Source organism: Anabaena azotica FACHB-119, from assembly GCF_014697625.1.
Taxonomy (GTDB): Bacteria; Cyanobacteriota; Cyanobacteriia; order Cyanobacteriales; family Nostocaceae; genus Trichormus; species Trichormus azoticus_A.
The window spans coordinates 173,014-281,248 of sequence record NZ_JACJSG010000002.1 but is presented as its reverse complement, the minus strand read 5'-3'; the positions used below and the strand labels follow the sequence as shown (position 1 = coordinate 281,248).

Below are 108,235 nucleotides of genomic sequence, written 5' to 3'. Positions count from 1 at the left end.
TTCAAAGCTTTCACAAAGGAAAACTCATGTCTGAGAACCTTGCTAAGACGATACAAGTCTTTCTGCCCTACACCTCGGTTATCCATCCAAAAACGAATAGCTTTGTTGCGAACAAATTGACAGGTTCTCATCGCCTCATCAATGGCTGCATATTGAGTTGTTTTCCCTTTAACTTTAAACTCTAAAACAATCATTTCACGTGGAAAACTCCTACGCAATTATTATACCATAATCAAAGCCGTCCAAGAAGGACGGGGCTTTAGACCCAGTTTCTTGGTAAATTTAGAAACTGGAGATATAGGGTGGTTGACTATTGACTATTGACTGTTGACTATTGACTATTGACTGTTGACTGTTGACTATTGACTATTGACTGTTGACCCTAAAAAATAAAAATTACTTGTAAATCCCATTGTTGATTTTGACGTATAATTTCAATTTGACGGATAAATTCTCGCAAGTAAAATCTGCGCTCAGATTCTGATAAGTCTAACCAAAATTGAGGCAGGGAAACGGCTTGAGCAACAGATAGCAAATTTACTGGAGGAAGGGTTGCTAATTTTGCTTGTAGTGTAGAAATTTCTGTACGGAGTTTGTAAGTTCTTAACTTGGCTGTTTCTGTATCTAAAACACCAGTTTCTAATAAATTAGGTAACTGTTGCAGGATGTTTTGCTGATGGGCGATCGCTTCTTTTAAACTATTCTTAACTGTATCTAATTGGGGAAAATTGATCCCGGCTACCGCCAAAGGTAATTCACTACAAACCTTAGCAATTGTACATTCTAAAATTTCCTGGTAAGCAATAGCCTTACACTTGGGGTTTTGGGGACAGTTAAGAGGACGTAAGTAAAGATACTCCTTATCTTGATGACGTTGAGTCACACGGGTAACTGTCATGTGTGACTGACACTGATGACATACAACCAACCCAGCAAGGGAACGTGGGGCGCTAGCACTGCGAGAGGGTAAGCGACTATTACGGCGTAAAAGTCTGTCAACTTGGGCGGCTTCTTCTCTGGAAATAATGGGGGTATGGGTATCAGAGATAATTTCTTGATTTTGATAAGCAGTATCACCCCGATAAACGGGATTAGTTAACCATCGCTTACCAGTAGTCACAGAAATTTTCTTACCATATTTTTTGGCTAAGTAACGAACAGCACCCCGTAGAGAATTATAAAGTAAAAAGTTGTCAAAAAAATCCTTAACCACTGGAGCTGTACTGCGGTCAAGGATATATTTATCCTTACCTCTGCGATAACCATAAGGCGCTTTACCTGGAGGCGGTGCAGCATCAAGACGTTTACGGGCTTGTCCTTGACGAATGCGGCGACTGCGTTGTTGACGTTGAATTTCTTGGAGTAATGTCAGTAGATCAGCCCGCAGATGCGAAGTTGCTGAGTTGTAGGCTTGTTGGGTGGCGATGATTTCTATACCCATAGCTTCCAACTGATTGAGGCGATCGCTAACTTGGGCTAAATCATCCCCCAATTCCTCCAAACGCCGTACAATTAAATAATCGCAAGATTCAGTTTGACAATCAGTAAATAATTGTTGCAATTGCGATCGCTCACCCAAATCCTCATATACCCGTTCCACCTCCCACTCCCAGTTAATCTGCACAGGAGAAGTTTCTAGTAGCGGATCAGTGTATGTATAGGCAATAATTTTCATTAGTCAGTTATCAGTTGTCAGTTATCAGTTATCAGTTGTCAGTTATCAGTTATCAGTTGTCAGTTATCAGTTATCAGTTGTCAGTTATCAGTTATCAGTTATCAGTTATCAGTTGTCAGTTATCAGTTATCAGTTGTCAGTTATCAGTTATCAGTTGTCAGTTATCAGTTATCAGTTGTCAGTTATCAGTTGTCAGTTATCAGTTATCAGTTATCAGTTGTCAGTTATCAGTTGTCAGTTATCAGTTATCAGTTGTCAGTTATCAGTTGTCAGGTTTTGTTAACTGTTCACTGATAACTGTTCACTGTTAACTGTTCACTGATAACTGTTCACTGCTGACTCAACTCGATAATATTCCCATCTGGGTCTTGAGTGAACAAAGCCGGGCGACCGGAAGCGCTGGGTTGAATGGGATAATTTTGACTGAGTAATTCTTGCTTGGCGACTTCTAAGTCGGCGACGGAAAAAGCAACGTGGGGGTTGCGTCCCCATTTTTCGTTGGGGTTGTCGGTGGGTACATCTGACGCAACTATCAGATGAATTTGATAATCTCCAACTTGATACCATGCACCCGCATATTTCAATGAGCGGTCAATTTTGGATAATCCCAATACTTGACCGTAGAATTTTTCTGACCGTTCTAAATTGGTGACGAGTATGGCTGTATGGAGACTTTGGGTAATTTGCATTTTTTTATTTGGTTAGTCATCAGTTGACAGTTGACAGTTGACAGGTGACAGGTGACAGGTGACAGTTGTTATTCTCCCCTGCTTCCCCCACTTCCTCATCTCCCTCATCTCCCTCATCTCCCTCATCTTCCCAGTCCCCAATCCCCAGTCAAGAGTCCCCTAACTAAGTAGTATACTCAGCGTTAATCTTCACGTAGTCATAACTTAAATCGCATCCCCAAGCTTTCCCAGTGCTGTGACCATTGCCTATGTTGACGGAAATTAAGACGGTATCTTGTTGAAGATAAGCACCTGCGGCGGCTTGTTTCAAGTATGCGCTGGCGGCGGTGCGGTCAAAGGGGAGGGGTTGACCATTTTCTAATAGTAAAAAATCGCCTAGTTTAATTTGTAGGTTCTCTTGCTCGAAGGGAACACCAGCACGTCCGGCGGCGGCGGCGATGCGTCCCCAGTTGGGATCACGACCGAAGATTGCAGACTTAACTAAGGATGAACCAGCGATGGTTTTGGCGATTTGTCTAGCGGCTTGTTCATCATGTGCGCCTGTGACTTCCACTTCTATGAGACAGGTTGCACCTTCACCATCACGAGCGATCGCTTTGGCTAAATGTTGGCATACTGCTGTTAGCATGGCCTCTAATTTTTCCGATTCTACACCAATATCAGTAATAGCTGGGGTGCGGGATTGTCCATTGGCTAGGGCTATTAAACTGTCGTTAGTGCTAGTATCTCCATCTACGGTAATGGAATTGAAGCTTTTCTCTGCTGCTCTAGTTAACATCTGTTGCCAAAGATGAGGGTAAACTGCGGCATCACAGGTAACGAATGCTAGCATTGTTGCCATATTCGGGTGAATCATGCCTGAACCTTTGGCGATCCCACCAATGCGGACTGGGCGATCGCCTATAGTTGTTTCTAGGGCGATAGATTTTGTGACCAAATCTGTAGTGATAATTGCCCCGGCGGCTGCATCTGAACCTGTTGGGGAAAGGGAGGCTACTAGTTGCGGTATACCACTGCGTAATGCGTCCATTTTCATCCGTTGACCAATTACACCAGTGGAAGCCAACAGAATCAATTCGGGGGAAATATTTAACTCTTTGGCTAATAACTGGGCGCTTTCTTCGGCATCCTTCATACCGGCAATACCTGTAGCAGCGTTGGCTTGTCCGGCATTGCAGAGAATGGCGCGGGCGCTGGGCTTGGCTTGTAGGCGTTGACGACAGTAGTCTACACAAGCAGCTTTCACATGGCTGGTTGTAAATACACCAGATGCGATCGCTTCTACATCTGACAAAATCAAAGCTAAATCTGGCAACCCTGAAGGTTTCAGTCCTGCTATAATTCCCGTCGCCCGATACCCTTTTGGTGCTGTAACGCCTCCGCTAACTTCCCGCCAGTCTGCCATCTGCTTTCCATCCCCACAACTAAATTAGTTGACTGACTCGCGATTATACCAAAGTCATTAGTCATTAGTCAGTTGTCATTAGCAACTGATAACTGTTAACTGATAACCAAAAAAGGAGAGCCACTTGGGCAGCTCTCCAGATCATCAGGGTGCATCTACTTAGCACAGTATACCATTTTTGCACTGAGGAGTAACACCCATCATTTATTTTTTGTATAAAGATTATTAAGAAATTTCACGGGTAATACCAATTGGAAACAAGAATGTAACAAATACATGGGTGGGGGCGCACAGCTGTGCGCCCCTACAGATAATGGATGTATTGCGAAAATTTTTCAATTTAAAAAACCTACATCTGTCAGGACGAATAGCCGACGGGTGTAGGTTTTTGAACAGAAGGTAAGTATTCGGTTTCAAGATTGGAAAATACAACAACAAGGACAAGATAAGTAGGTAGACATAATTAAATATAAAATGAGTTGTTGTTCGTAGTCAGCGATTTATCGCGCTATTGCTGGGTTTGAAAGGACTAAAGTCCTGACTACAAACTTATATTTAATTAAGTGTCTCTAGTTAAAAGAGAGTCAAATTGTTAGGGGGAGATGAGGAAGAATTGCTGATTATAGTCTTCCTTGTCTCCCTGATCTGCCATCTATTCCGCAGCTGTGGAACTAAGACTCATCGTCTCCCACAGCACCATAGGAGGGGTTGTAGGTACAGGTTGATGTAAAGCTATTAATTGGGATAAGGTGTTTTTTAACTGGGTTCGGGGGACTATTTCATCGACAAAGCCGTGCTTGAGTAAGTCTTCTGCTGATTGAAAGTCTTCTGGCAGTTTTTCTCGTAGGGTTTGCTCAATTACGCGCCGACCAGCAAAACCAATTGTGGCTTTTGGTTCTGCTAAAATAATATCTCCCAACATGGCAAAGCTAGCAGTTACGCCGCCTGTGGTAGGATTGGTCAAGACAGGAATGTAGAGTAATCGAGAGTCTCTGTGACGTTCTAGGGCGGCGGAAATTTTCGCCATCTGCATCAGAGAAAGCATACCTTCCTGCATTCTCGCTCCCCCGGAGGTGCAGACGATGACTACTGGGTAATGGCGCTGGGTGGCTTGTTCGATTAAGCGGGTGATTTTTTCGCCTACAACTGAACCCATGCTACCGCCCATGAAGCGGAAATCCATCACGGCTAAGGCAATGGGTAAGCCATTGATTTGCCCCAAACCGGTTTTTACTGCGTCTAATAAACCTAGTTTATCTTCCATTTCCCGCAGGCGATCGCTATAGGGTTTGCGATCGCGGAATTTCAACGGGTCGGTAGCGCGGAGATTCTCATCCATCGGTCTCCAAGTATTTTGGTCTATCAATTGACGGATGCGCTCATCACTATCTACTCGATTATGATGTCCACACTCAACGCAGACCATTTGATTGGCTCGGAGGTCTTTTGTATATGTCAATACACCACACTTAGAACACTTGTGCCACAACCCATCGGCAATTTCACGTTCTTGGCGTTCGGGGTTAGTTGCTCCTGCTTTACGTCGGTTTGCGAACCAATCAAACAGAGACTTTAAACCGCGTGATTCTTCGTTGTTTGCCATTTTTATCTTATTCAAGTGAAGGTCAAAAACAAGTCAAGTAGTTTTGGGAGTTAATCATCACTAGTGCTTAACTAATAACTTTTTACCCTAGACTGTTGACTACATCGTCAAAATACGCGTTTAAGCAATTTAGACCTGAATTTTGGATCTTTGGTTGCCAGCTTAACGAAAATATTGATACCAATACAAGTGTCTGGTTCATGACATCTTGTAAATGTATCGGCTTAAACTTACGGGAATATATACCCTGCAACAAGAAGCTTTTCCCCAACCCCAGCTTGAATCCTTACTCCAAATATAAAAGTTTGTCTTGCTAGTTGATGAGCCATCAGCATCTTAGTACATTTAGTGGCGCTAACCAACAGGTACTTTTTGAGGACTTCCGTAAGCAAGCGAAAATCAAAAATTTGGGTAAGGAGTTTACGTATAATCTTTATACTCTCCCAAAGCAAAGAATTTCCGCAACGTCAGTCCTATCTTGTTAAGGGGGTGATCCAAGTCACAAGCTAATATTATCAAAATGTCAAGTGTCAATTGGGTAATGAAAGTTACATTTAGGGGAATAGGGTAAGGTCATTATATGACGGTTGACAGTTGACAGTTGACAGTTGACAAATTTTATCAGTAGCTATATGATTTACCTCTGCTAGACTTTTAACTACAGGTAATTGATGTGAGCAACCCAGGCACGAAGAAGGTTTTATGGAAACTGTTGTGCTAAATCTAAAACCGATCTTACAGAAAAAATATGCCAGTTGCGTAAGTCCTAACATAGTGGGAGGGTAAGTTGTAGGGTGGGCATTGCCCACCAAAATAATTACTCCCCTGTCCCCTATCACCTGTCCCCTGTCCCCTCTTCCCTAAAAGAACAAGCCTAAATAAGCAGCTAATATTGGTTTACCACCCAGTAGGGTAATAAAGGTTCCTAAAGCGAGGAATGGGCCGAAGGGGATTTTTTGCCCCCATTTGCGTTTTGACAGGATAATGGCTGCAATTCCTACAAATGCGCCTACTGCACAGGCTATAAATCCAGCTAGGAGCAAGTATCGCCAACCTAACCATGCGCCCATCATGGCGGCGAGTTTGGCATCTCCTGCACCCATTGCCTCTTTTTGTAGGAAGATACCTAATAGAGCGATCGCATCAAATAACCACAAGCCTAATACTGCCCCAACTATCCCCATCATCAGATGCCTAGCTATTCCTGACAAGCTGGCTTCGTTAGTATATCCCATGACTATTTGATAAATTAACCCTAATACCAACCCCGACTTAGTTAAGGGACTAGGTAGAGTCATAGTATCTAGGTCAATCAGGGTTAATGCTAACAACCAGCTACATAATATCCAATAACCTATGGTAATAATAGAAACTTTAAATATAAAAAATATGAGGAGAAAAATCATCCCTGTTGCAGTTTCCACCACAGGGTAACGCCAAGAAATAGGACTTTTACAATAACGGCATCGTCCCTTTAACCATATCCAACCTAGAACAGGCACATTATCATAGGCTTTGAGCGCCTTTAAACAATGGGGACAACGAGAGGGCGGCCACAGAAGAGATAAGCCAGCAGGTAATCTATAAACTACCACGTTAATAAAGCTGCCAATAGACGCACCCAAGGCGAAAACAAACACACTCGCCAGGGTAACTATCAAAGTATCCATAAGTCATTTGTCTGAAGTTCTGAGTCATTTGTCGTTGATCTTTTGCTGAATGTCGAGTATTACTCTTGACAACTGACCACTGACTAATGACAACTGACTAGTACAGATAGGATTCAATTTGACTTAATGGCACAAAACATTCTTGTGGTAAGAGTACGGGCTGACTTGTAAAAATTACTTTACCCCGATGAGTGACACGGTTAATTGCTACGCCTGAAGGCTGACCAACAATTTCTGGATGTACCTCACAGTGGATGTAGTAAATTTGCCCCGCAGCTCTGATGATGGCTGGATCAATCAAAGGGGAATGGCTCCTTGGGGCAGTGGGATTAACTTTTCCTTGTTCTTGTTTTAAAGCGTACACTATTGTGTTATGTGTGTGATTGCTAGATTTTGGTAACAGTTTAGCCGAAACATCTAGAATTGGTTGCCAATTTGGCGATTTTTCATGAAAGATTATTTTTTTCTAAAGCTTTTATTAATGAGTCACCCATAGCTCGGCAACCTAAGAGATTCATACCTGCTGATATTATATCGCCTGTGCGATCGCCTTGCTCTAAAACCTGTAGTACGGCTTGTTCTATTTTGTCGGCGGCTTTGGGTTGGTCTAGGGCGTAGCGTAACATCATCGCTGCACTCAAAACTTGGGCGAGGGGGTTGGCTTTATCAAGTCCGGCGATATCTGGGGCGGAGCCGTGGACTGGTTCAAACACTCCCGGCCCGGATGCGCCAAGGCTAGCGGAGGGTAACATCCCAATACTACCTGTGAGCATGGCGGCGGCATCGGAGAGGATATCGCCGAATAAGTTACCTGTAACGATGGTGTCGAATTGTTTGGGGGCGCGTACCAACTGCATAGCGGCATTATCTACATATAGATGGGAGAGTTCCACATCTGGGTATTCTTGGGAAAGTTTGGTGATGCGATCGCGCCACAATTGTGATACTTCTAATACGTTGGCTTTATCAACTGAGCAAAGTTTACCCCGGCGTTTGCGTGCAGTTTCAAAAGCTACCCGCCCAATTCGGTCAATTTCTGATTCGCTATAAACCATTGTATTGACACCGCGTTTCTCTCCCGTCTCAGTCTCAAAAATTCCCTTGGGTTTGCCAAAGTAAATTCCGCCTGTGAGTTCACGCACCACCATAATATCTACCCCTTCCACGACTTCCCGCTTGAGGGTGGAAGCGTCGATTAGTTGGGGTAAAATTTGGGCAGGGCGTAAGTTGGCAAATAAACCTAAGCCGGCGCGTAGTCCTAATAAGCCTGCTTCTGGGCGTTGGTGGGAGGGTAAAGCATCCCATTTATAACCGCCAATGGCGGCGAGTAATACAGCATCACTGTTGCGACAAGTTTCTAAGGTAGCGGCTGGTAGAGGTTCGCCAGTAGCATCAATTGCTGCACCGCCAATTAAAGCTTCTGAGAAATCAAACCCAATATCGAATTGTTCCCCTACGACTTTCAGCACATCTACCGCCACTGCCATAATTTCGGGGCCAATACCATCGCCGGGAAGTAGGGTAATTCGGTAGTTCTGAGTCATAGCTAAATTTCTTTTTTGGTAAATGCTTGCAAATTAAATATCATACCGAGCAAGGGTACAAATGTAATTCGTAATTCGTAATTCGTAATTCGTAATGTCATGTCCGCTTAAACATTTATCATATTTTGGGGGTTGGTAATGGGTAATTGGTAATGGTAGAAAGCAATTACCTATTCCCTATTACCTTCTGTTCGAGTTCTTGAACAACTCGCGTAAACTCCTGTGTCATCCAATCTGAACCTGTTTCATGGTATATTTGCTGCAACTGTCGATAAAACCATAAAGTACCCTCTCTACCGGCTTTAAACTGGCTCCAGATGTTGCTACCTTGTTGTTGATAGTCGGTGAGTAATGAGCGGGCGTTGTGCAGCTTATCTGCAAGCGAGACTCGCCGGACTGAGGGCGAAGCATGACGTAAGTTGGCTAAGTATCTTTGTTTACGTTCTTCCCAAGGTGGTTTGGGTTCACTATCGCATTCTGTGCAACCATCAACTATGGCTATGACTGTCTCACCAAAAAGTTGACGGACTTCTTCACGGGTGGATTTTCCACCTTGGTCTTCGATACTATCATGCAGTAATCCAGCGATCGCTTCTTCTTCTGTGCCTCCAACTTCTAGTACCAGTGCTGCTACACTCAGTAAATGCGCTATATATGGAACGCCGCTAATTTTGCGGGTTTGGTTGGCATGAAGGTGGGTAGCGTAGATTAATGCTGATACAAACTTATCTGTTAATTTTGTTTTGGTCATTGGTTATTAGTCATTGGTCATTGGTCATTAGTCATTAGTCATTGGTCATTGGTCATTAGTCATTGGTCATTAGTCAGTTGTTATCCTCATCTCCCTCATCTCCCCCTACTCCCTCATCTCCCTCATCTCCCTCATCTCCCTCATCTCCCCCAGTCCCCAAGCCCTGATGATAAAGCTGAAATTCTTTCGCTACATCCGCCGCGATTTTTTGTCTTAAATCAAAGGGAAAAATGACTTCACATTTAGGTCGCCATGCACGTAGACGCATGATAATACCGTTATCTTGATCGCGGTAATAAACTTGGTAGTAAGCGTCTTGTGGAGAACGGTTGTTTAATATATTTAATAACTCTTGTTGGTTTTCTGGTTGGGTGACTTCACGACGAATTAGACGCTGTGCTTGCTCTTTGGTGATGGCTTTAAAAGTTTTGTGGCGGATGGTATTTTGAATGTAGCGATCGCTATATTCACGGTCAAATCTCAGCAACATCAGCCGGGATGGTAAGTAAAAATCAAACCCCCAAGCATTCCCCATTTCCTGGGCAATATAATCTGGGCTTAAGGAAGATGGTTGTTGATAACGCTGTCGCAAATTTTGGGGTATGCGTTCATCATCCCATTCTAAGGATGTGATGTTTTGAATTCGGTCAAGACGGAAATTATACCAGTCAGTTTTTCGGTCTGGACTTTCACCATAAGCACAGAGGTAAACTGCTCTTTGCATATAATAAATGCAAACTGGATACACAACACAGTTCACAAATTTCCCTAACCTAGCGCTGTCATAGGTGAGTTGAATGGGAGGTACGGGGGTGTTTGTCCATAGTTTTCTTAATTGGTCTTGCCAATCTTCAACTAAGTCGATGGTGCTAAGGGGAATGACGTAATCTAGTTGTAGGAAAAAGCGCTGGATACCATTAATTTTGTGAGAATGATTTTGCGCGATCGCAACTAAGTCTTCGTGCAGAAAGTTCAATTCATACGCCCCGATTTTACTATAATCTGTATCATCTTTCACAGTAATTGGACGCGGGGGAAATTTTTCTACACGGTAATATTTTTCATTTTTATATTCCAACCAACCCAAATCTGCTAGGGTTTCTAAGTCACCTTGCAAAGAACGGCGAGTGATACCAAACAGTCTTTTATTTAATATCTCTGCTAATTTAGATTCTTCTATGCCAGTGTGAGCTAATAATATTTCTTGCCACTGGTTAGCGTCAATTCCTGTTTTTTCATTAAATAGCCACTGGGCGCTTGTTTTGGCGCATGGACATTGAGGATCGTGCAGTTGGGGAACTTCGTCTCCTGTGGGATGGGTGGGACTGAAGAAGGTGATGCGCCATTGGGCATAAATAAACCCATCATGCAATGGTAAACGGTCTTGAGGGTCGCCGTAAAGCGATCGCAACCACACCCACAACCGCATAGCCCGCAGCAGGTTTTGTTTGAGTGAACCGCGTGCTAGCCATTGTAATAATTCTACATTGGGGACATCTGGAAATATTAATTCAGACACTGGATCAATCTCAACTAATAACTGTCTTTAGAATACCAGTGCCTGGAAAAGGCTATTTCCAAGTACTTGTATGATATATCCATAAGAGTTACGCATGAAAAAGAAAAATCGATAGCTTAAGTAAGGGTGTAGCTGTTTAAAACTCTTACGTCCTTTGAACAGACAATTTTGGTGCATAAGTTCTAATCGAGTACAACAAGTGAATAAATATGAGTACTTATAAAATCGAGCTAAAAGATGCCATTATGCGAGTCAGTTTTGGGGAACCTGCCCAAAATGACCAAATTGTGCGTGATGCAGCCGCCAGATTAGAAGAAATGGCTGCATCGGGAGAACTGGCTGGCGGCCCATTGCTAAGAATTAATGGCCCGATATCTATCCCTGTAGCATTTGTTCTCGCGCATAAACTGGCGCATATCTATGGTGCGGTGGCTTTTTATGATCCTAAATTAGGAAAATATGTGATCTGTGTCACACATAACCCTAGTTATAAATTGGGAGACTTGATAGATTGAGATTTAGGAGACAAGTAGCTCAAAGATTAGTCTTGGAGCTGTTTTAAGCTGCCATTATGAGTAACTATCAGATCAGGCTACAAGGTGATATTCTCAGAGTAGGATTCGGAATTATACCAGCAACTGGCGATCGCATAGTCCGCGATGTGGCGGCGCAGTTAGATGAGATGATTGCTACCGGGGAATTACCCGGTGGTACTCTCATCAAAATCAATGGACGAGTTTCTGTATTAGTGAGTCAGGTGTTAGGGGATAGGTTAGGAAGATTGTATGATGCGATCGCCTTATTAGATCCGAAAATAGGCGCACCAGGAATTGATAGATATGTAGTCACAGTTAGCAGAAATCCTAACTATCAAGTCGGGGATGTGTTGGATGTGGTGCGAGAGTCGCAGTCACAAACCCATCTGAAAGTAGTCTTATGTGGCTTTGCAAATACAGGAAAGACCTGCTTCCGAGAAGGATTAAAACAAGCACTATCGCAGATTCCCGATGCGCCGGAATCCTATTGTATTTCTGGCTGTCCTGATGGTGACGGTTCTTGGTTTAGTGAAACAGCTAGGCGCGATCCTGATTTAGCGGCTTATATGAAAGCACAATACAAAGCTAGATTTACGCCAGAGTTCGCCCAACTAAAGGCGCAGGAAGTGAGGGGAGTGAATACGCCGATATTTGTCTTTGATGTTGGTGGGAGAATATCTGACGAGAACCGTTTGATGATGGCGGAAGCAACCCATGCGGTGATTTTAGTCAAAGATGAAGCGGAAATCGAGCCTTGGCAAAGGTTGTGTGATGAGTTGAAGTTGCAAGTTATTGCGATCGTTTTCAGCGACTTTTTTGGGAACAATGATGTGGTTGCGTCAAGAGAGCCAATTTTACGGGGTACGGTGCATAGATTAATGCGTGGCGAGGATGTATCGCAGCGTCCGATGGTGCAGGCTTTAGCGCAGGCTTTGGTGGCGTTGTGTAGGAGGGAGTAAGAGAGGGCGATCGCGCTCGTCTGAATAGTTAACGTAAATTAGAGGTAATGATGACTATAAACAATCCATTAAATTGGGAAAATCACCAAGTTGACTATCTTTTTTTATTAATTGGTGAAAATCCTTTACCAAACTACGTAGCAGCAAAAACACTACTTAGAGAAGGTGGTAAACCTTGTCTTGTTTACACTGAACACACTAAAGATGCAGCCAGAATATTACAGAAAAATTTAAACCTTGATGAGAATGACAAACTTCCTTTGGGTAAGCATGAGTCTAACGCATTTGAGATCAGAAAAGCTATCAAAAATAAAGTAGAAGAAATTAAAGACGAAAATATTAAGGCAGGAAAAGATCCCAGTAAAATTTGTTTTGCTTTAAATTATACAGGTGGCACAAAGGCGATGGCTGTCCATGCTTATCAAGCATTTTTGGAATCTGATATTTCTACTGAAATCAAATTTAGTTATCTAGATCCACGTAACTTAAAGATGCTAATAGATCAAAAAAATAGTTCTCCAATACGATTGGATATTTTTGATAAAAAAATTAAAACAAAAGTTGATATCCCATTTGAGAGACTCTTTGAATTACATGATTTGAGATGGAAACAGCATGATGCACCAATATTCCAACCTAGTCTGTATGATGCAGCTAAAGAAATTATTGTAATATACGAAAATAAAAATTATCATTATCGTAAAGAGGTTGCTGACAGTTATCAATCATGGTGTAAGGATGAACTTAGCAAAGCAAAAAAAGCCAATAAATATTGGCAAGAAGAATCAGATTTAGAGAAACTATCATTAAATATAAATGATGTTCCTCAAAAAATTAAACAAGTTTTTCAAAAATATATGGGAATATCTGGACAGCAACTTCATCTTAAAATCGCTAAAAATCTTGGATTTAACAGTTATCAAGATTTTTGCGGATGGCTTAATTGTGGATGGTTAGAACATTATGTATTATGGCAAATTCAACAAATACCTGATTCTCTTAATCTTAATATAGATGAAAGTGCAATGTCATTTCATATTGAAGATCCTGATAATAAAAATGCTATGTGGGATAAATTTGAGTTTGATGTTGCTTTTAGAAGAAGATACCAATTATTTGCAATTTCTTGTACAACATCTATTCATGATAATACTTGTAAAGAGAAACTTTTTGAGGCTTATGTTAGAGCCAGACAGTTAGGTGGTGCAGAATCTAAGGTAGCTTTAGTATGTTTACACCATGATACGAAACGTTTGGAAAAACAGATGAAGATTCTTACTCAGGATAATAAAATAGCTGTTTTTGGAATTAATCACCTCATGAATTTATCACCGAAGATTACAAATTGGATTCAAGGTAAGGATTATTAATAATAGTTATGAATAAATACATTGCAACGGTAATTGATACAACTGGTATCCAACGTTATATTTTTGGCAGCAACAGATTAAAAGAAAATGTTGGAGCTTCCTATTTAGTTAAATCAGCAACGGATAAATGGGTTGAAGAAATACTTAAATCCTTAGATAGTCTTTCTCCAGAAAATATTCATATTCCCGATAAAAGCAAACAGGAATTTAATCCACTGATTCATGACAATGAAAGTATAATGGCTGAATTAATTTATGCTGGAGGAGGTAATACAGTATTAGTTTTTAGAAAAGTTGAGCAAATTGATTATGCAAAAGAATTTACTCGTAAACTGAGTTTTAAAATTCTCAATGAAGCACCAGGCTTAAATATTGTAGTTGCACACCAAGAATTTGATTGGAATGAAAAATTATTACGCGAAGTAATTGATGATGAAATTAAAAAAAATAAATTAGACACTCAAAAAAGAGAAGCAAGAACATCTTCACCCGTTTTAGGTTTAGGAGTTACAGCAAGTTGTATTTCCACAGGATTAGTTGCTGTAGAAATGCGAGATATTGATGGTGAACCTAAGCCAATATCCAGAGAGATAGTTGCAAAAACTAATGATAATACAGTTAAAGGAGCTAATGAAGAACTAAAGAAAATTATTTTTGATTCTGATAAGTTAGCAAGATTTAAAATTCCTTTAGATGTTGATGATTTAGGAAGAACAGAGCAAGAAAGTAGTTACATGGCGATTGTTCATATTGACGGTAATCAAATGGGTAAAAGATTTGAAGATTACAGTAAATCTCAAGACCAGGAAAATAAGTCAGAGGCTAATAAAAATTATATTATTGCTATGCGTAAACTATCTTGGGGCGTAAATGAAGCTGCAATTAAATCTTTAAAAGCCGTTGTTGAGTTACTCATTGACTCAATAGTTAAAGAAAAATTTAGTATTAAAAATAAATTTTTACCTTTTCGTCCTATTGTGTATGGTGGAGATGACGTTACATTTATTTGTGATGGTCGTTTGGGTTTAGCACTTGCAATTAAATTTTTAAAGGAGTTTGAAAAGCACACAGAAAACTTACCCAACGCTAAAGGTGGAACATCTAAAGCTACAGCTTGTGCTGGTATTGCGATTGTGAAAACTCATTATCCATTTGCTAGAGCCTATCAATTAAGTGAAGCATTATGTAAAAGTGCTAAGAATTTTGTTAGCGAAAAAATTGATAATCCTTCCAAAAAAGAGCCAATATTTTCTGCTCTTGATTGGCATATTGCATCTAGTGGTATTTTAGGAACAATTGATCAAATTCGTGAACGAGAATATAAAGCACGCAATGGTGAAAAATTAACAATTAGGCCAATGAGATCCCATGAATATGGATCTGACTGGTTAACATGGACAGATTTTGCAGAAGTTATTAGACAATTTAAAGAAGAAGAACCTTGGAAAGATAAACGTAATAAAGTAAAAGCTCTCCGGGAAGTTTTACGGGAAGGAAAAACAGCAACAGAACAATTTTTAAAAGCTTATGGCGACGATGATTTACCAATTTTTATCAAAGCTAATAATCAGTTAAAACAATGTGGTTGGATAGATGGAGCTTGTGGTTATTTTGATGCAATTGAAGCAATGGATTTTTATATCTCTTTGGAGGACTAAAAAATGTACTCAATTAAAATTAAACTTTTGAGTGATACAACCTTTGGGCGTGGAGATGGAGTTGCTGGTTTAGTTGACCAAGAAGTAGAACATGATCAATATGGTTTTCCTTTTTTAAGAGGGCGTACCCTAAAAGGTTTATTAAGTGAAGAATGTGATAATTTAGTAATTGTGCTACCTGAAGGACATCAACGTAATCATTGGTTAAAAGTTAGACGTGATTTATTTGGTCAAGCTGGTAGTACGAATGAAAACATGGCCAAAATGCACGTTGGTGATGCTTGTTTACCTGAAGATTTACGTTATGCAGTGGCAAAACAACAACAACTAAATGATGGTATTCCTACTCGTGAAGATATACTAAATTCTTTAACTGCTATTCGCAAGCAAACAGCTATTGATCCCACAAATGGTGTTGCTGCTGACCACAGTTTACGTTCACTCCGTGTAATAGTACGCGATCGCCCTGAACCTCAATTTTCCCCATCTTTTCAAGCACTATTATTTTTTGAAGAAAACCCAACAACTGATATGTTAGCAGCTTTAGGAGTAGCTACTCTTGCACTGCGACGTATCGGTACTGGACGTAATAGAGGGCTTGGTCATGTACAGTGTACCTTACACTACCAAGAAGAAAATATTACTCGTACATACATTGAGAATTTTGGAAAAGTTAAATGAAAGCAGTCTCTTTTTTACTACATACCCAACAACCAGTTTTAGCAACCTCACTTCAAGGCGATCCTAACAGTGATGTATCTTTTTCTTATATTCCTGGAAGTATGATTCGAGGTGTATTAATTTCTAGATATCTTAAACAATACTCATGTAAAGAACCGGATATTCTACAAAATCATGACATTCAAAGACTATTTTTTGATGGCACAACTCGATTTTTAAACGCATATCTGTTTAAAGAACGAAGAACTTTACCTGTATCTTTATGCTTATATAAAGAGAAAAACCAGAAAAATAAAAAAGACGATAATTCAGAGACAATTCATATTTATAATTGCAGTAATCCAGATATTAAAGGTACAATAAAATCACCTCAAAGAATAAGCCATAGTTTTTGTATTATCGAGGATGGTTCGATTTCACTTTATAGTGAAAAAAGAAGAATCAATATTCATAATCAAAGACATAGGCAACGAGGTAAAGGTATTGAAGGCAATGGTTCTGTATTCCGTTACGATGCTATTGACGCAGGACAAATTTTTCAAGGTGTAATTTTATGTGATGTTGACGATGATGCACCTATTATCAAATCCTTATTAACATCGCCTGATGAAAACGAAAAAGTTCAGTTATGGCTTGGTGGTTCTCAAAGTGCAGGTTATGGTCATGTTACTGTTAAAATTTTACATGATGATAATGATGAAACTATATGGGATGAAGTCAAAAATGAGTTAGAGACAAGATTTTATAGCCAAAAAAATTTAGTTGTTACGCTTCTAAGTGATGTTATTTTACGGGATGAATGGGGACAAGTAAGTAGTCATAATGAGCTTTTCATTAATACAATGATTAACTTACTACATCCAGAGTTAAAACATTTAGATACTTATTCTAATAGCGTAATAGTTGGAGGTTTTAATCGTAAATGGGGCTTACCTTTACCCCAAGTTTCAGCATTTTCTTCTGGTAGCGTGTTTGTATTTAAAATACCTCAATTTCCAGATAAAATTAAAAGAATGGAATTTGTGAAGAAATTAGAAGAAATTGAAAACGCAGGTATTGGTGAAAGAAAAGTAGATGGTTTTGGTAGATTAGCATTTAATTGGTTACAAAACTATAGCAGTTCTGATGTTGGCTTAGATGGGAAAAAATATAATGATAACAACTTAAATGAACCCCAAAGTCTAAATCACACATCTAAAGAAATTGCTATCAAGATGGGAAAAAGAATACTAAGACAAAAACTAGATGATTTAATGTTAGAAAACATTAATGTTAACATACCTCAAGATAAAAAAGATAGAAATGCAATCAAAAATAGTCAGCTTTCACGTCTAATAGATATTGCAACAAAGGCTTTATTTAATAAAAATCCTGATGACTTATATCAATTTATTGGTAAAAATAAAAATTCTAGTAACCTGACCAAAAACGCCAGGGAACAATTTGAAAAAACAAAAATATCTGGTATAAGTCTCGATGAAAAAATTCGTCTTTTGTTGAGAGATTATAAGTTAGATGGTGAACAAGCTACTGATTATCACAACTGGATTCTCTATGCTTGGGCTACACATACACAACATAGTTCTCTAGTTAATGATGAGGGTTTACCTACTATTACCATCGCTGAACAACAAGTAAGTCTTGATAATGATTTATCTCTTGAATATACACTGCGACTAATTATAGCAATAGCCAAAAAAATTATGAAAGATAAAAATAAGGATGAAAAAAATAATGGACTTAGCTCATAGAAGTGATAACCGCAAGATTATTAAACGTATTATTATACGAGGTAATTTAATCTTGGATACACCAACTTGTTTAGGAAGTGGTGATAATGATAGTCCAATAGACTTGGCTTTATTAAGAGACAATCTTAATAGTAATTTGGCATTGCTAACAGGATCATCAATAGCTGGTGCATTAAGGAACTATTTACGCAAATTTTCTAAAAAAGATAATCAAAATGATTTGCGTAATGATTTAGTAAGCAAGTTATTTGGTGATTTATTTGTTTATGAAAATGAAATAAATATTCCTGATGAAAAAGAAAGAATAGAAAAGCGAAATCAAGATAACCAAAGTCTTTTAATTATAGATGATTCTATTAGCACTTCTCCTATCCAACCTGAATTAAGAGATGGTGTAAAAATTGATAGTGTCACTCGCACAGCAGAACCTAAAAAGAAATATGATTTAGAACTCTTGCAAGCAGGTACAGAATTTCCTCTATGTTTTGAGCTATTGATAGAAAAAGAATCTGATGAGTCTAGTTTACTAAAAGGACTAGCGATCGCCCTCCAAGGTTTAGAACCAGTTGAAGGTTTAGAACAAGGTGAAATCAGCTTAGGAATCAAAAAGCATCGTGGTTTTGGTCGCTGTCATGTCAACGAGTGGCAAGTATGGCAATTTGATTTAACAGATCATCAACAAAGATTAGATTGGTTAAAATTTGAACATTGGCACTCTGGTTTATTTCCTGATTATCCAACTCATACATCAATTGCACAAGCATTAAATGTATCTCTGGATGAAAAAGATGATCAGCGTGAGTTCTGTAAAATTGATGCTACATTTACCCTTGCTAGTCCTTTATTAATTCGTTCTGGTCAAGCATCCAGTGATAAAGCACCCGATGTAGTACATTTAAAATCACGACGTAATGGAGAATTAAAACCAAAACCTGTTTTATCTGGTACATCTTTAGCTGGAGTTTTACGTCATCGTGCAGAACGTATCATTAATACAATTGGTAAAAATGTCAGTATTATTGAAGATATCTTTGGTTCAGATTTATCTAAAAATAAAACTTCAGAAGCAAAAGCTAGTCGTTTAACTGTTCATGAAAGTGTCATTGAAAACTATACAGATTTAGTACAGAATCGTATAGCTATTGACCGTTTTACAGGTGGAACTTTGCATGGTGCATTATTTAATGAACAGCCAATATTTCCTAATAATGAAACCTATTTAAAATTAAATTTTGAATTACGTAATCCAGAAAATTGCGAAGTTGGGTTACTGTTGTTATTACTAAAAGACTTATGGACTGGTGATTTACCAGTAGGAGGTACAAGCAGTATTGGTAGAGGGAGATTGCAAGGTAAAGATGCAACTATTACTTTACGAAGAGAAGAAAAAACTGAAACATTTACTATTGAAAAATCTTCAGATAACTTAGTTGTAAGTGATGCTAAATCTTTACAAGAATTTGTTTCTGCATTAAATGAGGAAGTTAACAAATGAATAAACCAAAATGTGATCCTTTAGAAATACCAGATAATTCTGATTTTAAAGTATGGAAAGCATGGTTAGAAAAACAAGCTGAAGATAATCAATTAAAATACCTTTTAGCTCATGCTGATGATGGTGTAATATGGGGACATTTTAATAAAGGCTATCACTTAATAACTGCGGATAGTGTTTTTCCACAATTCCCAAAATTACATCCTGATACATTACAACAATGTCGTATTTTCGGTGATAAATCAGAAGTGATGATTTGGAAAATAGACGGAGGTTTTAAAGCACGTTTAATTCAAGATAATAATTTGAACAAGGATGATTATTATATTACTGAAAATCAAATGCTGTGGGGAACACAAAAAGAGCAAGAAAAAGATGGTTTTACATTAGTTTCCGATGAAAAGCAAGGTTTAAGACACGCTGTACCTTTAACTGATATTAATTTCAAGAACAATGAACGTCCTTTGCGTTTAACTGTTCATCATTACATTAATGAAGATGATTCAGGTGTTGCTCGTATTTATCTAAGTCGTTTAGTTAAAGTTTACTTTTAAGGAGATTAAAAAATGAATCCTAAACATATTGAAAAAATCACAGACCAAAATCGTATAGCTCATGCACCATATAACTTTATAGAATTACCAGAAGACATAGTTAACGCTCAACCTTTACCTCAATATAATTGCTATCATCAATATACTGAACATCAATTTGATGAGAATAAGATTAAAATTGATCGTCATACTGGTAGTATTGAATGTACATTAACAACAAAATCTATATTCTATACTCGTTGTGGATTAACTCCAGAAAATTTTGCTAAATACTCAGAACCTCCAAAATCTACTACAAAGGAGGAAAAAGAAAGATGGGAAAAAGAAGAAAAAGCGAAGTGGGAGAAAGAAAGAAAAGAAATTCTTGCACCATTTTTTAGTTATTTAGATAATCTTCCTGTTATACCTGGTAGTAGCATACGAGGAATGCTTAGGGTTTTAGTAGAGATTGTTAGTTTTAGCAAAATTGATAGAGTAACTGACAAAAAGCTATTTTATAGATCAATAGCTGATAGACAAAACTATACTAATCATTTCATAGAAGAGTTTGAATTACCACATCCAAATAAACCTAATAAAATGATTCCTTGCTATCATGCTAAAATTCATGCAGGTTTTTTACGAACTCAAGGAAGTTTATACATAATTGAAGAATGTGGTTATGGACGAATTAATTTTGACTTTAACAATCCTTCTGTAAAATCAGTAATTACTAATCTCTCTCATTCTCATTTATATCGAAATATTGGCTCAAAAAAAGTTCCTAATTGGCAATACCAATATAAAACTATCTATGTTGATATTGATATAAATGAAAAAGATCATTTTTTTGAAGAGAAATTTAACACTAACGGCATAAAACGCCATCCTGATATTTACCTGCGCTATCGTCAAGTTACATCTGCTAGTTGGGAAGAAGTTCCTAATTTTAAAAAAGCAAAGTTAGTAATAACTGGTGATATGCCACATAAACATTTGGAATTTGTTTTTTTAGAAGATGAGATATTAGGTAGATATCCAGTAGATGAGGATATTATATCACGCTTTCAAGATGATGACCAGGTAACAAAATGGCAAGAAACCGCCTTTCCAAAAGATAAGCCTTCTCCTGATTGTCGTGAACAAAATGGATATCTTAGAGATGGAGAACCTGTATTTTTCTTGCTAAATAATGATAGAAAAACTGTTCGTTTTTTAGGACGAGCGCAAATGTTCCGTTTACCTTACGAAAATTCTCCCTTAGATTTTGTACCCTCACAATTAAGAGATACTTCATGTACAGATATTGCTGAAGCAATTTTTGGTTATGTAAATGGTGAACCACCTAGAGAAAAAACTTGTGCTAGTCGAGTATTTATCACTGATGGGATAATAAAGGAAAAATATAAAGAAAAAGCACAATCATGTTTTAATAAAGAACCTCAGCAAATTCTTCTCTCAAGTCCAAAACCTACTACATTTCAGCACTATCTAGTACAACCAAAAGACACTAAAGCCTATCAGCAAAATCTCAAACACTATGCTAGTATACCACCAACTAAAACTGAAACAGGAGAGACTATAGCAGGAGAAACTGTTATTCGTGGACATAAGCTATACTGGCATAAACCATCTAAAATCGAAGTTCCCGAAAATTCAGATACACAAACCAGTTTAATTAAACCTATAGACCCAGATGTTGAGTTTACTTTCAAAATTTATTTTGAGAACCTAAGCAATATTGAATTAGGGGCTTTATTGTGGGTAATTGATAAAGCAGAACAACCAGAATACTGTTTATCTTTAGGAATGGGTAAACCTTTAGGAATGGGAGCAATTAAGTTAAAAATTGATAAATTATCTTTAGATCATCGTCACACTCGTTACAAACAATTATTCACAAATAACAATCAATGGGAATTAGGAGAAAGGTTGAATACAACTACTCAAAAACAAGATTGTATCAACGCTTTTGAAACCTATATTTTTCAATATATTCATGAAAATGAGAAAGAACAAGCCAGTTCTTTTGAGGAAGTGCGGCGTATTAGGATGTTATTGATAATGTTGCAGTGTAATAGCTTGGAATATTCAAAAAATCCAGATTATATGAGTCTCGACTCTTATCGAAAACGGCGTGTATTACCAAATCCACTTCAAGTAATGGGATGGGAAGGTAGTCGTAGAATTGATCAACTTCCGTCTTCACCTGCAAATTCAGGTAGTTCTATTGATCCTCCAAAACCCAAGCCAAAACCTAAAACTAAACTTCAAGAACCCCAAGGTCAAAGTAGCAATGTAGAAAAACCAATCAAAAAAGATAAACAACCTCAAAAGCCAAAGGAAAATTCTGAAGGAGGTAATTCCGCCGCTATAGCTAGACCACCAAAACCACCAAAAACATAAATGCGATCGCCCTTTCCCCACCCCTCCCAAACAGCGATCGCTCATCTCTCAAGCAACACAGGTAACAGGTGACAGGTGATAGAAAGGAAAAAAAGGGAATAGTTGTGTTTCTTCCCCTATACCCCACCCTCTTGACAAAAGCGCCATCACTTTAACCTTTCACGGATGGGGTTAAAGAGCGAATTATTAACAACTTGGTTAGATACGGCTAAGTACAGACCGATTAAAACGCCTATAAAACCCAAGCAGTTAGTGAAACTTAATCTTTCCGAAAATATCACAATAGCATAAAGGCTACTTAAGACCGGATCTAGTAGACGTACCAAGGACACAGTTACAGAAGAAAACCTAGCAAGGCTGTAAGTTATCAGTCCTTGTCCTACAACTTGGCATAGAAGGGCTAGAGAAGTAACGCAAAGCCAGCTATTTACTGAAGAGGGGAACAGCTGATCTTTATTTATCAAAAGTATGGGTAAGATAGTTAACGAAGCGATTACACAAATCCACAACTGAATTGTCATAGGGTCAAATTTAGCACGCAATTTTTCTATTGTTAATAAATATGCAGTGAGAAAAATTGCCGAGCCAATAGCAGCTAAACCTCCTTGGAATTCACTAGTAGCAATGTGCATTTCCTCAACTTCAATAGCAATTGCGCCGGCGATCGCAATCACCATACCGATGAAAAATATGCGGTCAAAACTTTGGCGAAAAAACAGGAAAGCCGCCATGCTAGTAAATATAGGCGCGAGATTATGTAAGATAGCAGAGACAGCCACACTTGTTTGAGTGAGCGACCAAGCCAACAAACCCAAAGTGATAGCCCAAAAAATACCAGCACTCAGCAGTAGCAATAGATCCTTAGCAGTGTAGAACTGTTGTTCCACAGGTTTGTCACTGAAGAATCTTTGATGTATTGCTTTGTATCCATGCAACAACAAGAAAACTACACTAGCAATCCAAAAGCGATTAAATATTGTTGTATTGGGGCTGAGTTCTACTTCACTTAATTTAATTAAGATAGAACCAAAAGAGATGACGCATACACCCAGAAACAATAAAGCAGATGCGATGAGCTTTTGAGCTAAAAGATTGGTGCTTAAGGTATAACTCGCTCTTTCTACAGAGTTGTACAAAAACTCTAATTTTATAAGATTAGAATTTTTGAGACTGAATGTTGATATCTTCATAAAAATGTAGTACCAATGTTTTGGTATGATTGGTGATAGTAGGAAGCAAAAAAATTATCTACTCCATCATAAAAATACTTGTTTGAGATTAGCTTGATATCTTCCTACTTGGGTTGTTTATCTTGATTATCTGCGTTGAATTCACATTGTCTCCAATATAAAACTAATCAACCTCTCAAAGCAAACATTATTACTTTTCCTAATCATAGATAAAATTGATAACTTACTTATGTTTACAGAAACTCTTTCTCTAAGTTTTGGTTTTCATCTGTGTAATTACACTTACAAATATCAAGATGAATTAAATTGCGATCGCTCAAATCTCATGAAAAAGCATTACCATTTTGGTAAAAGTTGAAACCTGCCGCTTTTTATCAGAATTGAGAATCCCAATCAAATTAGTATCCAGGGAAATATTTTGCGATCGTAACGAACTAAAAGCATAGCCATGAAGGGATTTTGAGCCAAATCATAACAGAGTAAACACCAGAGTCTAACAGTCAAATAGCAATATCATGATTTCAAAAAAATAAGAACAATCACTCTTTCTTTAGGAAAAAATCACCTAAATTCATGAAAAACAACTGTTAAAAATAGACCTCTTGTTGCACGAATACTGGAACAACCAGAATATATAAAATTCACGAGTTAATATTTTGCGTTCTTCTTTGCGCCTCTGCGTCTACCGCAAGCGGTTCCGCCTTAGCGGTATGCGTGAGCTTTTCAATAGTATTGTCAGCAACACCAAAGTATTTATGCAAGAGGTCTAATGTTAGGGAAAGAAGATAATTTTATATCTTGCACCTCCCTTGTAGAAGCAAGTGGCGATGCAATCCCCACCCTACGATTTCTAAAAAATAATCAAAATCAAAAACTCCATCCCCTTGTGAATGGAGTTTTTATGAGTAGTCAATGACAAAGATATTTTAAAACCGTCCACAAGAAAAGGTATTAAACGATATCCAATTAATTTTCATAGAAGCAGCACTAGATTATACAGAATCTTTGAAAGCATCCTTTGCCTCCGCTATTAAACATAAACCAATCAGTGCCACTGCCAGTACACTTAAACCACGATTTTCTAATGTGTGGCTATCAATCAAAATATAAGTACCCAATCCAATCAAAACAAAAGGAACAAAATAGCTACCGTAGCGCGTGAAGAGTTTGGCAAGTGCAGGAACTTGGGTGAAGCGATAAGCAGCATAACACCAAACCGCGACTAACGAAAAGAAGACTGTGAGAATCACTCCTAAATCTTCCCCTGTACTGCTGGCGAACAATGGCACGTAGATACTAAGATTATCACCGCCGTTGGCGATAGTGACAGCAGCAACCCCATAAGCTTGAGGAGAAAATAGACTAGACAACCAAGAATCATGGGATTGTTCTGTTAAGATTGGAGGTTCCTCTTCGTCAGCTTCCTGATTGAACAAGCGATTAACGCCAATAGCAATTGGCACTGTACCCAAAAGTCCAATCCAAGCTTCTGGAAATAGCCTACCACCAAAGAAACTAGGCAAACTAGCAAGCACAAGTGCCGTAAAACCGAGATACTGTCCAATGACAATATGTTTTTTTTGGAAGGTTGCATTCACTTGCGAGAAAAACAGTAGCAGAACTACAATATCGTCTAGATTGGTGGCAGTAAAAGCAGCAAAACCAGTTGAAATCGCAGAGATGAAGTCATCCATTTTAATTGGTGATTATTTTTCATGAAGCAGTGCAGCAGTCAGTTCCGAGCGAGATTCTACTCTTTGTTGATCGGGGTTTGTCTGAGCCGCTTTGACAATTTCATCCAGTTCTAATTGGAAGAGCCTGGTATTATCACCACCACCTGCTGAGATCCAAGGCATTCTACCATCCCATTTGGCGATCGCTTGTCGTTGTAAAATTGCTGGTGTCAGCGACTCCATAATTAATTGATGTGCTTTGGCTTCTCCAACAGCCAAATTCACTTTAGCTTTTGCTTGTTTTGCTGCTTTGATAGCTAAAAATCCGGCACGTTTGGCTTCTTGTTCGGCTATTTGTTTTGCTTCTACTGCCTTATTAAACTGATCTGAAAAATGAATATTCACCAGAGAAATATCATCTACTTCCATATCATAGCTGGCTAATCGGGATCTTAAAGCTCGATCTACCTCAGCTTTCACATCTGTGCGTGCGGTAATAATTTCTTCAGCTGTATACCTAGCCATCACTGCTTTTAGTACTTCTTTCACAGCTGGGTTAATAATGCGATGCACAATAGCTTCTTGATTACCAACACGCTGAAAAATGATATTGACTTTTTCGGGAACAATGTGCCAGTTCAGCGCCACATCCGTATAAATATTCTGAAGATCACGAGAAGAAGCCTCAGTAGAAATCTCCTGATTTTGCACTCGTATACTTAGCTGTTCAACAGTGTTAACAATCGGGATAACAGGGTGAATTCCTTCTGATAAAATCTCAGGTTGCACCTCGCCAAACCGCATCAGCACACCTCGCTGCCCAGGATTAACAATCGCAAAGAAACTACAAATAATGCTCAAAGCCAACAGTAACAAAACTATTCTGACAATTGCTTGAATATCTTTATTTGCCTTGGTCGCTGATTTTTTTTCCTTAATAGCCGTTGCCGATTCCAAATTCATCACCTCATTTTCCCAAGGAGAATCTGGCTTGGACACAGAATTTGAGTGGTTAATATTTGTCACAGATTCTAGGTTCATAACTTTATTCTCCATCACAGAAATGTCATTTGTGTAACTTGAGGTTATGTTCTTTTTTTTTCATAGCTATCAATATTTACTACTTCCTGAACTTCTGGTGTAACTCGCTTAGAAAATCCCCAGGTGAATAGAACTGCAATCAGTGTCAGCATCATCCATTGAGGCGGTGCATGGGCTGGTATTAATGCTTTAAACATCAATCTCGTGCCAACACCAAATACAGTCAAATAAGCAGCATCAAGTAAATAAGGAAATTCCGCCAGCCAGCGCACAAATAAACCAGCCATAAATCGCAGAGTAAAAATACCAATTATGCAACCAATCAGAACTAACCAAGTTTGGCTGGAAACGGCAACTGCGGCTGTAACACTATCCAAAGAAAACGCTAAATCTGTTAAAGCAATTAAGAGAATGATTTGCCCAAATTGATAATTTTTATCTGGAGAAGAGTGAGTAATTTCTTCTGTTGTGTCTGGGAAAAAATAGTTCCAAAAATGCTTACCGGATAGCCATAAAAGGTAAAGCGCCCCTCCTAACTCAAACTGCCAAAACTGAATCACCCATGTTGCTGTAAAAAGTAACGAAATCCGTAAGACAAAAGCAATGATTAATCCCCAATTTAAAGCTTGACGTTGTTGTTGTGGGTCTTCAATATCTTGAGCTATTGCTGCTAAAGCAACTGCATTGTCAGCAGACAGAACAGTTTCTAATGCAATTAGTACTAGTAAAATTCCTAATGTTTTTAGAGAAAAGTCTGTACTTAAATGCGTAGTTACTTGTTCTAACATTCAGTTTCTCCAATCATTACCATGTGAAAATTTAAGTTAATCAGATAATTGTGAATAGAAAAGCAGGGGCGGAAATTTGAGTAATGTAGAATTTAGTTTCAACCCTCTGCGCTAGTGATCACTGGGGAACTCAACATCTATCTCAGTAGAGCTGATAGATGCTGTCACAATTTCGCTTTAATCATTCTCGCCAGTTGCAAATGTGCTGGGAATGCGAGAATCAACAAATGCTTGCGATACATTTGGAATAAACCACTTACTTTCATCAGGATTAATGACTTTGGCAGATGGCTGATTTAATTCCAATTCTGAAGTATCTGGATTTTTCTTCACTGAAAGTTGCGTACCATCCATTACCTTAACGGCTACAGCACCTGTATTATCCAAGGAAGCTACTTTGACATCTTTTGGGAGATAAACGCCCTGACAATCCCATCCATCAGGTGTCGTTTGATCGTTTGCTAAGAAATAAAGTTGATTGTCATATTTAGAATTAGACTCTTCAGGTACAGGCCCATAAATTGCTATAGTTTTACCAGTTTGATTGCGGCACTGTCCCCAAGTCATCCCCGACTCAATTGCGGCTTTTTGAAACTGCAATTCGTCAATTTGGCTTTGTACATCTTCTGATACAGTACCTTGCGTATTTTCCTGCAATTTTTTGATAGTCTTGGTAACTTCGATGTAATCAGGATTTTTGGTGAAATTGGGTTTATCTGCCCAAGAAGGCTGGGCAAAAACCCAGTTAACCAATATTACTGTAACTACAAGAGCTACTTTTAGAAATTTCATAGTTGTCTCCTTCTACTGCTGACCTTGGCCTCTTTATTTAAATTTGTTGGTTATGTTTTGGCTTAGGTCTGTCTGTGTTATCTGTTTTTTAGGCTAGTTTTACTTTAGGTTTATAACTGGATAAAATCAAATATTATTTATTTTTAAATTGATAAACTAAAATAATTGATGAGAGTAAATAAATTCTAATTCTGAGTTTTTATTGTTCTTTAAACATCAGAAATTGTGATAATAACTCTCCCAATTCCTATTTACAATAATCTCTCAAAGTATATAGCAATCACATTTTTAGAGATGATTTATAACGTAAACCTTAAATTGTCGGGTGCTTTAAAGCAGCGCTTAACGCACCGTATTTGCTGGTGCGTTACGGCTAGTTCATAATTTCGCCAACGCTCAAATCTTGACATAGCCGTAACACACCCTACTTAATATTTACTTTATAAATAACCTCTTAGACAAGCAGAAAGCAGGACTAAAGTTGCAAAACAATCCTGCTTTCAATTTCTGTTGTGGTTTACAGAAAAATCTTATTCAAAATTTTTTCATCGACATCTGCACAACTTTTATTTAACCATTGTCACCACCACTAAATTGATTAGGAATACGGGAATCAACAAACGCTTGCGATATATTGGGAATCAACCAGTTACTTTCTTCTGGATTAACGATTGTGACAGATGGAAGATTTAATTTCAATTCAGAACTGTCTGGGTCTTTCTTCACTAAAAGTTGCGTACCATCCATTACCTTGATAGCAACAGCACCAGTTTTTTCCAATCCTGAAACCTTGACATCACCAGGGAAATAAACACCTTGACAATCCCATTGTTCTGGTGTGGTTTGACCGTCTGCTAAGAATTGAATTAGACTTTTTTCCGACTCCTCGGACTCCTCACTACCAGTACCATAAATCGCGAGATTTCCACCAGTTTCATTGCGGCATTGCCCCCAATTGAGTCCTGACTTGATAGCGTCTTTTTGAAACTTTAATTCACTAATTTGGCGTTGGACATCTTCTGGAATAGTACCTTGCGCGTTTGAGAGTAAGTTCTTAAGAGTTTTTGTCACTTCAATGTAATCAGGGTTTTCTTGGTAATTAGGATCTGCCCAGGAAGGCGGGGCAATTACTAAGTTAACTAACATGACTAAAACTACAAGAGCGATTTTCAAAAGTTTCATAGTTAATCTCCTTTGAGAGTTACACATTTTTTACTCAAAACTTGATTTTTTTTGACAAAGTTTAATTGTCCAAAATCTTAGTAATAGGCTCCAATAAAGCTATAAATTAGCCCAGAGAGGGCTAGAAATGTCATAATTGTGTAGGTAAAATCTCGTTGTTTGATAAAAGTAAACAGGGAAAGCACAATGCGAACGACAGGAATAGCAATTAGTAGTAGAAGTCCCAATACAATGATGCTATTATGACTACCTGACAAAATGCCTCGCCACAAAAGCCTTGGACAATATAACAGTGATGGTTGTCCTTGATAAAATTGGTACTCCGCAGGCTCTAAACCACATTGAGCTAAGTATAAAACTCCACCTACTAACACTGTAGAGCAAGCAATAATCACGCCATATTTTAATAGATTGCCAATCAATAGTTCCAATTGCTGCTCGTTCTCGTTTTTCGTATACTCATTATTACCATTTTGGAATGATTGTACTTCTGTTAACGCAGATTTAGTGATGTTTTGTTGATCATTCTCGTCACTGTTAAAGCTAGGTACGGTAAAAGAATCCTGGTGATTAAAATCGAATAGACGCATTTCAAAATCCCCCTGCTAAACTGTTGTAAACCATCTTCAATGACATTAATACAAGTACAACGCTAAAGATGCTTCTTAAAATATGAGTCTTAGCTCCTACTAAAACTTTTGCCCCTAATAAGGCTCCAGGCAATACACCCAACATTACGGGCATTGTTAGTCCTGGCTCAATATAACCCCATGCTAGGTAAACGCCTGTTGATGCTGCTGCCGTTACACCGATCATAAAATTACTGGTGCTTGTAGAAACTTTAAACGGCAAACCCATAGCTTGATCCATTGCTAGAACTTTGAATGCGCCTGAACCAATACCCAGTAGACCGGAAAGCACCCCAGCTATCAACATGATGCTAAATCCTGCTGGTACACTATTAACTTGGTAAGACATTAGTCCTTCAGCATTTGGGTATGTACTATTGAGTCTGAGATTAGTTGCTATGGGGTCGGGTGAATGAGTATCAGTGTGTTCTTCTTTGGGTTTTCCAGATAAGTAAGCTGAATATAGTAGCACAATTGCCAGTACGACTGTGAGTGCTTTGACAGAAATAAAAGAAGCAATCAAAGCTCCGATTAAGGCTCCAGTTATTGTTGCTACTTCTAAAAACATTCCTAGTCGGAGGTTGGTATAGCCTTTCTTAATATATGTAGATGCAGCAGCGCAGGAGGTAGCAATTACAGACACTAGTGAAGCACCAATAGCATATCGAATATCAACTCCAAATACTGAAGTTAATAAGGGAACAATAACTACTCCACCTCCTAACCCAGTCAACGACCCTAAAAAGCCGGCCATGAACGAGCCAATACAAACTAGCAGGGAAAATTCTAAGATGTTCATAAATAATTCTCTACTTGAATAAATGTATAAAATTTAATATTTTGTTGGACTCACAGCAGCAAAACTACCAACCTCAAAATGAGGTTGAATCTAGTAATGTGATGAGAATTTCTCGTTATAATGGGGAATTGTTTAATATGGCGGCTGCTATCCTGGTGAGAACAAGTCTGCTACGGATAGCTGTTACAGCCACCTTCTTAAGATTTGTCATTATCCTAAGCTGTCTGACCACTACTATACTTGAAAAACCTAGTTTTACTGTATATTTATTGACATCACGAATCAAATACTATTTTTGTTCAAAACAATAATTACAATTAATGCTTGCCCTTAAGTAGCTATCAATGAGGTGGTTTTCTGCTTGACCAGTCAAGCAGAAAACCAATAACAAACTAAACTGTTTAGTTTAAGCATTACCTTCGTAAAGATGATGGCGATCGCCACCCCCACCCAAAATGCGATCGCTCATCCTCTCACTAAGCTTAAAATATAGTTATGCGCTTGCCAATCTCACAGTTAAGACATGACTGTTGAGCAACTAGACATTATTTACTAATTGCGGTGATTGAGCGAAAATAAAATGACTAAACGACTTTTGGGTCTGGCTTACATCTGAGTTGGTGACCGTAACGGGGTTCAGATTCAAATCTTTGCCACTGTGATTTTCTACACTGTTCTCAACCATTTATCTCCTCAGATAGCGATCGCGTAGCTTGTGCGAAGCACTCTCGCACTGTCTCAGCCACTTGAACGTATTTCTGTGGAGATGGTCTTTCGCAGTTTGTATTACTTTGCTGCGGCTGTTTTCCGTGGCGAAACTAATGATGTTGTTGATTATCTAGTTTCCCATTACAAGCTTTTTGGTTTGCTTAAAGCCGAGCGCAAACGTCATCGTCAAATTCACTCGCGCTCGGCTCTTGTTTGGGCTGATGCTCCTTAAGTTGACACTAATGCACTGCTGTGCGCCCCTACAGATATTGGATGTGTTGTCAAGATTCTTGGAATTGGTATAAGATATTAGGTTTTTGGCTAATGCACAAGTTTAGTCTTGCCAGTCCACTACCCCATGTGCCAGTTGCTTAAGTCCTAATTCTCTACATTTATTCGATTTAATACTCTGGAACTGAAGGGTCTACTTCACGACTCCAAGCGGTAATTCCGCCTTTAACGTTAGTCCCCACAATACCCGATTCTTTGAGGATAGCTAGAGCTTTAGCTGATCGCCCGCCCATTTTACAATGAGCAATTAAGCGGTGTCCATTGAGTGCTTCTTTGACTTTGGCTACACCATGACCATTTTCAATCTCTGGTAAAGGCACTAATATCGAACCGGGAATTTTGGCTATTTCGTATTCGTTGGGGTTACGCACATCTAGCAGCACAAAATCCTTCGCCCCACTATCCAGCAATTCCTTGAGTTGTGTAACTGTCATTTCTTGGATTTCTTGCTGTTGTTGCGCCTCTGCTGCTTTGGCTTGAGGAATACCGCAGAATTGCTCATAGTCTATCAGCTTTTCAATGACTGGGCGTTCGGGGTTCGGACGCAATTTCAACTCGCGGAATGTCATATCTAAGGCGTTGTACAGCAACAATCTGCCACTGAGGGTATTACCCTTACCTAAAATAATTTTAACTGTTTCCGTTGCTTGAATCACACCAATAATTCCTGGTAGTATACCTAATACCCCACCTTCGGCACAGGAAGGGACTAATCCTGGTGGTGGTGGTTCTGGGTACAAGTCGCGGTAGTTCGGCCCGCCTTCGTAATTAAATACCGTTGCTTGTCCTTCAAAGCGGAAAATCGAACCGTAAACGTTGGGCTTGTTCAACAATACACAAGCATCGTTAACTAGATATCTGGTAGGGAAGTTATCTGTACCATCCACTACAATATCGTAATCCTTGACGATATCTAGGGCATTTTCCGAACTCAGGCGAGTTTCGTAGAGGTCAACCTGGCAGTAGGGGTTAATCTCATGGATACGGTTTTTTGCCGATTCAATCTTGGGTTTACCTACCCAGGATGTGCCGTGAATTACTTGGCGTTGTAAGTTGGAAGTATCAACCACATCGAAATCAACAATACCGATGCGTCCAATACCTGCGGCTGCTAAATATAACAATAATGGTGAACCTAGTCCGCCAGTACCGATACATAAAACACTGGCGGCCTTAAGGCGTTTTTGTCCTTCCATACCCACTTCCGGCAAAATTAAATGCCGGGAGTAGCGTTCATAGTCGTCTTTGGTCAACTGGATTTCTTCCAGATTAGGATTAAGCATAGCGGTTTGAATGAGGAAGCGCGGAATATTGATTGTATCTAAAAATGATATCTTTAGTCATTAGTCAGTTGTCAGTTGTCAGTTATCAGTTATCAGTTATCAGTTATCAGTTATCAGTTATCAGTTATCGTTAGTTTCTTTCCCCCTTCCCCCTTCCCCTTTCCCCTTTCCCCCTTCCCCTTCCCCCTTTCCCTTTTCCCCAGTCCCTCACCTCCTCACTCTCCCAGTCAAGGATGCGACCAAAGCCACTAGTTGCGAGGGGTCGATGGGTTTGGCGATGTGGGTTTGGTAGCCGGCGGCTAAGGCTTCGGCATATTCTGCTTGACCTGCATAGGCTGTGAGGGCGGCGGCGGGGATTTGTCCACCAATTTCTGCATCTAGCGCCCTGACTTGGCGCATGAGGGAGTAACCGTCTTCTCCTGGTAAACCGATGTCGGATAGGAGTACGTCGTAGCCGTTGGGATTTGCCATCAGGGTTGATAGGGCGGCGCTGGCTGATGCAACTGTTGTGACTTCGACACCATATTCTTCGAGGATTAACTTAAATAATTGGCGGATGTCGGCTTCATCATCTACCACAAGTACCTTTAGCCCTGCCAATGAAGCAATGTTATCAATGGATAATTCAGGTCTGGTAAAGGTATATGACTCGCTGGGGGTGAGGTAGGACATCTGACTCTGGATGCTTTGTAATGGCAGGCGAATTGTAAAGGTTGTGCCTTGGCCTTCGCCTGGGCTGGTGGCTTCTACTGTACCGCCGTGGAGTTCTACTAAGTGGCAGACGATGGAAAGCCCTAAGCCTAAGCCTGGATTTGAGCGGGTTCTGCTGCCATCGGCTTGACGGAAGCGTTCAAATATATGAGGGAGGAAGTCAGGTGTGATACCTTGACCTGTGTCTTTGACTTGAATTTGGGCTTCTATGGAAGTGTATTCTAGGGTGACATCAATTCTCCCTCGGACTGGGGTGAATTTGATGGCGTTAGAAAGTAAATTCCAAATCACCTGTTGTAAGCGCACGGGGTCGCCTACTATTGGTTTGCGTGTGGAGTCTAGGTTGGTGTAAATTTGGATGTTTTTGGCTTCTGCTGCTAGGCGGACGACGGCGATCGCTGCTTCAATAATCGGTACAAGTTCGACTACTTGGGCATCCATCCGCAGTCTACCCGAACTGATGCGGGAGATATCCAATAAGTCACTGATTAGGCTGGCTTGGGCTTGGGCGCTGCGTTCGATGGCTTCTAATCCTTGAGTTACTGATGCTGCGTCTATGTCGTGGGTGCGGAGTAGGTTTGCCCAGCCCAGCATGGCGTTGAGGGGGTTTCGCAGTTCGTGGGAGAGAATTGATAAAAATTCATCTTTGGCGCGGTTGGCTGTCTCTGCGGCTTCACGGGCTGCTTGTTCTTGTGCCAAAAGTTGCGTCCGTTCCGCTTCTAGTTGCTTCTGCTCGGTAATATCTTCAATTACTAGGAGTATCATCGGTGCGTCGTGGATGTGTGAGAGTTTCCGCGCATTCAACCGCATGATTTTCCGCCCAATCTCCTCAAATTCATGCTCAATTGCTAAGTTTTGGAACTGGCTTTGATGGGGGAGAATGTCTTCTAGGAGCGATCGCAATTCGGGTATATCCCACTGTCCATTACCAATCTCATAAATCAGTTGTTGTTCTGTCTCTTCTGGTGATACATGGAATTTTTCATAAAAGAATTGATTTGCGGTAATTACTTTTAATTCTGTATCTAACACTATCAGTGATTCCCGCACTGTGGCGACAATTGCCTCGGCGTAATCCCTGGCGGCGGTAATTTGCCTGGCGCTGCGTTTGAGGTCGTCGATATCAACTAATACTACTACTGCACCGTCGATTTTGTTCTCTACTGTGCGATAGGGGCGGATGCGTAAATCATACCAATGTCCCTCATGGTCTTGGATTTCCTGTGCTTTAAAGTTGAGTGTGTTGATGACACAGAGAATTTGCTGTTCTAAGTCGGGAATATTTAAGTTGTGATTTATATCACTAAATCGCCGCCCGACATCGGAGGGAATGAGGTTGAAAATCCTCTCGGCTACCGGAGTAAAGCGGCGAATGCGTAAATCACCCCCTAACATGAGGATGGGTATATTGATACTGCTGAGGAGGTTTTGTAAATCGTTGTTAACTTGGGAGGATTCCAGGTTGCGGCGTTGTAATTCGTCGTTAATGGTGTTTAATTCTTCATTAGTTGCCTGTATTTCCTCTTTCGCCGTTTCTAACTCCTCATTGGTGCTTTGCAACTCTTCGTTACTCGAAAGAATTTCTTCGTTAGCGGCTCTGAGGTCTTGATTAGTGGCTTGTTGTTCTTCAATAATTGACTGCAAATATTCTTTAGTAGTGGCTAACTCTTGTCTGATGTGGTTAATTTCTTTTTCTTCATCTGTGGGTTTACGTTTTCTGATAGCAGTAGGAGTTTTCGCCACATCTAACATAGGAGAGGTAAGCGGCCCCATATCCGTAAACATTACTAAAAAGTAGCGTTTTGTGGTATTGGGCGGATTAAATGGTAGTATATCTATCTGCACCAGTTTGAGGCGATCGCCATCGGCAATTTGTATGCCTTGTTTCCTCACCGCTAGATTGCGCTTTCTAGCTTGGTGAAAAGTGGTACGTAAATCTAGCCTTAATTCTTCCCTAGCCATTTTCAGCAAATTAAAGCTAGGTCTGCCTGATGGTGGTTGCAGATAGGGGCTAGTCTGTCCGCGAAATTGCAAAATTTCTAATTCGCTGTCAATAATTACACCAACTGGAGCGAACTGATCCAACACAATTTGGTCAGCTACTTTTGCCATTTCCAAATCATTCCAAGCTTCTTCGCTCCTTGGTTGTGGAAGTTGGACAGTTTCGCTCGGTTGGTTATTGCCAACTAAATCAATTCCCAGGGTAGTATTACCCAGTTTGCGGGAATAAAGTTTGTATTTTCTGTCAATCAAGGTGAACAATTCGGTAAACTCACCTACTGTTTCCGAAGTACCGAGCATTAAAAACCCAGTTGAATTTAAACCATAGTGGAAAATAGGCAGTAGTTTCTTTTGCACAGCCGAACTCAAATAAATTAGGACATTGCGGCAGGTAATTAGGTCAAGGTGGGAAAAGGGAGGATCGCCGATGAGGTTTTGTTTAGCAAAGACACACAACTCTCGCACTGGCTTGCTAATTTGATAGCCATCATCTATGGAGACAAAAAAGCATTGCAGGCGATCGCGTGAAACATCAATTAATTGGTTATGCTTGTAAATACCTATCCTCGCCTTCTCAATGGCTGATTCATTAATATCTGTAGCAAAAATTTGGATTGGTTTATTAATCCCCTGATTATGCAAATATTCCAGTAAGCAGATAGCAATTGAATAGGCTTCTTCCCCTGTAGAACATCCCGCCACCCACACACGGATAGGAAAATTGGCATTATGTTCTTTGATAATTTTCGGAAATACCTTAGTTTTTAAAGCATCAAAAGCTTCAGGATCTCGGAAGAAACTGGTAACATTAATTAGCACATCCTGAGACAGGGCTTTGACTTCCTCAGAATGCTCTTGCAAATAACTTACATAATCCTCTAATCTCTCCAACTTATATAAAATCATCCGCCGGAGAATGCGGCGCTTGAGGGTGGTTTCCTTATATTGGTGAAAATCAACTCCCGTCGCCGCCTTTAACAGATTAAAAATTGTCGCCAGAGCATCCCCTGCTTTGGGTAGAACTTCAGCCGATTTTCCCTTGCTGGAGCGACTGACGTAGGGATGACGACTGAGTTTAGCCAACTCCTGAGCAATTTCTTGTGGCCTTAATACAAAGTCTACCTGACCAGAAGCGACAGCCGTTTTAGGCATACTGCTGACTTGGGCTGTGTCCTCACACTGAGCAAAAGTAATCCCGCCAGCTTCCTTGATGACTTCCAGCCCCCTTGCACCATCAGCATCACCCCCAGACAACACAATACCAATAGCTTTACTTCCCTGATCCTCAGCCAAGGAAAAGAAGAATGTATCAACTGACATCACATGTCCCCGCACCTGCTGACGCGGACTCAGTTGCAGCTTACCACCAGAGATAGTCAGCATAACATTGGGCGGAATCACATATACATGATTTGGTTCCACCACCATGTCATTCTGGGCTTGCTCTACAGGCATTTGAGTTGTATTGGCTAAAATCTCAGCTAGAATACTTTTTTGGTTGGGACTGAGATGCTGAATTAATACAAATCCCATGCCCGTATCGGAGGGTAAATGGCTGAGTAACTGTGTAAATGCTTCCAACCCACCGGCAGATGCTCCAATCCCAACTATCGGAAATGATTGATTTTCGTTCCCTTGCTGCTCTCCATCAGGAGTATTCGACTGAGATTTTTTAGAGCGCCTAGAGTTCATTGCTTACAACCAAGCCAAAGTAGGAGAATTGCGTAATCTTTTATTAAAGTACAGTGTTTTTGACCAGATTCTATTAAACCATTAGATATATTTTTAGACGTTAGCAATTCTTATGTCAGCAGTTAGATGAAAGTAATATCTTGGCGTTGCTGATTAGAAGATGTCTCACAAGTATGCAATATTTCGCTTGATCCCCCCTAATATCAAGTTCGGATAAACACTGATAATTAAGCTTCCCTGGTTCTTGGCCACCAGTGGTAGCAAGTTAGACCAGAGATTAAATTATGTTGTTTCATCAGTTCTTGGCAACCAAGCACTAACAAAGCTTCTAATTCATCTAAAGAACTTGGAGAGTGATTAGCGACAATCTCGTTAGCTAAAGGCCACAAGCGTTCTGCGGGTTGTAGTTCAGGCGAATAGGCAGGTAAATAGATGATTTGGTTATAACGTTTTATTAATTGATAAATCCAAATTCTTGTATATCCTGTTACTTGCGCCACCTCATTCACTGTTTTTCCTGTGGCTAATAACCATATTATTTGGTAATGGCTACGTTCTGTTGCTTGTGTCGTCTGACGATAGCGAACCAACAGCTCCTCTGTACTCATGTGGTTAACGATCGCAATTCGTTTTAGATGCACAGCAACTGTTCTAATCTTATTATTATACTATTCATCCGAACTTAATATAAGAGTATGTTTTCAGCCGTTGATTGTGATATCAAGCACTAATTTATCCCCCTATCCCTCTTAAAAAAGGCTAGGGTTTACACTCCCAGTAGCGAATACTAGCGAACCTGCACAAGCACAGGCTTTGATAGCTGTGGTGAGAAATCCGGGAAAAACAACTGACTACTAACCACTGACAAAGGTAGTGCAAAAAAAATGGGGAAGATTGGTTTATCTCCCCCATTTTGATTATTCTTTTTGTTGTCTTGCTGGTTAGCTTCTTTGAGCTTTTGCCGCAACATTTGTCTTTGCTTTTTCAGTTGTCTCTTTCTGGCAGAACCGCCTCTACCTTTATCATTTCTCCCTTCTCGGCGGGGAGATTCCCATCTTTTTAATCGCATCTACTTTCTCTTTTTAGTAAACAGTGGGCAGGAGGAGAATCGAACTCCTATGACCGCAAGGTCGCCACATTTTGAGTGTGGTGCGTCTACCAGTTTCGCCACCCGCCCTTGGAGGCAACTTCACTATTATAGTACAGGCATTTAGGTTATGGCAAGGAGTTGGTTGAAATTAGTCAACAGTCCATAGTCCATAGTCAAAAGTTATTGCCCTCTGCTTCCTGTTCCCCTCTTGGGAGGGGTTAGGGGTGGGTTTCTCCCTCATCTCCCTCATCTCCCCTTCACTTAAAATGCAGGAAACTAGAATCGATCTCCGCTAGTGTAGAACAACCCATAAGAGCCATTGCTACATTTAGCTCTTTTTGCAGTAAAGATATTACATGAGATACACCCGCTTGTCCGCCTACAGCTAGTCCCCACAAAATTGGTCTACCGATTAATACAGCTTGTGCGCCTATAGCTAAGGCTTTGAGAATATCTGTACCCCGACGAATACCGCCATCTACTAGAACCTCGGCTCTACCATTGACGGCTGGTACTATTTCACTGAGAGCATCTAATGAGGCGATCGCACCATCTAATTGTCTGCCCCCATGATTAGACACTACAATGGCTTTGGCTCCATACTCCACCGCCCGCACTGCATCATCGCTGCGTAAAATCCCTTTAACTACTAACGGTAGAGGAGATAAAGATTGCAACCATTCCAAATCGTCCCAAGTCAAAGCCGGGTCTAGTTGTTGGGCGAAATAAGTAAATAATCCCGATTCTTCTTGCTCATCAGGAATTTCTAACCCGGATATGTTAACTAGATTAGCTAATTGTAGCCCAGCAGGCAAGGTAAACTCATTGTGGCGATCGCGTTCTCTTTGTCCCAACACAGGCGCATCCACAGTCAAGCAAAGAGCCTTATAACCTGCTGCATAAGCTTTTTCTACTAAAGCACGAGTCAATCCCCGGTCTTTATGGATGTAAAGTTGGAACCATTGCAGAGCATTGTCAAATTTACTCCCAACCTCTGCCACATCTTCTATACTTTGGGTAGACAAGGTACTCAACACCATACCCAAACCTGCTGATGCAGCCGCCGTTGCTGTGGCTAGTTCCCCATCAGGATGCGCCAAACATTGAAACGCCATCGGTGCAATTAGTAGCGGTAATTGCAAAGGCTCTCCCAACACCGAGGTAGTCAGGTTAATTTCGCTGACATCAACTAGCATCTTTGGGCGCAGCTTGACTCGCTCAAAAGCTGCACGGTTATCTCGCAGCGTCATTTCATCCCCAGCCCCACTGATATAATAGTCCAAAGCCATCTGAGATAGATGAGTTTTGGCTAACTGTTCATATTCCAACAGGTTGATGGGACTGGATATAGCTTTCATAGCGGTGATGATGAGTTAATCACAGTGATCATATTAGTCTACGATGCAGTATCAACTCTCAACATTTTTAACTGCAACTGTCGCCATTTCTCCTGTTGTCTGACTCTCTTCTCCTCAGTCAAACCATCAAAACACCAAGGACAAGAAATCCCCTCCTCATACTTCGCTGATGCTTTATCCTCCTCCGACAATGGATGTCCACAACAGAAGCATAAATCATGACTTCCCGGCTCTAACCCATGACCTACAGCTATGCGTTCATCAAAGACAAAACATTCACCTTCCCACAAACTGTCTTCCGGTGGAACTTCCTCCAAATACTTGAGTATCCCCCCTTTCAAGTGATACACCTCTGCAAAACCTTGAGACAGCATAAAAGATGAGGCTTTTTCGCAACGAATACCCCCAGTACAAAACATGGCAACTTTCTTTTGTTTACTAGGGTCAAGGTTTTGGCGGACATATTCGGGGAAATCCCGAAATGAATTAGTTTGGGGATTTTGCGCCCCTTTGAAAGTGCCAATATGTACTTCGTAATCGTTACGAGTGTCAATTACCGTTACTTCCGGGTCAGAAATTAACTCATTCCATTCTTGCGGCGTAACATAAGTGCCCACCTGTTCATTGGGGTCAACTTCCGGTAAACCCAAGGTAACAATTTCTTTTTTCAACCGCACCTTCATCCGCTCAAATGGTGGGTTGTCGGCGGTAGACTCTTTGTGTTCTAGGTCTTGTAAGCGGGGGTCAGAACGCAGATAGGACAATACAGCGTCAATAGCTGGACGCGAACCTGCAATTGTCCCGTTGATTCCTTCTTGGGCTAGGAGAATTGTCCCCTTGATACCTTGGTCTAAACAGTAGGCTAACAGGGGGTCTTGTTTCTCGGCGAAATCCGGCAAACTCACGAACTTATAAAATGTTGCCACAATTTGTGTATTTTTTTGGTTCATCCCTTTGTCAAAATCAGAGTCTTCGGTTATAATAATTATGGTTACTAATTTAATTTTACGGGGGTTTAGCTCAGTTGGTAGAGCGCCTGCTTTGCAAGCAGGATGTCAGCAGTTCGAGTCTGCTAATCTCCATTTTTATACGCAGAGTTGAAAAACTACGGAAAGGTTATTTGCAGGCATTTGGTAGACTTTTTGTAGTTGAAGATTCTGTTCTTGAGCTGCTGCAACCACATCTTCTAGGTTACGTACACCCCAGTCTGGATTTTGAGAGCGTAATGATTGATCGAAAGTGGCGTTACTGGGTGCGGTATGCTCTGTGCCTTGTTTGTAAGGGCCGTATAGATACAGGATACCCCCTGGTGGCAAAATCCGCCCAGCGCCAGCCATGAGTCCTAAACAGGCTGACCAAGGGGAAATGTGAATCATATTGATATTGACTATGGCAACAATGGGGGATGGTAAGTCTGCGTCTAGTTCTACTGGCCATATTGGCTGACTAGCATCAAGTTCTAGGGGTGGATAAAGATTATCGGCGGGAAATTGGGCTGTCCAAGCGGTTATGCTGGCTCGTAATTCGGGGTTGGGGTCGGAGGGTAGCCATTGACGCGGACTGAGGCGGGGGGCGAAGAAAATGGCGTGTTCACCAGTACCACTTGCTATTTCTAAAATTGTGCCACTGGCAGGTAAGACTTGTAATAGCACTTCTAAGATGGGTTCGCGGTTGCGCTGTGTGGCTGGGGCGTATTTGCGTGGGTCTGGTGGTGTGTTCATCTGGTTGGGTGGCGTAACTCATAATTTAAGCTAACAGCGATCGCTTGCTTTTAGAAGTGCCAAAATCAATTAGGCATATATTGTTAATTACACAGATGGGAGCATCACTTGCCTAAATTAATTAACTCCACCCAACCGCCCTTAAAATTTATCCCTCACAACTTTAATCTGCTGATCCTGCGACTAATGCAGTGGTGGCTACCCCTTGTATTGCGTTTTCGCACTCGCCCTTGGCTCCCGGCTGGTATTGTCGATATACAAGGGGAGAACGCTGAGGTCTTAGCCCAACTCTATCAACAATTCCAAGCGGGTAAAATTCGCTTCTTGTTGGCGTTTCGTCACCCAGAAGTGGAAGACCCCTTGTGTATGCTGTACTTCATTTCTCGCATTGTCCCACAGGTGGCGCGGCAAAAGGGCATCCAGTTGCAATATCCTGTCCACAGCCATTTTGTTTACGACCGAGGAATGACGATATGGGCTGGGAATTGGTTGGGTTGGTTATTTTCCCGGTTGGGGGGTGTTCCAATTCGTCGCGGAAGGCGGTTAGATAGACAAGCTATCCAAACGGCGCGAGATTTATTTGCTAATGCTCAATTCCCGATCGCTGTTGCCCCTGAAGGTGGTAATAATGGTCATAGTGGGATTGTCAGCCCTTTAGAACCGGGTGTGGCTCAATTGGGTTTTTGGTGTGTGGAAGATTTGCACAAAGCTAACCGCACTGAGGCTGTTATGATTGTCCCAGTATCTATCCAATATCGCTACGTTACACCGCCTTGGTCAAAGTTGGCTGGGTTGTTGAGTAAGTTAGAAGCTGATAGTGGTTTACCAGTACAATCAATTGCTGAGTCGGCAAAACATGAGCCAGAAATTTACTATCAACGCATTTGTCGGTTGGGTGAATATCTAATTACGGAGATGGAAGAGTTTTATCGCCGCTTCTACCATCAAGATATTCCCACAACTATTGTGACTGCGGAAACCGCTACGTCCAATGAAGTGTTAATTGCTAGACTGCATCGTTTATTAGATAAAGCTTTACAAGTATCTGAAAAATATTTTGGCATACCTGCCCAAGGTAATTTTATCGACCGTTGTCGCCGTTTGGAAGAGGCGAGTTGGAATTGGATTTACCGCGATGACTTACCCGATATCGATACTTTACCGCCTTTGCGACGCGGTTTAGCTGACTGGGTAGCCCAAGAAGCAGACTTACGAGTACAGCATATGCGTCTGGTGGAAAGTTTTGTCGCTGTCAACGCTAGTTATATTCAAGAAAAGCACAGTGCTGATAGATTTGCCGAGACGGCTTTACTGATGTTTGATATGCTGGCTCGTATACAACAATCCACTCTACCAGGGCGACCAAGGTTAGGTTTGCGTCAAGCGATAATTAAGGTGGGTACGCCTATTTCGGTTACGCAACGTTGGGAACAGGTACAAAATAACCGCCAAGCTGCTAAAAAGGCTGTGGGTATCTTAACTCAAGATTTACAGGTTGAGTTGGAGGGGTTGATTGATTAAGGTAGTTTTTGTTTGTGTTTAAGGGGTATTTTTCACCACAGAGACACGAAGACACAGAGGTTTTTGTGAAGGACTTTTAGATGAGGAGTTTAGAATTATAAAAACCCCACGGGTGCAGTGTGGGGTTGATATTGTTAGAGTCTCTTTTTATGGTAATATTGTACTATAAGAAGTTTCATACTATAGCAGGGGACAGGTTATAGGGCAATACAGTTCAGTTAAGACTAGATATAATGGCAAATTTGAGGGAAACATCCTGATTTATCGGCGTTTATCGGCGTTTATCGGCGGTTAATTATTCTTATCTGAACCGTATTGGGTTATAGGGGACTCTTGACAGGGCTGGAAGCCTTTGAAATTAAAGGTTTTAAAATTGTATGTTGTCCTAACCTATGCTTCGACTGCTATAACAGGACTTACGCAACTGGCACAGTAGTAGGGTGCGTCAGATGTGGAAAATCCTTTAATCTGTGCGAAATTATTGAAGCTGACGCACCCTACTGGCGTGTCAAGGCTAAAATGTGGCAATAGATTTGAAAAAAATGGAACGCAGATGAACGCAGATGAACGCAGATGAGCAATTCGCTAATGCACTATTTTAGGCTTGCCAAGCCACTACAGTTAGTTTGATTATGACACTTGCGTAAGTCCTAACTAAGTTGCAGTCAAAGATAGTATCTTACTCTGTGCTACTTCCCGTTCCCCTCTTGGGAGGGGCTAGGGGTGGGTTCCCCTCTTGGGAGGGGCTAGGGGTGGGTTCCCCTCTTGGGAGGTGCTAGGGGTGGGTTCCCCTCTTGGGAGGGGCTAGGGGTGGGTTGCTTCCTTTCCTGCTAAAACAAACATCTTTAAACACAACTCGGTATGACTAAGCAAGTATAGACTTATACTTGGAATATGTTGCTGTTTCTGTCAATAGAAATTCATTAAAATACTTATAAATTTAACAATAAGTAATAATTTTTGATTAAATCAAACTGATATATTTATCGTTGCATTTGTTAACAAAAAGCATGGCTTTATATTGCAGTTTGTTACTATTTTGTGTTGACTGAAGGACTATTCCTTTAGACTGAATCTCAATGGCAAAATTTAGGATAAATACAGATGCACGGAGTGAATTTCTTGTGTCATGGGTCTGTGGTTGCTGTTTCCTTTGTGGCTTGTATTCTGGGTTTAATGCTGCTGTGGGAGCGCAAGGGTACAAAGGATGACGAACGGGAAGAAACAGAGAAAATTTTATTGAGAATGAGCTTTAGTTATTGGCTTGTTTATTGTGTGGCCTTTGGTTTGGAAAAGATCGTCTTTCCTAACTACGAACCGATGATGATGATGTTGAGAGTAACTACGGCTTTGTCATATTTTTTAACTTTTTCTTGTATATTGAGTTTGCCACTACATAGATTTGCAGTCAGGCAAGAAGTTCAGGATTAGTCAGTAGTCAGTTGACTATAGACTTATGAAGCTGAGTTATGATATTAAGGCGATGGGTTACGTGCCGCAGGCGATCGCAATCATTTGTTCGAGGGTATCCTGAGCAAGAGGCGTTAAGATAAACACCTCTTGCACCGTCTTACCCTGACGGGCGATAATTTTATAACCGCCGCGAATAGGTACAGATATACGTAGCTGCATTTTCGGGCAATGGCCTTTCACCCTACCAATTACCCCTGGTGTAATGGTTTGAATACCATCTTGTTGACACAGGCGTTCTAGAATAGGGATCAGGCCAGGCAAATGGGTAGAATGATTCCAAACTAATCTACCATCTTTACGCGAAGCGGATTTACGGTGGTTGGCAGGTTTACCCATGATAATTAAGCCGCCTCTAGGGGAGCCATTGTCAAGCCCGCCCGACGCAATTGTTGATGATACAATTCTGCTGGTTCTTGCGGCCCTATCCAAACGATCGCTTGTCCCTCATAATGGACTTGGTTAGTTAGATCCCAAGCTAAGTCACCAGTCATACCGGGAATATACTTCATCAAACAGTCGGCGACGTGTTGAAAGGTATTAAAGTCATCATTTAACACAATCACCTTGTAATTAGGATAAGGCTTTTGGACAGTTTGATTAGACCGTTCGGGAGCTACGGTTGGTGCTGTACTCATGCCGTAAACAGCTATTGAAAGTTTTGTAACCATAGAACAGTTAACCAGAGAATTTTACAAAGCTACACTACAACATAGTTTAGTCTATCAAAACTTTGAAAACATTCCCTAACATTTACAGATAAGGATATAATGTATGAAGCTAATTGCTATTTTGGCCGCAGTTAATACTTTATTAGTGAGTGAAGCTGTTATTGCCAATAACCATCAACATCAACAAAGCTTTGATGGAACATTGAGAATAGGTAAACAGTATTCTTATATCTTCTATTTTGGGGAACAGAGCGGAGACACAGTTGTATATTTCTTTCAAACTAACTCTGCGGTAGGAAGAAAGATTAGATCAGTATGCAGAAATAATAGATATTGCTCCGCTACTGGTTCTTTGCAAATACAAAATTCTCATCAGATCCCTAAAGGGATACCTGAGTCTACATCAGGAACTTATAGAGTTACATCTGTCTCAGCGACATCCTCTCGTTCTCAGACTTCCAACCGCAGATAATAGGCTGGTTTAAAGTCTTTCAGTTTCGGTGTTAAATGAGGTGGGGGGTAGGGTGCGTCAGATGTGAAAAATCCTTGAATGTTTACGAAATTATTGGGGCTGACGCACCCTAGAGTTATATCATGTCCGCTTAAATACTTATCATATATTGGGGGCTGGTAATAGGTAATCGGTAATCGGTAATGGTAGAAAACAATTACCTACTAGCTATTACCCATTACCGACCAAAACAACCATATTATAAGTAATTAGCCGAACTTGATATTATAGCGGTTTTCAAGTCAGTGAGGTACAGAAAAAATGATTGAACGCAGATGTACGCAGATGGACGCAGATGAATCTGTATTCTATCTGATTGCAATCCGCTATAGTTTGATAATGACACTTGCGTAAGTCCTATCACGTTAGGTGAGAAACTCTCCCCCAGTCCCTCTAGCGCCAGTCTTCCCAATTCTCGTTAAATATGGAAGTATCAGGGAAGGCTGTAGGGTTGCCATTTTGCTCTAGCAAGCGTTTGAGGGCTTGCAGTTGGGGTTCGGGTTTGGGGAGGTCATCTACTAACTGGTAAGGTGCGACTCCATTTTTCAGGGAAAAAGCGGCTACAGTCCCCGCCGCCGCGCCAGCAGACCATTCAAAGGAGTGGACTCTGTAAGCCGCCGCCGCGATGTGACTGGTGGCGATACTTTTACCGCCTACTATTAAATTATCGATTTTTTGGGGAATCATTGCCCGCAGGGCGATTTGAAAAGGATAAGCTTGTCCTGCGCCGCGTCTTTCCCCTGGGCGTTCTCTATTACCGGGGGCTTCTGGTGGGCTTTTTTCCATGCAGGGGTGGAAGTCAATGGCATAGTGACCAATGCCTACAGCGTCGGGGAAAATGGTAGAACGAGTGCGTCGCATGGCTTTATCTGGGGAAATTTGTCCAGAAATTACGGATGTTGCTTCTAAACCTGCTAATGCGGCTCTTAAACGGCGATACATATCGGGGGGTAGGGTTTTCCGGTAATATTCATCGTTATAGTTACGGCGAGAAATATCAATTTCCCAGATAGTAAAACCTGTGGGTTGTCCCCAACTGGGGCGACCGATGATGCGTCTTCCCTCACGCATATAGGGATATTTTGATAAGCCATGTGCTGTCCCCATTGGCGAGTCTAACCCAGCTAAGAAGCGGTTATTGGGTTGGGGACGCTTCACATCTGGGCCTAGTTGGGAGTCGGTGGTTCCCGCTACTAACCAGTAATAGTAGGAATAAGCTTTTTCTTCAGCTTTGCGGAGGCTTTCGGTTCGCAGTCCCCCCAGCCAACCACCTGATTTTAACTGTCCTGTCGCTTGTAGTTGTTGCCTTGTGTAAACTAAGTTATCTTGGGCTGTACCGGGGCGGTAGTCGTTACCCCATGTCCAGTTCTGCATGGAAATATCCCCTGGGGTGGGGGCGGAATATCTCACGCCGTTGAAGCTGACTTGTTGTCCTTGTTTGGGACTCCAGATGCGGCGGTAGGTGAATACTAAGCCAAAGTCGGCTAACCTTGGTAATTCATAGCTGAAATAGGGTGAATATTGGAGATAATAGGGGGGCATTTTTTGCGGTTGCGCTTCCTCTTTAGCCTCCATTGCAAAGGTGTAAGTAAAGCCTTGGGTACAATAGGGGTCATTTTGGGTACTGGATGAGGAAGGTTCTAAATAGGAACGCGCATCAATACCTAAGCGGTAGGGGACATCAGCTAGGGCGATAATTTCACCAGTTTCGCTGGCATCTACAACATACCATTTCGGGGCATTGCCTTGAGTTTGATGGGGAACTAGGCGAATGATGGTTTTGGTCAACCGGGGTGAGTTGCTGTAGCTGTAAGCTTCTTCAATTGTTTGTGATAGGGGGAGGGTGTTAAGGGGGGGTGCGCCTTTGGCTGGTTGATGTTGGATGGCGATCGCGCTATTAATTAACTTACCCTGAGAAATTTGCAAATCTTTAATTACTGTGTTGGGAAACCATTCCAATTTCCCCTTCCCCCGCTTCTGGGCATCTCTCAGCATCTGCACCATAATTGTATGGGCATCACGGGGTAAAAAACAGGACTCACTCACCCAACAGTCTCCGGGGTTGAGTTCACCATATTTTTTCTGAATACGGTTGCGTAGTTCCAAATAACCGCGAGAATAGAATTGACGACGGCTTTGTGTCGGGCGTTCATCTAAAGCCGAGGTTCCCTGAGAAGATATTTGTCCCCCCAACCAGTCGGTAATTTCCGTCAAGCAAACCCTTCTCCCAGCAAGTAAACCTTCGTAGGCTGTGGCGACACCAGAAAGTCCACCACCGACTACGAGAATGTCACAGTTTACCGTTTTATCTGGGGTTCTCGGCGGTGCGGCGACAATTGCAGCAGGTATGAGGTAGCCGGATAAGCTAAGACTGATGAGTGATGTGTAGAGACAGGCTACTTTATGTCTGCGCTTCATAATAGGGGACTCTTTCTACTGTTCCACTTGTTATTTATAGCAGGGGACTGGGGACTGGGGATAGGGGACTGGGGAGAGATGAGGGGGATGAGGGAGTGGGGGGAGATGAGGGAGTAACCCACCCCTAACCCCTCCCAGGAGGGGAATAGGGAGATGAGGGGGATGAGGGAGAATAGCTACTATGGACTATGGACTATGGACTATGGACTATTGACTATTGACTGTTGACTATGGACTAATGACTAATGACTAATGACTAATAACTAAATTATGACTACTCAAGTTGCATCTTCCCTAAATGAAATTGCTCAACAAACTCGACAGGCTGCGAGTTTGCTGGCGCTGCTGTCTACTGAGGCGAAAAATGTGGCGATCGCAGCTGTCGCTTCTGCTTTAGAATCGGCTCAGGATGAAATTTTACAGGCAAATATTGCTGACTGTGAAGCGGCTACGGCTCTTGGTATCGCTAAACCTCTATATAAGCGGTTGCAGTTGGATGAACATAAATTACGAGATGCGATCGCTGGGGTGCGGGATGTTGGTAAACTAGCAGATCCTGTGGGACAAGTACAAATTCATCGTGAACTGGATACGGGGTTAGTCCTCAAGCGGATAACTTGTCCTTTGGGTGTGTTGGGAATTATTTTTGAAGCACGTCCCGAAGCAGCCATCCAAATTATCTCTTTGGCTATCAAGTCGGGTAATGGTGTAATTCTCAAATGTGGGAAGGAAGCTGTACGTTCTTGTGAAGCGATAGTTAAAGCTGTCAAGCAAGGGTTATCTACAACAGATGTTCATCCTGATGTGGTTCAGCTACTCACAACTAGGGAAGAAACTGTGGAACTTTTGCGCTTGGATAAATATGTGGACTTAATTATCCCCAGAGGTTCCAACTCTTTTGTGCGGTTCGTGCAGGAAAATACCCGCATTCCTGTACTTGGTCACGCTGACGGTATTTGTCATATATATATAGATAAGGCGGCTGATTTAGAAAAAGCGGTGGCGGTGACTGTTGATGCTAAGGTACAGTATCCTGCGGCTTGTAACGCGATTGAAACCTTACTCGTTCATCAAGCAATTGCGGCAGAGTTCTTACCCAAAGTTGCTCAAGCCTTGGCTGAACGTCAGGTAGAATTGCGAGGCGATGAACGCACCTTAGATATTTTACCAGAGATTGAGGCAGCGACGGCAGGCGATTGGGAAACAGAGTATAGCGATTTTATCTTGTCAATTAAGATTGTAGATTCATTAACGGATGCGATCGCTCATATCAATCAATACGGTTCCCGTCATACCGATGCCATTATCACCGAAGATGCCGCAGCCGTCGCCACTTTCTTTGGCTTGGTCAACTCAGCCGGAGTCTTCCACAACTGTTCTACTCGCTTCGCTGACGGTTTCCGCTACGGTTTCGGGGCAGAAGTAGGTATTAGTACCCAACAAATGCCACCCCGTGGCCCTGTAGGTTTAGAAGGACTAGTCACATATAAATATCAAATGACAGGCGCAGGACATATCGTCGCCACCTACACAGGCGCAGAGGCTAAAGCGTTTACGCATCGGGATTTTTAGGTTAGGGACTGGGGACTGGGGACTGGGGGAGATGGGGGAGATGAGGGAGATGAGGGAGATGAGGGAGAAAAGAAATAACTGTCACCTATCACCTGTCACCTATCACCTATCACCTGTCACCTGTCACCTGCCATTTCTTCAACTTTATGAATAATAAGTGAAAAATTGGGAACTATATGGACAATTGCACTAGCAGCAGTGGAGGTAATTGTCATGGCTGAGTTTTACTAATTTGCGTATTCATACTTAATAATACAGCAAAATCTGACTAGATTGAGTCAACAGCTTTTCTTTTACGTGTAAACACGGATAAGAATTAAGTTGGATTCTGTTAGATTAGCAATACTAATTTAGTTTTCATAAATCAAAACCTACTCAGAAAAATATCGCTTTCTTCACCTTGAGCTTTTTTCATTTAATCTACTAGAAGGTATAGTCATCTCAGTATAAAGTTAGAAAATTCACCAAAATCTACCTTATAGGGGATTAAATTTTTACAAAATCTTGTCTATGACTGTGGTTTACTACATATCCTGATCGGAGTGATAAATTTTGTATTTTTAAACAAGCACTGAGTTAACTAAATGACGATAGGACTTGTGGTAAAGCTTCTGTATCAACTTAGTTGACAAGTTCGGAATTTATTTAAAGTAAAAGCAAAATGGCTACATCTTCTATAAATAATTACAAGTTAAATCATAAACTACATCCTCTATCTCTATTAGCTCAACTCACCAGCCGTAAGGCCACAGGCTGTTTACGTGTATTCACAGACACTGCTTCTTGGACAATTAATTTAGATGCAGGTAAACTTACTTATGCTTCCTATTCAGATAAATTATTTGCACGTCTTGATCAGCAACTGCGGCGCTTAAGTCAAAAAATTCCCACTCTCAACAGCGCTACTCGCATTCAAATGCGGTTGATGTTTGAACCCAAGGGTGAAACTCAGTCTATAATATATGCAGACTATCAAGCTATCTGCTGGCTTGTAGAGCAAAATCATCTTACATCTAAACAAGCTGCGGTTTTGATAGAAGAGTTAGGAAAAGAGGTCATCGCTACATTTTTACTTATTAAAGAGGGAAGCTATGAATTTTTTCCTGACGCTACTTGGGAAGAACTCCCTAAATTCTGTCATTTAGATTTGCGTTTATTAGTTGAACATTGTCAAAAACAATTACGAAATCGTCAACAGACTCAACCATCTGTAAATACAGATGCTGCTTCACAAGTTCCACCAAGCAAACCAAGTTCACCGCCTACATCTCAACCCAATAGTCCAGAAGTTAAGGAAAATTCCCAACCAACAGCAACGCCATCTCTCGTTAGAAAAACATTATATACTATTGCTTGTATTGATGATAGTCCAACTGTCTTAAATTCTATCAAAAGCTTTTTAGATGAGAATGTCTTTACAGTTGTAACTATTAACGACCCGGTGAAAGCTTTAATGCAAATTCTGCGAAGTAAACCGGACTTAATTTTACTTGATGTGGAAATGCCCAATTTAGATGGCTATGAGTTATGTTCTCTGTTGCGGAGACATTCAGCATTTAAAAATACGCCTATTATTATGGTGACGGGGAGAACGGGGTTTATTGATAGGGCTAAAGCCAAAATGGTTAGGTCTTCAGGTTATTTAACTAAGCCTTTTGACCAATCAGAATTATTAAAAATTGTGTTTAAACATCTAGGTTAAATAAGGAGATTTAACAGTGAGTATTACCTTGGTTGCCAAAATTTTGATTGTTGAAGACTCACCAAGTGAGTTAGAACTGATGAGCCATTATTTACAAGATAGTGGTTACAACGTGATTAAAGCTGCTGGCGCAAAAGAAGCAATGGAGAAGGCTGTATCGGAAAATCCTGATGTCATTGTGACTGATGTAGTGATGCCAGAAATGAGTGGTTTTGAATTATGTCGTTCTTTGAAAAAAAATCCCATTACGGAAAAAGTGCCGATAGTAATTTGCAGTTCCAAGAATTTGGAAATAGACCGTTTGTGGGCGATGAAACAAGGCGCTAATGCCTATATCACCAAACCTTACACTCGTGAACATCTATTAGGCACAATTAAATCAGTGGTGGTTTAAATTAATGGATAATTCTCAGACTGCACTGGCTAATCAGTTACCTCAAAATAAGTTAAAAGATGGTTATCTTAAATTCTACTTAAATCAACAAACTGCGGCTATTTTAGCAATGAATCATACCCAAGAAGCAGTGATTGTACCTGTAGAATCTATCACAGCTATGCCCAATATGCCTGGTTGTGTTTTAGGGTTAATGAATTGGCGTAGCCGGATAATTTGGGCAATTGATTTACCAAAAATGCTCAATTTGGAATCTTTGGAAAACAGATTACATCAATATAATGTCATCGTTATTAAAGTAGAATCGATGCTTTTGGGCTTAGTAGTACAGGAGATTAAAGGCATAACTAAAATTATGCCCGATGAGATTCGTTCACCTATTGGTCAAGTAGCATCTAGTTTAGTGCCTTATTTACGTGGTTGTGTTACCCAACAGGAAGAAAATATCCTCGTATTAGACGCGCAAGCGATTGTAAATTCTGCTGTACTGGTTGGCAATTAAAATTATCCTCAAGTATTTTGTTGTTCTCATTAACTATTTGATAAAAGTGCAATTATGTTTAATAAAACTGACATGGCTAAGGGTGGTGATGCTCAAAATAAAGCATCATTGATTTCTCCGGCACAATCTCACAATATAGGACAAATTTCTAGTAAATTGAATCATCTGCTCAATCAGCAGAGTTTGATTTATTATTACCAAAATTTGAGCTTAAAGACAAAAGCGGTAGTTTTAGCGATCGCTCTCGGCATTCTCCCCATGTTAACAGTCGGTGCGATCGCCTATAACCTCCTCAACAAATCAATCACCCAACAAATCAGTAAATCTCAACAAACAGCAGCAATTAGATTAACCCAAACAGCTAACCGCTTCATGTGGGAACGGTTCGCGGATATTCAATTTATCTCCCAACTACCATTTTTTGCCAATACTCAGGTGAGTAAGCAGACAAGTAGAGAAGAAAAACAAGCTGTACTAGATAACCTGGTGCAAACTTCCCAAAATTATGCAAGTATTGCTGTCTTCGATATCAAAGGGGAATTAATAGCCCAGTCGCGAGGCGAAATTCTATATAACCAAAAAGACCAAAGTTATTTTCAAGCAACTCTGCAAAAAGAAACTCCGATAATTCAACAAGCAGATGTTTCAACTATTTATATAGCCGTACCAGTTAAAGATACAATCACCAATCAAATCATCGCTGTGGTACGCGCTAAAATGCCGATTCAAGCCCTAGAAACGGTGATGCAAAGCTACACGGCTAATGGTAATATATATAGTCTACTCGATAACTCCGGGACGATTTTTCTCAGTCCCGAAAAAGAACTCTTAGGTAAAGAAGCTCAAGCTAATTATCCCAATTTAGCCGCAAGTCTCCAGAGAAAACAAGTTACTAGCTTCGTCACCGTTCCCAAAACTGGGCAAAAGCCAGTATTACTAAGTTACGTACCGCCGCAAACTTTCCCCGGACTACCCAACTTAAATTGGCAAGTTTTGATGAGTGCAGATGCAGATGTACTGTTTGCACCACAAACACAACTACTATGGACAATTCTCCTGGGTACAGGATTGAGTGCTGGTGCAGTGGGTGCGATCGCAGCTTGGTTAGCCCAGCGTACCACAAAGACCTTATTGGATGCCACCTCCGCCTTAGCCAAACTCGGTCAAGGTGAATTTACTACCCGTGTAGAAATTAATCGGGAAGATGAATTAGGTGCATTGGCGACAAATATCAACCAAGTCGGTGAACATCTACAAATTATCTCCAAGTACCGAGGATTTCTTGTTAACAACCCTGACCGGGAATGGCAACCCCAAGATGCTTTACAATTACAACTCCTAGAACTCCTGAGTAACGTCGAAGGTGTAGCCAAAGGAGATTTAACAGTCCGCGCCGATGTCACAGCCGGCGAAATTGGTACAGTCGCCGACTTTTTCAACTCCATCGTCGAAAACCTCCGGGATATCGTCACCCAAGTCAAACAAGCAGCCGGACAATTAAATACAGCCATCGGTTCCAACGAAGGCGCAATTCGCCAACTCGCAGAAGAAGCCCTCACCCAAGCCGCCGAAATCAACCGCACCTTAGACGCAGTGGATAAGATGACCCATTCCATGCAGGCTGTAGCCAATAGCGCCCAACAAGCCGCCACAGTCGCCAACCATGCAGCCATCACCGCGAATAAAAGCGGACAAGCAATGGACTTGACTGTACAAAACATCTTATGCTTGCGGGAAACCGTCGGCGAAACCGCCAAGAAAGTCAAACGCTTGGGAGAATCTTCCCAACAAATTTCTCGTGTAGTTTCCATCATCAACCAAATCGCCACCCAAACCAACCTCCTCGCCATCAACGCCGGGATCGAAGCCGCCCGTGCTGGGGAAGAGGGCGAAGGTTTTGGTGTAGTAGCGGAGGAAATTGGCGAACTAGCCGCCAGAAGCGCCTTAGCTACGCAAGAAATTGAACAAATTGTCGAGAACATTCAACGGGAAACCAGCGAAGTAGTGAAGGCGATGGAAGTAGGAACTACACAAGTTGTGGAAGGGACAAGAATTGTTGAAGAAGCTAAACAAAGCTTGACGCAAATATTAGATGTATCCAAGCAAATCGACTCTTTAATTCAATCAATTTCTACCGCTACTGTATCTCAAGTAGAAACATCACAAACTGTTAGTAGACTCATGCAGGATATCGCTTCTGTATCCCACCGCAGTAGTGATTCTTCTCGCCTAGTAGCCCAATCTCTCAAACAAACTGTGGAAATTTCTCACCAGCTACAAAAAGCTGTAGGGACATTTAAAGTAAGTTAATAGTCCATAGTCCATAGTCCATAGTCCATAGTAAAAAACAAAGTTTGTTGACTATTGACTATTGACTATTGACTGTTGACTGTTGACTATTGACTGTTAACTATTGACTATTGACGAATAACTATGTCAAAAGATAAAGAATTAGAAATTCAGATGCAGTTTCTGGAAGAAGCCACAGATTACATTAATACCCTAGAAGGGGTATTACTGGAAATCGATACTAGTCGCCGCATTGAGATAGAAAAGATTAACGCTGCATTACGCGCCGCCCACTCAATTAAGGGCGGGGCGGCGATGATGGGATTTCGCGCTTTGAGTGATTTATCCCATCGTTTGGAAGATGCTTTTAAGGTTTTAAAAACTCGCAAAAATTCTCTAGAAATTGATACGCAATTACAGAGTTTATTACTTTCTGCTGTTGATTGGTTACGGCAAATTGTCGAGTTATTAGCAGAGGGAAATACGGTAGAGGAAGAATGGCTAACCACATTTTGTCATCCAGTCTTCGATGAATTGCGCGATCGCCTGGGTGAACCTAGTCCTGAAGATGCTGCCACCATGCTATCACCAGAGGAGGGGCAAGATATCATTCCTCTGTTGTTTGAAACCGAGGTGGAAGCCTGTTTGCAGCGTCTAGAGTCGGTTTTGGCAGATCCCAACCAGCCTTTACAACAAGAAGTCGCCATCATGGCGGCGGAATTGGGCGGGTTGGGGGAAATGTTACAGTTAACCGCATTTACCCGACTTTGTGAGTCGATCCAATATCATATAGAAAATGCTAACGGTAACATCACAGAAATTGCTCAGTTAGCTTTACAAACATGGCGGCGATCGCAAGCTCTGGTTTTAACCAATCAACGTGACAGTATACCTACAGAACTTCAGTTTGGGAAATTAGCTCTTCCCGCAGCTACGACATCTCAGCCAGAATTTAATCTAGAAGCACCAGAAATCTTAATTGAAAATGAGCTAATTGCTGAAGATTTAACAGATAAAAATATTAATAGTGACTTGGCTGGGATTGAATTTTCTGATATAATTACAGAATTTGCTAAAGAAAATACCACAACAGATTATACATTAACTGCTAACAAAGACCGGGAATATCAAGAAAATACAGTCAGAGTTCCCAGTAAGCAATTAGAGCAAATCAACGATTTATTTGGCGAGTTAATTATCCAACGCAATGGACTCAACTCCCAATTGGAAAGATTACGCAAACTTGTGCGGAACCTCAACCAGCGAGTGCATACCCTGGAGCGAGAAAATCAAGAACTACGCACAATATATGAGAGAAAAACTACCAAAACGTTGGTAAATGCTCATAATGGGGGAGAGTATGCAGCACAGAGCGAGTTTGATGCTTTGGAGATGGAACGGTATAATGAGTTGAATTTGCGATCGCAAACAGTAGCAGAAACCATTGTCCAAGTACAAGAAGTCACCACAGACATTCAACTCGGTCTTGACGATACAGATCAAGTCGCCCGTAAACTCAACAAAACCTCAAAACAATTACAAACCAAACTCAATCATATCCGCATGCGCCCCATGTCGGATTTAGTTGAGCGTTTCCCCAGAGCCATCCGCGACTTAAATGTAGAATATGGGAAGAATGTGCAGTTGAAAATTACAGGTGGTAACACCTTAATTGAACGCAGCATATTAGAAGCATTAAACGAACCCTTAATGCACCTATTAAGAAACGCCTTTGATCATGGTATCGAAGAACCAGCCACCCGTCAGGCATTAGGCAAACCAGAACAAGGCTTAATCGAAATTACCGCCATACACCGCAGTAATCGTACCATCATTACCATGCGCGATGACGGTCGCGGCATTGCTTTAGACAAAATTCGCACCCGCGCCCAAGCAATGGGAATAGACGCGAATTTACTAGCTAACGCCACCGATGAAGAACTGCTATCACTAATTTTTGAACCAGGGTTTAGCACCTCCGAACAAGTCACCGCTTTATCTGGGCGCGGTGTGGGGATGGATGTAGTGCGGAATAACTTAAAATTGGTACGCGGTGAAATTACAGTTGATACCGAACCCGGAAGAGGAACAACCTTTACCTTATCAGTACCATTTACCCTATCCATCGCCAGAGTTTTGTTAGTAGAAACCAACAAAATGCTCTTAGCATTTCCTACCGACGTAGTAACAGAACTCTTCCTACTGCAAAACGAGCAAGTTTTCTCAATGGCTGGTAACGAAGTCCTCAATTGGCAAGGAACTATGTTACCCCTAATTCGCCTCACTCGCCACCTAGAATTTAACTGTCCCCGCTACGATAACCCCGAACTAGAAACACCCCCAGCCATTAACGCCCATAGCGTCTTAATAGTTAAAGGTAATAATCAACCTGTAGCTATTTTAGTAGAGCGTTGTTGGGGTGAACAAGAAGTAGCTATCCGCCAAGTTGAAGGAAATATCCCCTTACCCCAAGGCTTTAGTAATTGTACCATTTTAGGTGATGGTCGAGTTGTGGCATTAGTGAATATCAACGAATTACTATATAAAATTGCCACAAACCAACACCCCACCAAAAACTATCAATCTTCCTCAGCTACCTTAAAAACGCCATTCCTCTTCTTTGATAGTGCCAAACTAGCAGCACTACCTAATCAACATAAAGGCACAATTTTAATTATTGATGACTCAATTAATGTGCGGCGTTTCCTAGCATTAACGCTGGAAAAGGGAGGGTATTTAGTAGAACAAGCCAAAGATGGAGAAGAGGCTTGGGAGAAATTAGAAAATGGTTTAAAAGTGCAAGCGATAATTTGTGATATTGAAATGCCACGCCTTGATGGTTATGGCTTTTTAGACAGGATTAATTCTCACTATGATACTAAAAATATTCCCGTCGCTATGCTGACATCTCGTAGTAGTAATAAGCATCGGCAACTGGCAATGCAGTTAGGCGCTAGGGCTTATTTTTCTAAACCTTACAACGAGCAAGAATTACTCGGTAAGTTAGAAGAAATTATTTCCCATGTGGCAGTAACAGCAGCATCTAATTAATCGTAGGGCGCTGCACTGCCTATCATGTGACAATATTGAACGCAGATGAACGCAGATAAACGCAGATGAATAAGATGTTAGATTGTTAATCATGTTGACGGTTGACTGTTGTTGGTTGATAGTTCATGCTTGATGTTTAAAGCATATTATGGGTAAATGAAGTACAAGCGTAAAATCCAAAACCATGTAGAGACGTTATATGTAACGTCTCTACAGTATTTCACGAATAGCGAAACTGCTGTAACAGTATTAGTTTAATCCTTGTTTAGATTACAGTGGGTCAAAGTCAAACCAATCCTCTTCTGTCGGCTGAAAATATTCGTTAACCTTGCCTATCTTTTTATTATCTTTCTGCTCTTGCTGTAGATCAGTGCTTTCACCGCCTTTTACCTTTGGCGGCTCAAACACAACAAGCTTATGCGTTTTGTCGCGGATTGACTTAAATAGTTCAGGTAAGTCAACATATATTGGATATAGAGTCCTAGCGGTTTCCAAGAAATAGCGCTTGTTCTTTTGATCCGCAACTGTACGCCAGATTGTAGAGGAAAGGAAAGGGTTATCTAATGACTTAACATTTAGTGGCGTTGACATATTACGAATTAAGGAAAAAGCTCTAGCGATCGCTTCTTCATATGACCATTCTCCCTTAAAGAACTCCTGTGTCTCTTCCTCCAAAAATATTCTTGGTTCAGTTATTTTTTCTATATTATCGCTAAAAAATGAGGCACGGATATATCGAATATCAGCACCATTCATTGGTGGAGTCATCTCTTTTACTATGTCTCCGTTAAGATCCTTCCTCGTTAAAGCATCCCAATCAAAATTTTCTATTTTGTCTTTATTCCATTTGCGCTCTTCATCCTGACTCTGATCTGTGAGTTTTTCTAAAATTTCTAATTGCCGATTATACGGCGAGTTAGTCATCACTTTATAGTTTCTATGATGATAAATGTTTAACTGCGACTTTTCGTCAACTTTTACGTACTGTAAAATTGCCGAATCTCCGCTTGCATCAGAAATGCCCAAATGTACCACTATCTTTTTTGGCTCATTTTGATAACCACCATTCTTATCCTTAACAAGAAAGGGTATGTGATCCGTAACAATAGTAAATGTCTGCTTTTTCAAGTCTTCTACAGCTTCGGCGACGGTTGCGAATTTGTCTAATACGTACTGTCCCCAACCTGAAACCGCTAAATTTGGTTTTCCCTGTGGATCTTTATTGGGTTCGCCGTAATCAGCATCTGGTAAAAAATGCAAATTGATCACTAATCCCTTTTCGTTCATCCCGTCAGTCGTACCCTTGCCATAGTTACAGACAACGAGGCTAGCATACTTAGATTCCCATTTTAGGGGATTGTCGTGACTATTGTTGTTAGCACCTACCCGACTCTTACCAGAAGGTGATGCCCATAGACTTAAAGACATATTGGGATCAGACCAGTCCATGCTACGCACGGTAATGTATGAGTTCTCTTCAAAGGCATAAATTGCACGGGTACAACCGAGTAATAGTAGTGGTATCAATCCCAGTTGGAAATCATTCATCAAATTACTCAATGGTTGATGAATGTTAAAGGGCGCTTGTATGAAACCGCAAGCTAAGAGCGCCGCGATGCTCACAAGCAGAGAAGGTATGGCAAATGCTACAGTTCTCAAGCCAAATTTCATAGGTTTGCCTGTCTACTTTTGTGTTAATTATTGTGCAAGTACTTGTATAGCTAGCGACGCAAAATTTACTCCCGTATACAGGAGCGTTTGTTCTCAAAATCAGTCATATAGAAGGTTTGACGTACAAAGACGACAAAATAATGGTTTTTTAAAGGTCATTATTTTGTATTCTTGATTACGTAAAACTACTAACTATGATTTATCATAGACTGGTGAAGCTAGTCAAGCCGTTTAATAGTTATTAAGCTGTTAATAAATGTTTCGTTCTTATATAGCAGGGGATAGGTGATAGGGGACAGGTGACAGGTTCAAAACCTGCTTACTATAAAGATTTTGTGATTTTTCAATGTCCTAACCTATGTGGCTACTGCTATACCAATGTGAAAAAAAGCCACAAATACCAAGGTAGGGGCGCACATTTGTGCGTCCCTACAGATCATGGATGTGTTGCGCTGTCACCTGTCACCTGTCACCTGTGTTTGTTGCCAGCGCTAGCCAAAAAAGTGACCAATAAGTCAGATTTCCCTTGACTAGAAACACACAATCATTAACAGAGGTGATTCCAGCTTTTCTTTACTTGAGGCTGGTATCTCATCTTGTAGACTGCGTTTAATAATGGTTGTCAATGAATATAGGAATAATTGAACCTTATAGCAACGGATTTTTAGAAGTTTTACCAGAAGGTGAAAGCAGCGACTACTGGCAAATTGCTGCTATACACCTCAACGGTCAAGCCTATTGTCCTACTCCTCAGCTTTACCGTTCCGAAAAAGCAGCCTTGGCAAAAGCCGCAAAAATCTATGATTGGTTAGCCGAAAACGAGTTCGAGATTAACAATGGGGCGTTATACTGTTCGCCATTACAACTTATCCTCTGGCAGCAATCGAAAGTGGACAGTTATCAGTGAACAGTGAACAGTTATCAGTGGACAGTGAACACAACCTGACAACTGATAACTGATAGAGCAGGGGACAGGTGACAGGGGACAGGGGACAGGTTCAAAACCTGCTTACTATAAAGATTTTGTGATTCATCAATGTCCTAACCTATGTGGCTACTGCTATAACTGATAACTGATAACTGATAACTGATTTCTCAACTCACTTCCACTGGGGGAGATAGTTGCAAAACACTGGCTACCACCGAAATTAATTTGCTGGGGTCAACAGGTTTAGCTACATGATATTGAAATCCAGCTGCGAGAATTTGTTCGCGGTCTTCTTCCCGTGAAAATGCTGTAAGTGCGATCGCCGGAATTTTACCACCTTCTTCTAGCGGTAAAGCCCGCAGTTTGCGGATGAGGGTATAACCATCTTGTTCCGCCATGCCAATATCACTAATTAAGATATCTGGTTTTAACTGTCCGATGACGGCTAGTGCTGCTTCAACTGATGCAGTTGTTGAGGAAATTGCGCCATACTCTTCAAACAAGAATGCTAAAAAGTTGCGGCTATCAGCTTCATCATCGACAATGAGAACTTTTAAACCAGCTAGGGGTGAGGAATTGTCGCTCCCTACAGAATAATTGTCTGTTGGTACTAGTTGAGGTTCCCGGTTTTCTTGGATCAGGGGAAATCTCACCGTAAAAGTCGCCCCTTGCCCTACACCGGGGCTTTCTGCCAAAATTGTGCCTTTGTGTAGTTCTACTAAATGGCGGACGATCGCTAACCCTAGTCCTAGTCCGTTGTGCGATCGCGTTGTGGTACTATCAGCTTGGCGGAACCTCTCGAAGACTTTGGGGAGAAATTCCGCCTCAATACCCACCCCTGTATCAATCACTTGGATTTGCGCGTCGGTCAAATCACCAGATACTTCACTATATATTCCTTCCAACCGCACTTCTACTTCACCGTCTTTTGGGGTGAACTTAATCGCGTTTGTCAACAGATTCCAAACAATTTGTTGTAATCTGGCTGAATCACCATTGACATGGCTTAAGCTGTAGTCAAGCATGGTGTTAATTTTAATACTTTTTGCCTCCGCAAGGGGACGGACTGCCTCTAGGGCTGCTTCCACCACATTCTTTAAGTTAACGGGGCATAAATTCAGCCGCAACTGACCGCGAATAATTCTGGATACATCTAAAATATCTTCTATCAGTTGCACTTGGGAATTAGCATTGCGTTCAATTGCTTCTAACGCTTTGGCTGTAGCTTTTTCATCGAGTTTTTTGGCACGCAAAATTTTTGACCAGCCCAACATCGAAGTTAGGGGTGTGCGGAGTTCGTGGGAGAGAACAGCCAAAAACTCATCTTTCATGCGATTTGCCGCCTCTGCTTCTTGTCTGGCGGTTTGTTCGCGGATGACCTGGGCGCGGATTTCTTCCGATTGCTTACGGGTGGTGATGTCTTCTAGCGTACCGACATAACCGAGTAATTCCCCGTTACCGGAAAGCATGGGTGAGGAACGGACTTGCACCCAGCGCAGGCTACCATCAGCAGTTTGAAAGCGAAATTCTTCTGAATAGTCGCCACCTTGGTAGATATAAGTAGACCAACTGGCGATCGCACTTTCCCTATCCTCTGGATGAACAGAATCTAGCCAACTTTTTTCTATACTCTCCGTCGCATCCAAACCGCAAATTGCCTGATAGCGGGGATTGGTATAATTACACTTCCCTGTAGTATCGATTTCAAAAATACCCATAGGTGAACAGGTACTCAAGGAACGAAAACGTTCTTCACTTTGCCTGAGTTCACGGTTAATCGCTACTAATTGGGCTGCTTGGCGCTGGATGGCTTGAGTTTTCTTAAAAAGTTCAACAAATACTGTTACCTTAGAAGTGAGAATATTCGCATCTATGGGTTTGAGGAGATAATCAACTGCTCCCAAAGCATAACCCTTAAATAGCATTTGGTCGCTAGTACTAAAAGCTGTGAGAAAGATAATCGGAGTTTGACGCGATCGCCCACGATTACGAATTAGGGTGGCAGTTTCAAAACCATCCATCCCCGGCATTTGCACATCCAATAATATTACCGCAAAATCTTGATGCAGCAGACTCCGCAAAGCTTCTTCCCCAGAAGTCGCCCTCACCAAATTAGCGCCTAGCCGTTCTAAAATCGCCTCTAGTGCCAGTAAATTTTCCACTTTATCATCCACTAGGAGGATGTTTACTTTGGGTTCTGGCTGCATGAATTCATTTCCGTATAGAGTTACCAAGATTTACTAATAGAGGAGCAATTTCACAAAGTGATAAAATCCAGTCTACTGCAACAGCAGATATTGCTGCTGCGGGCATAATCGAACTAGCGGCTGTGCTAGGTTCCTGCACAATAGTCTTACCACCCCTGGCTTTAATTTTTTTTAGCCCTTGCATTCCGTCCTGATTAGCCCCTGTTAATATTACACCAATCACTTGTTCGCCATAAACATCGGCGGCAGACTCAAATAGTACATCAATAGAGGGTCTGGCATAGGAAACAGGTTCATCGGTAGAAAGGGCAAAAGAACCAGGTTCAACCAATAAATGATAATCTGCGGGGGCTAAGTAAACTGTTCCAGATAGCATCTCATCTTTATCTTCCACCTCTCGCACTTTTAAGGCAACAAATTCTTGAATCATTGCCCTCAGAGTATCGTCAGAGTCCTTGTGACGATGTTGCACAATTGCGATCGGCAATTGGAAATCACTAGGTAAATCACCTAGAACAGTTTGTAGTGCTGATAATCCTCCTAAAGAAGTTCCAATAACTACAATTTTAAACGACACTAATTTAGCCTCCGGTAGAGCTTTTCACCTTTGGCTATTTCTTCATAGTACTGCTCGTAAGAAGTAAATCTCAGAGATTCTTGCTTTCCTAAACCCAAAATTCCAAAGCTGCACAAACTGTTATGAAACAGTGTGTGTACCCGCTTTTGCAGTACCTGATTGAAGTATATTAAAACGTTCCGGCAGAATATCACATTAAACTCGTTAAAGGAACTATCTGTAGCTAGATTATGCTGGGCAAAGATGACATTTTCGCGCAATGAAGCGCGAAAGATTGCATGGTCATAAGCCGCAGTGTAATACTCGGAGAAAGACTGCTTGCCACCTGCCCTTAAATAAAGCTGAGTATATTCCTGCATCATTTTGAGCGGAAAAATCCCACTTTTGGCATTCTGTAATACTTTCTCATTTGTATCGGTGGCATAAATCCGGCAACGGTGGTAAAGATTTTCTTCCTGAAGGAGGATGGCCATTGAGTAAACTTCCTCTCCGGTAGAACAGCCAGCGTGCCAGATGCGAATAAACGGGTAAGTTCGCAGCAATGGCACAACTTGCTTCCTAAAAGCTAGGTAAAAACTGGGGTCACGAAACATCGATGTGACATTTACTGTTAAACTCAGCAAGAATCTTTCTAAGCAAGTGCGATCGTGGAGTAGTTTTTCTTGCAATGCGGAAATATTTTCCAAACCCTCCAAGCGCATAAAATTATGAATGCGGCGTTTGAGCGAAGACACAGCATAGTTGCGAAAGTCGTAACCATAGTATTGGTAAACTCCTTCTAACAACAACTTGATTTCTATCTCTTCTAAGTTGGGTTTGGATAGCATCATAAGCAATTGGAGGGGACAGGCGACAGGCGACAGGGGACAGGTTTCTCTACAAGTTTTATGACTTATCGATGTCCTCATCCATCTGGCAACTGCTACATAATTAAGAAAATATTATCGGCTGAGATATCTTTACTAATAATCTTATAGGACACAAATTTTCGGCTTGTGATATTAAAAGGAATTTCTTTACATAATTGTTTTGTTGAGAAAATAACTAAAACAGCAAAAACCCCCTGATATTTAGGGGGCTATACATCTAGGAGGGCGTTTGATAATTAACTCATCACCCCATAGGCAGAAAGTTATGCAGCTTAATAGAGCTTTACAATTAAGTTTCCTATGATCTTATTGTTGAGTTCGCTGGGGTGCGATCGCCAGACATGATATAACACTATCGCCAAGTATGGGTTCTATCTGCCATAAAATATCTGCTATGCGCTTCCTGTTTAATTTCTAAAATCAACGTAGGGTGGACATTGCCCACCAAAATTATCTGTTGAGTTCGCTGAGGTGCGATCGCTCAATGCGACATATCGGTTTTAAAATAAAAATGAAGCCTTGGAACTTCCCCTGATGAGCGTCATAATTCCCGATGACATCCTCCGTGCATCAAACATGAGTGAGGATGAACTGAAATTAGAAATTGCTTTATTACTTTACCAGCAAGGTAAAATTAGTGCTGGTAAAGTCCGAGCCTGGATAGGAATCACAGTGCTAGAGTTTCAACATGAACTGGCAAAACGTGGTTTATATACCAACTACAATGTTGAAGAGTTTCAAGCTGATTTGCAAACACTGCAATCAATGGGTTTGCTGTGATTATAGTTAGCGACACATCACCAATAATGAAGATGATTAAAGCGTTGATAGAATTGCCAGAAATACTGCCCTATCAATTGGGTCATTAGCAAAAGAAGAATATGACTAAACTCATCCTCATCACTGGTGTCAGTCGAGGTTTAGGTTACGCACTGACTGAAAAGTTTATTCAAGATGGACACAAGATTATTGGTTGCGTTCGTTCCCCAGATGGTGTAGAGAAATTACGTCATAAATTTGGTACTCTCCATAATTTCACGGCAGTGGATGTAGCAGATGAGGCGCAAGTAAAAGCTTGGGCAGAGGAGATACTGAAGCAGTATGAACCACCAGATATATTAATTAATAATGCAGCGATCGCAAATCATCCTGCGCCTTTATGGGAAGTTCCATCTGAGGAGTTTTCCCAGTTGATTGATATTAATATCAAAGGCGTTGTGCATACAATTCGCTACTTTGTCCCGGCAATGATCGAAAAGCGACGCGGTATTATTATTAACTTTAGTTCTGGTTGGGGACGTTCAACTTCACCCTTAGTTGCTCCCTATTGTGCCTCAAAATGGGCAATTGAAGGGTTAACTCGTGCTTTAGCCCAAGAATTACCTGCGGGGATGGCGGCTATTCCTTTAAATCCGGGAATTATTCATACACAGATGTTAGAGATTTGCTTTGGGGAAGAAGCAGCTAACTATACATCGCCATCGCAATGGGCATTAAAAGCAGTCTCTTTCATTCTCAAGTTGAAACCCACAGATAACGGTGTACCACTGACAGTCCCTAGTTAATGCAAGCAGGAAATTTGCGGAACAGCAGATGACAGCCTTGAGTCAAATAAGACAAAGCTTTTGTTTGACTGATTCATAATTATGCGAAAATATAGATGGTGGACAGCCTTAAGCGCGATCGCCTTAACAACATCCACTATAGTTAGTGCTGTACATACATATCCTGTTATAGCCAATCCTCAAACCACCACCAAGCAAGCTAAATCTCCAATCACTCTATCTGGACATACAGCCCCAATTCGCACCATAGCCTTGAGTGCAGATGGACAGACTTTAGCTAGTGGGGATGACGATAAAACAATTAAGGTGTGGAATCTCAAAAGCGGTGAGTTACGCTATACTCTCACCCGACATACAGAACGAATCTCATCTGTAGCAATTAGTCCCGATGGTAAAACCCTGATCACTGCTAGTCATGATAGGGTCATTAAGGTTTGGGATATAGCAAGCGGGAAATTATTAGCTAATATAACAGGACATAAAGCCGCCATTACTGCGATCGCCATTAGTCCAGATGGGAAAACCTTTGCTAGTGCAAGTATGGATCAGACTGTCAGGTTGTGGAATACCAATAACAGGCGACTACGCCGCAGTTTGCAAGCAGACGCATTTTCCTTAGTCATCAGTCCCGATGGCAAAACTCTATTTAGCGGTAGCAACGACGGCACAATTAAGTTATGGAATCTCAGCAATGGTAAAGTGTTGAGAACTTTAACCCCACCCTTACCCAAATCTCCAGTATTTCCTTCGCAACGCGCTTCTAGGGTGCTTTCCCTCGCCATCAGTCCCAATGGGCAAACTTTGGTAAATGGTGGTTACAATGATATCCACCAGTCAATTCAGCAAACTGATGGCAGTAATCTAAAAATCTGGGATTTGCAGACGAGGAAAATCATTCATAACTTTTCTGTAGGTGTTGGGAGTGTAGATACTGTAGTCATTTCACCTGATGGTAAAACCTTTGCTAGTGGTGGGTTAGGTCGGAAAATTTCCATCTTTGACTTACAGACAGGTAAGTTAATACGCACCCTCGAAGGTCACGCTGGCGGAATTTACGCCTTAGCTTTTAGTCGTGACGGCAAAACCCTTATTAGTGGTAGTGGGGATAAATCGATTAAAGTTTGGCAGTTTTGATACTAATGCAAAATTCAAAATTATGGATATCTTTATTGAGGGCTGGTAATAGGTAATCGGTAATCGGTAATGGTTCAGAACAATTACCTATTACCGACCAAAAAACCCATATTATAAGTAATTAGCCGAAATTGATGGAATTATTTACAACAGATGATTAATAGGGGCTTTTCTCTGGATATAGCAATTTAACACGCTTTTGACGTAATGCTAATTCTTCTTGATGTAGCTGCTCTAACTGCTCTACTATCTCCTCTTTTACCCCTATAATAGAAGCCATTTTCCGAATTTTTTCCTTTTCCTGTTCATGAATTTCTCCATCAGCAGCACAAGCCCTAATTGCGGTGAGAAGTAAATCTCTTTGTGCTATGGATACTTGAGGAGAACGAGCAATGACATCTTCTAAATTTTCATCTGCTTCGTATGCTTTTAACTCTTCAATTACCCAGTCTGCTACTCCCCAGGATGCACAAAAGCCAATAGCCCAATTCTTTTCTGCGCTTGAGAGAGTTCCATCTCCTTTAGCGCAACATAAAACTGATTTCATATAAATGCAACAATCTTCATCTGTAGGTATCTGGCTAAAGCCGAAGAACCAGTTAAATATCCAAGCTTGACCAAGCTTTTTAATGTCAGACATGAGTTTTCCTTCTATTTAACGTGAGTTCGATGAACCTCTCCCTCCCAACCTCCCTCTCCTCGTAGGAGAGGGAGGAGAAAGGAAAAACCTCACCCCCGACCCCTCTCCTCGTAGGAGCGAAAAGTCTGAGCGCCGGCTTCCGGCGATCAGAACTTTTCAAGAGAGAGGGGTTGGGGGCTTTCAAGGGCAGGTTTTTTACACTTCGACCCAAAAACACTGATTTTAGGGTGTAGGGGTATAAGGGTGTAGGGGTGTAGGGGTAGATGAAAGTCTGATAATTTACTGAATCTTATAGTCCTCACTGATTACTTTATGAAAAACCTGCCCTTAAGAGGGGGTTGGGGGAGAGGTCAAAACAACGCTGGTCGAACTCACGTTATTTACTACCAGCGTGGAATTCTGCTGGCATATTCTCAGTAATAGAGTAAAAATTCAAGGAAAGTTAAGACAGTTAGGAAAAAATTTTCAAACAGTGAATAAAGTTAAGAAAAAATATCTTAATCTGAAAAGATTTGTTGCAAAACGCTGGATATTTAACATTTGTTAATTATGCAAACGCATATTATCTGCTTTACTACGCTAATTTTTGATAATTATCCACAATTAAGCTTGATTTTAACCTACAATTAATAATTGACTAACGATATAACCAAACTCTCAGCAGAGATAAGAGTTGTTCTGTGTCTACAGGTTTGGTGATGTAATCGGAAGCGCCGGCTTGGATGCACTTTTCGCGATCGCCTGGCATAGCTTTGGCGGTTAAGGCGATAATAGGTAGGGTACGGAATTGTGGTATTTGGCGGATGCGGCTGGTTGTTTCGTAGCCATCCATGTCTGGCATCATTATATCCATTAATACGGCATTAACATCGGGATGAGTTTGCAACATATCTATGCCGTCTCTACCATTTTCAGCAAATATTACCTGCATTTGATAACCTTCTAACAAACTGGTGATGGCAAAGATATTTCGCAAGTCATCATCAATAATTAAGATTTTGCGATTTGCTAATACTGGGTCGGTTTGGTGCAGTTGTTCGAGAATTTGCTGTTGTGGTTGGGGTAAATTTGCCTGGACTCGATGTAAGAAAAGGGCAGTTTCATCTAGTAAACGTTCTGGCGATCGCACATTTTTAATAATAATACTCTCAGCTAATCCTCGCAGTTGGGTTTCTTCTTGGCGACTAATTTCTTTACCTGTGTAAACAATAATTGGCAGTTTTGCTAGGTTGGGTTCTTGTTTGATTTCTTCCAACAGTTCTAAACCGCTCATATCAGGTAAACCCAAATCCAACACGATACAATCAAAGTGTTGTGAGCGGATCATTTCTAATGCTGCACCTCCTGTATTCACTGCCATACTTTGCACATCACCATTGCCAATAAGGTCGATAATACTTTGAGCTTGTACAGGGTCATCTTCTATTATCAAAAGCCGTTTAACCTTGCGGTCGATAAAAGTTTTGATTTGGGTTAATGTGTGATTTAATATTTCTGGCGAAACTGGTTTTTGTAAAAAAGTAATTGCACCTAACTGTAAAGCTCGTTGTTCACGGTCATCTACAGAAAGGATGTGAACAGGAATGTGTCTAGTTTGGGGGTCATGCTTGAGGCGGTCTAACAAAGCTAACCCATCCATATCTGGCAAATAAATATCTAGAGTAATGGCATTTGGCTGATACTGTCTTGCTAAGGCTAAACCTTGTTTACTGCTGAAAGCAACGATACCTTTAAAGCCTTGTTGCCTTGCCATATCGAGTAAAATACGGGCAAACTTATCATCATCATCAATGATTAATAAGACGCGATCGCCATTTTGAATTATCTGGCGATCGTCGGCAATATTACTACTATAGGTAATAGATTGTAAATCTTCTGTAGGCGCTGGTGGTAAAATTTCTGGGACAATTGATAGTGGCTGCTGTGGTGGTATTGCCTTAGTTCCTGGGTAAATTTGCGGTAAATACAGTGTAAAAGTGCTTCCCTGTCCAGGTTGACTGACCACTCCCAGATTACCACCTAGCATATGCGCTAGTTCGCGGCTAATTGATAAACCTAAGCCTGTTCCGCCGTACTTGCGACTGGTTGTACCATCTACTTGCTGAAAGGCTTCAAAAATAATCTGTTGCTTCTCAATAGGAATACCAATACCTGTATCACTAATAGCAAAAGTAATCATCAGATTCTTGCTATTAATTTGTTCTACACCAATTTGTAAAGTGACCCCTCCCTGCTCGGTAAACTTGAAAGCATTAGCTAACAAATTCTTGAGAATTTGTTGTAAGCGTTTAGGGTCACTTGATATCGTTGCTGGTAATTTGTCGTCAAGTTTAATAGTGAAACTTAACCCTTTAGTTTGGGCAACTTGCCGAAATGTCCTTTCTAAATAATGATATAAATCCTGAAAGTCTATTTCTTCTACTTCTACCGATAAAGTCCCCGACTCAATTTTTGCTAAATCTAAAATATCATTAATTAATTCTAACAAATCTGTCCCCGCAGAGTAAATTGTTTGGCTATATTCTACCTGCTTACCAGTTAAGTTACCTGCGGAATTATCTGCTAAGAGTTTTGCTAAAATCAACAAACTATTAAGCGGTGTACGTAACTCATGAGACATATTTGCTAAAAACTCTGATTTATATTGGGAAGATAAGCTCAATTGCTCTGCCTTCTCTTCTATAGATTTTCTAGCTTTTTCAATCTCTTGATTCTTGCGAGCAACTTCTCTATTTTGTAATTCCAACAACTCGGCTTTTTCTTCCAATTCCTCATTAAGTTGCTGTAATTCCTCGTTAGATTGTTGCAACTCTTGCTGCTGCTGTGTGAGAAGTTGTTGTGAATCTTCTAATTCCTGTGTTTGCTGTTCTAAAAGTTGATTACTTTGTTTGAGTTCTGCTGCTAAAGTTACCGATTCATCTAAAAGCTTTTGTGTCTGTGCGCTAGCATCAATACTATTTAAGAATACACCAATGATGGCGCTGAATTGCTCAAGAAATGTCAAATTTAACTCAGTAAAACGGTGAAAAGAAGCAATTTCAATTAACGCAATCACTTCGGTTTCAAACATGATAGGCAAAACAATAATATTTATTGGTAAAGCTTCACCTAATCCCGAATTAATGCGGATATAATCACTGGGAACTTCAGTTAATAGTATTCTTTGTTTTTCTAAAGCACATTGTCCAACTAATCCCTCACCTAAATGCACCCGGTTAGCTAAATGTCGGCGTTCATTAAAGGCGTAACTACCTATTAACTTAAATACAGGCTCATCTTTAGTTTTATCAATTACATAAAAGACGCTTTGCTGTGAATCTACCAGTGGTGTAAGCTTTGACAAAATTAGATTAGTTACGCTTTCTAAACTACGCTGTCCTTGTAATAACTGCGTCAATTCTGCTATATTAGACTTCAGCCAAGTTTGTTCCTCGTTCTTCTTAGTTGTAATTCTGAGGTTAGCCAACATTTGATTAAAAGTGCGTGCTAACACACCGATTTCATCTTGGCGATCGCTCTCTGGTAAAGTAACAGATAAATCCCCATTAGACATCTTTTGGGCCGCATCAGAAATTTGCCGCAAGGGAGAGGAAATGTGTTTAGTCAATAAATACCCAATCAAAACAAGAATACAAGCTATTAATGGAATACTATAAGATATAATAAATAGAGTGTTATCGGCGGCTGTTCTTGCTAAAACTGTACGCTTTTCTAATAATCTTAATTCCTCGGCATTCATCTGCTGGCTAGTGTTCTTGATTTTCACCATCAAGCCTCTACCTTTATCTGAGAGCATCGCCTTTTGAGCAGCATCAAAACCTTGACTTCGCCGCAAATAAATCACAGACTGCATCACATTTATTCTTTCATTAATCAGTGGCTCTAATTTGGCAATATATGCTTGTTGTTTAGGGTTATCTGATGTGATGTTTTGTAGTTGTTTAACTTTTTCTTCTAGTGATTTTGTAGCTACCTGATAAGGTTCTAAATATCGCTGTTCTCCAGTAATAATGTAACCCCGTTGCCCCGTTTCTGCGGTGAATAATAAACTATTAATTTCTGCGATTTGGCTGAGGACTTGGTAAGTATGTCGTTCCCAACGAGAAGCTGTAATTAGTTCTTGAATACTTCTATGTGCAATAAAACCTATGGTACTCAAAATGGCGATACTGATAGTAAAGCTGGCTCCAATTTTAGAGCTAATTTTCAGACGGTTTAACATTATGACGTGACTGTCTTCTAGCTAAGTTTACTTTTATCAACTAATGTCCAGATTTATTAATCTTACAATTGCTAATAGTAACTAAGATATTCAGAAAAATTATTTTCAATTATTGATTATTCATGACAAATTAATACATTTTTGGCATCAAAATCTAAAAAATTTAATTTAAGTATAAATAAGGTTTACATTTTCAGTTGCAAATGCTACAAACGAAAGCGAAATCCAGGTGTTTTTATGCAGAATAGGCGTAAAAACCTAGATAAATTTGTTTTTCATCATGTTCAACTTAATACTAATGTACAAATTTTGAGGTAATTAATGCTTCACAATCAATATGGTATATTTATTTTTACAAGTTTAGTAATTCTTTTTGCTCACCCACTGCTTACAGACAATTCCTCATTAGCACAATCAACTTCATCAATAGTTCAAACAAGTAATTCAACTTTGTTAGCAGCAAATTATCTCTTACCATTAGAACAACAGGTGATCGAGGAGATGAACAAAGTACGAGCAAATCCTAGATCATACGTCCCTATCATAGAAAATTATCGAAAACGTTTCCAAGGTAATCGGGTGAGAGTTTCCACTAACACCTATCTCATCACCCAAGAAGGAGTCAAAGCAGTAGACGAAGCTACTGCCTTTCTCAAGTCAGCCCGTCCTGTGGGAACATTAAAAATATCTAAGGGAATGTCTTTAGGCGCAAGAGATCATGTTAAAGACCAAGGCCCAAAGGGTGTAATTGGTCATAATGGTAGCGATGGTAGCACTCCCTTCACACGCATTAATCGCTATGGTAAATGGCAAACCACGGCTGCGGAAAATATCAGTTATGGCCCAAATACGGCTCAAGATATTGTTATGCAGTTGATTATTGATGATGGCGTACCCTCACGCGGTCATCGCACCAATATTTTTAACCCTGCTTTTAAAGTCGCCGGCGTTGCGTATGGAAATCACAAAACTTATCGAACAATGTGTGTAATTACCTACGCTGGAGGATATTTGGAGAAATAAGGCGGGTCTTTCTCAACGTCGAACTCACATTAACTGTCACCTGTCATCTATCACCTGTCACCTGTGTTTCTTGAAAGCCTCCTACAGGCGCGATGAACGCTCCCGTAAAACATGAAAGAAACACAACTATTCCCTTTTTTCTTTCTGTCACCTATCACCTGTCACCTGTCACCTGTGTTTCTTGAAAGTTAACCTGAAACTTCCATAACTTGTATTGTTGCAAAATATTAAGTATTTTAATAACTTTTGCAAACATTATTTGATTTATAGGTAAAAGTTATTAGAAACTTAAATTATGAGCCAGTCCACGTACTATTTTTAAGTGGAGCGGTGGGAAATACTCTCAAGTTAAAACCCTAGTCGTAAATCTACCGAATACCAATGGAAGCTTCCTTTTGTTTATCACCACGCTATCGCCTTGATGATGAATTACCTTGGTTAGAAGGAATAGATCCGAGTCGGCACTACTGGATTAAGGTGAACGGAGATAAAAACCTCACCGTCGCTTTACCAGGGCTAATGGTTTCGAGCATGAGTGAACTTAAGCAAGCTATCCGTCAGTTTCGCTTTTTGCAACCAGGGGAAAAAATGACCTTGGACAGAATTGCTAGCAGTTGCACGCTTCACTGTGTTGGCATTAACTGCTACGCGATAGAAAGTACAGTTAACAATGCCCCTGTTTGGCATTTATTTGATCAAGAGAGTTTAGACAGCTTATTAATGACAGCACACCCAGACTGGCAATGTGCGCCATCAGACATTGAACTGGGAAGAAAAATGTTGCTGCGTTCTCTACAAACAGCAAATATAGCAGGGGACAGGTGACAGGGGACAGGTGATAGGCTGAAAAGCCGCTTGCCATAAAGATTTTATGATTCATCCTTGTGCTAACCTATGTGGCTACTGCCATATCATTCAATAGGGCGCTGAGTGATAAGTCCATAAAAAGAGCAAAGGGGAAAGGTTTTCTTTTCCCCTATTTGTCCAGTCCTTAACCTTACTCACGACGCAAAGTCATTAACTCTTGGGGAGAGGCTAAGAGTTTGATTTGAGAGTAAGTGATCTGCCTTTGTTGGTTAAGAGTAAATAGCCATAAAACATTAACGCCACACCAAGAAGTTTGAGCTTTACCGGAAACTTGCACTTGAATTTGCCCATCTTCTAAAGTCTCTTCCAACCCTTGACGAGGAACGGCTTTGATACCTTGTGCTTCTTGTTGTAGGTAGGTAGCGATCGCATCTGGTCCCACAATAGCAGATTCAAAGGGCGGATACATCGCACCATCAGCAGCAAACAACGCCGCCGTCGCTGTAAATTCTCCTGCGTTGAGAGTAGCAAAATATTGCAAAATTGTCGCTTCTGTGATTCCGGTAATAACTTCTGTCTGGATATGAGTTAATGATTCAGCAGTTTTCATAAAATAACCCGTAACAAAGTTAAGTTCGTAGTCAGGACTTTAGTCCTAACGCCCCTCAACACCAAAATCCTGACTACAAACCTCAATTAAAAGCTAAAACTAGATATAAAAAAGCTGCCATAGGGCTATATTACCTATAACAGATACTCATACTCAAGTAAGAATTAGCTCCCAGACCATAGCCTGGGAACTAAAATTAGTATGACATTGAGGTTGGAAATGTAGGATTTGCCAGATATATTATGGCAAGGAGTCATCATCAAACTCCCATAGTAAACAGCTTTTCCAACTGTTTCCTGTCCCCTGTTACCTGTTCCCTACTATAGTTAATCAGCCAAAGGATCAACACCCATATCAGCAGCAACCTTGCGGAAAACAGTGATTTGTTGACCGAAATCTAATCCCTTGATTGTTTCTAATACTTGAGCGCCATCACGGGAAATTTTATAATTGGCGGGTACAGGTACAACGAAACCTTTAACCATTAATTCTGATAGTTCGTACCAGAATGCTAATTTTGTATTAGTGCTGAGAATACCGTAGGAGCGAGAAAACTGGGTATTTTTCTTAGCAGCGAGGTCACGCATGACTTCTAATTGTTCTGCATGAGACATCTGCTTGATTTGAATTAATAGACCTTCGGCTAATTGTAAACGCGCCGCACCTGTAGCGGCTGGGGTAACAGAACGACCCATTTCAGTATAGGCATACCATAATACTGCCAACTGGTCATCTATGCTGAGGCTTTGGAATATAGCAATTGTAGAAGCAACAACATCACCAGCTTGGATGTTGTTGAAAGCTTGAGAAAAACGGGTGGAAGCGGAGTCAGAAGTGAATGTCATGATTGCACCACAGTCGATTGGTTATAGTTCACTGCGAATCAGTGGGAGGCTTGCATCACTCTGGGTTGCTTGTCCTCTTGCGTACCATATTGCGTTATTTTTTTACAAAACGCAAATAAAATTTACAAATGGAGTGAGTAGAAAATATTTAACTTTAGGCTTGATTAACTTATGTATAATCAAAGTGCCGCTAGTTTGGCAATTGCTCATACAAATGAACCACTGTTCCGTAGTTAACAGCAGTGTGGTAAAAGAAAAAGCCATAGAGCTTGGTTTTCATCAAGTTGGCATTGCTGCTGTCAGTCCAGGGAAGAACACAGAAGCCGAAAGACTGCAAGCATGGATAAAGCTGGGTTATCACGCTGATATGCAGTGGATGGATAACCCGAAGCGCTATGATATCAGCTTAATCATGCCAGAAGCGCGATCGCTTGTATCTGTGGCGCTCAATTACTACACCCCACAGCAACGTCCCCCAGGTGAAGAATACGCCAAAATTTCCCGCTATGGCTGGGGGAGAGACTATCATAAGGTGATGCACAAAAAACTCAAAGCGTTTACCAGTTGGTTACAATCACTAGATACAGGCGTACAAGCGCGTCACTATGCAGATACTGGCCCAGTACAAGATAAAGTCTGGGCGCAACGAGCCGGGATTGGCTGGATAGCGAAAAATGGTAATGTAATTACGAGAGAGTATGGCTCTTGGGTATTCTTGGGTGAAGTAGTGACAAATCTGCAACTAGAAAGCGATCGCCCACATACAGAACATTGTGGTAACTGTACTCGCTGTATAGATGCTTGTCCTACAGGTGCGATTACTCAACCGTTTGTAGTTGATGCCAACCAGTGCATTGCGTATCATACCATAGAGAATCGGGCAGCAGAATTACCGCAGGCGATCGCATCCCGGATGCAGGGCTGGGTAGCCGGTTGTGATATTTGCCAAGATGTATGTCCTTGGAATCAGCGTTTTGCTCAAACAACAGATGTGGTAGATTTTCAACCATACCCAGAAAATATTGCGCCTCAGCTGATAGAATTAGCGCAAATCTCAGATGAGGAGTGGGAAAAAAGATTTCCGGCATCAGCATTGAGGCGAATTAAGCCAGAAATGTTAAGACGGAATGCCCGTGCTAATCTAGACGCATCCCAGGGAAATAATGACCCAGAAAGTAATCATTTTTGATTTTGATGGTACGATTGCTGATACTGTAGATGCTCTTGTCGGTATTGCCAATCGCTTGGCGGCAGAGTTTGGTTATGCACAAATTACACCAGAACAATTAACTCTACTCAGAAGTTTTTCATCAAGAGAAATTATTAAATACTCAGGAGTCTCGCTGATAAAAATACCTTTCTTAGTCAAAAAAGTTAAATCAGAATTAAAAAATAAAATTCCTGAGTTAAAACCAATTCCAGGCATTAAAGAAGCACTAATACAGCTACAACAGCATGATTATAAGCTAGGAATCATTACCTCAAACTCTAGAGATAACGTTACCGCCTTTTTAGCAATTAATGAACTAGACAGTTTATTTGACTTTATCTATTCAGGAGTGACAATTTTTGGCAAAACCACTATAATTAATAACGTCATGAGGCAGAAACAATTCAAGCCTCATGCAGTAATTTATGTCGGCGACGAAACTAGAGATATTGAAGCCTCCAAGAAAGCCAATATCAAAGTAATTGCCGTAACTTGGGGCTTCAACTCCTCCGAAATCTTAGCCAAACAAAATCCCGATTTTTTAATTAACCACCCAACCGAACTATTAGAAGTAATCAAAAATTTTAATTCATAGTCAATAGTTGTACTCAATAGTTGTAGGGTGTGTTAGGCGCATATTACCAGATGATTTGTCACGAGAAAGATAATCTAAGCGCCTAACGCACCTAGTTATGTGACGGTGCGTTCCTGTAGTGGCATGACCGGACTAATTTTGTGCATTAGCCAACAATCTATCATCTTGTTCATCTGCGTTTATCTGCGTGCATCTGCGTTCGATTTTCCCCCATCTAATGCCACATTTTAGTCCGGTCACGCTACTACTAGCGTGGCAAGCTTAAAATGTTGCATTAATTAACCACAGAGGCACAGAGACACAGAGGTTAGAGAGGAAACTTATTGCACTATTTTAGCCTTGCCACGCTACTACTGGACTGTCTAGGCTAAAATGTTGCATTATTCCTTTCTTGTAGGATGGGCATCTTGCCCGTCCGGTGCGGGCAAGATGCCCACACCACAAGATTTATTTTTATTGCACAAGTTTAGTCTAGACACGCCACTACTACATATCTACTAATGACTAATAACTATTTTTTAGGTTGACCTTTTTCTAAAGCTTGTTTAACTAAATCATCGCTAACTGCAGTCACGGCTTCATTTCTAGAAGCACCAACTTCTTTAGCTAATTCTACATAGTCATCAGGATCACCTGTTGCTGGCGCTTCGGTTCTTGTTTCTTCAGGTTGGGAAAGTTCAAATTGAGACGCAGTAGCCGCTTCAGCCGCAGCCGCACCTTCACCTGTGCGGTCAATTTCACTAACACTAAATTGCTGTGCATTCGCATAATCAGCATCAAAATCAACCTTTGGTGCTTTTTCTTCACCACTGGCTATATTTTCAGCAGCTAATTGTGCATCATGGGTAGGAGCTTGATTAGGATTTGGTTTGATTTCTTCAGTCATAGCTAACACCTTAAAGTAATTTTTTAATTGCTGCGGCGATTGTAACAAGGTGACTAGCTATTGTTCAGTACCCCTGAGAAAGATTCTGACCTCTATTAAAAGATAGATATAAATACCTAACATTAATTTTATTTATTCTTTCTCACGAACGTAGCTAACAACAACTGAAATCTGATAACCCTTATTCTAACATCTTTAAGTTTAATCGAGGGGAAAATATGACTGCTAGTTACGATAAAAATATTGCTCAAGCTCAAACCAATGCAACTCAAAGTGTAGTAGATGCCTTTAATAAATTAGATACTGATGCTAAATTGGCTTGGTTCTATTTTGTTTATGAAGAAATGGGTGAATCTATTACTCCAGCAGCACCCGCCGCCGCAGAACCAGAATTAGCACCACTTTTATTAGGTAACTTTTTCCAGTTATCACATGATGAACAATTGAATATTATGCGGGACATTGTAAACCGTGTAGATACAGAATATTCTCGTGCTTATGGTGCTTTAAAAGAAAATAATCAGTTATTAGTTTGGTATGTTTGGGCTGTAGCTATGGGAAATCAAATAGTAGGAATGCCCGATGATTATGAAGGCAGCCAAGCAGTTAACGATCTGTTAGCACAAATTCAAGAATTAGAGTTTGAACAGCAAATGTCTGTGTTCCGTACCATTGCTGGAGAAATGGGTTACAGTGAAGTTCAGCCAATAGAAACACAGGCAGAAACAGGTAAAACACCAAGTCTTTAATTGGTAAAAATTAGTAGGGTGGGCATTGCCCACCACAAATATCACATGATGAGCATTGCTAATTAAGTAGGGTGTTATGGCTTTAGCTTTAACACTGCTATATAATAGTAAAAATCTACAGGTTTTCTTTGTCAAAGATTAACTTTTTTTAACGCAGAGGTTAGCGCAGAAGTTTTTGAAATTTGATTCACTGTGTAAATACAATTAATTTAATTATAATTAAGCGCATTTTATAGAGAGTTGATCTGTGAAACCTACACTACTTGTGAGAAAATAGACAATAAAAACTAATTTGAAGTATATTTACTAATTCCTGATAGCCAATCTCCAATCCGAAACCTTAAAAGATGCCAAGTAATTGGGCTTTAAGCGTCTAGGGCTGTCACGATCAGCTCAGTCAGACTAAATTCACCTAGCTATTTGCATTATGTAGCTAGGGTAGAAGTCTAGATTGACGAAATCATAGGAGGTTAATTTTGGAGAAGGTAAAAGTTGGTATCAATGGGTTTGGTCGTATCGGGCGGCTGGTGTTACGTGCCGGCATTAATAACCCCAATATTGAGTTTGTGGGTATTAACGACCTTGTACCGCCCGATAACTTGGCTTATTTATTAAAATACGACTCTACCCACGGTAAGTTAAATAATCAGGTGGAAGCCAAAGATGATGGTATTGTCATTGATGGGCGTTTTATTCCTTGTGTATCAGTCAGGAACCCAGCAGAATTGCCTTGGGGCAAATTAGGCGCTGATTATGTCGTAGAATCGACTGGGTTGTTTACAGATTATGAAGGCGCATCTAAACACCTACAAGCAGGAGCAAAGCGCGTCATAATTTCCGCCCCTACTAAAGATCCAGAAAGAGTGCGGACATTGTTGGTTGGGGTAAATCACCATTTATTTGACCCTAGTAAGGATTTAATTGTCTCCAATGCTAGTTGTACCACCAACTGTTTAGCACCGATCGCTAAAGTAATCAATGACAACTTTGGTTTAACCGAAGGCTTGATGACGACAGTTCACGCCATGACGGCTACCCAACCCACAGTAGACGGCCCCAGCAAGAAAGACTGGCGCGGTGGTAGGGGTGCAGCCCAAAATATTATCCCTTCTTCCACAGGTGCAGCCAAAGCTGTGGCGCTGGTGCTACCAGAGTTAAAAGGTAAGCTAACTGGTATGGCTTTTCGCGTCCCTACCCCAGACGTTTCCGTGGTAGATTTGACCTTCAAGACGAACAAAGCCACCAGCTACAAAGAAATCTGTGCAGCCATGAAGCAAGCTGCCCAAGGTTCACTATCTGGTATTTTAGGTTACACCGACGAAGAAGTAGTATCCACAGATTTTCAGGGTGATAGTCACTCCAGCATTTTCGATGCAGGTGCAGGAATTGAACTTAACTCCAACTTCTTCAAAGTAGTCGCTTGGTATGACAACGAGTGGGGTTATTCCAATCGTGTAGTTGACCTAATGTTGTCAATGGTACAGAAAGAACAACTGGCTGCTGTTTAAGTGTCAGTTATCAGTTATCAGTTAACAGTTATCAGTGAACATAACCTGATAACTGTTCACTGTTCACTGTTTCCCCAGTCCCCGTATCCCAAATACCTATGCGTCGAACTAAAATCATCTGTACTGTAGGCCCGGCTACATCTGCACCAGAACGGTTGGAAGCGTTGGCAAAAGCTGGGATGAATGTAGCACGGCTGAATTTTTCTCACGGGGCTTATGACTTTCACGCCCAAACTGCCCAGTATTTACGGCAAATTAGCGCTGACAGACAAAAGCCGATCGCTATTATGCAGGACTTGTGCGGGCCGAAAATCCGCTTGGGAACTTTACCGCCGGAAGGTTTGATGGTAGAGGCTGGTAAGGAAGTGACATTTGTCTTGCAGGAAAAGGGTAGTAGTCTGGATGAATTGCCTTTACCATTGCCGACTTTGTTTGCAATGGTACGCCCTGGGGAACCGATTTTAATTAATGATGGTCGTGTCAAGTTGATTGTCACCGATCGCGATGCCGATCGCATTCGGGCTGTGGCGAAAATCGGTGGTGTGATTTCTACTCGCAAAGGGGTGAATTTACCCGCCACTCGTTTACCTGTCAGTTCCATCACTGAAAAAGACTTGCAGGACTTGCGTTTCGGGATTGAGTTGGATGTCGATTGGGTGGCGGTGTCGTTTGTGCGATCGCCTCATGACCTGGAACCAGCCCAACGTATGATTGAAGCGGCTGGTAAAACCATACGGGTGATTGCCAAAATTGAACGTCCAGAGGCAGTTGAGCAAATTGATTCTATCATTGCCGTTGCCGACGCGATTATGATTGCCCGTGGTGATTTAGGGGTAGAAATGCCTATCCACCAAGTCCCCCTGATTCAAAAGGACATCATTCGCCGTTGCAACCAAGCCGGTAAGCCAGTAATTACCGCCACCCAGATGCTAGAGTCGATGATTAGCGCCCCCGACCCCACCCGCGCGGAAGCTACCGACGTGGCTAACTCTATCCTCGATGGTACAGATGCGGTGATGCTATCTGGGGAAACGGCTGTAGGCGAGTATCCCGTCGCCGCCGTCCAGATTATGCACGATATCGCTGTGACTACAGAAAAGTCTTTGCAAGAAGGTAGTAAGCATTGCTGGACACATGAAGCTGGCGGTTTGAGTGTCACCGAATCTGTAGCTGAAGCTGTCTGTCGTATCGCTTATGAAACGGGGGCGAAGGCGATTCTTTGCAACACCACATCAGGAAGCACAGCCAGAATGGTTTCTAAATATCGTCCCAGTACACCAATTTTTGCCTTCACTCCTGATGAAACCGCCTACCGTCAGCTAGCCCTTTCTTGGGGTGTGGAACCTTTACTTATTCCCCCAGTCCATAATGCGGAAGAGATGATGATCAATGTTGTCAACAACGCTGTCAGAACAGGTTTACTGCATGAACATGACAAGGTAGTGATTACTTCTGGCGTGCCAATTGGTAAATCAGGCACAACTAGTTTAATCAAAGTGCATTCTATCGGACAACCCATCGCCGCCTAATCTCTCTAGAATAAGTCTGAGACTTTTGGTACTTAACCGAACTGAGCAATGGTTAAGAATAATTGCCGAAATCAGAATTTTCAGGAAAGAAAACGGGTGTGAAGAGGGTATGGGGGTATAAGGGTGTAGGGGTATGGGGGTGTAGGGGTGATTAAGGGGAACTGATAGAGATGAGTATTTTTCTTTTGAGATTAATCCTTTGTTTACACCCCTACCTCCCACCCCTCCCCATATGCGTAAGTCTTAACAAATTCAACTCATGGAGCATTTTATGACTAAAAATTTACTAGAACAATTGCGAGAAATGACTGTTGTAGTTGCTGATACAGGTGATATTCAAGCAATTGAAAAGTTTAAACCCCGTGACGCAACCACCAATCCCTCACTGATTACGGCAGCTGCTAAAATGCCTGAATATCAGGAAATTGTGGATCAAACCTTATTGCAAGCGAAAAAAGACGCGGGCGTAGGTGCTAGCAAAGGTCAAATTGTTTCCCTGGCTTTTGACCGTTTGGCGGTATCCTTTGGTTTGAAGATTTTACAAATTATTCCTGGTCGCGTTTCTACAGAAGTGGATGCGCGGTTATCTTACGATACTGAAGCTACTATTACCAAAGCACGGGAATTGATTGCACAATATAAAGCGGCTGGTATCGGCCCTGAACGTGTTTTGATTAAAATTGCTTCTACTTGGGAAGGTATCAAGGCTGCGGAAGTTCTGGAGAAAGAAGGTATTCATTGTAACTTGACATTGCTGTTTGGTTTGCATCAGGCGATCGCTTGTGCTGAAGCTGGTATCACCCTAATTTCTCCCTTCGTCGGTCGCATTCTGGACTGGTACAAGAAAGAAACTGGACGCGATAGCTACCCCTCCGCCGAAGACCCTGGTGTATTATCCGTTACCAAAATCTACAACTACTACAAGAAGTTTGGTTACAAAACCGAAGTTATGGGAGCTAGTTTCCGTAACATTGGGGAAATAACTGAATTAGCTGGTAGCGATTTGTTGACAATTTCTCCAGGCTTGTTAGGTGAGTTGCAAGCAACCATCGGTGAACTACCCCGCAAACTTGACCCCGCCAAGGCTGCTACATCCGACATGGAAAAGATTTCCATCGACAAAGCCACCTTTGACAAAATGCACGCTAGCGATCGCATGGCTAATGACAAATTAGACGAAGGTATCAAAGGCTTTACCAAAGCGTTGGAAGAGTTAGAAACACTTTTAGCAGAAAGACTAGCTCGTTTGGAAGTCGTAGCCAGTCATTAACATATTTTAGGGGACAGGGGACAGGGGACAGGTGATAGGTTGAAAAATCTTGAACCTCCCTATCCCTAGCCCCTAGCCTCTAGTTGTAGCGGACATATCGTCTACGGACATAGGGACGACGGATATATCGGCTGCGGACATAGGGGCGACGAATATATCTTCTACGTACATAGGGGCGACGGTATCTCCTGCGGACATATGGGCGACGGTATCTTCTGCGGACATATGGACGTTGAGCAAGTAAAATACCTTCAGTTTGATTATTAATTAGGTTTGCCTCTACTTCAACGCTTTTTTGATCAACACCATCAGCGTTGATACTAGCTTTTGCTTCAGCGAGAAAAGGCGGATAAACAAAGCTACAAAGCAATAATGCAATCGAAGTTAGTTTGGCAAAACTTTTCATTTTTTTAAATTTTAGTAAAAATCAATCACCATAAAAAACATAAAGTTTTCTTGATGATAAATATCTCTATCCATAGAATGATATTTTTAATAGTTAAAAAGTCATAAAAAAGAGATAGCAACAAATTTAAGTAACCATCAACTATGAAAACTTCTCAGCTAAAAATAATAACTTCTAAAAAATCCAGCCGATTTATATTATTATGATCTGGGTGGTAAATAGCAGTTTGCAATATTACCACCCAACACCGATTTGTAGTTTTCAATTTATCTGCACAGGTCGATTTTAGCGTTAATCATTATTAATAACGCCGCCAATCGTATATGTGTCTGCCGTGGCGATCGCGGACAAGTTCCCATCCACCATGACGATAGTAGCCGTGATAACGTCCTCGACGGTAGTAATGTCTGTAGTAATGTCCGTTATGATAGCGCCGTCTATAATAATGCCGTCTATAACGTCGCCGTCCATAGTAGTGCCGTCTATGGCGATGGTGCGCTAGCAGCAGTGGTCTGCTTTCACCTCCGACCAAATTTGTTTCTGCTTCCACACTCTGTTCTTTGAGAACATTATTTTGAGTGCTTTCTTTAGCTTCAACCAATGTAGGTGGATAGATGAAAGCTAATAACAAAAACACGATTGAGGATAGCTTCTGAAAACGGTTCACGTCTTTGCTTGTCCTAAAATATAACTAATAGATTTATTTAATACTAGAATTAAGGATTTATATAGCTCAAAACTCACAAACCTAAATCACGTAAAAGTAATGAAAGTACTAATATTAAATGCTGGTTCTAGCAGTCAAAAAAGTTGTTTGTATGAAATTCCCGATGACGCGCTTTTAAGCGAAGCACCGCAACCGCTTTGGGAAGGAAAGGTTAACTGGACTCAAGATAGGGGTGTGGCGGAAATTGCAGTAAAAACAGCCAAGGGTGCAACGCTGCATGAATCGATTTATGGTGACTCTCGTCAAGCACACGTCACCTATATGCTGTATACTCTCAGCCGTGGCGCGACTAAAGTTATCGGACAATTATCAGAAATCGATGTGGTGGGACATCGGGTGGTACATGGTGGGCAAAATTATCGTAATAGTGTGATTATCGACGAGGAAGCGAAACAGGCGATCGCCAAATTATCCCACCTCGCCCCAGCCCATAACCCCGCCGCCTTGGAAGGTATAGAAGCGATCGAAAAAAGCTTAGGTGATGTCCCCCAAGTTGCAGTATTTGATACTGGCTTCCACGCCACCTTACCCGACGCAGCCGCCATCTATCCCGGCCCCTATGAATGGGTAGAACAGGGTATTCGTCGTTACGGATTTCATGGTATCAGCCATCAATACTGTTCTGCCCGTGCAGCCCAAATTCTGGGTAGAGATTTGGCATCTCTGCGGATAATTACCTGTCATCTTGGCAATGGCTGTTCCTTAGCCGCCATTAAAAATGGTCGCAGCATTGATACCACAATGGGTTTCACACCCCTAGATGGGTTAATGATGGGAAGCCGCTCCGGTTCCATTGATCCGGGAATTATCATACATTTAATGCGACAATCTGAATATTCCGCCGAAAGATTAGACTATGTTTTAAATAAAGCATCCGGCTTGCGGGGAATTTCTGGCATATCCAGCGACTTACCCCAAGTGATAGATGCGATCGCCCAAGGTAACTATCGCGCCCAACTAGCCTGGGATATCTATGTCCACCGCCTGCGTTCTGGTATTGGTTCCATGCTAGCGAGTTTGCAAGGCTTGGATGTGTTAGTGTTTACCGCCGGCGCTGGGGAAAAGTCCGCAGGTATTCGTCAAGCTGCTTGTGAAGCTTTCGGATTTTTGGGATTAAAACTTGACCCCCAGAAGAATCAAGATAAACCAGTGGATGTAGATATCGCCACTGCTGATTCTACAGTACGGGTGCTGGTAATTCATACTCAGGAAGATTGGGCGATCGCACAACAATGCTGGCATTTATTAAAACGATGAAAAGTACTGATATCAATTCACAATTAACGCCTGATGTGAATTAGAAAAACCTTTATTATCCAAACAATAGCCTAAGCCGGTAGCTCATGAGACTCGGTAGGGGCGGGTTCACCGGGATCATCGTTAATTGTTGATGATATTTGATTAACCCGTCCCTACAAATGTCTAGCCAATTACAAGATTTTTATCGTAATTCCGATGGTTAAAGACCCCTACGTCTGTACGTAGCAAATTTTCAGTTGGGGTTTAAATCCCCAACTGTTCGCGTAGCGTGCCGTAGGCAAAATGTCTTTAATGCGCGAATTTTGAATGCGCGAATTTTGAATTGTTAATCACATTAGACGTAACTTTTAATTTCAAAGGCTTGCAGCCCTGTCAAGAGTCACCTATCACCTGTCCCCTGCTATATTAAGCGCCGCACCACAAACCGACCCAGCCGTGGCAAAATAAAATTTAAACTGAGTTTGGCTACGATAGGCATAAGCGGCGTAATTAATGACAATAACACAGTACTAATATAAATTTTCTCTCTGCCAATATTAAAAATAATCAAAGAGATTGTAGGTAGAATAGTACTTATCCACCATGATAGCCGATGCCAATATTGATTATTAATACTCTTATCTTCCCGTAATCGATTAGCAAATAAAGAACGACTAGAGGCAATTGATATAGTTAAAAATAGCAATACTAAGATAAATGTGATAATATTTCTTCTTAGATAGGGGATATTTAAGTCAAAAATATTCCATGTTAAAAAGACACTAGTAACTAGCGAAGATAACTCCCAAACTAGCAGATTTAAACTACTCCTTAAACCAGCCAAAATTTGTTCAGTGAGCCAATAGTGAGCCGAGATAATCTTTTGGGAATCTAAATTATATTGCAAAAAATCCCGCTTAATCTTATGCAATATATCACCATGAAATAAAACAACGCTTTGCAAAATACAGTCTTCTTGAAGAGGATCAGCAACAGACAATTCCTCTCTTTGATAGCAAGATGTGAAAGTAAAACCTGCGGCTAAAGTTATGTTCTTTTGTAAAAATTTATGCCAAAAAGCCTTGAGGATATTTACTACAAAAAAAGTGTAAGACTTAGTTAGAGACTTATTATTATTGTCTTGCCCCTTACTTACTGGCACAAAACTAGAATTAAAACAGGCATAGTACCATAGAGACAGTAAAAGCTTTGGCGGAATTTCCAGAGAAATACCCGTAATTTTTGCTTGCTGAATTTGTTCTACAATTTGCTGATTTAGGTAAAAGGTATAGTGACTTTGCTCAACCTGAAGCTGCAAAATGTCACCTTGAGGAATTGGCAAGGAAATAGCAACTGCAACATCAGTAAAATTATTTGTTTGAATGTTATCGTTGTCCATTTTTAGATAAGTTCGCCAAATCTCTTACCAAATTAATCATAAAATCTAGCACTCCATGCCATTGCTTTTCACCAGCAACGACTCCTTCATTGTGGACTTGCAGGATTAACTTTTTTGCTTCTTCTGGTAAGCTAAATAAGTCTTTGTGATATCTAGTAATAATATCCCCATCCAACTGCATTACAGTTTGAGCATAAATAGTATCTGTTCTAGTGCTTGTCACATCTCCACCATCAAGCGCAGCTTTTAGTTCAGCAATTTTGCGTAGCGATCGCACAAATTTATCATTACTCAAAAGATACTGGATTTCTTGACGATTTTGTTCCCAGTCTTGTTGGCTTTGATTTTGATTATTTAAATTTTCCCTATCCAAAACAGGCGTAGGTGCAGGTAATATAGGACGAGCTAATTCTATATATTGAGGGTCAGATTCAACTATATTACCTTTTTTGATTTCCTTTAATAATTGCAAGCGCTGATGATATTGTTCTACTTTTCTATTATTCAATTGTTCATCCTCAATAATTATATAGAAATACTCTCTTTCTAACTGAGAAAATAACTCTATATAACGCTCACGTAATGGACTATCGTTAGGAATTTTTTTTACATCAAAATAGTCCTTATCATTTATAGAATAAATTTCCTGATATGCCTCCCAAGCATTAAATTTATTACCTGTGATATTAGAGACAACCATAGTATTAACTTCTAAGGCTGTAATATCATCAACTAATATCTGTACAGATGAGACAAATTTATTTAATAAATCTCTGGATTTAGACTGGATAATATCTGTAGCTTGAGTATTTTTTCTTAATTTACCACCATTATAAGATCCATCTCTATCTATATCAGGAGTCTGATAACTGTCAGATGCTGGTCTATTAGCCATAGTAATTACCTCTTATAATCCTGATAAAATCCTTGATTATGTAATGGCTTTAGGTAGTAATCATAAGCAGATTAATCGACCATTACACCTAAAATCTCCTTTTATATTTGTACAGTCTTGCGCGAATTATACATCTCCATAAGAATCTTATATATTTTCTGAACACTTTCTATATTCTTCTGCATGATTTCCCGACTATCTTTAACTTGCACTAGGTGGAAATTTAGTAATTCAGCATAAGGGCCACTAGCTAAAAATTGGCTACCTACTTCGTTTTCTATATCTCCACTTATTAAATTAATTTTGGTGTAAATTCGGTTGCCTGGTTTAGCCACTTTGGTTATGTTTACTGCTTCTTCACCCGATGTCGATGGCTCTTCTACCCAAGTAGTAATTTCCAACTCTACAACTTCAACTATGGCTGACTTAATAGCATCAATAATTCTATTAGCATCTAAATTATTAGAGTCAAGATGCGTAACTATTGTTTGGAAATCATCCTTCTCAGATTTCACAATTGAATTTTTATTTACCAATTCTTCAACGTCTGTATTTGCCATGATGTTATTACCGATAAGTAGTTTAAATGCTGACTAGATTCAATTCTAAGTGATGTGGAAAATTTTACAAACCTTTGGGAAATAAAGTTAAGTAAATTTAACAAATCACTCTGCCATATATTTGCATAAGGCTTCTTCAGTACAAGTATAACATAACACTTAACGGCTGTACTTTTATCCTACCTATGTAGGTATACCCTATAGATTTTGCTCAAGCACCAATATACGTAGTTGCTCAAACATAAGATACAGACTTGACAACAGAAGCCCTATCAGACGCTTAAAGTGTAACTGGCGTTAGGTTGCCAGGTTCATCAACTTGAATGATAAAGTTAAATATCTTTACGGGCAGACTACTTATATACAATCAAGCTAGGAAGATTATGCTAATATCTCGTCAAGCTATACTCGCTCCTTGCGTAGTCTGTTTATGCGCCTTAAGTATTGGCTGGATACAATCTCCGCGATTACAGGCGTTATTAAAGAATAAACAGGACATTCCTTTAGCGACCTTAGAAAAGGATATTCAGGCAGAGAAACTCAGGCTGAATTTACTTAAGAAGACACCCACATTCGGTTATGATAACTTAATGGCTAATTGGGTGTATCTGAATTTTTTACAATACTTCGGTGACGACGATGTTCGAGCTAAAACTGGTTACAGCCTTAGCCCAGATTATTTTGATGTGATTATAGAACGTGATCCCAGATTTTTGGAAGTCTATATCAGTCTCTCAACTAGTATTTCCCTCTACGCAGCTATGCCGGAACATTCTATAAGATTGATGGAAAAAGGCTTAAAATCTTTAAAACCCCATCTGCCAGATAAGTCATATTATGTTTGGCGGTATAAAGGAATTGATGAGTTATTATTTTTAGGCAATGCTCAAGCTGCACAACAGTCTTTTACAACAGCCGCAGACTGGGCGAGTAAATATACAGATGAAGAAAGCAAATATATAGCTATTACTTCTTTAAGAACTGCTAATTTTTTGCGAACCAACCCTAACAGCAAATATGCTCAAATTTCCACTTGGGGAATGATATTAAGTAATAACGTTGATGATGAAACTCGTAAAAGAGCAATTAATGCTATTGAAAAATTGGGAGGAAAAGTGATTACAACCCCTCAAGGCTTAAATCAAATTATATTTCCACCAAAAGATTAGTTAGTTGACAGTTATCAGTTATCAGTTAACAGTTAACAGTTATCAGTTATCAGTTGACAGTTGTCAGTTGTTACTAAAAAGAGCAAAAGCTTCTCCCCTGTCCCCTGTCCCCTGTCCCCTGTCCCCTTTCTCCTTTCCCCCTTTCTCCTTTCCCCCTTTCTCCTTTCCCCCTTCCCCTTTCCCCCTTCCCCTTCCCCCTCAATGTTCTGGTATAACGGTAAGTTCATTAATTCCCAAACTTTAGAGTTAGATATTTATGATCCTGGGTTGTTGTATGGGGCGACGGTGTTTACAACGCTGCGGGTTTATGGCGGTTCGCTGGATAGTAGTTTAACTAATTGGCTGGCGCATTGCGATCGCCTCCACACATCCATCCAATCTTTCGCTTGGGAACAACCAGACTGGAACCGAGTCCGTCAAGGTGCAGAATTACTCATCACAAAATTCCCCGTTCTCAGAATCACCATCTTTCCTGATGGTAGAGAATGGATTATAGGTAGACACCTACCTCAGAATTTATCACAAATGCAAAAACACGGCGTAGCCTGTACCCTCGCCCAACCAGAACTATATCGGAGTTTACCTTCTCATAAAACCGGGAACTACCTGAGTGCTTGGATGGCTAAGACTAACGCCGCAAAATCTAATTCTCAAGAAGCAATTTTAGTAAATAATGCCGGAAATTGGCTGGAAACCACCACAGGCAACCTGTGGGGATGGCAAAATGGGAGATGGTGGACACCACCTTTAACAGAGGGTATCTTACCGGGAATTGGGCGATCGCAGTTAATTGACTGGCTGCAAACCCAGCAACAGGTGGTCACAGAGGCTTGGACATCGGAAATTGTCAAAGGCTTTGAAGCGATCGCCTACACTAATAGTGTGGTGGAAGTTATTCCCATACATACCGTTCACCAGCATGGAGAATCGTTACAATATGATCCCTACCATTCAAATTTGCACAAACTTAGGCAACTATTCTTAGCATAATGGGTGTATCATTTTGGTATAGGTTAAGATAAGTTAACATAATTCTCATAATGCCCTACGCACAAAAATACGGGAGGACAAACCTCGGTGAATAAAAGATGGAGAAATGCGGGGCTGTACGCGCTGCTGTTTATAGTTGTAATTGCGCTTGGCACAGCTTTCTTTGAAAAACAACCCCAAAATAAGGAGTCATGGCGTTATAGCCAGTTTATTCAAGAAGTTGAAAAAGGCAGAGTAGAAAGAGTTAGCTTAAGTGCAGACCGTTCTACAGCACTGGTAACACCCAAATACGATCCTAATAAAAAACTTGTTACTTTAGTCAACGATCCAGAATTAATCAATACTCTGACAGCCAAAGGCGTTGATATTTCTGTATTGCCACAAACCGACGAGGGATTCTGGTTTAAGGCTTTAAGCAGCTTATTTTTCCCTGTATTGCTGCTTGTAGGCTTATTCTTCCTGCTGCGTCGCGCTCAAAGTGGCCCTGGTAGCCAAGCTATGAACTTTGGTAAGTCCAAAGCGCGAGTGCAAATGGAACCCCAAACCCAAGTTACCTTCGGTGACGTTGCGGGTATCGACCAAGCCAAATTAGAACTCAACGAAGTCGTAGACTTCCTCAAAAACGCCGATCGCTTTACCGCCGTTGGTGCAAAAATTCCCAAAGGAGTGCTGTTAGTAGGGCCTCCAGGTACAGGTAAAACCCTCCTAGCGCGTGCAGTCGCCGGGGAAGCTGGCGTACCTTTCTTCTCCATCTCTGGTTCTGAGTTCGTGGAAATGTTCGTTGGTGTGGGTGCTTCCCGTGTCCGCGACTTGTTTGAACAAGCTAAAACCAACGCTCCCTGTATCGTCTTCATCGATGAAATTGACGCAGTTGGTAGACAACGGGGTGCAGGTTTAGGCGGTGGTAACGACGAACGCGAACAAACCCTCAACCAGTTACTCACCGAAATGGACGGTTTTGAAGGTAACACCGGCATCATCATTATCGCCGCTACCAACCGTCCCGACGTACTTGATGCCGCTTTATTGCGTCCCGGTCGCTTTGACCGTCAAGTTGTGGTTGACCGTCCCGACTACTCTGGACGTAGCGAAATCCTCAAAGTTCACGCCCGTGGTAAAACCTTGGCGAAAGATGTGGACTTGGATAAAATCGCTCGTCGTACCCCAGGTTTTACAGGTGCAGATTTGTCCAACCTGCTAAACGAAGCCGCCATCTTAGCAGCAAGACGCAACCTGACCGAAATCTCAATGGACGAAATCAACGATGCGATCGACCGCGTGTTGGCTGGGCCAGAGAAGAAAGACCGTGTAATGAGCGAAAAACGCAAAGTTTTAGTAGCTTATCACGAAGCCGGTCACGCCTTAGTGGGTGCATTGATGCCCGACTATGACCCCGTACAAAAAATCAGCATCATCCCTCGCGGACGTGCAGGTGGTTTAACTTGGTTCACCCCCAGCGAAGACCGCATGGATACAGGCTTATACAGCCGTGCTTATCTAGAAAACCAGATGGCTGTAGCTTTGGGTGGTCGTATCGCGGAAGAAATCATCTTCGGTGATGAAGAAGTGACCACAGGTGCTTCCAACGACTTACAACAAGTAGCCCGTGTAGCCCGCCAAATGATTACCCGCTTCGGGATGAGCGATAAACTCGGCCCCGTCGCCCTTGGTCGTCAACAAGGCAATATGTTCTTGGGACGTGACATCATGTCAGAGCGTGATTTCTCCGAAGAAACAGCCGCCGCCATTGACGAAGAAGTTCGCAAACTGGTAGACACAGCCTACACCCGTGCGAAAGAAGTGTTGGTAAATAACCGCCACATCCTCGACCAAATCGCGCAAATGCTGGTTGATAAAGAAACCGTAGATGCCGATGAACTGCAAGAAATCCTCGCAAATAACGACGTAAAAACCGCCGCATTTGCCTAGATAAGTTTGTAGTAAGCACTTTAGTGCTGAGAAATAAAAAAATGGGAGTAACTAACATAAAAATTACTCCCATTTTTTATGCTTAAAACTTAAGCATGAACAAGAAGAATTAATGATTTTGGCAAAGGTATAAGGGTGTGAGAATGTGGCTATTCAAAACCCTTATACCCAGTCTCAACAGACAACCTTTGTGCATAAATCCTCATATCAAAGATTCTCAGGATCAATACCCAAAGATAAAAGTCTTTCTGCTAATAATTGGGCGCGTTGTTGAGCCTGTTCCTTTTCCAAGCGCTCTTGTTGAGCAAGCTGTTGAGCTTGTTCCTTTTCTAAGCGCTCTTGTTGAGCAAGCTGTTGAGCTTGTTGAGCAAGCTGTTGAGCCTGTTCTTTCTCCAACCGCTCTTGTTGAGCAAGCTGTTGAGCCTGTTCTTTCTCCAACCTTTCCCTCTGCGCCAGTTCATCACCAGTAGATAAAACAGTGCCATCTTGATGACACCAACGTAACCAATTATCCTGTCTACCTTCAAATTCTCCAGTCCATAAAGTCACGCCTAAACCAACTTGTTCTAACCAAGTTTCTTGTATTTCCCTGTAATATCTACCATTTAGTTGATACACACGCAGTGTCTTGTCTCCTAATTGCTGAGTCGGGTCATACACAATATAGTAAATAACCCGCATTTTTTCATAAATTCTTAATTTCTTACCTAGTTCCTCACCTTCCTTATTCGAGACAATCTCAATCACAACTTCAGGAACCTTGCCAAACTTCCAAACTAAGTAACATCGGTTTTGTTTTTCCCACCAGTTTTCAGGAGTTTGGACATCAAAACTAATAAATACGTCAGGAACGATCGCCGCCTCACCATCGGTATGATAAATACCAACATTAGCCTCGGCTAAGAATGTCTGGTCTTGTAAAGAAGTATAAAGCGAACCAACTAATAAACGTTGTTGTCTGGCAGATGCAAAGTTATCCACAGGTGTATCATCTTCAGTGATTAGCTGGTTGGCATCTGGTACAGAGTAATCATCAGCATTGATTAAAACTTGCTCAACCATGATATACAGTCATTGCGAGGATTGTTTCTATATTAGTTGATTGAGAGCGATCGCTTTTGGCAATTATTAAGTAGCGCCAAAACAATCATATGGCGCTGCACTGCCCACCCTACAGATACTCACAGTTAAATTGAATAATTTATTTTTTGTTGTTTCTAAGAATTATCAGCCAGTAAACCCACCATAAATACAAGTTGGGGTAATTCCGCACATTTCAGAATTACCCCAATACAAATATATTTACCGCACAATCCAGCACACTTCTAATTTTCATAAAAGTTCTACCTGTGAAGCACTCCCACTTAATTAAACTCTAGAAGTTGGCTTCAAAAATAACCAAGCTACAAAGAAAGTTGCTGCTGTGAATAGTTGCGTTAAATCTAATGCAGATAAATAACCATCAGCAAAAGATGCAATGCTGCGGTCAGTAATACCGAATACCCAAGAGGACAGGCCAAATAACCATATCCCATTCTTGAGATTCCCTACAAACTCCTTAGTTTCCGTCTGTCGCTCGTCTTTCATACTTACCTGTTCTGTTACTAATAAATTGTGGAAAATTACTTGCGATCGCTTTTGACGCTTTGAGTACATCCATACCTATATTAATAAATATTTCACCAACTTGACAGCACTGCCAAAAGGTACATCTACTTATTTTGACATTCTTCCTTTAGTTCTGTTGCTACTGGTAAAGCTGCAACACCAAAGCTTTCAAGCTTTTAAGTTAAGAACATTTGGTGTTTTCTTTACAAAAACTACATATAACTATATATAACTTTATTTATATAACTGTGATATACATCACAAGACAGATGTTTTTTCTAGTATTGCCAAAAAGTTATATTCCATCAGGTGAAAAAGCTGAGAGAATCAGGCTTTAGATACTGCTCATACATGAGGAGAATTAACTTTAATAAAACAGTGGTAATACCAATTCTCTATGAAGTTGAGCCAAATAAATAATGTAGAGACGTTGCATGCAACGTCTCTACAGTAAAGAATAAAGCGCATCTTCATGAAGAAACGGTATAATAAATAGTAGATAGTTCAATGGCTGCAACCCAGTTAAACAAACTGCCTCCGACAGCGCAGTTACAAAAAAACGCTCAACCAGAGTTAGGGCTGGTTTGCATTACATTTGATAAGCAAGTGCGTTTTCGCACAATGACACGCACAAGGTATTTACAACTTTCCCTTGGTCAACGTGAAGGCGGGCTAAGAGAAATATATCTGCATAACTTGCAACGCCTCCATGATGCCCTAACATTTTGTCAGAACAATCATATCCGTTTGTATCGTCTCCCCTCTGGTGTGTTTCCCCTCAGCGATATGGCAGACCAAATTGGGGCAAAAATATTAGTAGAAATCACTGATGATTTGGGTCAAATTGGTGTACGCGCCCAATCTCTCAACATCAGAATGGTACTACATCCAGACCAATTTGTAGTCCTCAGTTCCGACTCTGCTGAAGTTGTACAAAACAGTATTAAAATTTTAGAAGATCATGCCCATATCTTTGACTTATTAGGTTTACCCCGTTCCCCTTGGTCATTGATGAACATTCACGGTGGAAAATCGCAACGTAGCGAACAACTAATAAAAGTCATCGCCAACCTACCAGAAAATATCAAAAATCGGATCACATTAGAAAACGACGAATACGCCTACAGCGCCGAAGAAATTTTCACAGTCTGCCAACAAGCTAAAATCCCAATGGTATTTGATGCCCATCATCATATATGCCACGAAAACCTAGACAGCTACGACCATCCCAGCGTTACCGCCATGTTTAACGCCGCCAGAGAAACTTGGACAAACCCAGAATGGCAATTAGTCCACATTTCCAACGGTGAACAAGCCTTCAAAGATAGAAAACATAGCAACTTAATCACCGATATGCCCAGCGTTTACCACCAAGCGCCTTGGATAGAAATTGAAGCCAAACAAAAAGAAGCAGCGATCGCCCATTTGCGGTCATGGTGGCTTATGGGACAATAGTCTTACTGAAACACTTTTTGCGTCTTTGCGTCTTTGCGTGAGACAACTTATAGACTATGGCGATCGCAATTGATTTTGGTACAAGTAACACAGTAATTGCCCGTTGGAACCCCGTCACCCAACAGCCGGAAACCCTCACCCTACCTGGTCTATCCCTCCAACAAAGCCTCAATCCCCCCCTGATTCCCAGCTTGGTGTATGTAGAAGATGCCTCCCAAGGTAAAATCTTAGCAGGGCAACAAGTACGCGATCGCGGTCTTGACCTCAAAGGTGAGGCGCGATTTTTCCGCAGTTTCAAACGGGGTATTGGCGCTGATATCCAAGGCTTCCTACCAGAACTAGACGGGCAAATTGTCACCTTTGAACAAGTGGGACAATGGTTTCTCACCGAAATCATCCAACAACTAGCACCCCAAGAAGGCGGCTTAGACTCCCTAGTTTTAACCGTCCCCGTTGATAGCTTTGAAGCTTATCGTTACTGGTTGGGTAAAGTTTGTCAAGCCCTCCCTGTGGAACAAGTGCGGATGTTAGATGAACCCACAGCCGCCGCCTTGGGCTATGGTTTAGCAGACCAAGAAATTTTGTTAGTAGTTGACTTTGGTGGCGGGACATTAGATTTATCCTTGGTGCAATTAAATAAACCCACACAAGGTAATACAAAACCTGTAGGTTTCTTGTTGAAATGGGGTAATAAATCTTTAGCAGAAGACTCAAAGCAAAAAACCAAAACTGCCCGTGTATTGGCGAAAGCTGGACAAAATTTAGGCGGTACAGATATTGATAATTGGTTAGTAGATTACTTTGCCAAAACGCAAGGATTAGCTGTTAGCCCAATCACAACTAGACTAGCAGAAAGAGTAAAGATTCAGCTATCAACTCAAAACCAAGCTAGTGAAATTTATTTTGATGATGAGAACTTTGAAAGTTACGAATTAGAATTAAACCGGGAAACTTTAGAAAGCATCCTCAAAGAACAAGCCTTTTTTGAACAACTTGATGATGCAATGGCTAATTTATTACAACAAGCCCGCCGTCAAGGAATTGAAATCACAGATATTAATGCTGTGTTGTTAGTTGGGGGAACAGTACAACTACCCGCCGTGCAGACATGGGTAAAGCAGTATTTTACACCAGAGAAAATCCGTTGTGAAAAACCATTTGAAGCGATCGCCCAAGGTGCTTTGCAACTATCCCAGGGTATAGAAATCAAAGACTTTCTCTATCACAGTTACGGTGTAAGGTATTGGGATCGCCGCAACCAACGCCACAGTTGGCATCCGATTATCAGGGCGGGACAAGGCTATCCCATGAGCCAGCCTGTAGAATTAGTCTTAGGCGCTTCCTTGGAAAATCAGCCCAGTATCGAATTGATATTGGGTGAATTAGGCGCAGAAACAGGCGGTACAGAAGTTTACTTTGATGGCGATCGCTTAATTACCCGCCGCCTAGATAATAATGTTACCAGCGTCAAACCCCTCAACGACAAAGAAGGCGCGAGAAGCATCGCCCAACTCACACCACCTGGATTTCCGGGGAGCGATCGCATTAAAATCTTATTTCAAGTAGATGAACAACGCTTTTTAAGAATTACTGTTGAGGATTTATTAACTAATGACACATTATTAGAAAATCAACTAGTAGCACAATTGAGTTAAATTTAGTTGATAGTCATTAGTTTTTTACTATTGTCTCTAAGAGATGTTTTATAAACAGGACTTACGCAAGTGTCACAATTGGGGGTTGGTGCGTGACGCTACAAGTCTCATTACTACGTTCAAATATTTTAAGAGCGTTACACACCCTACAGAAAAAATATGCCAGTTGCGTAAGTCCTAATAAAGTAAATCTGAAATTTTAATGGCTTGTCTAGCCTAAAATGTGGCAATAAATTTGAGAAAAATCGAACGCAGATGAACGCAGATGAACGCAGATGAGTAAGATGATAGATTGTCGGATAATGCACTATTTTAGTCTAGACACGCTACTACTTAATATTTACTCATGTGGATAATGAACTTGAGAGGATGTTTTAAAAGTCTCTAATGATGTATCAAATACTTTTATACCCCTCCCTAACCCTCCCAAGAGCAGGGTGGTTTCATACAATCAGAGAAAAAACTCATCTGTTTCAAAGCCTCTCCCCCCGTGGGGGAGAGGTTTGGAGAGGGGTCTAAATCTCTGCTACAACACCAGAAATCAGATGCGGAGTCGAGATTCACCAACCGGGAGTGGGGGAGTGAGGGAGCAAAACTAATGACTAATGACTAATGACAACTGACTAATAAAAAATATGTAGCAAATTCTACGAAAATCTCAAACAAAATCAGGTACTTTAATTGAATGCCATAAATGTAATTCAGGCTACATACAAATGCGACTAGAGCAGTTGCAAGCTTTTTTGGCGATCGCCCAAACCGGCAGCTTTCAAAAGGCGGCGGGTAAATGTGGTGTCACCCAATCTACTATCAGCCGACAAATTCAGTCACTCGAAGCTGATTTAGGTGTGGAATTGTTTCACAGAACCAATCACGCCAAGTTAACTTTAGGTGGGGAACGCTTACTTCCCCGCGCCCGGAAAATTTGTCAAGAGTGGGAAACAGCTACACAAGAGTTAGCTGATTTAATCGCTGGGAAGCAGCCAGAATTGTGCATTGCAGCGATTCATTCGCTTTGTGGTTCCTACTTACCACCAGTATTACAAAAGTTTTGCCGTGATTTTCCAGAGGTACAATTGCGGGTGACATCTTTGGGGAGCGATCGCGCCCTCAAAGTCCTCAAAGATGGTTTAGTAGACTTAGCAATTGTGATGAACAATCGCTTTCTCACCACTGCCAGAGAAATGGTGGTAGAAGTCTTGTATGATGAGCCGATAGAACTCTTAATTGCCGCCAATCATCCTTTAGCCCAATATGAACGTGTACCTTGGTCAGAATTAGTACGTTATCCCCAAGTAGTTTTTAAAGATGGCTATGGGATGCAGCGTCTAGTCCAAGATAAATTTGAGCGACTAGAAGCTACATTACAAGCAGCTTTAGAAGTTAATACTTTAGATGCTTTTCGGGGAGTAGTGCGCCAAGGAGAATTAATTGCATTACTCCCCACTTCCGCCTTACTAGAAGCACGGCTTGACCCCACTTTAGCAGTGCGTCCCCTAGCTAACAACGTCTTACCAGATAATTCTGGCTTAACTCGTCGGGTAGTCATGGTGACAACTCATGACCGGTTGCAAATTCCCCCCATAAAACATTTTTGGCAATTAGTTAAAGAAAATATTCCCCCACTAATAGAACAGCAGCGATCGGCATCTTAAAGTTATGATTAGTCAAAAGTCCATAGTCCATAGTCAAAAGTCCAAAACCTTATTTTTAGCTATTTACTAATGACTAATGACTAATGACTAATGACCAATGACTAATGACTTATATGAGCATTTTATTTAGGGATCTACTAAAAAAAGTAGGGAGTGGGAACCACACGGGAGAGAATTTAACCCGCGCTGAAGCAGCCACTGCTACCAGAATGATGTTATTAGGAGAAGCTACACCAGCCCAGATAGGCGCGTTTTTAATTGCTCACCGCATTAAGCGCCCTACGGGAGAAGAGTTAGCGGGAATGTTAGATGCTTTCGATGAATTGGGGCCAAAACTGCAACCAATCTCGTCTGCGCGTCCAGTTATGGTTTTTGGTCTACCTTATGATGGCAGAACACGCACCGCACCCATCAGCCCCGTCACAGCCTTATTACTATCCGCAGTGGGACAACCAGTGGTGATGCACGGGGGCGATCGCTTACCGACAAAATACGGTTTACCATTAAGAGAAATCTGGCAAGGATTAGGGGTAAATTGGTCTACCCTATCACTAGAACAGGCTCAAGCAGTATTTGCACAGACAGGAATTGGCTTTGTTTACACACCACAGCATTTTCCTTTAACTAATATTATCTGGGAATACCGCGACCAACTCGGCAAGCGTCCACCCTTCGCCACAATGGAATTAATTTGGTGTCCTTACGCTGGTGACGCTCATATCATTGCTGGGTATGTTCACCCGCCCACAGAAGGGATGTTTCAGGTAGCATTGGGACTGCGGGGAGTAACTAAATTTACCTTGGTGAAGGGATTAGAAGGGAGTTGTGATTTACCACGCGATCGCACAGCTATCATTAGTTTATCTTCCGCATCCCCTGAGCTAGAAAGGGTGTTTCTTTCACCCCATGACTATGGTTTTACTCCTAAAAATGTCCCCTTGGGTAGCAATGAAGAATTAGTAACCCAAATACAAGATGTACTTGCTGGTAATTCTAGTGAGTTACAGCAAACAGCTTTGTGGAATGCTGGGTTTTATCTGTGGCGAAGTGGAAGTTGTGCGGATATGCGATCGGGTATTGCTAAAGCAGAAGAATTATTCAAGAGTGGGGTAGTAGCGGCGAAATTACAACAACTAATTCAAGTAGTTAATTCAGTTGCAGAAAAAAACACAGATAACCAACTTTTGGAGTCAGGGCAAGAAGTTAAGGCTAACTCCTAGTTAAAATTACTTAGTTATGCTTGAATTTTATCTGTTATTATCTAACTCTAAGTAATTTTATAATTTGGAGTATCACAGTATTTTTATCTCAGATATGAAACAGCCAATTCCAACTTGCTAAATTTTTTATAACCGTAAAATTGCTTATTTATATCTTGTAGCAATTGGTTGTTGCAAAAATGACAAGCCGAAAAGCTTACTACTTCTTAGGATAGGCAATGCCTAGACCTGGTTATTGAGAAGGTGCAAGATATCAATTACTACAGATGTTGCCTGTTAAATTTATATGTTTTATAAACTCATAAACAATATCTTTCTACAAGTTTCAAATAGTAATCAAAGCCAAAATTTAACTAACCTATTGCTTAATGAAGCATTTTCCAATTATGTAGTTTTTGCTTTAGGAATAGTTGTTGGTATATTAGGTTGGTTAATTGTCAGCTTTTTGTCTCGGCAAAGACCGCAAATTATAGAAGTTATCAAAAAAGAACAAGTATCTTTGCTAAAAATAGATTCTCAAGTAGAAAAAGATATTAATTTAGAATACAAGGGAAGACAAATTAATTCTCTTCATAGAACATCATTATATCTCTTAAACAAAGGTGAAGAGATAGTCAAAGACTTCACTATTACTATACAGACTGATACACAGGATCTGCATAACGAAATATTAGAAAAAGTAGTTGTGGATTTCAGTGAAAATGAAGTTCAAGATGCAGGTGTTTCGGTATTAGGAAAAAACATAGAAGTAACAATCAAATTCCTTAATCCATTTAAGGCATATAGAGATCAGCTTACGCTTTATATTTTTTCGTCAACTCCCATTAAGATTAAAGATGCTAAAGGAAGAGGGCCAGGATGGGTATGTGCTTATTTTGATCAAGTAAAGTATGAGAAAGAACTAGAAGACGCTGTTGTTCAAGCTTTCTCTGGAGGTTTGTACGATTTTGCATACGGATTGACAAAATCGCTAACAGTTGTATTAACAAGGTTTATTAGATAGGCATCTTGTTAAAAAGCAAAAGCTTCCCAAGAAGTGAGTTTCAAAAAAATGCTGGCATCAACAAGTTACCACAATAGACATATATAAAGCCTTAGCCGCAATTTACAATGAGCGTAGAGAGCTTTGGAGAAAAGCAGATGACATAACAGGAATTGCAAAATCAATCCTTGCAATTGCCAATTAGCGATCGCTGGCGTTTAGTTCAGTCGTTATTAACATCAATTCAACAAAATACCCGACTGTTGTAAGCAGCCGGGTATATGTAATTCTTGTATCTATTTCCTAGTCATTGCTGAAAGCACCTTTGATGTTATCAATAGTACGCTCAACAGCATTGAGGTTGTTGTCTACTGCTCTTTCTGTACGTGCAGCATCTTCTTCTGCTCTTCTTTGAATGCGAGACGCATCTTTGTTAGCTTTGCGCTCTACAGCACTACCAGTTTCGTCTGCATTATTGACACGGCTAGCATTTGATCTAGCTGCATCTTTAACTGTAGACTTTGTATCGCGGATAAACTCTTTGGATTTTTCGCGTAAACCATCGGTTGCGTCGGAAGAAGCGATTAAATATGTAGAGGTTCCAGCCATTGCTGAGGTGTTAGCGAAAAATGCACCTTGCCAAACGAAAGCGATCGCAGATAAACAAAATACGGTTGTAGCTATCCAGCGTCCTAAAGTTGCGAGCTTTTTCATAAAATTATTCAGTTCCGTAGAATGATTAAGCATTCTATTTTTACTTGATTGAGCTTATCCGCCATATCGTTCCCTAGACTGAGGTTTTATTGTCAAAAGTTATTAGATAAAATCGCTCTTTTAATAGATTGCTCAGTTTAATTCAATATTCTAAATTGATTTAATCTATAAATTTTTTTATATGTAAGTAAGCGGTCGAAAATAAATCAAACTATGTTAAGTAGTGTAAAATTCTTACAATTGAGTTCGTAGTGTTCGCGTAGCGTCTCACAGAGAGGACTTTAGTCCTCAAAATAAGGACTAAAGTCCTTACTACAAACCTTGATTTATTTAGTCCGTTCCACTTAAAGTTGAGTTGCAATGTCGTTATTGGTCTTTATCCAGCATTCAGGGCGGGCAGGATGCCCACCCCAGAAAATGGATAATTTATCAGCGATTTAGCTTACAGAGGATGGTTGCTTTTGAAAGTAAGCTTCTAGCACTCTTTCCGCAATTTGACGACCAGTTAAACCTAATTCTGCCTTAGATTCGTCTGGAGTAGCGTGTTCTACCAAGACATCGGGAACACCGATACGCTTGACAGGAACGATAACATCTGCATCTAACAAAGCTTCAGCGACTGCGGAACCAAAGCCGCCCATGACACAGCCTTCTTCGAGGGTGACAACTTTGCCGATTTTCTTCGCCAAAGGCACGATTAACTCAGTATCCAAGGGTTTAACAAACCGGGCATTAATCACAGTTGCTTCAATCCCATGTTCGCTGAGAATTTCCGCCGCCTGCATACTGGGGTAAACCATTGTGCCGTAGCCGATGAGTAACACATCGTCACCGTTGCGGAGAATTTCCCCTTTACCAATTTCCAAAGGCTCCCAACCTTCTTCCATGAGGGGTACACCATAGCCGTTACCACGAGGGAAACGCATAGCGATCGCACCATCGGTATAGTTAATACCAGTTACTACCATGCTTTGTAGTTCAGCTTCATCTTTCGGGGCCATCAGCACAATGTTGGGAATGCAGCGCAGATAAGCAATATCATACATACCTTGGTGAGTGGGGCCATCAGAACCCACAATTCCCGCCCGATCCAAACAGAAAAATACTGGTAAGTTTTGGATACAAACATCGTGAATAATTTGGTCGTATGCCCGTTGCAAGAAAGTAGAGTAGATCGCAGCTACAGGACGCATCCCTTCAGTTGCCAACCCAGCCGCTAGAGTAACGGCGTGTTGTTCGGCAATACCCACATCGATATATTGGTTGGGTAATTTAGCTTGTAGCTTGTCTAAACCTGTTCCTGTAGCCATAGCCGCAGTAATGCCGATAATTTTCGGGTTTTGTTCGGCTAGCTTCACCAGGGTATGGGAAAAGACTTTGGCATAGGCGGGGGGTTTGGGTTTGCTGGAAGGAATAGCTTTACCAGTTGTCAAGTTAAAAGGAGTTTGGGCGTGATAGCCTACTTGGTCTTTTTCAGCGAGTTCATAGCCTTTACCTTTAACTGTGGCGACATGAACCAATACTGGCCCTGCTATTTGATGTGCTTGTTGGAAAGTAGCAATCAATTCCTCCAAATTATGCCCATCGACTGGTCCCATGTAGGTAAAGCCCAGTTCTTCAAACACAGCACCCACTTTAGGAACAGCTAACCGCTTCATCCCTTCCTTAATTCGTCCTAGTTCGGGAGACAAGGATTCACCCACAAAGGGAATGTGTTTGAACTGTTCTTCAAAATTATCCTTGATGAACTGCACCGGGGGACTGAGGCGCATTTTGTTGAGATAGCGAGGAATTGCCCCAACGTTGGGAGATATCGACATCTCATTGTCGTTGAGAACAACTAGAAGGTTGGTTTTAGGTAAGTGTCCAGCGTGGTTGATAGCTTCCAACGCCATACCACCAGTTAATGCACCATCACCAATTACCGCAACAACTTTAAACTTTTCCCCGTTCATGTCTCTGGCTAAAGCCATCCCCAACGCTGCGGAGATGCTGGTAGAAGCGTGACCTGCGCCAAAGTGGTCGAATTTATTTTCACAGCGTTTGAGGTAGCCAGCAATTCCATCTTTTTGTCTGAGGGTGTGGAAGTTGCTGTAACGTCCTGTAATCAGTTTGTGGGGATAAGCTTGGTGTCCTACATCCCAGATAACTTTATCCCTGTCTAAATCTAGAGTCTGGTAAAGCCCTAGTGTTAACTCGACAACACCCAAGCCAGGCCCCAAATGTCCACCAAATTCGGCTACTGTTTGCAGGTGTTTATCGCGAATCTGACGGGCGATCTGTTGCAGTTGCCGGATAGATAAACCGTGCAGCTGATTGGGATGTGTGATTTCACTCAGATGCATATTGTAGGGTTTTCCTCTCTAATCTCTACTTTTGGTATTCTGATTCTCCCACGGTGGGGTAGCCCAGAGAATTGAACTGTTAATTAGTAACAGTCGAAAATTTGTTGGCTGAGAATGGGTAATTTAGCACTAGGCTTTCAGCATTTTTTACTAGTAATCATGCTTGATACCCTACACCGTACAACTACTTGAAAATAGTGTAATTAGATTCATTTTGCAAAAATAATTAAGACTTACTTGATTGTGACAAATTTCTCGTTATTGTGACCAACAATTAATAGTCCATAGTCAATAGTCAAACATTAATGACTATTGGCGATGTCATAATTTTAGTTGCCTTGAAGATTTCACTGAGTTTTCTGACTAAGGTAATTGTGGACTATCGGTAGTCGTAGGAACTACTGGCGTTTCCGGTTGTTGTTGCTGCCTTTGCAAATATTTACTCAGCAAATATGCCATATCTCCGCGAGTCATAGGTTTTAATGGGGATATGTTATTCTGAGCATCAGTATTAATAAATCCTTCTGTGACGACTGTAGCGATCGCTCTTCTCGCCCAATTAGGAATAGATCCGGCATCAGGATAGGCTGCAAGTATGTCGTTAACAGCATCATCAGAAAATTGAAATACTCCATAGGCTTGGGCAAAAATCGCTAAAGCTTCCGCCCTCGTCACCCTTTGATTAGGGAAAAATAAATTTCCTCGATAGCCTTTCATCACATCGGTTTTTAAAACCGTCTGAATATCTTGATACGCCCAATGAGAACGGGGTACATCTCCAACGGTGATTGACTTTGGTTGGTTAGCAGCTTCTTGTTTATCGAGACGGAATGCTTTGACAAGAATCGAAGCTAACTCAGCACGATTGATTAACCTTTCAGGATAAAAGTTACCATCAGCCGCATTGGTCATCAACTTGGCAGTAATTACCTGTTGTATCGCTTCTGATGATCCACCCCCAGTATTTTCGCTCACTTGAGCTTGAGCAACTACTGGGAAGCCTTGAAGTAATAGCACTAATGAAATGGTACTTAGTAAATGCCGCATAGTTCTTACCTCCGAATAGCCAAAAGAGACTAGGGACTGGGGAAGCAGAGGAGCAGAGGAGCAGGGGAGCAGAGGAGCAGAGGAGAAATATCTATCTTAGATACTCCCTCATCTCCCCCCACTCCCCCATCCTCTTAAGGGCAGGTTTTTCATAAAGTAATCAGTGAGGACTATAAGATTCAGTAAATTATCAGACTTTCATCTACCCCTACACCCCTACACCCTTATACCCCTACACCCTAAAATCAGTGTTTTTGGGTCGAAGTGTAAAAAACCTGCCCTTGAAAGACTCCCCCATCTCCCTCATCTCCCTCATCTCCCCCATCCCTGACGCATTCTTACGCCCTCAAGTGTCCCATTTCCCACATTAACGTTTTGGGATGGCATAAAGTTATTGAGAAATTTTAGAAATTTTTCTGCTAAACTAACTGAGAATTGTTTGCACTTAGGATATGCTAATAACATATGCTTTACTCTTAAAGATTCTCAATAGTTAGGGGTAAAAGCATGATTTTGGCTGCAAGTTGGTTGCATTTTGAGGGCTAGTCGTTTGAAACCTTTCAGTTCCGAAGTAGAAGAAAAGTCAGTTGTAGAAATAGATTGGGCAGATCGTTGGCAGGTATATCAGCGCTTACAGGAATTAGAAGTTCCCTGTTGGTGTGAAGCTAACCAGCCGTTGCAGGTTGAAGTCGTCACCCCTACGACAGTTGTTCAACTTTGGAGCGTGATGCGACAATTTACTTCTTCTCGCCAAGATTTAATTTGCTCTCTTGAGATTTGTTGGCAAAGTCGTTATCCACATTCCTAATTAGTGGCTGCGGTGTGTCTTATTTAATGACTCAGGTTTACTTTATTTAATTAGAGGTAAAGAATATGGGTGTATGTCACAGTAAAGATGTCTCAGAGTTTTGCCTGGAAGGTAGATTTATTGAGTTTGTGATTAAAGATGGCTATAAGCTTAAAGGTTTGTTATTATTAACTGCTGATGGTGAATGTTACATTAAACTAGCCAAGCACTTAAGGTTTACTTTTGATTGGCGCTTGCCTACTGGGACTTTGTTACAAGTGGTTGGTCAAAAGAAGTATGATGCAAAAACAGGTAAAGTAACACTCAAGGCTGAACGTGTGATGGCAGCTAGTGGGGAAGTACGGAGAGTTCAAACTATATCCCCAATTCAAGAAATTCCAGCTACAGAAAATACCCAACCAAAACCACAGAAGGCGAAAGCTACGATTTTGGTATGTCAAAAGTCTGATTGTATGAAACGCGGTGGTAAAGCAGTATGTCAAGCCCTAGAAGCTGCTTTAAGCGATCGCGGTCTAGAAGACCAAGTTACTATTAAAGGTACTGGCTGCATGAAAAACTGTAAAGCTGGACCGAATGTAGTTATGCCAGATAAAACTCGCTACACACGTATTCAAGCAGACCAAGTACTCACAGTGATGAATAAACATTTTGCCGACAGTCAGCGAGCTGATAATTCCCATCAAGTGGTAATATCAACTGTCAATTAAGCTGAAACTTAAGTATAAGTTTCAGCTTTTTAATGTAGAAGTTGTGATTGACATACCTCCTTGCCCTAAAGGAGCGAGGATTCCTTGACGCTTCGCCGAAGCTTGCTACTAGGTAGTCTTACAGCCTCTCCACGTCCGTTTATAGTCTCCCAATGCCCTATGGCGACTACCCATATTGTAGCAGAGATATTGGCAAAGCCGTCGTCAAACGACGGGGTTTTCAAACCAAATTTTCCATAAATTTTCATCATCCCAGGTTCACAAAATAATTAGGGCTTGCTGAAAAAGTAGTAAAAAAACAACAGAAGAATTGAGTAGGTAATCAGGCAGGAGCAAAGATAATTTTTTGTTGTCCGGAATTAATCAAGACATTAGTTTTACTAATCAAGAAAGCGAAAAAAGATGTGGTTTTGAAAAATAGACACAAAAAGTGACAAAAAAGCCGTAATAAAAGGGTAGAAAGATTCATAACTAAAAAAGTTAAGGCAATAGCGGTTAAAGAGGTATGAGGAAGTTTAGCCATAACTCTACCAAGGCTAAATCTTCGTTTAGGGAGATCCAAAAAATAAAATGCCCAGCCGGCGCTTTCGCCCTTCGGGGCGAAAGCGCCTAAATACCTCGGCTTTGCCAAAAATATTATTGATACGGCTGGGCATTTTATTCCTTGTAAGTGCCTTACCTTGTCCAAACTTGCCCTCAATACAATTACGAATCCTTTCGTCATAAGCGGCTTGTTTCTTTTTTTCAGGGCTGACATTTTTGGGTGGTCTACCTAATGGTGGGCCACTAATTCTAATTCCCCTTTCTTGACACCAAGCTCGATTCTCTCTAGTGCGATAAATTTTATCTACATGAACTGATTCAGGATAATATCCGGTGTAGTTTTTGTATGCTTCTACTTGTGATTTTAAGTCGCCTGACTCGTTAAAGTTGTCCCAACTAATATGGTCTAAAAAGACATAGCCTTCATAGTAACTAGCTGAAAACTTAGCCCCAAACTCTACTGTCCGCTGGGTAGTAAAAACAGCAAATTCTTTTTACTTATAGCAGTTGCCACATAGGTTAGGACATACATGAATCATAAAACCTTTACTTCAAAGGGCTTTTGAACCTGTTCCCTGTCCCCTGTTCCCTGTCCCCTGGTATAGGACTTATGCAAGTGTCATAATCAAACTAACTGTAGGGTGCGTCAGCACCAATAATTTCGTACAGATTCAAGGATTTTCCCCATCTGACGCACCCTACAATTGTGCCAGTTGCGTAAGTCCCGCTAACAGTAACGTGAGTTCGACAAGCGTTGTTTTGACCTCTCCCCCAACCCCTCTCCTTCGAGGAGAGGGGAGTAAGAGGGTGATTTTTTAGTTTCTCCTCCCTCTCCTGACGGAGACGCTACGCGAACGCCTTTTAGGAGAGGGAGGTTGGGAGGGAGAGGTTCATCGAACTCACGTTAACAGTAAGACTCGGATTTCTCACAAGCAATAAACCCCAATTATGGGGTAGTTTGCGAAGTTTGTTTACCATCTGGCTGATTTTGCTTGATACTCAGCACCCAGCACGATGTTATGGTTAACTGTTAACATCAAGTAAGCGGGATGTCACAAATCTATCCATCCACTTTTCGAGATACACTTCATTTGCAGCTTGCTCAGATGGGTCATTAGTATCCAAAGGAAAAGGCATTAATCCGAGAATAGCTGCTGTGGTGACACAGAACATTGATTTTTGGAAAGTCATACAAATTTGCACCCGCAAATCATCTTCACCTCTCAGGCTTTGACGATAAACTTCATGTAAGTATTCTGGTAAATAATGACGCATATCTTGCATTAGCAATGTGGGAGGAATACCTGCACCACCTATAGGTAGAGGATCTGCATATAATGCACCATATTGAAATCGAGCTTGATCTGGGGGAATTTGATAAGCTTGAGCATTATAGGAAACTGTTCCTAAGAAGGGAGTTCCCCTGAAGAATACTGCTTCTACATAGGGTACTGCTGTATCTGCTAAGAAAGTCAATCCTAAACTTTTAGGAATAATTTCATATAATTTCCCGTCTATTTTTACAGCGTAGGTAATAGGTCTAGTGGCATCTGCAACTAAACCTGCTTTAATATGGTCTACAACTTGAGGAATTGTTTCGATTTCACCCTGGTCATAACGGTCTGATAAATTGAGGAATATATCAGCCATAACTCGCCAAAACTGACCCAAACCGCTATAGTAAGCAGATACTCGTAACTGTTCAGTTAAAAAATCTGGAAACAGTTGATTCATCCCTTTAACTAAAGGATTTTTGGCAAATTTAGCTTGAATAACTGCTTCTGCTCTTTCTTGAAATTCTGTAGTATCTAAATATGCGTCTAAGCCACCACCGCCATGCCACATCATGGCTTTCATGCAATATTCGGCATATTCAAAATTGATTCTGTCGTGCCACCAGTGCCGGAGTAATTTACCCCAGGAAAAATTACCATTAAAATATTTAAAAAAGGGGAAAAATACTAAAAATTGGTTTTCGGCGATATATATAAGATTTTTAGAATATTCATCTAAAACTACGCCATAACTTTTGAGAATACCCA

General features: G+C 41.0%; 89 protein-coding genes, 2 tRNA genes and 4 pseudogenes (1 of these 95 cut by a window edge). 44 read left to right on the top strand and 51 right to left on the bottom strand.

Features of this window, described 5'->3' with window-relative positions:
• The 10 genes and pseudogenes from H6G83_RS02570 to H6G83_RS02525 all read right to left on the bottom strand — a co-directional run.
• Positions 1-194 (bottom strand): annotated as a pseudogene (locus H6G83_RS02570) (hypothetical protein); the annotation flags it as partial.
• Positions 195-382: 188 nt separating this feature from the next.
• A complete protein-coding gene (locus H6G83_RS02565) occupies positions 383-1,675 on the bottom strand; it encodes a recombinase family protein (RefSeq protein ID WP_190466446.1) in 1,293 nt (430 codons plus the stop codon).
• A 329-nt stretch (positions 1,676-2,004) separates the two neighbouring features.
• The gene (locus H6G83_RS02560; RefSeq protein WP_190466443.1) at positions 2,005-2,364 is read right to left on the bottom strand and encodes a VOC family protein; all 360 of its coding nucleotides are present in this window, start codon (positions 2,362-2,364) and stop codon (positions 2,005-2,007) included.
• Between the two features lie 163 nt (positions 2,365-2,527).
• Positions 2,528-3,769, bottom strand: coding sequence for a bifunctional ornithine acetyltransferase/N-acetylglutamate synthase (gene argJ / locus H6G83_RS02555; protein ID WP_190466440.1), 1,242 nt, complete (start codon positions 3,767-3,769; stop codon positions 2,528-2,530).
• 652 nt (positions 3,770-4,421) lie between these two features.
• The gene (gene accD, locus H6G83_RS02550) at positions 4,422-5,372 is read right to left on the bottom strand and encodes an acetyl-CoA carboxylase, carboxyltransferase subunit beta (protein WP_190466437.1); all 951 of its coding nucleotides are present in this window, start codon (positions 5,370-5,372) and stop codon (positions 4,422-4,424) included.
• A gap of 860 nt (positions 5,373-6,232) precedes the next feature.
• Positions 6,233-7,042: a prepilin peptidase gene (locus tag H6G83_RS02545; protein WP_190466434.1), complete on the bottom strand. Its 810-nt coding sequence runs from the start codon at positions 7,040-7,042 to the stop codon at positions 6,233-6,235.
• Between the two features lie 97 nt (positions 7,043-7,139).
• A complete protein-coding gene (locus H6G83_RS02540; protein WP_190466431.1) occupies positions 7,140-7,406 on the bottom strand; it encodes a hypothetical protein in 267 nt (88 codons plus the stop codon).
• Between the two features lie 82 nt (positions 7,407-7,488).
• Complete coding sequence (gene leuB, locus H6G83_RS02535) at positions 7,489-8,586, bottom strand: 3-isopropylmalate dehydrogenase (protein ID WP_190466428.1); 1,098 nt, start codon at positions 8,584-8,586, stop codon at positions 7,489-7,491.
• A gap of 166 nt (positions 8,587-8,752) precedes the next feature.
• On the bottom strand, positions 8,753-9,337 hold the full coding sequence (locus H6G83_RS02530; protein WP_190466425.1) for an HD domain-containing protein: 585 nt from the start codon (positions 9,335-9,337) through the stop codon (positions 8,753-8,755).
• 73 nt (positions 9,338-9,410) lie between these two features.
• Positions 9,411-10,856: a TIGR03985 family CRISPR-associated protein gene (locus H6G83_RS02525; protein WP_190466422.1), complete on the bottom strand. Its 1,446-nt coding sequence runs from the start codon at positions 10,854-10,856 to the stop codon at positions 9,411-9,413.
• Between the two features lie 209 nt (positions 10,857-11,065).
• Between H6G83_RS02525 and H6G83_RS02520 the strand changes: the two genes are divergently transcribed.
• The 9 genes from H6G83_RS02520 to H6G83_RS02480 are packed head-to-tail and all read left to right on the top strand — an operon-like array spanning position 11,066 to position 22,245.
• Positions 11,066-11,371 carry a CRISPR-associated protein Csx3 gene (locus H6G83_RS02520; RefSeq protein WP_190466419.1) on the top strand — a complete coding sequence of 102 codons (306 nt, stop codon included), beginning with the start codon at positions 11,066-11,068 and terminating at the stop codon, positions 11,369-11,371.
• A 56-nt stretch (positions 11,372-11,427) separates the two neighbouring features.
• Positions 11,428-12,351 (top strand): CRISPR-associated protein Csx3, encoded by a 924-nt coding sequence (locus H6G83_RS02515; protein WP_190466416.1) that lies wholly within the window; start codon positions 11,428-11,430, stop codon positions 12,349-12,351.
• A gap of 50 nt (positions 12,352-12,401) precedes the next feature.
• Positions 12,402-13,721: a Card1-like endonuclease domain-containing protein gene (locus tag H6G83_RS02510; RefSeq protein WP_190466413.1), complete on the top strand. Its 1,320-nt coding sequence runs from the start codon at positions 12,402-12,404 to the stop codon at positions 13,719-13,721.
• 8 nt (positions 13,722-13,729) lie between these two features.
• Positions 13,730-15,379, top strand: coding sequence for a Cas10/Cmr2 second palm domain-containing protein (locus tag H6G83_RS02505; RefSeq protein WP_190466409.1), 1,650 nt, complete (start codon positions 13,730-13,732; stop codon positions 15,377-15,379).
• Positions 15,380-15,382: 3 nt separating this feature from the next.
• Positions 15,383-16,060 carry an RAMP superfamily CRISPR-associated protein gene (locus H6G83_RS02500; protein ID WP_190466406.1) on the top strand — a complete coding sequence of 226 codons (678 nt, stop codon included), beginning with the start codon at positions 15,383-15,385 and terminating at the stop codon, positions 16,058-16,060.
• On the top strand, positions 16,057-17,811 hold the full coding sequence (locus H6G83_RS02495; protein ID WP_190466404.1) for an RAMP superfamily CRISPR-associated protein: 1,755 nt from the start codon (positions 16,057-16,059) through the stop codon (positions 17,809-17,811). Before H6G83_RS02500 ends, H6G83_RS02495 begins: the two co-directional genes overlap by 4 nt.
• Positions 17,783-19,306 carry an RAMP superfamily CRISPR-associated protein gene (locus H6G83_RS02490; protein WP_242044388.1) on the top strand — a complete coding sequence of 508 codons (1,524 nt, stop codon included), beginning with the start codon at positions 17,783-17,785 and terminating at the stop codon, positions 19,304-19,306. The genes H6G83_RS02495 and H6G83_RS02490 overlap by 29 nt, the downstream gene beginning before the upstream one ends.
• Positions 19,303-19,860, top strand: a complete 558-nt coding sequence (gene csx19, locus H6G83_RS02485; RefSeq protein ID WP_190466403.1) for a type III-D CRISPR-associated protein Csx19 — start codon at positions 19,303-19,305, stop codon at positions 19,858-19,860. Before H6G83_RS02490 ends, csx19 begins: the two co-directional genes overlap by 4 nt.
• A 12-nt stretch (positions 19,861-19,872) precedes the next feature.
• On the top strand, positions 19,873-22,245 hold the full coding sequence (locus H6G83_RS02480) for a TIGR03986 family type III CRISPR-associated RAMP protein (RefSeq protein ID WP_190466401.1): 2,373 nt from the start codon (positions 19,873-19,875) through the stop codon (positions 22,243-22,245).
• A 146-nt stretch (positions 22,246-22,391) separates the two neighbouring features.
• On the opposite strand, the gene H6G83_RS02475 is transcribed toward H6G83_RS02480, so the two are convergent.
• Complete coding sequence (locus H6G83_RS02475; RefSeq protein ID WP_190466398.1) at positions 22,392-23,435, bottom strand: DMT family transporter; 1,044 nt, start codon at positions 23,433-23,435, stop codon at positions 22,392-22,394.
• Positions 23,436-23,664: 229 nt separating this feature from the next.
• Here H6G83_RS02475 and H6G83_RS35770 point away from each other — a divergent pair, with 229 nt between their 5' ends.
• Positions 23,665-23,793 (top strand): hypothetical protein, encoded by a 129-nt coding sequence (locus tag H6G83_RS35770; RefSeq protein WP_277876271.1) that lies wholly within the window; start codon positions 23,665-23,667, stop codon positions 23,791-23,793.
• A 634-nt stretch (positions 23,794-24,427) separates the two neighbouring features.
• Here H6G83_RS35770 and H6G83_RS02470 read toward each other — a convergent pair.
• The 7 genes from H6G83_RS02470 to H6G83_RS02440 form a co-directional block, all read right to left on the bottom strand.
• Complete coding sequence (locus H6G83_RS02470) at positions 24,428-25,129, bottom strand: cadmium resistance transporter (protein WP_190466396.1); 702 nt, start codon at positions 25,127-25,129, stop codon at positions 24,428-24,430.
• A 12-nt stretch (positions 25,130-25,141) separates the two neighbouring features.
• On the bottom strand, positions 25,142-26,149 hold the full coding sequence (locus H6G83_RS02465) for a prohibitin family protein (RefSeq protein WP_190466394.1): 1,008 nt from the start codon (positions 26,147-26,149) through the stop codon (positions 25,142-25,144).
• Between the two features lie 44 nt (positions 26,150-26,193).
• The gene (locus H6G83_RS02460) at positions 26,194-26,937 is read right to left on the bottom strand and encodes a TerC family protein (RefSeq protein ID WP_190466392.1); all 744 of its coding nucleotides are present in this window, start codon (positions 26,935-26,937) and stop codon (positions 26,194-26,196) included.
• A gap of 177 nt (positions 26,938-27,114) precedes the next feature.
• Entirely contained in the window at positions 27,115-27,729 is a 615-nt protein-coding gene (locus H6G83_RS02455; protein ID WP_190466389.1) for a hypothetical protein, read from the bottom strand.
• A 570-nt stretch (positions 27,730-28,299) separates the two neighbouring features.
• Positions 28,300-28,911 carry a hypothetical protein gene (locus tag H6G83_RS02450; protein WP_190466386.1) on the bottom strand — a complete coding sequence of 204 codons (612 nt, stop codon included), beginning with the start codon at positions 28,909-28,911 and terminating at the stop codon, positions 28,300-28,302.
• Positions 28,912-28,988: 77 nt separating this feature from the next.
• Entirely contained in the window at positions 28,989-29,501 is a 513-nt protein-coding gene (locus tag H6G83_RS02445; protein WP_190466383.1) for a DUF1634 domain-containing protein, read from the bottom strand.
• 1 nt (position 29,502) lies between these two features.
• Entirely contained in the window at positions 29,503-30,339 is an 837-nt protein-coding gene (locus tag H6G83_RS02440; RefSeq protein ID WP_190466381.1) for a sulfite exporter TauE/SafE family protein, read from the bottom strand.
• Positions 30,340-30,919: 580 nt separating this feature from the next.
• Between H6G83_RS02440 and H6G83_RS35120 the strand changes: the two are divergent.
• Positions 30,920-31,279: pseudogene (locus tag H6G83_RS35120) on the top strand (IS4 family transposase); the annotation flags it as partial.
• A 169-nt stretch (positions 31,280-31,448) separates the two neighbouring features.
• Here the strand turns inward: H6G83_RS35120 and moeB are convergent.
• From moeB to trhO, 7 genes are all read right to left on the bottom strand, one after another.
• Positions 31,449-32,621, bottom strand: a complete 1,173-nt coding sequence (moeB, locus tag H6G83_RS02430) for a molybdopterin-synthase adenylyltransferase MoeB (protein ID WP_190466375.1) — start codon at positions 32,619-32,621, stop codon at positions 31,449-31,451.
• A 207-nt stretch (positions 32,622-32,828) separates the two neighbouring features.
• Entirely contained in the window at positions 32,829-37,025 is a 4,197-nt protein-coding gene (locus tag H6G83_RS02425) for a chemotaxis protein CheB (RefSeq protein WP_190466372.1), read from the bottom strand.
• 227 nt (positions 37,026-37,252) lie between these two features.
• Entirely contained in the window at positions 37,253-37,666 is a 414-nt protein-coding gene (locus tag H6G83_RS02420) for a helix-turn-helix domain-containing protein (protein ID WP_206758978.1), read from the bottom strand.
• Positions 37,667-37,812: 146 nt separating this feature from the next.
• Complete coding sequence (locus H6G83_RS02415; RefSeq protein WP_190466497.1) at positions 37,813-38,094, bottom strand: hypothetical protein; 282 nt, start codon at positions 38,092-38,094, stop codon at positions 37,813-37,815.
• A gap of 24 nt (positions 38,095-38,118) precedes the next feature.
• A tRNA-Leu gene (locus H6G83_RS02410) sits at positions 38,119-38,202 on the bottom strand.
• A gap of 170 nt (positions 38,203-38,372) precedes the next feature.
• Positions 38,373-39,473, bottom strand: coding sequence for an alpha-hydroxy acid oxidase (locus H6G83_RS02405; RefSeq protein WP_190466364.1), 1,101 nt, complete (start codon positions 39,471-39,473; stop codon positions 38,373-38,375).
• A 38-nt stretch (positions 39,474-39,511) separates the two neighbouring features.
• A complete protein-coding gene (trhO, locus tag H6G83_RS02400) occupies positions 39,512-40,423 on the bottom strand; it encodes an oxygen-dependent tRNA uridine(34) hydroxylase TrhO (RefSeq protein ID WP_190466362.1) in 912 nt (303 codons plus the stop codon).
• 59 nt (positions 40,424-40,482) lie between these two features.
• On the opposite strand from trhO, the gene H6G83_RS02395 reads away from it, so the two are divergent.
• Positions 40,483-40,555: transfer RNA gene (locus H6G83_RS02395), tRNA-Ala, on the top strand.
• A 3-nt stretch (positions 40,556-40,558) separates the two neighbouring features.
• On the opposite strand, the gene H6G83_RS02390 is transcribed toward H6G83_RS02395, so the two are convergent.
• Positions 40,559-41,194, bottom strand: coding sequence for a class I SAM-dependent methyltransferase (locus H6G83_RS02390; protein ID WP_190466359.1), 636 nt, complete (start codon positions 41,192-41,194; stop codon positions 40,559-40,561).
• 108 nt (positions 41,195-41,302) lie between these two features.
• On the opposite strand from H6G83_RS02390, the gene H6G83_RS02385 reads away from it, so the two are divergent.
• Positions 41,303-42,715, top strand: a complete 1,413-nt coding sequence (locus H6G83_RS02385) for a 1-acyl-sn-glycerol-3-phosphate acyltransferase (protein WP_190466356.1) — start codon at positions 41,303-41,305, stop codon at positions 42,713-42,715.
• 1,104 nt (positions 42,716-43,819) lie between these two features.
• Positions 43,820-44,146, top strand: coding sequence for a hypothetical protein (locus tag H6G83_RS02380; protein ID WP_190466353.1), 327 nt, complete (start codon positions 43,820-43,822; stop codon positions 44,144-44,146).
• Between the two features lie 57 nt (positions 44,147-44,203).
• On the opposite strand, the gene H6G83_RS02375 is transcribed toward H6G83_RS02380, so the two are convergent.
• Positions 44,204-44,524, bottom strand: coding sequence for a DUF2103 domain-containing protein (locus H6G83_RS02375; protein WP_190466350.1), 321 nt, complete (start codon positions 44,522-44,524; stop codon positions 44,204-44,206).
• Between the two features lie 5 nt (positions 44,525-44,529).
• Positions 44,530-44,856, bottom strand: coding sequence for an ATP-dependent Clp protease adapter ClpS (gene clpS, locus H6G83_RS02370; protein ID WP_190466347.1), 327 nt, complete (start codon positions 44,854-44,856; stop codon positions 44,530-44,532).
• Positions 44,857-44,959: 103 nt separating this feature from the next.
• Here clpS and H6G83_RS02365 point away from each other — a divergent pair, with 103 nt between their 5' ends.
• Positions 44,960-45,328: a hypothetical protein gene (locus H6G83_RS02365; protein ID WP_190466344.1), complete on the top strand. Its 369-nt coding sequence runs from the start codon at positions 44,960-44,962 to the stop codon at positions 45,326-45,328.
• Positions 45,329-45,760: 432 nt separating this feature from the next.
• Here H6G83_RS02365 and H6G83_RS02360 read toward each other — a convergent pair whose 3' ends face one another.
• Positions 45,761-47,785, bottom strand: a complete 2,025-nt coding sequence (locus tag H6G83_RS02360; protein ID WP_190466343.1) for an FAD-dependent oxidoreductase — start codon at positions 47,783-47,785, stop codon at positions 45,761-45,763.
• A gap of 270 nt (positions 47,786-48,055) precedes the next feature.
• On the opposite strand from H6G83_RS02360, the gene H6G83_RS02355 reads away from it, so the two are divergent.
• The 6 genes from H6G83_RS02355 to H6G83_RS02330 all read left to right on the top strand — a co-directional run bounded on the left by H6G83_RS02355 (position 48,056) and on the right by H6G83_RS02330 (position 57,295).
• Positions 48,056-49,357: a glutamate-5-semialdehyde dehydrogenase gene (locus H6G83_RS02355; RefSeq protein WP_190466341.1), complete on the top strand. Its 1,302-nt coding sequence runs from the start codon at positions 48,056-48,058 to the stop codon at positions 49,355-49,357.
• A gap of 661 nt (positions 49,358-50,018) precedes the next feature.
• A complete protein-coding gene (locus H6G83_RS02350) occupies positions 50,019-51,059 on the top strand; it encodes a response regulator (protein WP_190466339.1) in 1,041 nt (346 codons plus the stop codon).
• A gap of 16 nt (positions 51,060-51,075) precedes the next feature.
• Entirely contained in the window at positions 51,076-51,453 is a 378-nt protein-coding gene (locus tag H6G83_RS02345) for a response regulator (RefSeq protein ID WP_190466337.1), read from the top strand.
• A 4-nt stretch (positions 51,454-51,457) separates the two neighbouring features.
• Positions 51,458-51,955 (top strand): chemotaxis protein CheW, encoded by a 498-nt coding sequence (locus tag H6G83_RS02340; protein WP_190466335.1) that lies wholly within the window; start codon positions 51,458-51,460, stop codon positions 51,953-51,955.
• A 54-nt stretch (positions 51,956-52,009) separates the two neighbouring features.
• Positions 52,010-54,265, top strand: a complete 2,256-nt coding sequence (locus H6G83_RS02335) for a methyl-accepting chemotaxis protein (protein ID WP_190466332.1) — start codon at positions 52,010-52,012, stop codon at positions 54,263-54,265.
• Positions 54,266-54,388: 123 nt separating this feature from the next.
• Positions 54,389-57,295: a hybrid sensor histidine kinase/response regulator gene (locus H6G83_RS02330; RefSeq protein WP_190466330.1), complete on the top strand. Its 2,907-nt coding sequence runs from the start codon at positions 54,389-54,391 to the stop codon at positions 57,293-57,295.
• Positions 57,296-57,565: 270 nt separating this feature from the next.
• Here the strand turns inward: H6G83_RS02330 and H6G83_RS02325 are convergent, their stop codons facing one another.
• On the bottom strand, positions 57,566-58,966 hold the full coding sequence (locus H6G83_RS02325; RefSeq protein WP_190466328.1) for a linear amide C-N hydrolase: 1,401 nt from the start codon (positions 58,964-58,966) through the stop codon (positions 57,566-57,568).
• 625 nt (positions 58,967-59,591) lie between these two features.
• Between H6G83_RS02325 and H6G83_RS02320 the strand changes: the two genes are divergently transcribed.
• Positions 59,592-59,873 (top strand): hypothetical protein, encoded by a 282-nt coding sequence (locus H6G83_RS02320; RefSeq protein ID WP_190466326.1) that lies wholly within the window; start codon positions 59,592-59,594, stop codon positions 59,871-59,873.
• A 188-nt stretch (positions 59,874-60,061) separates the two neighbouring features.
• Here H6G83_RS02320 and H6G83_RS02315 read toward each other — a convergent pair whose 3' ends face one another.
• From H6G83_RS02315 to H6G83_RS02305, 3 genes are read right to left on the bottom strand one after another with little or no spacing between them, the layout of a single operon-like run.
• Positions 60,062-62,101: a hybrid sensor histidine kinase/response regulator gene (locus H6G83_RS02315; protein ID WP_190466323.1), complete on the bottom strand. Its 2,040-nt coding sequence runs from the start codon at positions 62,099-62,101 to the stop codon at positions 60,062-60,064.
• A 4-nt stretch (positions 62,102-62,105) separates the two neighbouring features.
• Positions 62,106-62,678, bottom strand: a complete 573-nt coding sequence (locus tag H6G83_RS02310; RefSeq protein ID WP_190466322.1) for a chemotaxis protein CheB — start codon at positions 62,676-62,678, stop codon at positions 62,106-62,108.
• On the bottom strand, positions 62,678-63,508 hold the full coding sequence (locus H6G83_RS02305; RefSeq protein WP_190466320.1) for a CheR family methyltransferase: 831 nt from the start codon (positions 63,506-63,508) through the stop codon (positions 62,678-62,680). Before H6G83_RS02305 ends, H6G83_RS02310 begins: the two co-directional genes overlap by 1 nt.
• A 573-nt stretch (positions 63,509-64,081) precedes the next feature.
• Between H6G83_RS02305 and H6G83_RS02300 the strand changes: the two genes are divergently transcribed.
• The 3 genes from H6G83_RS02300 to H6G83_RS02290 all read left to right on the top strand — a co-directional run bounded on the left by H6G83_RS02300 (position 64,082) and on the right by H6G83_RS02290 (position 66,246).
• Positions 64,082-64,327: a UPF0175 family protein gene (locus tag H6G83_RS02300; protein WP_190466319.1), complete on the top strand. Its 246-nt coding sequence runs from the start codon at positions 64,082-64,084 to the stop codon at positions 64,325-64,327.
• Between the two features lie 101 nt (positions 64,328-64,428).
• Positions 64,429-65,112, top strand: a complete 684-nt coding sequence (locus H6G83_RS02295) for an SDR family oxidoreductase (protein WP_190466317.1) — start codon at positions 64,429-64,431, stop codon at positions 65,110-65,112.
• An 81-nt stretch (positions 65,113-65,193) separates the two neighbouring features.
• On the top strand, positions 65,194-66,246 hold the full coding sequence (locus tag H6G83_RS02290) for a WD40 repeat domain-containing protein (RefSeq protein ID WP_190466315.1): 1,053 nt from the start codon (positions 65,194-65,196) through the stop codon (positions 66,244-66,246).
• 157 nt (positions 66,247-66,403) lie between these two features.
• On the opposite strand, the gene H6G83_RS02285 is transcribed toward H6G83_RS02290, so the two are convergent.
• Together H6G83_RS02285 and H6G83_RS02280 are read right to left on the bottom strand one after the other, a co-directional pair.
• The gene (locus H6G83_RS02285; RefSeq protein WP_190466312.1) at positions 66,404-66,886 is read right to left on the bottom strand and encodes a TerB family tellurite resistance protein; all 483 of its coding nucleotides are present in this window, start codon (positions 66,884-66,886) and stop codon (positions 66,404-66,406) included.
• Positions 66,887-67,523: 637 nt separating this feature from the next.
• Complete coding sequence (locus tag H6G83_RS02280; RefSeq protein WP_190466309.1) at positions 67,524-71,108, bottom strand: response regulator; 3,585 nt, start codon at positions 71,106-71,108, stop codon at positions 67,524-67,526.
• Between the two features lie 321 nt (positions 71,109-71,429).
• Here H6G83_RS02280 and H6G83_RS02275 point away from each other — a divergent pair, with 321 nt between their 5' ends.
• Together H6G83_RS02275 and H6G83_RS02270 are read left to right on the top strand one after the other, a co-directional pair.
• On the top strand, positions 71,430-72,131 hold the full coding sequence (locus H6G83_RS02275) for a CAP domain-containing protein (RefSeq protein ID WP_190466304.1): 702 nt from the start codon (positions 71,430-71,432) through the stop codon (positions 72,129-72,131).
• Between the two features lie 381 nt (positions 72,132-72,512).
• The gene (locus H6G83_RS02270; RefSeq protein WP_190466302.1) at positions 72,513-72,956 is read left to right on the top strand and encodes a hypothetical protein; all 444 of its coding nucleotides are present in this window, start codon (positions 72,513-72,515) and stop codon (positions 72,954-72,956) included.
• A 172-nt stretch (positions 72,957-73,128) separates the two neighbouring features.
• On the opposite strand, the gene H6G83_RS02265 is transcribed toward H6G83_RS02270, so the two are convergent.
• Complete coding sequence (locus H6G83_RS02265) at positions 73,129-73,548, bottom strand: ketosteroid isomerase family protein (protein ID WP_190466299.1); 420 nt, start codon at positions 73,546-73,548, stop codon at positions 73,129-73,131.
• A gap of 326 nt (positions 73,549-73,874) precedes the next feature.
• Entirely contained in the window at positions 73,875-74,393 is a 519-nt protein-coding gene (locus H6G83_RS02260) for an orange carotenoid protein N-terminal domain-containing protein (RefSeq protein ID WP_190466297.1), read from the bottom strand.
• Between the two features lie 214 nt (positions 74,394-74,607).
• On the opposite strand from H6G83_RS02260, the gene queG reads away from it, so the two are divergent.
• Together queG and H6G83_RS02250 are read left to right on the top strand one after the other, a co-directional pair.
• On the top strand, positions 74,608-75,582 hold the full coding sequence (queG, locus tag H6G83_RS02255) for a tRNA epoxyqueuosine(34) reductase QueG (RefSeq protein ID WP_190466489.1): 975 nt from the start codon (positions 74,608-74,610) through the stop codon (positions 75,580-75,582).
• Positions 75,557-76,198, top strand: a complete 642-nt coding sequence (locus H6G83_RS02250; protein ID WP_190466294.1) for an HAD-IA family hydrolase — start codon at positions 75,557-75,559, stop codon at positions 76,196-76,198. Before queG ends, H6G83_RS02250 begins: the two co-directional genes overlap by 26 nt.
• A 511-nt stretch (positions 76,199-76,709) precedes the next feature.
• Here H6G83_RS02250 and H6G83_RS02245 read toward each other — a convergent pair.
• Entirely contained in the window at positions 76,710-77,084 is a 375-nt protein-coding gene (locus H6G83_RS02245; protein WP_190466292.1) for a hypothetical protein, read from the bottom strand.
• Between the two features lie 218 nt (positions 77,085-77,302).
• Here H6G83_RS02245 and H6G83_RS02240 point away from each other — a divergent pair, with 218 nt between their 5' ends.
• The 4 genes from H6G83_RS02240 (at position 77,303) to H6G83_RS02225 (ending at position 82,140) form a co-directional block, all read left to right on the top strand.
• Complete coding sequence (locus H6G83_RS02240) at positions 77,303-77,833, top strand: orange carotenoid protein N-terminal domain-containing protein (protein ID WP_190466289.1); 531 nt, start codon at positions 77,303-77,305, stop codon at positions 77,831-77,833.
• A gap of 476 nt (positions 77,834-78,309) precedes the next feature.
• The gene (gene gap, locus H6G83_RS02235; RefSeq protein WP_190466286.1) at positions 78,310-79,341 is read left to right on the top strand and encodes a type I glyceraldehyde-3-phosphate dehydrogenase; all 1,032 of its coding nucleotides are present in this window, start codon (positions 78,310-78,312) and stop codon (positions 79,339-79,341) included.
• Positions 79,342-79,439: 98 nt separating this feature from the next.
• Positions 79,440-80,870, top strand: coding sequence for a pyruvate kinase (pyk, locus tag H6G83_RS02230; RefSeq protein WP_190466283.1), 1,431 nt, complete (start codon positions 79,440-79,442; stop codon positions 80,868-80,870).
• 271 nt (positions 80,871-81,141) lie between these two features.
• Positions 81,142-82,140, top strand: a complete 999-nt coding sequence (locus H6G83_RS02225) for a transaldolase (RefSeq protein ID WP_190466281.1) — start codon at positions 81,142-81,144, stop codon at positions 82,138-82,140.
• A 79-nt stretch (positions 82,141-82,219) separates the two neighbouring features.
• On the opposite strand, the gene H6G83_RS02220 is transcribed toward H6G83_RS02225, so the two are convergent.
• Entirely contained in the window at positions 82,220-82,546 is a 327-nt protein-coding gene (locus H6G83_RS02220) for a hypothetical protein (RefSeq protein ID WP_190466278.1), read from the bottom strand.
• A gap of 301 nt (positions 82,547-82,847) precedes the next feature.
• Complete coding sequence (locus H6G83_RS02215; protein WP_190466275.1) at positions 82,848-83,213, bottom strand: hypothetical protein; 366 nt, start codon at positions 83,211-83,213, stop codon at positions 82,848-82,850.
• A gap of 99 nt (positions 83,214-83,312) precedes the next feature.
• On the opposite strand from H6G83_RS02215, the gene H6G83_RS02210 reads away from it, so the two are divergent.
• Positions 83,313-84,530 (top strand): acetate kinase, encoded by a 1,218-nt coding sequence (locus H6G83_RS02210; protein WP_190466272.1) that lies wholly within the window; start codon positions 83,313-83,315, stop codon positions 84,528-84,530.
• A 403-nt stretch (positions 84,531-84,933) separates the two neighbouring features.
• Here H6G83_RS02210 and H6G83_RS02205 read toward each other — a convergent pair whose 3' ends face one another.
• The 3 genes from H6G83_RS02205 to H6G83_RS02195 all read right to left on the bottom strand — a co-directional run bounded on the left by H6G83_RS02205 (position 84,934) and on the right by H6G83_RS02195 (position 87,366).
• The gene (locus H6G83_RS02205; protein ID WP_190466269.1) at positions 84,934-85,911 is read right to left on the bottom strand and encodes a hypothetical protein; all 978 of its coding nucleotides are present in this window, start codon (positions 85,909-85,911) and stop codon (positions 84,934-84,936) included.
• Positions 85,898-86,806, bottom strand: coding sequence for a hypothetical protein (locus tag H6G83_RS02200; RefSeq protein WP_242044386.1), 909 nt, complete (start codon positions 86,804-86,806; stop codon positions 85,898-85,900). The genes H6G83_RS02205 and H6G83_RS02200 overlap by 14 nt, the downstream gene beginning before the upstream one ends.
• Before the next feature lie 101 nt (positions 86,807-86,907).
• Positions 86,908-87,366 (bottom strand): hypothetical protein, encoded by a 459-nt coding sequence (locus tag H6G83_RS02195; RefSeq protein WP_190466266.1) that lies wholly within the window; start codon positions 87,364-87,366, stop codon positions 86,908-86,910.
• Positions 87,367-87,749: 383 nt separating this feature from the next.
• On the opposite strand from H6G83_RS02195, the gene H6G83_RS02190 reads away from it, so the two are divergent.
• From H6G83_RS02190 to ftsH3, 3 genes are all read left to right on the top strand, one after another.
• Positions 87,750-88,535, top strand: coding sequence for a hypothetical protein (locus H6G83_RS02190; protein WP_190466263.1), 786 nt, complete (start codon positions 87,750-87,752; stop codon positions 88,533-88,535).
• A gap of 201 nt (positions 88,536-88,736) precedes the next feature.
• Positions 88,737-89,525 carry an aminotransferase class IV gene (locus tag H6G83_RS02185; RefSeq protein ID WP_190466260.1) on the top strand — a complete coding sequence of 263 codons (789 nt, stop codon included), beginning with the start codon at positions 88,737-88,739 and terminating at the stop codon, positions 89,523-89,525.
• Between the two features lie 87 nt (positions 89,526-89,612).
• Positions 89,613-91,454: an ATP-dependent zinc metalloprotease FtsH3 gene (gene ftsH3 / locus H6G83_RS02180; RefSeq protein ID WP_190466257.1), complete on the top strand. Its 1,842-nt coding sequence runs from the start codon at positions 89,613-89,615 to the stop codon at positions 91,452-91,454.
• Between the two features lie 207 nt (positions 91,455-91,661).
• Here the strand turns inward: ftsH3 and H6G83_RS02175 are convergent, their stop codons facing one another.
• Positions 91,662-92,516 (bottom strand): Uma2 family endonuclease, encoded by an 855-nt coding sequence (locus tag H6G83_RS02175; protein ID WP_190466252.1) that lies wholly within the window; start codon positions 92,514-92,516, stop codon positions 91,662-91,664.
• Between the two features lie 306 nt (positions 92,517-92,822).
• Complete coding sequence (locus tag H6G83_RS02170) at positions 92,823-93,041, bottom strand: hypothetical protein (protein ID WP_190466483.1); 219 nt, start codon at positions 93,039-93,041, stop codon at positions 92,823-92,825.
• Between the two features lie 528 nt (positions 93,042-93,569).
• Here H6G83_RS02170 and uvsE point away from each other — a divergent pair.
• The 5 genes from uvsE to H6G83_RS02145 all read left to right on the top strand — a co-directional run bounded on the left by uvsE (position 93,570) and on the right by H6G83_RS02145 (position 100,050).
• Positions 93,570-94,517 (top strand): UV DNA damage repair endonuclease UvsE, encoded by a 948-nt coding sequence (gene uvsE / locus H6G83_RS02165; RefSeq protein WP_190466249.1) that lies wholly within the window; start codon positions 93,570-93,572, stop codon positions 94,515-94,517.
• A 56-nt stretch (positions 94,518-94,573) separates the two neighbouring features.
• On the top strand, positions 94,574-96,172 hold the full coding sequence (locus H6G83_RS02160; protein ID WP_190466247.1) for an Hsp70 family protein: 1,599 nt from the start codon (positions 94,574-94,576) through the stop codon (positions 96,170-96,172).
• A gap of 716 nt (positions 96,173-96,888) precedes the next feature.
• A complete protein-coding gene (locus H6G83_RS02155) occupies positions 96,889-97,827 on the top strand; it encodes a LysR family transcriptional regulator (protein WP_190466243.1) in 939 nt (312 codons plus the stop codon).
• Positions 97,828-97,940: 113 nt separating this feature from the next.
• Positions 97,941-99,047 carry an anthranilate phosphoribosyltransferase family protein gene (locus tag H6G83_RS02150; protein ID WP_190466480.1) on the top strand — a complete coding sequence of 369 codons (1,107 nt, stop codon included), beginning with the start codon at positions 97,941-97,943 and terminating at the stop codon, positions 99,045-99,047.
• Positions 99,048-99,408: 361 nt separating this feature from the next.
• Positions 99,409-100,050, top strand: coding sequence for a hypothetical protein (locus H6G83_RS02145; protein WP_206758977.1), 642 nt, complete (start codon positions 99,409-99,411; stop codon positions 100,048-100,050).
• Between the two features lie 282 nt (positions 100,051-100,332).
• On the opposite strand, the gene H6G83_RS02140 is transcribed toward H6G83_RS02145, so the two are convergent.
• The 3 genes from H6G83_RS02140 to H6G83_RS02130 all read right to left on the bottom strand — a co-directional run bounded on the left by H6G83_RS02140 (position 100,333) and on the right by H6G83_RS02130 (position 104,135).
• Positions 100,333-100,743 (bottom strand): hypothetical protein, encoded by a 411-nt coding sequence (locus tag H6G83_RS02140; protein ID WP_199328283.1) that lies wholly within the window; start codon positions 100,741-100,743, stop codon positions 100,333-100,335.
• 437 nt (positions 100,744-101,180) lie between these two features.
• Positions 101,181-103,088: a 1-deoxy-D-xylulose-5-phosphate synthase gene (dxs, locus tag H6G83_RS02135; RefSeq protein ID WP_190466235.1), complete on the bottom strand. Its 1,908-nt coding sequence runs from the start codon at positions 103,086-103,088 to the stop codon at positions 101,181-101,183.
• A gap of 363 nt (positions 103,089-103,451) precedes the next feature.
• Positions 103,452-104,135: an S-layer homology domain-containing protein gene (locus H6G83_RS02130; RefSeq protein ID WP_190466232.1), complete on the bottom strand. Its 684-nt coding sequence runs from the start codon at positions 104,133-104,135 to the stop codon at positions 103,452-103,454.
• Positions 104,136-104,685: 550 nt separating this feature from the next.
• Here H6G83_RS02130 and H6G83_RS02125 point away from each other — a divergent pair.
• On the top strand, positions 104,686-104,943 hold the full coding sequence (locus H6G83_RS02125) for an Asr1405/Asl0597 family protein (RefSeq protein WP_190466229.1): 258 nt from the start codon (positions 104,686-104,688) through the stop codon (positions 104,941-104,943).
• 65 nt (positions 104,944-105,008) lie between these two features.
• A complete protein-coding gene (locus H6G83_RS02120) occupies positions 105,009-105,650 on the top strand; it encodes a (2Fe-2S) ferredoxin domain-containing protein (protein ID WP_190466226.1) in 642 nt (213 codons plus the stop codon).
• 322 nt (positions 105,651-105,972) lie between these two features.
• Here the strand turns inward: H6G83_RS02120 and H6G83_RS35115 are convergent.
• The 3 genes and pseudogenes from H6G83_RS35115 to H6G83_RS02105 all read right to left on the bottom strand — a co-directional run.
• A pseudogene (locus H6G83_RS35115) lies at positions 105,973-106,200 on the bottom strand (transposase); the annotation flags it as partial.
• Positions 106,201-106,326: 126 nt separating this feature from the next.
• Positions 106,327-106,660: pseudogene (locus H6G83_RS02110) on the bottom strand (transposase); the annotation flags it as partial.
• 556 nt (positions 106,661-107,216) lie between these two features.
• Positions 107,217-108,235, bottom strand: the 3' portion of a protein-coding gene (locus tag H6G83_RS02105; RefSeq protein WP_190466223.1) for a CO2 hydration protein. Its footprint extends 112 nt past the window's final position; 1,019 of the gene's 1,131 nt are visible here — the last part of the coding sequence; its start codon lies off the right edge, out of view; it ends in the stop codon at positions 107,217-107,219.

Excerpts from the sequence above, each read along its gene's own strand:
- H6G83_RS02510 (WP_190466413.1), top strand. The coding sequence starts at position 12,402 with ATGACTATAAACAATCCATTAAATTGGGAAAATCACCAAGTTGACTAT.
- queG (WP_190466489.1), top strand. The coding sequence starts at position 74,608 with ATGAACCACTGTTCCGTAGTTAACAGCAGTGTGGTAAAAGAAAAAGCC.
- H6G83_RS02120 (WP_190466226.1), top strand. The coding sequence starts at position 105,009 with ATGGGTGTATGTCACAGTAAAGATGTCTCAGAGTTTTGCCTGGAAGGT.
- H6G83_RS02195 (WP_190466266.1), bottom strand. The coding sequence starts at position 87,366 with ATGGCAAATACAGACGTTGAAGAATTGGTAAATAAAAATTCAATTGTG.
- H6G83_RS02265 (WP_190466299.1), bottom strand. The coding sequence starts at position 73,548 with ATGAAAACTGCTGAATCATTAACTCATATCCAGACAGAAGTTATTACC.
- H6G83_RS02465 (WP_190466394.1), bottom strand. The coding sequence starts at position 26,149 with ATGAACCTAGAATCTGTGACAAATATTAACCACTCAAATTCTGTGTCC.
- H6G83_RS02440 (WP_190466381.1), bottom strand. The coding sequence starts at position 30,339 with ATGAACATCTTAGAATTTTCCCTGCTAGTTTGTATTGGCTCGTTCATG.
- H6G83_RS02475 (WP_190466398.1), bottom strand. The coding sequence starts at position 23,435 with ATGAAGATATCAACATTCAGTCTCAAAAATTCTAATCTTATAAAATTA.
- H6G83_RS02500 (WP_190466406.1), top strand. The coding sequence starts at position 15,383 with ATGTACTCAATTAAAATTAAACTTTTGAGTGATACAACCTTTGGGCGT.
- dxs (WP_190466235.1), bottom strand. The coding sequence starts at position 103,088 with ATGCATCTGAGTGAAATCACACATCCCAATCAGCTGCACGGTTTATCT.
- H6G83_RS02275 (WP_190466304.1), top strand. The coding sequence starts at position 71,430 with ATGCTTCACAATCAATATGGTATATTTATTTTTACAAGTTTAGTAATT.
- H6G83_RS02210 (WP_190466272.1), top strand. The coding sequence starts at position 83,313 with ATGAAAGTACTAATATTAAATGCTGGTTCTAGCAGTCAAAAAAGTTGT.
- H6G83_RS02295 (WP_190466317.1), top strand. The coding sequence starts at position 64,429 with ATGACTAAACTCATCCTCATCACTGGTGTCAGTCGAGGTTTAGGTTAC.
- H6G83_RS02360 (WP_190466343.1), bottom strand. The coding sequence starts at position 47,785 with ATGAAGCGCAGACATAAAGTAGCCTGTCTCTACACATCACTCATCAGT.
- H6G83_RS02450 (WP_190466386.1), bottom strand. The coding sequence starts at position 28,911 with ATGAAACTTTTGAAAATCGCTCTTGTAGTTTTAGTCATGTTAGTTAAC.
- H6G83_RS02515 (WP_190466416.1), top strand. The coding sequence starts at position 11,428 with ATGAGTAACTATCAGATCAGGCTACAAGGTGATATTCTCAGAGTAGGA.
- H6G83_RS02530 (WP_190466425.1), bottom strand. The coding sequence starts at position 9,337 with ATGACCAAAACAAAATTAACAGATAAGTTTGTATCAGCATTAATCTAC.
- H6G83_RS02460 (WP_190466392.1), bottom strand. The coding sequence starts at position 26,937 with ATGTTAGAACAAGTAACTACGCATTTAAGTACAGACTTTTCTCTAAAA.
- H6G83_RS02260 (WP_190466297.1), bottom strand. The coding sequence starts at position 74,393 with ATGACATTCACTTCTGACTCCGCTTCCACCCGTTTTTCTCAAGCTTTC.
- H6G83_RS02155 (WP_190466243.1), top strand. The coding sequence starts at position 96,889 with ATGCGACTAGAGCAGTTGCAAGCTTTTTTGGCGATCGCCCAAACCGGC.
- H6G83_RS02240 (WP_190466289.1), top strand. The coding sequence starts at position 77,303 with ATGACTGCTAGTTACGATAAAAATATTGCTCAAGCTCAAACCAATGCA.
- H6G83_RS02320 (WP_190466326.1), top strand. The coding sequence starts at position 59,592 with ATGAATATAGGAATAATTGAACCTTATAGCAACGGATTTTTAGAAGTT.
- H6G83_RS02340 (WP_190466335.1), top strand. The coding sequence starts at position 51,458 with ATGGATAATTCTCAGACTGCACTGGCTAATCAGTTACCTCAAAATAAG.
- pyk (WP_190466283.1), top strand. The coding sequence starts at position 79,440 with ATGCGTCGAACTAAAATCATCTGTACTGTAGGCCCGGCTACATCTGCA.
- H6G83_RS02130 (WP_190466232.1), bottom strand. The coding sequence starts at position 104,135 with ATGCGGCATTTACTAAGTACCATTTCATTAGTGCTATTACTTCAAGGC.
- H6G83_RS02185 (WP_190466260.1), top strand. The coding sequence starts at position 88,737 with ATGTTCTGGTATAACGGTAAGTTCATTAATTCCCAAACTTTAGAGTTA.
- H6G83_RS02330 (WP_190466330.1), top strand. The coding sequence starts at position 54,389 with ATGTCAAAAGATAAAGAATTAGAAATTCAGATGCAGTTTCTGGAAGAA.
- H6G83_RS35770 (WP_277876271.1), top strand. The coding sequence starts at position 23,665 with ATGTTTACAGAAACTCTTTCTCTAAGTTTTGGTTTTCATCTGTGTAAT.
- H6G83_RS02335 (WP_190466332.1), top strand. The coding sequence starts at position 52,010 with ATGTTTAATAAAACTGACATGGCTAAGGGTGGTGATGCTCAAAATAAA.
- H6G83_RS02305 (WP_190466320.1), bottom strand. The coding sequence starts at position 63,508 with ATGATGCTATCCAAACCCAACTTAGAAGAGATAGAAATCAAGTTGTTG.
- H6G83_RS02315 (WP_190466323.1), bottom strand. The coding sequence starts at position 62,101 with ATGCAGCCAGAACCCAAAGTAAACATCCTCCTAGTGGATGATAAAGTG.
- H6G83_RS02300 (WP_190466319.1), top strand. The coding sequence starts at position 64,082 with ATGAGCGTCATAATTCCCGATGACATCCTCCGTGCATCAAACATGAGT.
- H6G83_RS02425 (WP_190466372.1), bottom strand. The coding sequence starts at position 37,025 with ATGAACTCTAGGCGCTCTAAAAAATCTCAGTCGAATACTCCTGATGGA.
- H6G83_RS02505 (WP_190466409.1), top strand. The coding sequence starts at position 13,730 with ATGAATAAATACATTGCAACGGTAATTGATACAACTGGTATCCAACGT.
- H6G83_RS02245 (WP_190466292.1), bottom strand. The coding sequence starts at position 77,084 with ATGACTGAAGAAATCAAACCAAATCCTAATCAAGCTCCTACCCATGAT.
- H6G83_RS02290 (WP_190466315.1), top strand. The coding sequence starts at position 65,194 with ATGCGAAAATATAGATGGTGGACAGCCTTAAGCGCGATCGCCTTAACA.
- argJ (WP_190466440.1), bottom strand. The coding sequence starts at position 3,769 with ATGGCAGACTGGCGGGAAGTTAGCGGAGGCGTTACAGCACCAAAAGGG.
- H6G83_RS02250 (WP_190466294.1), top strand. The coding sequence starts at position 75,557 with ATGACCCAGAAAGTAATCATTTTTGATTTTGATGGTACGATTGCTGAT.
- H6G83_RS02480 (WP_190466401.1), top strand. The coding sequence starts at position 19,873 with ATGAATCCTAAACATATTGAAAAAATCACAGACCAAAATCGTATAGCT.
- H6G83_RS02225 (WP_190466281.1), top strand. The coding sequence starts at position 81,142 with ATGACTAAAAATTTACTAGAACAATTGCGAGAAATGACTGTTGTAGTT.
- H6G83_RS02560 (WP_190466443.1), bottom strand. The coding sequence starts at position 2,364 with ATGCAAATTACCCAAAGTCTCCATACAGCCATACTCGTCACCAATTTA.
- H6G83_RS02405 (WP_190466364.1), bottom strand. The coding sequence starts at position 39,473 with ATGAAAGCTATATCCAGTCCCATCAACCTGTTGGAATATGAACAGTTA.
- H6G83_RS02175 (WP_190466252.1), bottom strand. The coding sequence starts at position 92,516 with ATGGTTGAGCAAGTTTTAATCAATGCTGATGATTACTCTGTACCAGAT.
- H6G83_RS02470 (WP_190466396.1), bottom strand. The coding sequence starts at position 25,129 with ATGGATGACTTCATCTCTGCGATTTCAACTGGTTTTGCTGCTTTTACT.
- H6G83_RS02325 (WP_190466328.1), bottom strand. The coding sequence starts at position 58,966 with ATGAAATTTGGCTTGAGAACTGTAGCATTTGCCATACCTTCTCTGCTT.
- H6G83_RS02495 (WP_190466404.1), top strand. The coding sequence starts at position 16,057 with ATGAAAGCAGTCTCTTTTTTACTACATACCCAACAACCAGTTTTAGCA.
- H6G83_RS02205 (WP_190466269.1), bottom strand. The coding sequence starts at position 85,911 with ATGGACAACGATAACATTCAAACAAATAATTTTACTGATGTTGCAGTT.
- H6G83_RS02375 (WP_190466350.1), bottom strand. The coding sequence starts at position 44,524 with ATGGGTAAACCTGCCAACCACCGTAAATCCGCTTCGCGTAAAGATGGT.
- H6G83_RS02160 (WP_190466247.1), top strand. The coding sequence starts at position 94,574 with ATGGCGATCGCAATTGATTTTGGTACAAGTAACACAGTAATTGCCCGT.
- H6G83_RS02200 (WP_242044386.1), bottom strand. The coding sequence starts at position 86,806 with ATGGCTAATAGACCAGCATCTGACAGTTATCAGACTCCTGATATAGAT.
- H6G83_RS02355 (WP_190466341.1), top strand. The coding sequence starts at position 48,056 with ATGACTACTCAAGTTGCATCTTCCCTAAATGAAATTGCTCAACAAACT.
- H6G83_RS02455 (WP_190466389.1), bottom strand. The coding sequence starts at position 27,729 with ATGAAATTTCTAAAAGTAGCTCTTGTAGTTACAGTAATATTGGTTAAC.
- leuB (WP_190466428.1), bottom strand. The coding sequence starts at position 8,586 with ATGACTCAGAACTACCGAATTACCCTACTTCCCGGCGATGGTATTGGC.
- H6G83_RS02140 (WP_199328283.1), bottom strand. The coding sequence starts at position 100,743 with ATGAAAAAGCTCGCAACTTTAGGACGCTGGATAGCTACAACCGTATTT.
- H6G83_RS02285 (WP_190466312.1), bottom strand. The coding sequence starts at position 66,886 with ATGTCTGACATTAAAAAGCTTGGTCAAGCTTGGATATTTAACTGGTTC.
- H6G83_RS02490 (WP_242044388.1), top strand. The coding sequence starts at position 17,783 with ATGAAAAAAATAATGGACTTAGCTCATAGAAGTGATAACCGCAAGATT.
- H6G83_RS02350 (WP_190466339.1), top strand. The coding sequence starts at position 50,019 with ATGGCTACATCTTCTATAAATAATTACAAGTTAAATCATAAACTACAT.
- accD (WP_190466437.1), bottom strand. The coding sequence starts at position 5,372 with ATGGCAAACAACGAAGAATCACGCGGTTTAAAGTCTCTGTTTGATTGG.
- trhO (WP_190466362.1), bottom strand. The coding sequence starts at position 40,423 with ATGAACCAAAAAAATACACAAATTGTGGCAACATTTTATAAGTTCGTG.
- clpS (WP_190466347.1), bottom strand. The coding sequence starts at position 44,856 with ATGGTTACAAAACTTTCAATAGCTGTTTACGGCATGAGTACAGCACCA.
- H6G83_RS02150 (WP_190466480.1), top strand. The coding sequence starts at position 97,941 with ATGAGCATTTTATTTAGGGATCTACTAAAAAAAGTAGGGAGTGGGAAC.
- uvsE (WP_190466249.1), top strand. The coding sequence starts at position 93,570 with ATGGCTGCAACCCAGTTAAACAAACTGCCTCCGACAGCGCAGTTACAA.
- H6G83_RS02380 (WP_190466353.1), top strand. The coding sequence starts at position 43,820 with ATGCACGGAGTGAATTTCTTGTGTCATGGGTCTGTGGTTGCTGTTTCC.
- H6G83_RS02565 (WP_190466446.1), bottom strand. The coding sequence starts at position 1,675 with ATGAAAATTATTGCCTATACATACACTGATCCGCTACTAGAAACTTCT.
- csx19 (WP_190466403.1), top strand. The coding sequence starts at position 19,303 with ATGAATAAACCAAAATGTGATCCTTTAGAAATACCAGATAATTCTGAT.
- H6G83_RS02170 (WP_190466483.1), bottom strand. The coding sequence starts at position 93,041 with ATGAAAGACGAGCGACAGACGGAAACTAAGGAGTTTGTAGGGAATCTC.
- H6G83_RS02520 (WP_190466419.1), top strand. The coding sequence starts at position 11,066 with ATGAGTACTTATAAAATCGAGCTAAAAGATGCCATTATGCGAGTCAGT.
- H6G83_RS02190 (WP_190466263.1), top strand. The coding sequence starts at position 87,750 with ATGCTAATATCTCGTCAAGCTATACTCGCTCCTTGCGTAGTCTGTTTA.
- H6G83_RS02545 (WP_190466434.1), bottom strand. The coding sequence starts at position 7,042 with ATGGATACTTTGATAGTTACCCTGGCGAGTGTGTTTGTTTTCGCCTTG.
- H6G83_RS02415 (WP_190466497.1), bottom strand. The coding sequence starts at position 38,094 with ATGCGATTAAAAAGATGGGAATCTCCCCGCCGAGAAGGGAGAAATGAT.
- moeB (WP_190466375.1), bottom strand. The coding sequence starts at position 32,621 with ATGCTTAATCCTAATCTGGAAGAAATCCAGTTGACCAAAGACGACTAT.
- H6G83_RS02220 (WP_190466278.1), bottom strand. The coding sequence starts at position 82,546 with ATGAAAAGTTTTGCCAAACTAACTTCGATTGCATTATTGCTTTGTAGC.
- H6G83_RS02390 (WP_190466359.1), bottom strand. The coding sequence starts at position 41,194 with ATGAACACACCACCAGACCCACGCAAATACGCCCCAGCCACACAGCGC.
- H6G83_RS02445 (WP_190466383.1), bottom strand. The coding sequence starts at position 29,501 with ATGCGTCTATTCGATTTTAATCACCAGGATTCTTTTACCGTACCTAGC.
- H6G83_RS02280 (WP_190466309.1), bottom strand. The coding sequence starts at position 71,108 with ATGTTAAACCGTCTGAAAATTAGCTCTAAAATTGGAGCCAGCTTTACT.
- H6G83_RS02270 (WP_190466302.1), top strand. The coding sequence starts at position 72,513 with ATGGAAGCTTCCTTTTGTTTATCACCACGCTATCGCCTTGATGATGAA.
- H6G83_RS02365 (WP_190466344.1), top strand. The coding sequence starts at position 44,960 with ATGAAGCTAATTGCTATTTTGGCCGCAGTTAATACTTTATTAGTGAGT.